Below are 98,545 nucleotides of genomic sequence, written 5' to 3'. Positions count from 1 at the left end.
CTGTTCCGGGGGAACCAGCCGCACCTGCACGCCACGGTGACGCAGCCATGCCGCCAGCGCCACCCACGCGTTGCGGGTCGGTTCCATCACGACCATCACCGGCACGTCACCCTGATCGGCGCGAACCGCCTCGACCGCCTTCCAGAGCGCCTCGAGATCCTCCTTGCCGGTCCGGAAGCGGCGGTTGGTCCACAGCAGCGCGCCGGTCTCATCGGCCAGCGCGGCGCGATGGGCCTCCCGGCATGCCACGTCGATACCCAGCCGGAGCTCGTGCACGGGCAGCCCTTCCTCGTCGTCTCCTCGATCCCCGGCTGACACCGCGACCGCAGCAGGCTTCGACCCGGACATCTGAGCAGGAGTCCGCAACGCGGCTCCGCGTTCCCAACAAGGCCCGCCCGACACGGCCGCGGCACGGGCGTCTCGACGATCAGTGCAAAGGACTGTCGATCCAGTCGGGGCCAGCCGTAGACACCCGCACCGCGAACCTCACCCCAGACCACCTGGAGCTGTGACCAAAGCTAGATGTCGGGGGTTCGCTCTACAGTTCGAATCATGGCCGGGGTGCTGCTCACCGAGACGCCCGGCGGGGACCCGTTCGCCGAGGTCGCCGCCGGGCCGGTGCTCGCAGCCGTCCTGGCCGAGGTGGTCCCGGCGGCGTTGTCGGGGCAGCACGCGGCGGCGTTCATGCGGGCCGCGGCCAGGCAGCGCAACCACGACGACGCGGTGCTGCTGCGTGCCCTGCAGCAGGCGTGCCGGGCGCGGGCGGACACCGTGGAGCGGGTGCACGACGGGCAGTTCGCCCCCGGGATCGCCGCGGCCGGGCTGGGCTGGTCGGAGACGATGGCCTCGACGCGGTACATGCTGGCCGACCACGTGTTCGACCGTGTCCCCGCACTGGGTGAGGCGATGGACTCGGGCTACCTCGAAGAGCGCAAGGCCGCGATCTTCGCCTCCGCGACCGAGGGCCTCGACGACGCCCAGTGCGCCCGGGTCGTGCAGATCGTGCTGCCCGAGGCCGGCGGGCTGGGCTACGCGGCGCTGCGGGAACGGATCCTCGAGGTCGCCCGCGCGGTCGACCCGGACTGGGCCGCCGCCCGCCTGGCCGCTGCCGTCGCCGCCGCGCGGGTCTCGGCGCGCACCGCGCCCTCCGGCGCGGTCGACCTGACCGGGCACGACCTCCCCCCGGACCTGGCCCAGGACGCCAAGCTCCACCTCGACGCCCTGGCCGGCGAGCTGCGCACCCGGCTGGTGTTCCTCGGCAGCGACATCGGTCTGGGGTTCATCCGCGCCCGGCTGTTCCTGCGCCTGCTCGACGGCACCCTCGCCGGCGCCGACGACCACACCGTCCTCGACGCGGTGTTCACCGAACTCTGCAGCGGCATCCCCCGCGACCCCGGCGACGGCCCGCCCGACGAGCCGGACGGTCCTGGGCCAGACGACCCCGGCCCAGACGACCCCGGCCCAGACGACCCCGGGCCGGACGACGGCCCGACCGATGACGGCACGCCCGACGACACGGCCGACGGCCCGCGCCGCGAGCCGGACGACCCCGGACCGGACGACGGTTCCGGAGCCACCGGGCGCGACCGGGAGCCGGACGAGCCCGTCCCGGCTGTGCTCGCGCACCGACGAGGAGTCAGCCTGCGGATGCGGCTGTCCACCCTGCTCGGCCTCGACGACCACCCCGGCGCCTTCCCCGAACTCGGGGGCACCCCCGCCGCATCCGCCCGCCGCGCCGCCGCCGAACTCGGCGCCGCCACCTGGCACGTCCTCGTCCACGACGAGCACGGCACCCTGCGCCACCTGCTGGTCCTGCGCGCTCCACCGCACTGCGCGAGGAACGCACGACACCGCCGGCGCACCGTCGAGATCACCGCCCCGGCGGCACTGCTCGACGCCCTCCTCGAGGACGCACCCGCCGAGCCGTGGCTCGCCGCCCTGCTCACCGCCTACCAACGCTCCCGCGACCTACCGCCCGATCAGCACCCCGCCACCACCACCCGCGACCGCGACCGCCGCCTGCCCGGCGCCGCCCTCGCCCGCTGGATCGACGCTCGCGACGAACGCTGCATCGCCCCCGGCTGCCGCGCCCTCGCCGCCCGCTGCGACCACGACCACACCCTCGACCACCACCTCGGCGGCCCCACCCAGGCCGACGGGCTCGGCAACCTCTGCCGCCACGACCACCGCGCCAAGCACGAAGGCGGCTGGCACTACCACCAACCCGAGCCCGGCCGCTTCGTCGTCACCGACCCCACCGGCACCGTCCACCACACCGGCAGCCGCGTCACCCACCCACTGCCCGACCCCGTCGCAGCCGAGACCCCCGTGCCCCGCTCCATGCTCGAGCACCGCCCCGCCCCCGAACGCCCCGACTACACCGCCCGTCCCACCCGCGACGGCCACTACACCCCGCAGTCCCTCGCCACCGCCGCCCACCTCGCCTGACGACTCGCCGACCGACACCCACCACCACCCGGTGAGGAGGACGACGACCCGCCCTTCTAGGAGGTGCGCTACGTTCTGGGTCTCTCGTCGAAACTCAGGAGGTCCGGTGAGCACCGAGGTCACGCCCGTCGTCCGGGAACGCGCCTACACCTGGGAGGACCCGCGGGCCCTCGCCGCGGCCGCCGGCGGGCGGAGCGGCCTGGAGTTCCTACAGGCGCTGGTCTCGGGCGAGCTCCCGCCGCCGCCGATCATGGCGACGATCGGCGCCGGGGTGGAGTCGGTCGAGGCCGGGCGGGTGGTGTTCACGCTGACCCCGGCCGAGTACCACTACAACCCCATCGGCTCGGTCCACGGCGGGATCTTCGCGACGCTGCTCGACTCGGCCTGCGGGTGCGCCGTCCAGTCCACGCTGCCGGCGGACGTCGGCTACACCAGCCTGGACCTCAGCGTGCGCTTCCTCCGCCCGATGTCCTCCGACACCGGCCCGGTGCGCTGCGAGGGCGTGGTGGTCTCGGCCGGGCGGAGGGTGGTGCTCGCCCGCGCGTCGATCACCGACGCGCGCGGCAAGCTGCTCGGCGAGGCGACGTCGAGCTGCCTCATCCTCTCCTGATGGCGCCCGGCCCGGGCTCGACCCGCACCCGGTCGGTGGGGGCGAGCACGTGCCCGTCCTCGCAGACCTCGCGCAGGTGCACCGGCGCCCCGCAGTCGTGCACCGGGACCGCGGGCGGGCCCTCCGGGCCGGCCCGGTGCCGGTCGCCGAAGGCCATGAGGGCGAGCAGGACCGGACGGAGCTCGTAGCCGGTGGCGGTCGGGCGGTACTCGAGGCGGGTCCGACGCCCCGGCTCGCGGTACTCCCGGGTGGCGACGAAGCCCGCCTCCACCAGGGCGTGCAGCCGGCGCGTCAGCACGTTGCGGGCGATGCCCAGGTGGTCGACGAGCGCGTCGAACCGGGACACGCCGTTGAGGACGTCCCGCAGCACGAGCACGGTCCACGGCTCGCCCAGCACCGTCATCGTGCGCGCGATCGAGCACGTCGCCGAGTCGTACTCCCGCCAGTCCATGGGCCCCAGCGTAGGTGAGTGGCGCGACGAGACTCAGCGTGTCGCGGCCACGGACTCCCGCACCCGCGTCACGAACAGGTCGTGCAGCCGGGCGTCGCCGGTCTGCTCCGGGTGGAAGGCGGTCGCCATCACCGGTCCCTGCCGCACGGCGACGACCTTCCCCGACGCCGGGCCGCTGATGCTCGCGGGGATCCGCGCCAGCACGTCCACCCCGCGCCCCACCGACTCGACCCACGGCGCCCGGATGAACACCCCGCGCATGGGGCCACCGCGGATGCCGGTGACCGACAGGTCGGTCTCGAACGACTCGGTCTGACGCCCGAACGCGTTGCGCCGGACGACGACGTCCAGCGCGCCGAGCTGGTGCTGGTCCGGGCGCGCGTCGATGGCCTCCCGGGCGAGCAGGATCATCCCCGCGCACGACCCGAACGCCGGCATGCCGTCCGCCAGCCGCGCCCGCAACGGCTCCAGCAGGTCGAACGCGACCAGGAGCTTCGAGAGCGTCGTCGACTCGCCGCCGGGCAGGACCAGCCCGGCGACCTCCTCGAGCTCACCCGCCCGCCGCACCGCCCGCGCGTCCGCACCGCACGCCCGCAGCGCGTCCAGGTGCTCGGCGACGTTGCCCTGCAGGGCCAGCACCCCGACGGGGGGTCCCGCCACGGTCGTCATCGTCCCTCCGTCACTGCCGGGAACTACGTGTCCGTCCGCCCCGGGAACCGCGCGCGGTACTCCTCCAGGTGCTGGCTGGCGCACATGCGCTGCTCCTGCTGGCCGTTCGCCTGCGCCATGCACTCGTCGAGGGTGAGTCCCGCGCCGAACTCGCCGGAGCCGACCAGGGTCGGCACGACGACGGCGAGCCCCCAGACCAGTCCGACGATACCGAGCGCGAGACCGGCGAGGGCTGCGCCGCCGGAGCGCTGCGGGTCGCGGAACGCCTTGCGAGCCCCGATGAAGCCGATGACGACGGCCGTGAGCCCGGCGACGACACCGACCCAGCCGACCACCCAGGCCGTGCCGGCGGCGATGACGCCGAGGACCAGCGCGGGCGAGCCCCACCCGCCGAGGCCCCGGCCGTCGTCTCGGCCGCGGACGTCGGCGGGGCGCGAGGTCGTCATGCGCAGGATGGTCCCACGACCCCGCGGCGGGCTACTCCGCGGCGTTCGGGAACCGCTGGTTGAACTCCGTGATGTGCTGCGACTTGCACATGTGCATCTCGTGGGCGCCGTAGGCCTGCTGGAGGCACTGGTCGAGGGTCAGGCCGTCGCCGAAGGTCCCGGTGCCGAACAGGCTCTGCGACACCACGACCGCGCCCCACACCAGACCCACCGACGCGAGGGCCAGGCCGCCCAGGGACAGGGCCCCGTCGGTCGCCAGGCCCTTCCAGGCGCGGCGCGCACCCAGGTAGCCCGCGGCCGCCCCGAACAGACCCAGCACCACACCGGCCCAGCCGCTCCACGCGGTGCCGGCGGCGAGCAGCCCGAGCACCAGCGCCGGGGTGCCCATGCCGTTGCGGCGCTCGACTTCCTCGGCCGGGGCCTCCGACTCCACCGACCGTCCACGCGGCCGACGGGCGGCGGGCGGGACGGGTCCGGCGGGCGGGACGGGTCCGGCCGGCCGGACCGACGCGTCGACCCTCGGCAGCACGTCGGTCGGCGCGTCGACCGGCTGCATCGGGACCACCCGCCGGCGGCCCTCGTTCGTCTCCGCGGTCATCGCGCGTGATCCTCCCACCCGACCCGTGCGGTCGTCACCAACCCCTGGTCGCCAGGCGCTCGGCGGCGGGCAGGTCGGCCGTGGTGCGACCCACCATCGCCTCGCCGAGGCCGGCGGAGACCTTCGCGATGACGTCCGGGTCGTCGTGGAAGGTGGTCGCCTTGACGATCGCCTCCGCCCGCCGGGCGGGGTCGCCGGACTTGAAGATGCCGGAGCCGACGAACACGCCCTCGGCGCCGAGCTGCATCATCATCGCGGCATCGGCCGGGGTCGCGATCCCGCCGGCGGTGAACAGGACGACCGGCAGCCGTCCGGACTCCGCGATCTCGCGCACGATCGGCAGCGGCGCCTGCAGCTCCTTGGCCGCGGCGTAAAGCTCCTGGGTGTCCATCCGCGCGAGGCGGCGGACGTCCGCGCGGATCGCCCGCATGTGCCGGGTCGCCTCGACCACGTTGCCGGTCCCGGCCTCGCCCTTGGAGCGGATCATCGCCGCGCCCTCGCCGATCCGGCGCAGCGCCTCGCCGAGGTTGGTCGCGCCGCAGACGAAGGGGACGGTGAACGCCCACTTGTCGATGTGGTGCGCCTCGTCGGCCGGGGTGAGGACCTCGGACTCGTCGACGTAGTCGACGCCCAGCGACTGCAGCACCTGCGCCTCGACGAAGTGCCCGATGCGCGCCTTGGCCATGACCGGGATGGAGACGGCGTCGACGATGCCGGTGATCATGTCGGGGTCGGACATCCGCGCGACCCCGCCGTCGGCCCGGATGTCGGCGGGCACCCGCTCCAGGGCCATGACGGCCACCGCGCCGGCGTCCTCGGCGATCCTCGCCTGCTCGGGGGTGACCACGTCCATGATCACCCCGCCCTTGAGCATGTCGGCCAGGCCGCGCTTGACGCCGTCGGAGCCGGTCCGGGACGGGCTGGGCTGGGTGGGGCTGGTCATGCGCCCGATGCTAAACGCGACCGCGGGCGACGTCAGTGGTGATGGCCGCTACTGGATCGGCACCGGCGGGTCGGCGGGCGCGATCGAGCCGGGGTCCCCCAGCAGGTCGCCGAGCTGGCGCGGGTAGACGACGTCGACCGTCGCCGCCAGCTCGGTCCGCGTCCACCACCGGTGTCGGCGCACGGTGCGGCGCTCCAGCTCGGTGAACCCCGAGACGTCGATCTCCGGGGCGTCGTCGGGCACCCGCAGCAGGAAGAAGAGCTCGCGGGCGGCGTAGGCGACGCCGTCGTGGCTGAACATCACGTCGCGCACCCACACCGGGCCGTCGAGGTCGCCGGATCCGTCGGCCTCCATCCCGGTCTCCTCCCGCAGTTCGCGCACCGCGGCCTCGACCGGCTCCTCCCCCGGCTCGACCCCGCCGCCCGGGGTGAACCAGAACGTCTCGGTGGGGCGGGCCGGGTCGACGCCCTCGAAGAGCAGGACGCGCTCGTCGGGGTCCAGGACGACCACCCGCGCCGCGTCCCGGGCGACCGCGGGGTCCACCGGCTCGTCGGTGGGGGCCGGCGGCGCCGACGGCTCGGCGATCTCGAAGTACTCCGGGTACGGCGCCGTCCCGGCGAGGCGCAGCGCCCGGACCATCCGGCGCCCCCGCAGCGCCCGGGTGTCGCGGACGGCGTCGTTGTGGATCCGCCGCGCGACCACGACCCGGGCGTCCGCGTCCGCGAGCTCGGCCGACAGGTCCGGCGGCAGCGTCGCGCACTCCAGCGGCGCCCGCCGGGCGACCAGGTCGTTCTCCGCGACCTCCCGCGCGTCCCCGTCGCCCGCCGCCTCGGCGGCCCGGGCCGACGCCCGCAACGCGCGCCGGTCGGTCGGGGAGAGCGCGGACGACGGGGCCGTCGCGGCGACCGCGCGCACGACGGCGGCCCGCCGGTCCAGCGCGGCCACGAGGCCGAGCCGGGCGGCATCCACCCGGACGTGCAGCCGGTCCAGGCGGCGGGCGCGGCCCACCGCGATCAGGGCCGTGACCAGCAGGAACACGACGACGATCGCGACGACGACGACCAGGAGCCACCCACCCGGCCCGAACACGTTCACGCGCCACTCCCCTGTCCCGACCGCCTGCCCGAGGAGATTACTGCCGGTTCGTCGCGGGCCTCGACGCGGCGGGGATCGGCGGCCACGGCCACCTCGTAGACCCGCAGCACGGCCGCGGCCACCGTCGTCCAGTCGAAGGCCCGGACCCGCCGCCGGCCGGCGGCGGCGTAGGCGGCCCGGCGGGCCGGGGCGTCGAGCAGGGCGCGCAGGCCCGCCGTCCACGCGGCGGGGTCGTCCGGCGGGAGGAGCAGGCCCGCCTCCTCGCCGGTGTCGGGGTCGGTGAGCACCCGGCGGAACGCCTCGATGTCGCTCGCGGCCACCGGGGTGCCCGCGGCGAGCCCCTCCGCGACGACGATGCCGAAGCTCTCGCCCCCGGTGTTCGGGGTCGCGAGCACGTCCATCGCGCCGAGTGCCCGGGCCTTGGTCCGCTCGTCCACCGCGCCGAGGACGTCGACCCGGTCGGCCAGCGCGGCCGGGAGCCCGGCGCGCAGTTCGTCGGTGTCTCCCCGCCCGACCACGAGCAGCCGGGCGTCGAGCGGCACCAGCGACTCGAGCAGCGTCGCCATTCCCTTGCGCGGCTCGTCGAAGCGCCCGACGAACCCGACGGTGCGGCTCCCGGCCGGCCGTCCCAGCGGCTCGGCGGCGGCGGTCGCGAGGGCCGCGACGTCGACCCCGTTCGGGATCTCCACGGCGTCCCCGCCGAGGTGCTCGACGTAGACCTGGCGGGCGAGCGGCGAGACCGCGATGCGGGCGGTCACCCGCTCCAGCAGCGGCCGCAGGACCGGCTGGAAGGCCAGCATGGTGCGTGAGCGCGGCGTCGAGGTGTGGAAGGTGGCGACGACGGGTCCCTCCGCGACCGCCAGCGCGAGCATCGACAGGCTGGGGGCGGTCGGTTCGTGCAGGTGCAGCACGTCGAAGTCCCCCTGCGCGAGCCACCGCCGCACCCGGTGCATCGACACCGGCCCGAAGGTCAGCCGGGCGACGGAGCCGTTGTACGGGATCGCGACGGCGCGCCCGGCCCGCGTCACGAAGTCGGGGACCGGGGTCGACTCGCTCGCGGGGGCGAGCACGTCGACGTCGTGCCCGAGCCCGATCAGCGCGCGGGCGAGGTCCAGCACGTGCGCCTGCACCCCGCCCGCCACGTCGAGCGAGTAGGGGCAGACGATGCCGACGCGCACGGGTCCAGTCTGACGGTCCCGTCCCGGCGCTCAGCGCAGGGAGGCCGACACCCGGCTCACCCACAGCATCGCCGCGATCACGCCGAACCCCAGCGTCATCGAGCCGTACGCGCCGCCGGTCATCGCCCAGGCGTTGCCGACGACGACGGTGGTCGCCCCGAGCACGGAGACGGCCGCGGCCCCGGGCCGCCCGTTGCGGCGGAGGTGGCCGGCCAGCGCGAGGCACGCGGCCGCCAGGGCCACGAAGGCGAGCGTGCCGGTGAGCATGTGCCCGACCGCGTGCCAGCTCAGGCCGGCGCTGCCGGCCGGGTCCATCACCAGCACCCCGGCCCCCACGAAGCCCAGGCCGCAGCCGGCGGTGAGGCGGCCGACCCACGGGGCGTCGGGCAGCGCCCGCCGCAGCCCGACCCCGCCGAGGAACACCAGCGTTCCGGCGGCGACGAAGTTCGCGATCTGCACCCATCCCCACGGCCCGGTCGACAGCATGCTCAGCGGCTGGACCGAGAAGTCGAAGTCCGGGCGGACGGCGGCCTGGGCGAGGGCGACGGCGGTCCACAGCGGGGCGCCCACCGCTCCGGCGGTGAGCAGGCGGCGCGTCGTCCGGCGGGCGGCGGTGGCGGTGGTGATCTCGAGCGTGGCGGTCATGGCGTCCTCCTCGGGGTGACGTGCTGTCGGCAGGACGTCGGGCACCGCGATGTGACAGGGAACGGCTACATTCCCTGTCACATCGCCCCGCCCGACGTCATGACGACCGACCCGCTCCACCCAGGGAGACCACGATGCGATTCCTCATGACCACGGGCGAGAACAGCCGGCGGCCCGACGAGGCCCTCTTCGCCGACATGGGTGCGTTCATCGAAGAGATGACCGCTTCCGGGCACCTCGTCATGACCGGCGGCCTCGGCCCGGACACCCGCCGCATGGAGAGCTCCGGCGACGAGGTCACCGTCACCGACGGCCCGTTCGTCGAGGCCAAGGAGGCCGTCCTCGGCTTCGCGATCATCGAGGCCGGGACCTGGGACGAGGCCCTCGAGGTCGCGCGGCGGTTCCGCGCGATCGTCGGGGACGGCCAGTCGACGATCCACCAGGTCTTCGGGCCCTGATGGACCCCGGAGAGGTCGCCGCCGCCGTCTGGCGCTCCGAGTCCGCGACGATCGTCGGGGGCCTGGTGCGGATGGTTGGCGACGTCGGCCTCGCCGAGGAGCTCGCCCAGGACGCCCTGGTCGCCGCCCTCGAGCAGTGGCCGGGCGCCGGTGTCCCCGACGCCCCGGCGGCGTGGCTGACCACGGTCGCCCGCCGCCGCGCGATCGACCACCTCCGGCGCACGGACCGACTCACCGACCTTCCCGACGACGGGCCCCCGCCCCACACCACGGCCGACCCCCCGGACCCGGACGACGTCCTGCGCCTGGTGCTGCTGACCTGCCACCCTGACCTGGCGCGCGAGGAACGCACCGCGATGACGCTGCGGCTCGTCGCGGGGCTGTCGACCGCGGAGATCGCCCGGGCGTTCCTGCTGCACGAGCCGCAGGTCGTCGCGCGGATCGCGCATGCGAAGCGGACGCTCGCGGGTCTGGGCGTCGAGCCGCCGGACCAGCTCGGTGCGCGGCTCGCGTCCGTGCTCGAGGTCGTCTACCTCGTCTTCAACGAGGGCTACACGGCCACCGGCGGCGACGACCTGCTCCGGCCGGCCCTGACCGGCGAGGCTCTCCGCCTCGGCCGGCTGCTCGCGGAGGCGGCCCCCGACGAGCCGGAGGTCCACGGCCTCCTCGCCCTGATGGAGCTGCAGGCCTCGCGGTCGGCGGCGCGGACGGACGCGACCGGGGCCCCGGTCCCCCTCGACGAGCAGGACCGCTCGCACTGGGACGACGCGGCGGTGCGCCGCGGACTGACGGCCCTGCTGCGGGCGCGCGAGGTGCAGCACGGGCCGCCGGGGCCCTACGTGCTGCAGGCCGCGATCGCGGTCGCGCACGCACGCCCGGGGCCCACGGACTGGCCGCAGGTCGCGACGCTGTACGACCTCCTGGCGGCCGTGCTGCCGACGCCGGTCGTGCGGCTGAACCGGGCCGTCGCCCTCGGGCGGGCCCGCGGCCCCGAGGCGGGGCTCGCCGCCGTCGAGGAGCTCGAGACCGAGGGCGGGCTGCGCAGCTACCACCTGCTCCCCGCCGTCCGCGCCGACCTCCTGGGGCGGCTCGGGAGGGACGCGGAGGCCCGGATCCAGTGGCGGCGGGCCGCGGCCCTGACCGGGAACGGGGCCGAGCGCGCGGTGCTGTTGCGCCGGGCCGACGCGCTGGCGGCCGTCGCGGCGACGGGCCCGACGCTCGGGCCTGCGGTCCACCGGTTCCTCGCGCGTGAGGACCTCTCCCCCGCCTCGCGCCGCTCCTACGGCCAGACCCTGCACCGGCTGCTCGGCGCGCTGGGCGACGCCGAGCCGCTCTCCGCACTGGACGCGGACGGGGTGGCCGCGGTCGTCACCACCGCCTGGGGCGTCGTCTCGCCCGCGACGTGGAACCGGCACCGGTCCACCGTCCGGACGTTCGCCGCCTTCATCGGGCGCCCGGAACTCGCCGCGGGGCTCCCCGCCCGACCGGTGGCGGCACGGGCGACGCGACCCGCGACCCCGGTCCCGGACGGACCACCGCGCGAGCGCGCCCTGTGGACCCTGCTCGCCGAGTCCGGCGCGAGTGTGACGGCGGTGCTCGCGCTCGACGTCGCCGACCTCCCCCGGGTGACCTGCTCGCCGACGACCGCGGAGCTGCTCGCGGCCCTCGTCGGGACCAGGAGCGCCGGGCCGGTGTTCCTCTCCGACCGCCGACCCGGACCGACGCGAACGCCCGGTGCGCGGGACCTGTGTCCGCACACCGGGCGTCGCCGACTCTCCTACGAGCGCGCCGAGTACCTGTTCAAACGGGCCTCCGGCGGCTCGACGTTGACGTCACTGCGTCAGGCCGTCATCTCCTCCAGCTCCTTGCCCTTGGTCTCCGAGATCGACCGGTAGACGAAGAAGAAGGAGATCAGCGCGAAGGCCGTGTAGAGGCCGTACGCCAGGGTGAGCCCGATGTCGGCGAGCGACTGGAACGTCACCGTGATGAGGAAGTTCGCGATCCACTGCGCAGCGGCCGCGACGGAGAGCGCGGCGGCACGCAGGTAGTTCGGGAAGATCTCACCGAGCAGGACCCAGACCACCGGACCCCAGGTGATCGCGAACGCGACGACGAACAGGTTCGCCGCCACCAGGGCGATCGGGCCCCAGGCGCCAGGAAGGCCCACGGTCGCCTCGCCGCTCTCGCTCACGGTGGGCACCGACTGCGAGAACGCGACGGCCATGACGCCGAGCGTGACCGTCATGCCGAGCGAGCCCGCGAGCAGCATCGGGCGGCGGCCGACCCGGTCCACGATGAGGATCGCGACGATCGTCGACAGCACGTTGATCAGACCGTTGATCACCGAGGCGGTGAACGAGTCGGACTCCGAGAACCCGACGGCCTGCCACAGCGTCGTCGAGTAGTAGAAGATCACGTTGATGCCGACGAACTGCTGGAACACCGACAGCAGGATGCCGACCCAGACGATCGGCTTGAGGCCGAAGCGCTCGCCGGAGAGGTCGCGCAGCGACGGCTTCACGTCGCGGCGCAGCGAGTCCGCGATCTCGGTGATCTTGTGCTGGACGGACTCCCGCGAGCGGGCCTCCACCGACGCGAGCACCTCGGTCGCCTTCTCCATCTGCCCCTTGGCGACGAGGTAGCGCGGCGACTCCGGGATGCGCAGGGCGAGGACGGCGTAGATCACCGACGGGATGACCCCGACGATGAACATCCAGCGCCAGGCCTCGAGCCCGATCCAGAACTCGTTCGCCGCGCCGCCCGCGACCCCGGCCAGCAGGGCGTCGGAGAGCAGTGCGACGAAGATGCCGAGCACGATCGCCATCTGCTGCAGCGAGGCCAGCCGGCCGCGGATGTGCGCGGGGGCGATCTCGGCGATGTAGGCCGGGGCGATCACGGACGCGATGCCGATGCCGATGCCGGCGATGATCCGCCAGATGATGAGGTCCCAGACGGCGAACGCGAGGCCGGACCCGATCGAGCTGATCGCGAACATCGCGGCCGCGATCAGCATGACCCGGACGCGGCCGTAGCGGTCCGCGACCGGGCCGGCGAACCAGGCGCCGACCGCGGAGCCGAGCAGCGCACAGGCGACCGCGAACCCGGCCAGCAGGGGGCTGTCGTTCAGGTTGAACTGGTTGTTCAGGGCGTCGACCGCGCCGTTGATGACGCTGGAGTCGAAGCCGAAGAGGAAGCCGCCGACGGCGGCCACGATGGAGACGAGGATCGCCTTCGTCGTGGTCTTCGGCTGGTTCCCGGAGGCTCCGGGCGAGACCGACGAGCCCCCCGGCCCGACCGGCTGATCAGTGGTCATGACGTGGTACCTCTCGTGACAGCGGTGTCGGGATGAGTACGTGCCAGGTCGGCCGCGCCGACCATGCCCGCCTCCCAGCCGAGCTCGGCCAGGCGGACCTCCGCCACCGGACGGTGGCCGCGGCCGGTGAGGTGGCCGCGGAAGGTCGCCTCGACCCGCGACCGCAGCACCTCCCCCGCCTCGGACACCCCGCCACCGATGACGAACAACGACGGGTCGAGCACCGCGGCGAGCTGGGCGCACCCGAGCCCGATCCAGCGTCCGATCTCGTCGAAGCAGTGCAGGGCCCCGACGTCGCCCTGCTGGGCGAGCTCGGTGACCATCTCCCCGGTGATCGCGTCCGGCTCTCCGCCGGCGCGCTCGAGCAGCCCCGCGGCGAACGCCGGCGAGTGCCGGGCGATCTCGCGGGCCTCGGTGACCAGGGCGCGCCCGGACCCGTACTGCTCCCAACACCCCTGCAGGCCGCACCCGCACCGGCGGCCGTAGGGGACCATCGTGATGTGGCCGATCTCCGCGGCCACGCCGAAGCCGCCGCGCAGCAGCCGGCCGCCGACCACGATGCCGCCGCCGACCCCGGTGCCGATGGTGATGGCCACGAGGTCGTCGTGGTCGCGGCCCGCGCCGAAGCGCGACTCCGACCACGCCACCACGTTCGCGTCGTTCTCCACCACGACGGGCAGGTCGAGCGCGGCGGTGAGCTTCGACCGCAGGTCCTCGTCGCGCCACGCCAGGTTCGGCGCGAACATCACCGTGGACCGCTTCGCGTCGACGAACCCGGCCGCGCCGATGCCGACCGCGTGCACCTCGTGCGCCCCGGCCAGCTCGCGGACCGCGTCCGTGATCCCGGACAGCACACCCTCGGTCGACTGGGCGGGCGTCTCGCGCCGGGTGTGCGCGATCAGCTTCCCGTCGCCGTCGACGACGCCGGCGGCGATCTTCGTGCCGCCGACGTCCACCCCGACGGTCAGGCCGTCGTCGGGGACCTCCCCCGGTTCGGTCATCCGAGCACCTACTTCGTCGCGAGCTCGTGGGACGCCAGCTTCGCGACGTCGATGGTGCCCATGTCGGTGACCACGATGTCGGCTCCCTCGCCCGCCAGCGCGTCGGTGTCGTCCGCCCGGGCGACCCCGATCGCGGCGAACTCGCCGGCCTTGGCCGCCTGGATGCCGTTCGTGGCGTCCTCGCAGACGAACGCGTCGCCGGGGTCGACGCCGAGTTCCTTCGCCGCCGTCAGGAAGATCTCCGGGTGGGGCTTTCCCTGGGCGAAGTCGCGGCCGGAGACGTCGACGTCGAAGACCTCGTGGAGGTTCCCGGAGCCGCCGTAGTTCGCGAGGTCGATCTTCTCCAGGAAGAGCTTCGCGTTCTTCGACGACGAGGCCGCGGCGATCGGGATGCCCGCCTCCTTCACCGCGATCACGAAGCGGACGGCGTCCTCGTAGGCCGAGAACCGTCCCTCCTTGATGAGGCGGATGATCATCTCCTGCTTGTACTCGCCGTACTCGGCCACGCGGGCCTCGACGTCGGGCACGCCGAAGTACTCCAGCGCCGCCGTCGCGCCGGCCTTGCGCGGCTTGCCCGACATGCGCTGGTGGTAGACCTCGGAGGTGAAGGCGTCGCGACTCCACGACGTCTGCTCGCGGATGTCGGACCAGGGGCCCTCCATCAGCTCCTGCAGGGACTCCCGCCACGCCTGCTCGTGCGGCGAGTCGACGAGCACGCCGTCGACGTCGAAGATGCCGCCTCGAAAGGCACCGTTCGCTGCCACTTCTCCTCCTCAGACGTGCTCGAGCTCGGTGGGACCGGGAATCTGCGTGGGGTCGTCGACGAGGCGGACCGCGGCCCGGTCGCCCGCGCCCATCTCCCGCACCTCGCCGCCGATCCCGACGCGGATCGGGTGCGAGAAGCCCTCGGTGGCGACCTCGACGACCAGCTCCCCGCCGGTGACCGACACGTGCAGCGACGTGCCCTGGAAGACCATCGAGTAGCGCAGGCCGTCGAGTCGCGTGGTCACTCGCGGCTGGAAGTGCAGGACCCCGTCGCGCACGTCGCACCCGACGTACGCGCGCTGCAGGAGGTCGAGGGTCCCCGACATGACACCCATGTGGATGCCCTCCTTGGTGGTGCCGCCCTGCACGTCGCCGACGTCGGACTCGAGCGCGACCATGAAGCGCTCCCACGACGACGACGGGTCGATCCCGGCCAGGACCGCGGCGTGCGCCACCAGCGACAGCGTCGAGCCGTGCGAGGTGCGGTGGTCGTAGTAGTCGATCGCGCGGCGGGCGAAGTCCGGGTCGTCGGCGATCTCGCCGTAGCCGAGCCGGTCGAGCGTCTCGCGCAGTTCGACGTCGGAGAACAGGAAGAACAGCATCACCGCGTCGGCCTGCTTGGCGACCTTGTAGCGGTCCGGGTCGTCGCCCTCGGCCTTGAGGATGCGGTCCATGCGCTGGATGTTGGTGTGCTTCGCGCGGTAGCCCTCCCAGTCCAGCTCCTCGAGGGCCTCGTAGCCCTCGAACTGGCTGACCACGCGGTGCCCGTCGCCGACGTCGTGGGTCGGGACGTACATCAGCCGCGTCATCTCCTCCCAGCGCGCGATCTCCGCGTCGGTGATGCCGAGGCGGCTGCGCAGGGCGCGGCGGCGGCTCCCGGTCAACAGGTCGAGCACCTTGGGCGCGGTGGAGCAGATCCACGCCACCATGACGTTGGTGTAGGCGTTGTTGCGCAGCCCGCCGGTCTCGGCACCCGGGTAGCCCTCGTGGAACTCGTCCGGCCCCATGACGCCGTGGATCTCGTAGCGGCCGGTCTGCGGGTTCTTGTGGGCGATCGAGGCCCAGAACCGCGCGATCTCGAGCATCAGCTCGGCGCCGTAGTCGCGCAGGAACTCCAGGTCGTCGGTGGCCTGGTAGTACTGCCAGACGTTGTAGAAGATCGCCGCGTTGACGTGGCGCTGGTTGTGCGAGTGGTCCGGGTCCCACTGCCCCGAGAGCGGGTTGAGGTGGACCACCTGGGTCTCCTCGGTGCCGTCCGACCCGGACTGCCACGGGAACATCGCCCCCGAGTAGCCGGCCTCGGCCGCCGCCGCCCGGGCCTCCGCGAGGCGCCGGTAGCGGTACATCAGCAGCCCGCGGGTGATCTCCGGGAGCCGGAAGTTCAGGAACGGGTAGACGTAGAGCTCGTCCCAGAAGACGTGGCCGCGGTAGGCCTCGCCGTTGAGCCCGCGGGCCGGCACCCCGGCGTCGTGGCGGGCGGTGTGGCGGGAGCAGACCTGCAGGATGTGCGCGGTGTGGAAGCGCAGCAGCAGCTGTACGCGGGGTTCCGACGGCAGGTCGATGGCGCAGACGTCCCAGAGCTCGGTCCAGGCCGACTCGTGCTCGGCGAAGGCCTCCGCGAAGTCGGGGTAGCGCTCGACGTGCCGGCCGGCCGCGGTCAGCGTCTCGGTGATCGCGTTGTCGTGGCTGGTGAAGAACGAGACCAGCTTCTCGACCTTGATGGCCTCACCCTCGTGCGCCTCGAGGTCGAGCACCTGCTGGATGTAGTCGTTCATCTGGTGCAACGTGCGCTTCGGCTCGACGGCCTGCCACGAACGACCGCGGCTGCGCGCGATGCGCGTGCGGGCGGCCTCGGAGACGTAGAGGTTCGACTGCCGCGTGCGCACCTTCAGCGCGATGATCTCCGGGCCGAACGTCCGCGGGGTGACCGGGTCGAGGTGGCGTCCCTCGAGGTCGCGGTAGCGGGCGACCATGGTGTTGTCGACGCGCCCGTCGATCGCGGTGACGATGCCGATCTGCCCGGACCAGTTCTCCGGGGTCAGCACCCACTCCAGCGCGGCCTGGTGGCTGTGGGCCATCGACACGAAGCGGCGGCTGCGCAGCGTCGTCTCGCGACCCTTGCGGTCGCGGAAGCGCATCGTGCGCGTGACCAGCGCGGTGCGGATGTCGTAGGTGTGCTCGTAGTCCAGCACCTCGACGTTGTCGAGGGTGATCGCCTCCTCGCCCTCGATGCGCAGCATCAGGGTGAGCCAGTTCGGGAGGTTGACCAGGTCCTCGTTGAGCACCGGGCGCCCGCCGAGGATCGTCGTCTCGCGGTTGTAGGCGCCGTGGGCGTAGGTGCCGGCGTAGTGCTTCGGCGGCTCGGTCTCCTCCCACTCCGCCGCACCGCGGGTGCAGAAGTAGCCGTTGCCGGTCGAGGACAGGGCCTCGCGCAGGCCCTCCTCGTCGGGATCGAGGCCGCGCCAGGTGAGGGTCCAGCCTTCGGACTGCTCGTCGGTGGTCACCGTCGTTCTCCTCCTACTGCCTGACTCGGGTGTCAGCGGGCGAGCGAATCGAGGAAGGCACCGACCGCGTCGACGTCGGCGAGCACCGCGGCGGCGGTGGTCTCGCGGGCGTCGGCGTCGGCCGGGTCGATCACGAGGACCCCGAGCCCGCCGTCGGCGATGCTCGGGGCGGCGAAGGCGTCCTCGTCGGTGATGTCGTCCCCGACGTAGATCGGCAGGACGCCGGGGCGGCGCAGGTCGAGCACGTCGAGGAGGTGCTCGACGGCCTTGCCCTTGTTCCAGTCGATCTTCGGCTGGATCTCGTGCACGAACTTGCCGGGCGTCACCCGGAGCTCGCCGGGGTGCGCGGCGAGCACGTCGTCGACGAGCTGCTGCACCTGCGGGTGGGCCGACGGGTCGACCGCCCGGTAGTGCAGGGCGACCGACGCGTGCTTGGGCTCGACGAGCGTGCCCTCGACGCTCCCGGCGCGCTCCTGGACCTCCCGCGTGACCTCGGCGACGAGGTCCTCGAAGCCCTCCGAGGCGTCGTGGGTGATCCGGCCGGTCTCCGGGCTGTGGATGTCGAACCCGTGGCTGCCCGCGACCACGAGGTCGTCGAGCCCCATGAGCTGGGAGATCACCGGCCGGTCGCGGCCCGAGACCACGCACACGCTGGCCCGCTTCGCGAGCTCGGAGACGATGCGGCGCATCTCGTCGGTCATCACGGCGTCCATCGGCCGGTCCACGATCGGGGTGAGGACGCCGTCGTAGTCCAGGAAGACCGCGTAGGACGGGTCCGCTGCGCCCCGCTCGGTGAGCACCGTCCCCGGATCGGGCAGCTGCGACGCTCGTGCGCTCATCGATGCGACCTCCACGTCGGCGGGCGCCCGGTTCCGCCGGGAAAGTTCCCCGACGCCTTGTGACGCTGTTCACAGGCTAATTCGAGCACGGTTCGCGGTCAACGGATGAACGCGACGAGCCGATCTTGACATGCGCCGTATGCCCCGTCCCGAGCCCGCATACACCGGGCCTCAGCGCGCGTCGAGCACGTGCTCGAGGGCCAGGGCGACCGCCCCGAGGACGTGCGCGTGGGCGCCGAGGCGGGCCGTCGTCAGCTCCACCCCGTCCGCCGCCCCGGGCAGCGCCCAGCGCTCCAGCGCGGCGCGCATCGGGTCCAGCAGGAGCTCCCCCGCCTGGGCCAGCTCGCCGCCGACCACGACGCGCGCCGGGGTGAGGACGCTGCAGAGCCCGCCGATCGCACGACCCACCTGCCCGCCGGTGTCCGCGAGCACCCGCCGCGAGGGCGCGTGTCCGCCGCGGGCACGCGCCACCACCTCCCCGACCGTCAGCGGGGCGCCGAGCAGGGGCTCGAGCAGGCCCACCACGGTCGCCGTCGAGGCCCAGGTCTCCAGGCACCCGCGGTTGCCGCACCGGCACACCGACCCGCCGGGCGGGCCACCCGAGTCGTCGACGACGACGTGCCCGATCTCGCCCGCGGTCCCGGCGCGTCCCCGGTAGGGCCGGCCGCCCAGCACCAACCCGGCCCCGACGCCGTCCGAGAGCTTGAGGTAGATCCCGTCGTCGACGCCCTGGAGCGCCCCCCATGCCTGCTCGGCGAGGGTGCCGAGCATGGCGTCGTTGTCGACGACGACGGGTACGCCGAGGCGCTTGCGGGCCAGCGCGGCCGCGTGGATGCCGACCCAGCCCGGGAGGATGCCGGGCTCGCCGACGGCGCTCGTCCGGGCGTCGACCGGGGCGGGCAGACCGATCCCGACGGCGAGCAGGTCGGTCCGGGCGACGCCGGCGTCGGCGAGGGCGTCGTCGAGCAGCCCGGCCGCGGCGTCGAGGCCGTGCGCGGCCTCGTGCCCCTCGGCGAGGTCGGTGCTGCGCTCGGCGAGCAGCCGGACCGAGGCCCCGTCGTCGTCCGCCGGGTCGCGGACGCCGGCCATCGTCGTCGCGCCGATCCCGACGCGGACGTGCCGGTGCCCGAAGTCGATGCCCGCGACGACCCCGGGCAGCGGGGCGAGGCGCACCGCGCGCACCCGGCGGCCGCCCCGGACCGCGGTCGAGGCGCTCAACCTGCCCTCGCGGCACAGATCCCGCACGATGTTGGAGACCGTCGCGGGCGCGAGCCCGGTGGCGGCCGCGATCCCGGACTGGGTCGGTTCGCCCGCCGCCAGGACGGCGTCGAGCACGCGTCGACGGTTCGCCTCCCGCAGCCCGGCCGGTGAGCCGGGCCCGACCGTGTTCATCGGTTGAACGTAGCGCGTCGCTGTGGCTTGTGCCACGTTCTGCCCGTACACCGGCTGAATGCAGCCGCGGAGCGAGGCGGACAGAGGAGCGCTAGCGTCCGTCCGCGTGAGCGACTCGGACGCCGACCTCGCCGATCTGCGCCAGACCGTGATCGACGCCCTGGCCGCCGGGCGGACCGCGTCGCAGGTCTACGACCACGAGGGCCGGCTCCGGTGGGTCTCCGACCAGATGCTGGAGCTGGCCGGCGCGGACCCCGAGTCCGAGGTCGGCCACGGGATGCACGTCGACGAGGGCCTGGAGCTGCCGATCTGGCAGGCCATGCTCGGCGAGGAGACCCGGGCGGAGCTGCGGCGCGACCTGGGGCGGCGCCTCGACCCCGCGACCGACCTGCCGCCGGTCTGGGTCTCCACCGTGGAGCTGCACCTGGCCCACCGGGAGCGCCCGGTGGGGATGCTCGGCCTCGCCGTGCGCACCCGCGACGGGACGCTCGCCGGGACGGCGACCGTGTACGCGCCCCTGCTCCCCGCGCGGGTGCTCGCGCTGGTCAGCGAGGGCGACGAGGCCATGTTCACGCGGATGGCCGACCTGACCGAGCCGGGACGTCGCCCGACCGCCGTGCTGTTCGCCGACATCGACTCCTCGGGGCCCCTCGCCCGCCGGCTCCCCACCCCGGCGTACTTCGACCTCGTCCGGCGCTTCACGACGATGTTCGACGACCTGGTCGCCCGCCACGGCGGCATCGTCGGCAAGCACGCGGGCGACGGCGCGAGCGCCTTCTTCCTCGCCGAGGACACCGACTCGGCGGCCGCCCGGGCGGCGCTCGCGGTCGCCCTGGCCCTGCCCGGCGAGCTCTGCTCGATCGTCGCCGACCTCGCGGCGGACGGGGTGGGCGTGTCCGACGACGACTGCCGCATCAACGTGGGCGTGCACTGGGGCGCCGACCTCTACATCGGCCAGATCGTCACCGGCGGGCGCCTGGAGGTGACCGCCCTGGGCGACGAGGTCACCGAGTGCGCGCGGATGGAGCACGTCGCGTCCGGCGGGCAGACGCTCGCGTCCAAGACCCTGGTGGAGCGCCTCGTCGACGACGACGCCACCGCCCTGGGGCTCGACCCCCTGCGCCTGACCTACCGCCCGCTCGGCGACCTCGCGGTCGACGACCCGAAGGCCCGCCGCGACGCGGGGACGCTCGCCGTCGTGGACCTGACCCCCGCGGACTGAGTCCGAGAGCGACACCACGCAGGTCCCGGGGCACCAGAACCTGCCCCACGTCGCACTCGCGACCGGCGCACCCACCCGCCGCCGGACCCCTTCCTCCGAGAGCGACACCACGCAGGTCCCGGGGCACCAGAACCTGCCCCACGTCGCACTCGCGACCGGCTGACTGTCCCGCCGCCGGACCCCTTCCTCCGAGAGCGACACCACGCAGGCCCCGGCGCACCAGAACCTGCCCCACGTCGCACTCGGGTCCGGCTGACTGTCGGACCCCTCGGGCACAGTGCCCCCATGACCGATCTGCACGGGGCAGTCGTGGTGGTGGCGGGCGCGACGCGCGGAGCCGGGCGCGGGATCGCGGCCGCGTTCGGCGAGGCGGGGGCGACCGTGGTGTGCACGGGGCGGTCCAGCCGCGCCGGGCGCGCGGACGTGGTGTCGGACTACGCGGGGCGCCCGGAGACGATCGAGGAGACTGCGGAGCTGGTCACGGCGCTCGGGGGCACGGGCATCGCCCGCCAGGTCGACCACCTCGAGCCCGACCAGGTGGCGGCCCTGGCGGCCGAGCTGCGCGCGGAGCACGGCGGCATCGACGTGCTCGTCAACGACATCTGGGGCGCCGAGGACCTCAAGGGCGCACCCCCGGAGTGGGACACCCCGGTCTGGGAGCACGACCTCGCCGTCGGGCTGCGCATCCTGCGGCTGGCGGTCGACACCCACCTGATCACGTCGCACCACCTGCTGCCGCTGCTGCTGGCGCGGCCGGGCGGGCTGGTCGTGGAGGTCACCGACGGCACCACGGCCTTCAACGCGGAGAACTACCGGATCTCCGCGTACTACGACCTCGCGAAGGTCGCGGTGAACCGGCTCGGGTGGTCCCAGGGCCACGAGCTCGCCCCGCACGGCGCCACGGCCCTCGCGGTGACGCCGGGGTGGATGCGCTCGGAGCTGATGCTCGAGGCGTACGGCGTCACCGAGGAGACGTGGCGCGACGCGCTCGAGCGGGCGCCGGAGGGCTTCGCGCAGTCCGAGACGCCGCGCTTCGTCGGGCGCGGCATCGCGGCGCTGGCCGCCGACCCGGAGCGGGCCCGGTGGAACCAGGCGTCGGTGACCGCGGGCGAGCTGGCCCGCACCTACGGCGTGACCGACCTCGACGGGACGCAGCCGGACGCCTGGGCCCTCCACTGACGCGCGGTCACCAGCCGTGGGTCTCCAGCCAGTGCCGGCTCACCGTCCGCCGGACCTGGTTGCCCAGCGAGCTGACGCCGATGTCGTAGGCGTGGTTGGCGTACGGGATGCGGACGAGGGTGGCGTCCACCCCGGCCCCGCGGGCGGCGTCGACGAAGTCCGCCACGCCCTTCGGCGGCACCAGCTCGTCCTCGGTCGGCCCGAGCACCAGGGTCGGCGGGGCCGCGGGCGTGATCGCCGGGACGCCGGCGATCGCCGTGTAGCGGTCCGGGACCTGGTCGGGCGTGCCGCCGGTGTAGGTCTCCTGGAACCCCCGGGCGGCACCGCCGGGCTGTCCGGGGTAGTTGCCCTGCTCCCAGGCGCCCACCGGGTCCACGGCCGGGTACTGCACCAGGACGCCGCGCGGCACCGGGACCCGGCCGCCGCACGCGGAACGCTGGGTGCCCGAGGCCGCGCGGTAGGCGACCGACACCGCGAGCTGCCCCCCGGCCGAGTCCCCCGCGAGCACGATCCGTCCGGGGTCCCCGCCCAGGCCGGGCGCCAGCCCCGCGACCTGGGTGAGGGCGCACGCCACCTGGGCGCCCGCGACGTCCCAGGTCGGGCGGCCGGGGGTCGCGAGGGTGTAGCCGACGCTGATCACGAGCCGTCCCTGCTCGGCGAACCAGCGCATGTCCGCGGAGTTGTCGAGCTCGGAGCCGCCGACCCAGCCCCCGCCGTGGACGTACACGAGCACCGGCACCGGGCCGGGCGCCCGACCCGGTCGGTAGAGCGCGGCGTGCAGCGGTGCACCGTCGGGGCCGGTCCCGTACCGCGGGTAGCCGTCCGGCATCGACACCGCGCCGTGCGGGTCGACCGCGCGCAGCAGGTCCACCGATCCCCCGGCCTGCCCCGCCGCGCCGACCACCTGCCCGACGACGACGCCGAGCGCGACCGTGCCCACCACCCCGAGCACGGCCACCCCGGTGCCGGCCCGCCGCAGTCGCAGCCGCGTCGCCAGGGCGAGGAGCACCACGACGAGACCCACCACCACGAGGGTCGGCCCGTAGCCCTGGACGATCACGGTGGCGTGCCCGGACACCGCCCCCAGCCCGGGGACGAGGGCGCCCAGTGCCACCAGCGCCACCGCGACGGCGGCGGCGCCCAGCACGACCAGGGCGACCCCACCGAGGACGGCACCGGCGAGACGTCGGCGCGGGGCGCGGGTGGGCGTCACGGGCGCCGAGACTACGGGGACCGCGGCCGGGTGATCGGCACCTCGATCAGGTACCGATCGGCGCGCACGAGCGCGTCGACCCACTCGACGACCACGCCGTCCTCGTCGCGCGAGGTGCGCACGAAGCGCCAGGCGGGGCTCCCGGCGGCGACCCCGAGCAGCACCGAGTCCTCCTCGGTGACGAGGACCGGCTCGACGCCCTGGGTCCCGTCGACCACGCGGCGGCCGTGGCGTGCGGCCAGCAGGTCGTACCAGGACACCCCGTCGTCGAGCTCCCGGCCGTCGAGGTCCGGGGCGATCGACCGGGGCACGTGCAGCAGCTCGCGGGCCATCGGCTCGTCGTCGGCCAGCCGCAGCCGGGCCACGCGCAGCACCTCCGCGCCGGGCTCCAGGGCCAGCACCGCGGCCAGCTCGGCGTCCGCGCGGATCTCGTCGCACCACAGCAGCCGGCTGTCCGGGCGCAGCCCGCGCCGCGCCATGTCGTCGCGGAACGACAGCGCGTCGAGCGGCTGGGCCGGCGCGGTCCGCCGCGCGTAGGTCCCCGCGCCGTGCCGCCGCTCCACGACCCGTCGGCTCGTCAGTTCGGCGAGCGCCAGGCGCACCGTGGACCGCGAGACCGCGCACGTCTCGGCGAGCTCGCGCTCGCCGGGCAGCAGCGCCCCCGGTCCGAGGGTGCGACAGAGCCGCTCCACCACGGTCTGCACGTGGGAGACCCGGGACGGCGACACTCCCCGGTCCTACCACGACTTGCCGGTACCGCGGGTACCCGCAATCGGTTACGTGTCGCGCGCCCGACGTCGGGCCCGGTGGTTGGCGACGTTCACGCGGTTCCCGCAGTGCCCGGGCATGCAGTACCGACGCCGACCGGGCCGGCTGACGTCCACGAAGACCCCGGAACAGGTGTCGGACGCACACGGACGGAAGCGGTCCGATCCGAGGTGCCGCTGCACCGACAGCAGACCCAGGCCACCCACCACTCCGAGCACCTCGGCCGCGCCGGTGTCCTCGGCGAGCACCGCCACCCACGCGTCGCCGTCGAGCGCGACCCGGACCACCGGTTCGGTGAGGACCGCCGCGCCGGCCACCCGCCCCCCCGCGTCCGCGGTCTCGACCAGGGGACGCAGCCGCTCGCGCACGGCGTGCACGTCCGCGACGTCGTCCGCGGTGATCCGCGTGGCGCCCAGGCGGTGCCCGTCGAGGAAGTCCCGCAGGGCCGCGTCGTCGCCGAGCTGGTCGACGCCGCTCCACACGCCGGGGGCGGTGTTCACCAGGTCGGTCACGACGCTGCCCGACCACGAGTAATCGTCTAAAGGTACTTGCATCCCTTACCTCGCCGCCTCTACGGTAAGTGCTCCAACGACACTTTACCCCTTAACCTGGAGGTCTCCGTGCCATCCCTCCCGAGCGTCCTCGTCGTCCCCGCCCGACCCGACGATCGGGGGCGCGAGGCCGCGAGCCGCGCCGTGGACCTGCTCGCCGGGCTCGCCGATGCGCGCGTCGCCGACCCCTCCGAGCGCACGCACCCCGGGGCGGCCGACCATGTCGTCGTGCTCGATCCCGCGCGGTGGCGCGCACCCCTGACCCGGCACCCGGCCCTGACCGCGCCCGCCGGCTCGCGTGACCGGCTCGCGGTGCTGCGGGCGTTGCGCGACGCGCCGGGCCGGGTCCGCTGGATCGGTCGGCCCGACCAGTGGGAGGACCTCCGCGCCGTGCTGCTCGCCCGCGCGAGCGTCGCCTCGGCGGTCCTGCGATGAGCGCGTCCCGGCCGGCCGCCGAGGGCCTCCAGCCGGGCCACTTCCCGGGACCGCCCGTCGCCGCCGGACACGTGGAGCCCTGCCCCCGCCGGATCCGGGCCCGCGACGACGACGGTTGGGTGCTCGGCACGACCCGGGCGCTCTACGTCTGGGAGCACCCGTACTACCCGCAGTACGCGGTGCCGCTCGCCGACCTCGCCGACCGGCTCGCCGTCCGCGGGCACGCCGCCCCGGACCTGCCCGACCACCTCGTCGTCCCCCTGCACGAGGACCTCGCCTGGTTCGAGGAGTCCGAGCCGGTCCACGGGCACCCGCGCAGCCCCTACGTCCGCGTGGACGCGGTGCGCTCCGACCGCGCCGTCACCGTGACGATGCGCGGCACCGGGACCGTCCTGGCCCGGTCGACGGCCCCCGTGGCGGTGTTCGAGACCGGTCTCCCCCCGCGGTGGTACCTCGACCCCACCGACGTCGACCTCACCCGGCTCGCGCCGACCGACACCGTCACCCGCTGTCCGTACAAGGGCGTCACCACGGCCTGGTGGAGCTCGGGCGACCTGGCCGACGTCGCCTGGAGCTACGGCTCCCCGGCGCCGGCCCTCACCGCGATCGCCGGCCTGGTCGCGTTCGACGACACCCGGTTGGACGTCGAGGTGGGCTAACCGAGGTCCGGCCAGATCCGCTGCAGCATGTGCCAGTCCTGCGGGTGCTCGGCGATCTCGCCGGCGAACGCGTCCGCCATCGCCTGCGTCGCCGCCGGTACGTCCGCCTTCGAGGGGACGGTGATCGGCGGGTGGATCCGGAAGCCCCAGCCGCGTCCGGTGAACCAGCAGCCCAGCGGGAGCAGCGGGGCGCCGGTCGCCGCCGCCAGCGACGCCGGGCCGGGCGGCATCGCGGCGCGGTGCCCGAAGAAGTCGACGCCGACGCCGTGCCGGGAGAGGTCGCGGTCCGCGACCAGGCAGACGATCCGGCCCGCCCGCAGCGCACGCAGCAGGCCCCGGACGGGTGCCTCCCCCCCGGTCATCGGCAGGATCTCGAACCCGAGCGACTCGCGGTAGGCCACGAACCGCTGGAACAGCGACTCCGGGCGCAGGCGCTCGGCCACCGTCGCGAACCCGCCGTAGCGCTGCACCGCCCACGTCCCGACGACGTCCCAGTTCCCGGAGTGGGTCAGCCCCACGACGGCCCCGCGGCCGCGGGCGAGCGCGGCGTCCAGGTGCTCCCGGCCCACGACGTCGTCGTCGACCTCGTTCGCCAGGGCCTTCGCGTCCATCGACGGCAGGCGGAACGCCTCACGCCAGTAGCGCGCGTACGACCGGACGCCGGCCCGGGTCAGCTCGTCCAGCGCCTCGACCGAGAGATCCGGCCGCACCCGCGCGTAGTTCGCCCGCAGCCGCCGCACCCCCGGCCCGCCCCGCCGTGCGGCGAGGTCCGCCCCGAGGTCGAACGCGCCCCGGGCCACCGGCTCCGGCAGTCCCCGCACGAGCCGCCACCCCGCGGCGTACCCCAGATCGGCCGCCTGTTCGGCGGCGCTCACCCCACGTCCCGCGTGGGTTCCGGCGCGTCCGTCCGCCCGGTCGCTGCCCCGTACTGCTCACGGGCGCTGGCCCACACCGCGTGGATGCGCTGCCCGACGGTCACCAGCGACCCGACGGTGAGCAGCCACAGCGCGACGTCCACCGCCCACCACACCCCCAGGCCGGTCAGCCCGATCCCGGTGAGGCCGAGGATCAGCCGCTCCGCCCGCTCGACGACCCCGCCCCCGCCCTGGAGCCCGGACGCCTCGGCGCGTGCCTTGATGTAGGAGATCAGCTGGCCCGAGATCAGGCAGATCAGGGCCAGCGCGACGATCGTCCACCGGTCGTTCGCGGCCGCCCACCACGCGATGCCGGCGAACACGGTCCCGTCGACGATGCGGTCGCAGAGCGAGTCGAGCACCCCGCCGAAGGGGCTCGACACCCCGCGCGCCCGCGCCATCGCCCCGTCCAGGACGTCCAGCATCGCGAACCCCCACACGATCATGGAGGCGGCGAAGAGGTGGCCCGTCGGGATGAGCCAGATCGCGAAGCCGGTCGCACCGGCCGTCCCGAAGACGGTCATGGCGTCGGGGTGGATGCCACGCCGGACGAGCCACCGGCCCGCCGGTTCCAGGCTGCGGCTGATCGCCGCACGCCCCCACTCGTTGATCATGAGGACCACACCTCCGCCAGCCGTTCCCGGGTCTCGGCGAGCAGCGCCGGGATCACCTTGGTCTGGCCGATCACGGTGATGAAGTTGGCGTCGCCGCCCCACCGGGGCACGACGTGCTGGTGCAGGTGGTCGGCCAGCGATCCGCCGGCGACGTGGCCGAGGTTGATGCCGACGTTGAAGCCGTGCGGCGACGACATCTCCCGCAGGGCCCGGACCGCCTGCTGGGTGAACCGCATCAGCTCGGTCGACTCGTCGTCGGTGAGGTCGTCGAGCCGGGCCACGTGCCGGTAGGGCACCACCATGAGGTGCCCCGGGTTGTACGGGTGCAGGTTGAGCACCGCGTACACGGCCTCCCCGCGGGCCACGACGAGGCCGTCCGCGTCCGAGCGGCCCGGGATCGCGCACAGCGGGCACCCGCCGTCGACCTCGCCGGTGCCCTGCTCTCCCGCGATGTAGGCCATCCGGTGGGGCGCCCACAGGCGGCGGAACCCGTCCGGGGTCCCGGCCCCGGTCAGCTCGTCGGCCTCCGTCGGGTGCTCCGCGGGCACGCCGGACTCCGGCCTCCCGGGCTGGGGCGGGAGTCCCCGCTCGCCGGTCACCACACCCGCGGACCGAAGGACGCCTCGTCGGGCGACGTGTTCTCCCGGCCCGCCACCCACGCGGCCACGGCCTCGACGGCAGTGTCCACCGGCACCCCGTTGACCTGGCTGCCGTCGCGGAAGCGGAACGACACCGCCCCGGCATCGGCGTCCTTGCCGCCGGCCAGCAGCAGGAACGGCACCTTCGCCAGGGTGTGCGTGCGGATCTTCTTCTGCATGCGGTCGTCGGAGTGGTCCGCCTCGACCCGCAGGCCGCGGGCCCGCAGGTCCGCGACGATGCCGTCGACGTAGTCCGCCTGGTCGTTCGACACCGGGATCGCGACCGCCTGCACCGGCGCGAGCCACGCCGGGAACGCGCCGGCGTAGTGCTCGGTGAGCACGCCGAAGAAGCGCTCGATCGACCCGAAGAGCGCGCGGTGGATCATCACCGGGCGCTGCCGGGAGCCGTCCGAGGAGGTGTACTCCAGCTCGAAGCGGTCGGGCAGCATCAGGTCGACCTGGATGGTCGACATCTGCCAGTACCGGCCGATGGCGTCCTTGGCCTGCACGCTGATCTTCGGGGCGTAGAACGCGGCGCCGCCCGGGTCGTCGACGAGGTCGAGCCCGAAGCTCGACGCGGCCTCCCGCAGCGCGTCGGTGGCCTCCGCCCACTCCTCGTCGGACCCGATCGACTTCTCCGGGTTGCGGGTGGAGAGCTCGAGGTAGAAGTCGTCGAGGCCGTAGTCGCGCAGCAGGCCCAGCACGAACTCCAGCAGCGAGGTGATCTCCCCCGCCATCTGGTCGCGCGTGCAGTAGATGTGCGCGTCGTCCTGGGTGAACCCGCGGGCCCGGGTCAGACCGTGCACCACGCCGGACTTCTCGTAGCGGTACACCGTCCCGAACTCGAACAGCCGCAGCGGCAGCTCCCGGTAGGACCGCCCGCGCGACCGGTAGATCAGGTTGTGCATCGGGCAGTTCATCGGCTTGAGGTAGTAGTCGACGGCCGCCCGCTTCAGCTCGCCGTCGGGACCCCGCTCCTCGTCGAGCTGCATGGGCGGGTACATGCCCTCCGCGTACCACTGCAGGTGCCCGGACAGCTCGAACAGCGAGCCCTTGGTGGCGTGCGGGGTGTTGACGAACTCGTAGCCGGCCTCGGCGTGCCGCTGCCGCGAGTAGTCCTCGAGCTCCTTGCGGATCACCCCGCCCTTGGGGTGGAACACCGCGAGGCCGGAACCGATCTCGTCCGGGAAGCTGAACAGGTCCAGCTCCGAGCCCAGCCGGCGGTGGTCGCGCCGCTCCGCCTCGGCCAGGCGCTCCAGGTACGCGTCCTGCGCCTCCTGGGACTCCCACGCGGTGCCGTAGATGCGCTGCAGCTGCGCGTTGCGCTGGTCGCCGCGCCAGTAGGCCGCGGCGCTGCGGGTGACCTTGAAGGCCGGGATGTAACCGGTGGTGGGGACGTGCGGGCCGCGGCACAGGTCGCCCCACACCCGCTCGCCGGTGTGGGCGTGGATGTTGTCGTACGCGGTGAGGTCCCCCGCCCCGACCTCCATGATCTCGCCGTCGGCCTCGGCCTCGGCGGACCCCTTGAGGTCGACCAGCTCGAGCTTGAAGGGCTCGTCCTCCAGCTCCGCCCGGGCCTCGTCCAGCGAGGCGTACTCGCGGCGGGCGAACTTCTGCTTCGCCTTGATGATCTTCTTCATGGACTTCTCGAGGTCCGCGAGGTCCTCGGGGGTGAACGGGGTGTCCACCGCGAAGTCGTAGTAGAAGCCGTCGGTGACGGGCGGGCCGATCCCCAGCTTCGCGTCCGGGAAGCGCTGCTGCACCGCCTGCGCGAGCACGTGCGCGGCGCTGTGCCGGATGACGGCGCGACCGTCCTCGGTGTCCGCCGCGACCGGGGTGACGTCGACGTCCTCCTCGGGCGCCCACGCCAGGTCCTTCAGCGTGCCGTCCGGGGCCTTCACGACGACGACGGCCTGCGGGCCGCTGCCCGGGAACCCCGCCTCGCGCACGGCCGCGCCCGCCGTCGTGCCCGCCGCGACCCGGACGTGCTGGGTGGACGCGGGGCTGGCAGGCGAGGACACGGCGGAACTCCTGGGTCGAGGGTCCGGCGGGACCTCCCGCCGGTGTGTGACCAGCCTATCGACCGGGCCGGGGCGGCCGGTGCCCCAGCACCCCCACCAGGAACGCCTCGACCGCGCGGACCACCAGCATCGTGCGCGGCGTCGGGAGGGCGTCGAACCCGTGCTGGGCGTGCGGCAGCTCGGCGTAGGCCACCGGCGCGGCCGACACCGCCCGCAGCGCGCGCACGAAGTCCCGGCTCTGCGCCGGCACGACGACCGCGTCCCCCGTCCCGTGCAGCACCAGGAACGGCGGCGCGCCGCGGTGGACCCGGTGGGTCGGCGAGGCGCCGGCCCAGCCGGTGGGCGGCCCCGCCATCATCGTGTGCGCCAGGAGCTCGTCGAGGGTGCCGCTGCCATCGTCGGCGGTGAGGTCGTAGATGCCGTAGAGCGTGACCGCGGCGTCGACGCGCGTGTGGTCGTCGTCCCGCCCGGTCAGCGCGGCCAGCGCGGCCAGGTGCGCTCCGGCCGACCCGCCGGTGACGGCGACGAAGTCCGGGTCGCCCCCGTGGTCCGCGATGTGCGTGTGCACCCAGCCCAGCGCCGCCCGGACGTCGTCGATCTGCGCCGGCCACCGGTGCCGCGGGCCGAGCCGGTAGTTCACCGACACGCCGACCCACCCGCGGGCCGCGAGGAACGACAGCAGCGGGTTCGCGTCGCCCTCCTTGCGCCCGGACGACCACGCGCCTCCGTGGATCTCCACGACGACGGGGGCCCGGGCGTCGTCGGGCAGGGCGGGGTGGCGCCAGACGTCGAGGAGGTTCGCGACGCCGTGCGGGCCGTAGGCGACGTCGCGCGCGCCCGCCGCGCGGAACCGCCGGGGCGCGGCGACGGCGCGCGGCGACAGCCAGGCGGGCGGCTCGGGGTCCGGGGACGCGGTGCCCAGCGCCGCGGTCAGGGCGTCGCGCAGCACGCCGTCCGTGGCCCGGGCCCGCCGGTCCAGCTCCAGCAGCCCGAGCACGGACCCGGCCGCGAGCGCCAGCCCGACCCGGCCCGGCCCCGAGCGCCCGGCGCCGCGCCGGGCGGCCGACAGCGCGACGCCGGCGGTCAGCAGGGCGGTCGGGCGGGGCAGTTCGGTGGCGAAGGCGGCCAGCAGCGTCGCCGCGACCGCCGCCGGCCAGCGGCGGGTCAGCGGCCGGAACCCCGCCGCCGCGACGAGGGCCGCGGACACGCCCCCGAGCAGCGCGGTGACCGCGGCCCGCCTCCCGTGCTCCGGCACACCCGCCTCCTCGTCGTCCGTGATCGAGTCTGCGCCCCTGTGGCCCGGATCGCCGGTCTCCCCCGGTGGGCCCGGGTCTGGGTCACAATGGCGCCGTGGCGGACGGAGCGGGTGTCGAGGCGCACGTGCCGTTGCGCACCGTGGACGGCTGCGCGCACGACGATCCGGCCCGGCGGCATCCCTGGGCGGACATCCCGCCCGAGGCGGCCGACCGGATGCGCACGATGGTCCTCGACACCGGCGACGACATCATCGAGCAGGTCCGCGCCCAGGTGGCGGAGTACGCCCTGTCGATGAACGGCGTGTTCGGGCAGAACATCCGCCGGGGCGTATCGGTGGCCCTGGAGCAGTTCCTGCAGCTGCTCGGCACCGACGACGACCTGCCCGACACCCGCGTCTACTTCGAGCTCGGCCGCGTCGAGCACCGCCACGGGCGCACCATGGACGCGCTGCAGAGCGCCTACCGGGTCGGGTCGCGGGTGCTGTGGCGGCGCATCTCGGCCGGCAGCGACCTGTACGGCCTGGAGCCCGACGGCATCTTCCGGCTCGCGGAGGCGCTGTTCGAGTACATCGAGCAGCTCGCCGCGGCGTCGGTGGCCGGGTACGCCCACGAGCAGAGCCTGACCGCCGGGTCGCGCCAGGCGCGGCGCCACACCCTCGTCACCACGCTGCTGCGGACCCCGCCGCCGGAGGGCCCCGAGCTCGAGCGGCTCGCCCGCGACGCGGAGTGGTCCCTGCCGCGCTCGCTCGCCGTCCTGATCTGCGACGAGGAGGCGATGCAGGCGGTGTTCCGCCGCATGCCCCCGGACGTGGTCGGCTCGCGGGTCGACGGCCTCGGGGTCCTGGTGGTCCCCGACCCCGACGGTCCCGGCCGCGCCGACTACCTCGCCGACGCCACCGCGGGGGTGCCCTCCGTCATCGGCCCGACCGTCGCCGTCGAGCACGTCGCCCGGACCGTCGCGCGGGCACGGAGCGCCTGGCCGCTGGTCGCGGCCGGCGAGATCGCCGTGCCCGACGACCGCCCCTCCCGCGGCTCCCGGCCGCCGTCGGGGCTCGTGCGGGCGGACGACCACCTGCTGGCCCTGCTGCTGCACGCCGACGTGTCGGTCACCACGGACCTGGTGGCGCAGCGCCTCGAGCCGCTGCGGCGCATGACGTCGTCGGCCCGCGACCGGGCGGTGGAGACCCTGCGGGCCTGGCTGGACGCGCACGGCGACGTCGCCGAGGCGGCCGGCACGCTGCACGTGCACCCGCAGACGGTCCGCTACCGGCTCGCGCGGCTCAAGGAGTCGTTCGCGGGCGCGCTGGACGACCCGGTGGCCCGGCTCGAGGTGGCGCTGGCACTTCGCTTCGGCGGCGCGTTCGCCGCCGAGCCCGCCGTCGAGGGCTGACCCCTCCCTCAGCCGCCGTCGCGGTGCTCGCGCACCGTGAACTCGGTGGCCGGCCGGACGCCCAGCTCGGAGACGACCTCCGCGGGCGCGCCGTCGATCTCGACGCGGGCCCCGGCGGTCAGCCGCTGCACGCGGAGCTGGCCGAGCACCCGCACCAGGGCGGGACCGCACTCGCCCTCCAGCCCGGACAGGTCGATCACCAGCTCGGCCCACGCCTCCCGGGCGAGCTGCGGGCGGAGGTCCCGCAGCGCCCGGACCTGCGCGGGCCCGGCGGGTCCGACGACGGCGAGCGCCACGCACCCGTCGTCGTACCAGCTGGTCCCGATGCCGTCGACGGCGCGCCGGGACGCGGTCAGACGGGCGTCGCGACGCCGATCGTCGAGCCCGGCGGGGACGTCGTACTGGGTGGGTGCGGCCATGGGGACCTCCGGTGCGCGCGCGGACCACGACGGATCCCGCACGGTCTCCACGGGCGACGCATGACTACCCGGCACCCTACGTGACGCACACCCCCGTGCGCCCTGCGTGACCGATCTAGAGGTCGGCGCGGCGGCTCGCGAGGGTGGCGGCGAGGTCCCGGAGCTTGATGTTCAGCTCCTGGGAGGTGCGCCGCAGGGTGTCGAACGCATCGTCGGCGGACAGGCCGCGCCGCTCCATGAGGATGCCCTTGGCCTGGCCGATCACGTCCCGGGACTGCACGGCCTCCTTGAGCTGCGAGGCGCGCAGCTCGGCCGCCTCCACCGCCTGGGCCCCCTTGAGTGCGACCGCGGCGTGGGTGGCGAGCAGCAGCGCGGTGTCGCGGTCGACGTCGTCCAGACCCCCGACGCGACGCGAGTAGTAGTTGAGCGCACCCAGGCGGGGCCGGGCGTCCTCGCCGGGGAACATGCCGGTGGCGAACACGGCGTGGAGGCCGAGCTCGGCGGCCGCGGGGCCGAAGGACAGCCAGCGCGTGTCCCGGCCGAGGTCGCCGGAGGCGGCGTAGCCGATCCCGGCGTCGAGGGTCGCCTCCACGCACGGCCCCTCGGTGAACTCGTACTGCACCGCGTCGGCCTTGCTGGCCACCGGGTCGGTCTCCACCGGCGTGGTGAACCCGTCGCCGTCGCGCAGGGTCACCGAGACGACGTCGGCCCCGGTGATGTCCCGGGCGGCGTGCACGATGCGCTCGAGCACACCCTGCACCCCGTCCTCGACCGGAGAGCTGCACAACGACTGACCCAGGGTGACGAACTGCTCCGCCAGGGGTCCCAGCGCGTCGTCGGAGTTGCTGTCCACGAACCGGTCCCGATCCTCCTGCCAGCTGTGCTCGTCCACCACCACGGACGGATCATAGGCAGCTCGGGGCGCCGCGCGCGGACGGCGCGGGTCAGGCCGCCTGCGGCGTGACGCGATCGCGCAACCGGCGCAGCGTCGCGGCCGCCGTACGGCCCACGGGCAGCGCCCTCGTCCGGCGCTTCTCGATGGACCCGTGCCCGCCGGGGAACGAGAGGCGGGCGATCTTGGCGAGCACGCCGCCGTACTGCTTCCACATCGGACCCGAGTGGTAGGGCAGCCCGTAGCGCCGGCACAGGTCGCGGACCTTGGGCGCGATCGTGCCGTAGCGGTTGGAGGGCATGTCGGGGAAGAGGTGGTGCTCGATCTGGTGGGAGAGGTTCCCGGTCATGAGGTGCAGCAGCGCCGAGCCCTCGAGGTTGGCCGAGCCGAGCATCTGCCGGACGTACCACTCGGCCTGCGACTCGTTCTCCAGGCGCTCCTCGTCGAAGGTCTCCACCTCGACCGGGAAGTGGCCGCAGAAGATCACGGCGTGGGACCAGACGTTGCGGACGGTGTTGGCGAGCAGGCCGCCGACGAGGGCCGGGACGAACGACGGCCCGGACAGCGCGGGGAAGACCACGTAGTCCTTCAGCGCCTGCTTGCCCGCCTTGCGCAGCATCGTCTTGATCTCGGGCATCTTCTCGGCCCAGGTCTTCTCGCCGCGGGCCACCTGGTCGAGCTCCAGGTCGAACGCCGCGATGCCGTACTCGAAGATCAGGGCGAGCCCGAAGTTGGTGGCGGTCTGCCACAGGTAGGTCGGGTGCCACGGCTGGTCGGGGTCGACCCGCAGCACGTTGTAGCCGATGTCCCGGTCCTTGCCGTGCACGTTGGTGTAGGTGTGGTGCAGGTAGTTGTGCGTCTGCTGCCACGACGACGCGGTGGAGACGTGGTCCCACTCCCACGTGGTGGAGTGGATCTCGGGGTCGCGCATCCAGTCCCACTGCCCGTGCAGGACGTTGTGCCCGATCTCCATGTTCTCGAGGATCTTCGCGACGCCGAGCGACGCGGTCCCGAGCACGAAGGCCGGCGGGAACAGCGCGCCGAGCAGCAGGGCGCGGCCGGCGATCTCGAGCCCGCGCTGGGTGCGGATGACCCGGCGGATGTAGCGCGCGTCGGCCTCGCCCAGCGAGGACATGACCTCGTCGCGGATCGCCTCGAGCTCGGCGCCGATGCGCTCGACGTCCTCGACGGTCAGGTGCGCGGTGGACGCCGTGATGTGTGCCGTCGACGCGCCGGGGCGGCCGGGGCCGCTGGGCGTCTTGGCCTCGTTGATCCGCGTCACGTGCTCCGGGATCGTCTCCGGGTTCGTGAGCGGGCGGTGGTCCAGGGCGGTCATGAGGTCCTCCGTGCGCTGGGGAGCAGTGGTCAGAGGTCGATGGAGCACGCGCCGGCGGCGGCGGAGACGCAGGTGCGGACGATGACGTCGCCGTCCGCCTCGGCGGTCTCCAGCTCGCCGGTGTGCAGGTTGCGCACCGTGCCGACGCTCAGGCGCCCGACGCAGGTGTGGCAGATGCCCATGCGGCAGCCGCTGGGCAGCAGGGCGCCGGCGTCCTCGCCGGCGCGCAGCAGCGGGGTGACGGCGTCGGCCTCGGCGACGACCCCCGACGTCGTGAAGGTGACCGTGCCGCCGGTCCCGTCCGCGTCCAGCGGCTCGGGCGGGCGGAAGCGCTCCACGACGCAGGGGACGCCCGCCGCGTCCGCGGCCGCGGTGAAGGCGTCGATCATCCCGATGGGGCCGCAGACGAGCATCGTGCGGGCGCGCCAGTCCGGGACCAGGTCGTCGAGGTCGGCCGGGCGCAGGTGCCCCGCGGTGCTGTCGTGCCGGTGCACCACGGCGGGCAGGTCGTCCAGGTCGTCGGCGTGCACGTGCCCGCCGCGGCCGGAGTGCACCAGGACGGCGTCGGTGGTGACCCCGCCGCGCAGCAGCCCGAGCATCGGGGTGATGCCGCTGCCGCCGGAGACCAGCAGCAGCGGCCCCGTCGCGGTGAACTCCCCCGCCGCCGGGCCGAGCCCGACCAGGTCACCGCGCCGCGCGACCCGCGCGAGGTGGGTCGAGACGGAGCCGTCCGGGACGGCGGTGACGCTCACGGTGAGGTGTTCGGCGTCCGGCGCCGAGGTGATCGAGTAGGTGCGCCAGTGCCGGCGGCCGCCGAGGTCCACGCCGAGGCCGACGTGCTGGCCGGGTCGGTGCCCGTGCCAGCCGGCGCCGGTGCGCACGGTGAGCTCGGTGGTCGCGGGACCGACGGGGCGGGTCGCGACGATGCGGCCCTTCGGCGCACGGGCGGACCACAGCGGGTCGACGAAGGCCAGGTAGTCGTCGGGCAGCAGCGGCGTGGCCAGCACGCGCGTGGCCCGGGCGAGCACTCCAGCGATCACGGAACCGACGGTAAGGACGCCCTTGCCACGGTCTCTACAGCCGAAGCGACGACCCGGTCACGGGTTCTGTTGCATCTCGACAAATCAGTGCAGGGATCGCGTGAGCAGGCCCGCGAGCGCGCCCCGGTCGGCCGTCCGGGGGGCGTTCCGGCCCACCGGGTCGGCGGCCGCGGTGGCGGCCAGGGCCTCCACCTCGGCCGGGCCGAGCCCGAGCGCGGCCCGGTCGACGCCCGGCGGGACCCCGAGCGCGTCGGTCCAGCGCGCCAGCGCCCCGGGCAGCTCGCCGGGATGCGCCAGGCCCAGGAGCTCCGTGACCCGCGCCCAGGCCCCCGCCTCGGTGGGCGAGTCGTCCAGCGACCACGCCACCACCTCCGGCATCACCATGGCGAGCGCGCGACCGTGCACCACGCCGTGGTGGGCGGTGAGTGCGTGGCCCAGGCCGTGCACCAGCCCGAGCCCGGAGCGGGTCAGGGCCTGCCCGGCCAGGTGCGCGCCCAGCAGCATCTCGGCCCGCGCGGCGGGGTCGGAGCCGTCCGCGAACGCCACCGGCAGCCACCGCCACACCCGCCGCAGCGCCTCGGCGGCGAACGCCTCGGACACCGGGCTGCGCCCGCGGCTGACCAGCGACTCCAGCGCGTGGACCAGCGCGTCGACGCCCGTCGCGGCCGTGGCGCCCGGCGGCAGGCCGTGGGTGAGCAACGGGTCGAGCAGGGCGACCCGCGGCGTCGTCGAGGCGTCGCCGCAGTAGACCTTGCAGCGGCGCACCGGGTCCTCCAGCACGCCGAACCCGTTGGTCTCGGCGCCGGTGCCCGCGGTGGTCGGGACGGCGATCAGGGGCAGTCCCGGCCCGGTGGGGTCGGCCGCCAGGCGGGCGATCCCCTTCGCGGCGTCGAGGGCGGAGCCGCCACCGAGCGCCACGACCACCGGGCGGCTGCCCGGGAACGCCTCCGCGACGACCTGCGCACCGGCCTCGACCGCCGGCACCGTCGGGTTGCCCGGGATCTCGTCGACCACGACCGTCGGGCACCCCGCCGCGGCGAGCACGGTCAGGGCCTCGTCGACGATGCCGGTCGCCCGCAGCCCCGGGTCGGTGACCACGACCGCGCCGCCGGAGCGGGCCGAGGTGTGCACGTCCAGGACGTGGTCGCCGAGGCGGGCCAGCGCTCCGGGCCCGGAGTCGACGACCGGGCCGCCCTCGTGCACGAACGGCACGGCCGCCGGGCAGGCGCAGGTCACCGCCCGCTCCACCGCGCTCACAGCGCGAACCAGGTCGTCTTGGGCGCGGTGAAGGCGTCCAGCGCGGCCAGCGAGCGGTCGCGGCCGCCGCCGGTGTCCCCGCCGCCGCCGAACGGCGTCGTCACCGAGGCCGCGTCGAAGGTGTTCACCCACACCGTCCCGGCCCGCAGCGCGTCGGCGACCCGGTGGGCGGTGGTTACGTCCCGGGTCCACACCGACGCGGCGAGCTCGAACCGCGTCGCGTTGGCCAGGGCCACGGCCTCGTCGGGACCGTCGGCCGTGATCACCGACAGCACGGGGCCGAAGATCTCCTCCTGGGCGAGCCGGGAGTCGTTCGGCACCCCGTCCAGCACGGTCGGTTCGACGTAGGTCCCGCCCGGGACCGGCTCCAGCACCGACCCGCCGAACGCGACGTCCACCGTCCCGCGGGCCAGGTCGAGGTACCCGACGACGCGGTCGAGCTGGGTGCGGTCGACGATCGCGCCGAGCACGGTGTCCTCGTCGAGCGGGTCGCCGACGGTGAAGGTCTTGGCCAGGTCCACGACCCGCGCCACGAGCTCGTCGTGCACCCGCCGGTCGACGACCACCCGCGAGCCGGCGTGGCAGGTCTGGCCCGCGTTGTAGAAGATCCCCCACGCGATGGCGGAGGCCGCGGCGTCCAGGTCGGCGTCCGGCAGCACCACCTGCGCGGACTTGCCGCCGGCCTCCACCGCGACCGCCTTGCCGTTGGACTCGCCGGAGTACCGGTGGAACAGCCGCCCCACCTCGACCGACCCGGTGAACCCGATCTTGTCGATCCCGGGGTGGCGGCCCAGCGCCGCACCCGTCGTCGGGCCGTCGCCGGAGAGCGCCGTGAACACGGCGTCGGGCAGGCCGGCCTCCGCGGCGAGCCGGGCGAGGATCAGCGCGGACGACGGCGACTGCTCGGCTGGCTTGACGATCACGCTGTTCCCGACGGCGAGCGCGGGCGCGATCTTCCACGCGGTGATGATCAGCGGGTAGTTCCACGGCACCACCGCGGCGACGACGCCGAGCGGGCGGCGGGTGATCGTCGCGAGCGCGCCGGGACCGGTCGGGGCGATCAGGTCGTAGTGCTTGTCGATCGCCTCGGCGTACCAGGTGATCACGTCCGCGCAGCTCGGGACGTCGACGGTGCGCGACTCGCGGATCGGCTTGCCGGTGTCCAGCGTCTCGGCGAGCGCGAGCTCCTCGGTGTGCTCGCGCACCAGTTCCGCGAACCGCAGCAGGGTCCGTTTCCGCGCGGCGGGCGCGAGCCGCGCCCACCGGCCGTCGTCGTGCGCGCGCCGGGCGGCGGCGACCGCGGCGTCGACCTCGGCCTGCCCGGCGAACGGGACGGGCCCGAGCAGCGAGCCGTCGCGCGGGGTGTGGGCGGGCATGGTCGCGTCCGGGGTCACCTCGGCCCCGTCGATGAGCAACGTCCTGGGTGGGCTGAAGCCGGTCATCGGTCGCTCCCGAGCGAGGGGTGCAGGACGGCACCGAGGCCCGGTGCCTGGGGGACGGCGAGGGTGCCGTCGGCGGCGGGCCACAGCGGCTCGGCGAGGAGGAAGTCCCGCCGCTCCGGGGTCCAGCCACCAGCGGGGTCGTGGGGGAACTCCAGGTACGGCCCGCCGCCGACGCCCGCCGCGACGTGCAGGTTCGCGAGCAGGCCGAGCCCGTTGGACCAGGTGTGCGGGGTGAACCGGCGGTGCCGCGCGCGCAGCGCCTCGGCGAGGTGGCGGGTGCGAGAGATCCCGAGGGAGAGCACGACGTCGGTCTGCACCACGTCCAGCTCCCCGGTCAGGGCCGCGAGCTGCGTGGCGTCGTCGCACATCTCCCCGGAGGCGATCCGCAGCCCGTGGTTCTCGGCGCGCAGCAGCCGGTGCCCGGCGACGTCGTCGTAGGGCAGCGGCTCCTCGATCCAGCCGGGCTCGTACTCCGCGAGGCGGCGCACCAGGCGCCGGATGCCGACCAGCTCGACGGCGGGCCGCACGTCGCCGGCCATCCGCCAGGCCTGGTTGAGGTCGACCAGCACGTCCAGCCGGTCGCCCACCGCCTCGCGCACGGCCGCGACGGAGGCGACGCCGGGCTCCGGGTCGCGGGGGTCGACCCGCACCTTGACCGCCCGGAACCCCTGGGCGACCAGCTCGCGGGCATCGTGGGCGCGGCGCTCCGGTGGCTGCACCGAGCACCAGGACGCGTACACCGGAAGCCGGTCGGCGACCCCGCCGAGCAGCACCGACACCGGCAGGCCGGCGGCCTGCCCGACGACGTCCCAGAGCGCGGCCTCGAGCGGCCAGTACCGCCCGCCGTGGAAGGCGACGGACTCGATGCGGCGCACCTGGGTCTCGATCGCGAGCGGGTCGGTGCCCACGAAGTGGTGCACGTGCGGCGCGAAGCCCGCCATCGTGTCGCCGGAGCCGACGCCGACGATCCCGGCGTCGGTCTCGACCGCCACGAGCGTGGCCGCGAACTCGCGTCGGGGGTCCGGGTCCCACGCGGCCTGCATGGGCGGGTCCAGCTCGAGCGTGTGCTCGGTGATGCGGATGCCGGTGATTTTCATGGCGCCCGCAGTGCACGGCGTCCCGGACGCCGGAGCAAGGCGTTCTTGCGCTCAGCGCAAGTAGCCTGGCCGGATGGACGGGCTGCAGCGGGACGTGGACCTGCTGGCCGCCCTGACCTCCCCCGAGGCGCAGGGCGCCGGCCTCGGCGTCACGCGCCTCGCGGCGCTGACCGGCCGGACCGAGTCGCAGGTCTCGCGGGCCCTCGTCGCCCTGGCCGGCCAGGGCCTCGTGGAGCGCGACCCGCGGAGCCGCCGCTACGCCCTGGGCTGGCGGCTGTACGCCTTCGCGGCGCGCACCACGGAGGCACGGCTGGTCCGGACGGCGGGGCGGGTGCTGACCGCGCTCGCCGCGCGCTTCGGCGTCGGGGCGCACCTGTGCCGGCTGCACGGCGACGCCGTCGCGACCGTCCTGACGGTGGCCGGCGACGGCTCGGCGCCGCGGGTCGCCTTCGACGTCTCCGACGTGCCGATCGAGGTCAGCTCGGCCGGCCGCGTGCTGCTCGCGTTCCGCGACGAGGCGGCGCTGGCGCGGCGGCTCGGCGGGGCGGGCCTGGACCCGGGGATCGCCGGGCGCACCGTGGCCGACGGGGTCGCCGTCGTGGACGGCGAGCTCGACCGGCGGCTGGCGGGCGCGTCCGCACCGGTCCGCGACGTCCACGGCGGGGTCGTCGCGGCCGTCAACACGTCCGGTCCGGTGGCCCGGGTCCGGCCGGTCCTGGCCCGTCTCGCGGCCGCCACCGTCGACGCGGCGGCGGACCTCTCCACCCGGTTGGGGGCCTGACCCGCCGATCTCCGGCCGCCGCGCTCCGGATCTCCATCAGATGTACCAGTCGGCCGCAGTTTGAAGCGCGATCGGGCGAATGGGTGCCCGCGACCGGTCCCCTCGATCGGCGGTTCACCCCGCGAACCCCCCTGAGCAGGATGCTTCGCACGCACATCGACGGAGGTCACGTTGCTCTCTGGGGGCGTTCCCACGCCACGGGTCGACACCCGGGTCCCGCATCGCAGCTACTCGGTCCCGGGGACCGGTATCCGCATCGCCGTCACCACCCCGGAGAGCCATCCCGACCTGTGGGCCGCGCACCTCGAGGGCCTCGACCGGCTCTACACCGAGCACGGGGTGGGCGCCGCGGCGAAGGTCGACGAGCGCCCCACCTCCCTCGTGTTCACCGCGCTCGACCCGGACGGCCGCGCCGTCTCCGGCATCCGCTCGCACGGCCCCGTCGAGACCGCGGAGGACACCCAGGCCCTGGACGTCTGGGCGGGCGACCCGGAGGTCCGCGCCGTGATCGCGGGCTGGGTCCCCGACGGCCTCGTCGAGACCCAGGGTTTCTGGATGGCCCCGGACTTCTCCGGGCGCCGCGAGCTGATGGCCGCGATGAAGCGGACCCCCGTCGTCGCGAGCGCCGTCCTCGGGGCGCGCTTCGCGATGGGCACCGCCGCGCACACGATGCGCCTGTTCGTCTCCGCGGGCGCGGTCGTGGTCGACTCGATCCCCGCCGTGCCCTACCCCGATCCGCGCTACCGCACGACGCTGGCCTACTGGGACCGCTGGCACTGGTCGCCGGCCGTGTCCGGGGCCGAGATCCGGGCGGTCGACGACACGGTCGCGGAACTGGTCGAGGTCGCGGTGCCGGCGCCCCGGGGTGCGCGGTGACCGCCTGGCGGGCCGTCCCGGTCGACGGCGAGACCCTGGCCGCGCTGCGCGCCGACCCGACCGTCACCGTCCTCGACCAGCGCGACGCCCAGACCGCGGAGCTCGCGGCGCTCCGCGGGCCGCGGGTCCCGGCGGGGACCCGCTGGATGCACTTCCCCTGGCGGCGGGCCGTGGTCGGCCTCCTCGACTCCGAGCCCTACCGCCGGCTCCGCCTGGACCGCAACCGCAACAAGATCACCGCCGACGAACAGGACCGCCTCGACCGGCTGACCGTCGCCGTCGCGGGCCTGTCGGTCGGGCACGCGGTCGCGCACACGCTCGCGCTCGAGGGGCTCTGCGGGCGGATGCGGCTCGCGGACTTCGACGACGTCGCTGTCTCCAACCTTAACCGCATCCCGGTCGGGCTGTTCGAGGTCGGCGAGAACAAGGCCGTCGTCGCCGCCCGCCGGATCGCCGAGCTCGACCCGTACCTGGACACCGAGGCCGTCACGACCGGCGTGACCCCGGACGCGATCGACGACTTCCTCGCGGGTGTGGACGTCCTGGTCGAGGAGGCCGACTCGCTCGACGTCAAGGTGCTGCTGCGCGAGCGGGCGCGCGCGCTGGGCGTCCCGGTGCTGATGGCGACGAGCGACCGGGGCCTCGTCGACGTCGAGCGCTTCGACCTCGAGCCGGACCGCCCGCTCTTCCACGGGCTCGCCGGCGACCTGACCGCGGCCGCCCTCGCCGACCTCGACCCGCGCGACAAGGCCCCGTACGTCCTGCGGATCGTGGGCGCCGACCGGGTGTCCGCGCGGGCGGCCGCGTCGATGGTGGAGGTCGGCTCGACGTTGTCGACGTGGCCGCAGCTCGGCAGCGACGTCGTGCTCGGGGCCGCCACGGTCGCGGCCGCGGTGCGCCGGCTCGGCCTCGGCGAGCCGCTGCCGTCGGGACGCACGCGGATCGACCTCGACGAGCTGCTGGTCGACGTCGCGACGGAGTCCGCGCCGGCCGACCTCCCCGAGGAGACCGCCGACGACGAGCCCGGCGACCCCGTCCTCGAGGCGGTCCGGCGCGCGCCGTCGGGCGGCAACGTCCAGCCGTGGTCGGTCGAGCTCACGGACTCCGAGCTCCGCCTGTTCCTCGACCGCAGCCGCACCACGACGATGGACCTCGCGCACCGCGGCAGCTACGTCGCCCTCGGCGCGGCGCTGTTCAACGCCCGCGCCGCGGCGGCGCGGGAGGGCCGGCTGGGGCCCGTGGAGATCCTCCCGGACGCCACGTCGCCCGACCTCGTCGCGACGCTGCGGTTCGCCCCCGGCACCGACGAGCGCCTGGCCGCCGCGGACGTGCTCGCCCGCGGCACCGACCGGGCGCTGGGCCGGCCCCGCCCGATCGGCGTCGCCACCCGCCTCGCCCTCGTCGAGGCCGCCGGCGCCGAGGGCGGGCGGCTGCACCTGCTGGAGCCGGGCGAGGCGATGCACGCCGCCGGCGAGGCGATCGCGGCCGCCGACCGCATCCGCTACCTCACCGAGCGGCTGCACGGCGAGATGGTCGGCGAGCTCGTCGAGCACGGCGAGCCGACCGGCATCGACGTCGCGGCCCTCGGCCTGGGCCCCGCCGACGTCGCCACCCTGCAGATCGTGCGGCGGCCCGAGGTCATGCGGACCCTCGCCGGCTGGGGCGGCGGGTCCGCCCTCGCCGAGGACACCCGCACCCGGATCGCGTCCAGCTCGGCGCTCGCCGTCGTGACCGTCGACGGGACCGCGCCCGCCGACCTCGTCCGCGGCGGCCAGGCCGTCGAGGCGGTGTGGGTCGAGGCCCAGGCCCGCGGACTCGCGGTGCACCCGACGTCGCCGGTGTTCCTCTACGCGCACTCCGCGGACGACCTCGACGAGCTCTCCGGCGAGTTCGCCGACGAGCTCGCGGACCTGCAGCGGCGGTTCTCCCGCGCGGTCGGGCTCGCCGACGGGGAGGTCGTCGCGCTGGTGCTGCGGCTGGGCCACACCGCCGGTCCCCCGGTGCGCAGCCGACGGCGCCCGCTCGTCGACCTGACGCGGCCTCCCCGGATGGCGTAGGGGCAACTACCCTCGGTCAGGTGTGGGAGCCGACCGGGACGCCAGGGGTCACCGACCTCGACGGCCTGGTCGCCGCCGTGGCCACCCGGCTGATGGGCGCGACGTCGGCCGGGCTGGTCGTCGCCGTGCAGGACGTGCTGTCCCGGCTCGTCGCGTTCTTCGAGGTCGACCTGAGCTTCCTGCGCTTCCACGACCTGGCGCGGCGCACCACGAACCTCGTCGCCGAGTGGCCGCCGCGACCGGTCGTGCCCGACCCGGACCCGCTCGGCGTCATCCCCTTCGCCACCGCCGACCCGGTGTTCGCCGCCACCGAGCACCTCACCGCGATCGGCGTCCGCCGACCCCGCGACGCGGCGGACTACCAGGAGCGTGTGCGGCAGGGATCCGGGATCGCGGAGACGTCGGTCGCGATGGTCCCGCTGCGGGCGGGCGGGGTCACGACGGGCGGCCTCGGGTTCGTCAAGTACGGCGACCGCTCCTGGGAGGACGCCGAGCTGCGCGCGCTGACCACGATCGGGCTCCTCTTCGCGCAGATGCAGGGCCGGATCGCCGCCGAGGACCGGTTGCGCCACCTCGCCGACCACGACGAGCTCACCGGCCTGCCCCACCGGCGGACCCTGCTCGACCACCTGGCCCGCGACCGCACCGGCGCCCTGCTCGTCCTCGACGTCGACCGGCTGCAGGCCCTCAACGACTTCCTCGGCCACGAGGCCGGCGACCGGTTCCTCGTGACGACGGGCGAGCGGCTGCGCGCCGTGGTCGGTCCGGACGACGTCGTCGCGCGGCTCGGCGGCGACCGGTTCGCGGTCGCGCTCGACGGCCCGGTCGACGAGTCGCACGCCCGGGAGGTGGCGCGGTCGCTGCGCCACGCCGTGGCCGAGCCGGTGCTCCTGGCCGGGCAGTCGCTGACGCGGACGGCGAGCGTGGGCATCGGCCTCGCGGCGGCCGACCCGGAGACGGACCGGCTGCGGGGCGCGGAGGAGGCCGTGCTCGCCGCGAAGTCCCGCGGCGGCAACGAGGTCGCGGCGTTCTCCGCGGCCATGCTGGCCCGCGAGCGGATGCGCGTGGCGGTCGAGATGACGTTGCCCGCGGCGCTGCGCGGCGGTGCGCTCGGGCTGGCCTACCAGCCGATCGTCGACCTGGCGACCCGCGCCACGGTCGGGGTCGAGGCGCTGGCCCGCTGGGAGCACCCGACCCTGGGCGCCGTCCCGCCGGAGCTGTTCGTCGGGGTCGCCGAGGCCACGAACCTCGCCGCCGAGCTGGGCGACTGGGTCCTCGACCGCGCCTGCCGCCAGCTCGCCGCCTGGCGCGCCGCGGCGCCGGGCCTCGTCGTCTCGGTCAACCTCTCGCCCCTCGACCTGGTCGCCGACGACCTCGCCGACCGCGTGCGCGCCGCGCTGGTCCGGCACGGGCTCTCCGGCCGCGACCTCGTGCTGGAGGTCACCGAGCACGCGGTGGTCTCCGACGACGCCGCGGCGCTGCGCACGCTGCGCCGGCTGCGCGCCGAGGGCGTGGCGATCGCGATCGACGACTTCGGGACCGGCTACAGCTCGCTGGCCCAGCTCAAGGCGTTCCCGGTCACCGTCCTGAAGATCGACCGCCGCTTCGTCCGCGACCTCGGGACGGACGCCGACGACCTCGCGATCGTCCGCTCGATCGCGGGGCTGGCGGAGTCGTTCGGCCTGGACCTCGTCGCCGAGGGCGTCGAGTCCGAGCGCGCGGCGGCGATCCTGGCCGACCTCGGCTGCCGGCACGCGCAGGGCCACCTGTTCGCGCCGGCCCGCCCGGCCTGATCGGGGTACTCCTCGCGGCGTGCTGCTCCTCGTCGTCCTGGTCCTCCACGCCGCCGCCGTGTGGTTCTGCACCGGGCTGGTCTGGGTGGTCCAGGTGCTCGTCTACCCGGGCTTCGCGGGCCTGGACCGGGCGTCGTTCACCGCGTGGCACGACCGCCACACCCGGCTGATGGCGTGGACGGTCTCCGGGCCGTGGGCGGTGCAGGGGGTGACGACGGCGGTCCTGCTGGTGTGGCGTCCCGACGGCGTGCCGTTCTGGGCGGCGGCGCTGGCGGGCGTGTGCGGGGCGGCGACGGTGGCGGTGACCGTGCTCGTCTCGGTGCCGTGCCACCGGCGGCTCTCCGCCGGCTACGACGACGAGGTGCTGACCCGCCTCGTCGTCACGAACCGCTGGCGGGTGCTGGCGTGGACCGCGGGCGGGCTGGTCGCCGCGGGGATGCTCGTCGCCGCCGCGTGACAGGCTCAGCACCGTGCTGCACCTGCGGGTGGTGTGTCCGGCCGAGCGGACCGACGAGATCCTCGGATGGCTGCGGGAGGCGCCCGGCGTCGCCCACCTGACCGTGATGCGCGGCGCCGCGGTGGCCCCGGAGGGCGACGTCGTGGGCGCCGACGTCGCGCGGGAGGCGGTCGACGACGTCCTGGCCGCCCTGTGCGACCGCGGCGTCGACCGGACCGGCGGGATCACGCTGGAGCCGCTGGACACCGTCCTGTCGGACCGGGCGGACGCGGCCGAGGAGGCCGTCCCGGGTCTCGGGTCCGACGCCGTCGTCTGGGACGAGCTCGTGGGCCGGTCCGGCGACGACGCGCAGCTCTCGGCGAGCTTCGTGGGCTTCCTGACGATCGCGTGCCTGCTGGCCGCGGTCGGCGTCGTCACGAACTCGCCGGTGACGGTGGTGGGCGCGATGGTCGTGGGCCCGGAGTTCGGCCCGCTCGCGGCGCTCGCCGTCGGACTGGTCGGGCGCCGCGGCGACCTCGCGATCCGGGCGCTGCGAGCACTCGCCGTCGGGTTCCCGGTGGCGCTCGTGGTGACGGCGCTGGCCAGCCTGGCGGCCGAGGCGGCGGGCCTGGTCACCCTCAGCCCGCTGGAGAGCGCGGACCAGGTCGACTTCATCTACCAGGTCGGCCCGTTCTCGCTGATCGTCGCGCTGCTGGCCGGCGCGGCCGGGATGCTGGCGATGACCTCGGCGAAGTCCGCGGCGCTGGTCGGGGTCTTCATCTCGGTGACGACGGTGCCCGCGGCGGGCTACGCGGTCGTGGCGGCGACCCTCGGCGACTGGGCGCGCTGCCTCTCCTCGGTGGCGCAGTTGCTGATCAACCTGGTCGGGATCGTCGTGGCCGCGGCGGGCGTGCTGCTGCTGCGGACCCGCACGTACCGGCGTCGCGGGCTGGGCCGGAAGCTGTCGGAGGGTTGACGGGTCCTGCGGGGGTCCTACGCTGCCGCGATGGACGAGGGTCTGGACGTGGTCCGCCGTGCGTACTCCTCCATGTCCGGTCCGTACATCGGCCTGTTCGACGGCGGTCGGAAGGGTCATGCGGACGACACGGCCCTGGTGCGGCGGCATCTGACCGGCCTCGACGATCCTGTGCTCGACCTCGGCTGCGGACCCGGGCACTGGACGGCGTACCTGCACTCGTCGGGGGTCGACGTGACGGGAGTCGACCTGGTCCCCGAGTTCATCGCGCACGCCCGGGCGACGTACCCCGGGCCGGAGTTCCGTCTCGGCTCCATGACCGAGGTGGACGTCCCCGACCACTCCGTGGCCGGTGTCCTGTCCTGGTACTCGACGATCCACCTCACTCCGACCGAGATCGACAGCGTCCTCGTCGGCTTCCGGCGCCTGCTGCAGACCTCGGGGGTGCTCGTGATCGGATTCTTCGACAGCGACGACGACGTTGCCGCCTTCGACCACACGGTCCTCACCGCCTACCGCTGGCCGGTCGACGTCCTCTCCGACCACCTGGACCGGGCGGGCTTCATCGAGCTCGAGCGCCGGCAGCACCAGGTCCCGGAGCGCCCGGATCGCCGCTACGCCGCCACCGCCGCGCGGGCGGGCTGAGCCCAGCTCTCCCGAGATTGTCGGACCCTCGTACTAGTGTTCGAATCGTGGCCGCAGTCCTGGAGACCGAGACCCCCGGTGGTGACCCGTTCGCGGGCATCCCCGCTGGTCCCGCGCTCGCGGCCACCCTCGCCACGGTGGTCGTCGCCGAGCTGCCCGGTCAGCACGTCGCAGCCTGGATGCGGGCCACGTTCCGGCAACGCAACCACGACGACGCCGAACTCCTCGAGGCCATCCGGCAGGCGTGCCGCTCCCGCGCCGACACCTGCCGCCGCGTGTACGACGACGGGTTCGCCCCCCGGATCGCCGCGGCGAACCTGGGCTGGTCGGCGGTCACCGCGTCGGCCCGCTACGGCCTGGCGTGCTTCGTCCTCGAGGCCCAGCCGGCCCTCGGGGCGGCGATGCGCAGCGGCGAGCTGGAGGAGCGCAAGGCCGCGATCTTCGACGCCGCCACCGAAGGGCTCGAGGAACACCAGATCAGCGAGGTCGTGCGCATCGTGCTCCCCGAAGCTCCCGGGCTCGCCTACGGGGCGCTGCGCGAGCGGATCCTCGAGGTCGCCCGCGCCCTGGACCCCGCCTGGGCGGCCGGGCGGCTCGCCGCCGCGATCGCGCGGGCGCGGGTCACGGCCCGGGTCGCACCGTCCGGGGCGGTGGACCTGTGCGGCTACGACCTGCCGCCCGACCTCGCCCAGGACGCCAAGGCCCACCTCGACGCCCTCGCGCTGCGGGTGCAGGCCCGGATGGCGGTCCTCGGCGCCGACCTCGGCGTCGGGTTCATCTCCGCCCGCATCTTCACCCGCCTGCTCGACGGCACGCTGACCGGCCTGGACGACCCCGCCATCACCGACGCCATCGTCACCGAACTCTGCAGCGGCCCCCCGAACGACGACGATCCCTACGACGAGCCCGACGACGGCCCCGACGACGGCGGCCCCGACGACGGCGGCCCCGACGGACCGTCCGACGACCGGCCCGAGGACGGGCCGGGCGACGGCGGTCCCGGCGAACTGGCCGACGCGGGCCCCGACGGTCCACACGGGCCGCCCGACGAGCCACGCGAAGGACCCGGCGACGCACCCGGAGACGGTCGCTCAGGCGCTACGCCCGTGGTCGAGCCCTACCCGGCCGAGGTCGCGCTACGAATGCGCCTGTCGACCCTGCTCGGCCACGACCGACACCCCGCCGAACTCCCCGGACTCGGCGGCACCCTGCCCGAGATCGCCCACCGCCGCGCCCGCGAACTCGGCGCCGCCACCTGGCAGCTGCTCGTCCACGACGACCACGGGCGTCTCCAGCACCTGATCGGCCTGCGCGCCCCACCCCACGCCGGCCGCGACTCCCGCCACCGCCGACGCACCGTCCAGATCACCGCCCCGGCGGCACTGCTCGACGCCCTCGACCTGACGGGACAAGCCGGTGCCTGGCTCGCCGACCTGCTCGCCGCCTACCACCGCTCACGCGACCGTCCACCCCACGAGCACCCCGCCACGACCGACCGCGACGCCGACCGCCGCTTGCCCGGCGCTGCCCTCGCCCGCTGGATCGACGCCCGCGACCCCACCTGCGTCGCCCCCGGCTGCTCGGTGCTCGCGAAGCGCTGCGAACACGACCACACCCTCGACTGGCACCACGGCGGCCGCACCCGCGCCGAGGGCCTCGCCAACCTCTGCAAAGCCGACCACCGCGCCAAACACCTCGCCGGCTGGACCTACCACCAACCCGAACCCGGCCGCTTCCAGATCACCGACCCCACCGGAACCGTCCACCACACCGAAAGCCAGGTCGCCCGCCCCCTGCCCGACCCCCAGGAAACCCCACACGAGCCGTTCGGCGACTTCGACGTCCCACCACCCGCCGACTTCGCGCCCCGACCCACCCCCGACGGCCGCATCACCACCGCCGCCCTCGCGACCGTCGAATATCTGCAGGCCCGCCGCCCACCCCCATGGCAGCCGACACCGGCCACACGCGACGAGGACGACGACGAGCCGCCCTACTGACGCCGCCGCGACCCCACGGCGGCGCGCTCCGGGTCCAGCAGCGCCTCCTCGTCGAACAGGCCCCCGGCCGCCGTCGGGAAGGACACCGTGAGCGGGCCGACGCGCAGCACGCCCGAGCCGAGCACGGCGAACCGCACCCCGGCCCGGCCGCGCAGCAGCGCGTGGGCGCCCGGCGCGAGGACGGTGTCCATCCATGCGCACGGTGCGGCGGGCCGGCGGCCGCCGAGCAGGACCGGGCCGTCGCCGGAGTCGAGGAGCACGTCGGTCATCCGCAGCCGCTCGACGTCCAGGCCGCGGGTCACCACGGTGCGCCGGGCGAGCACCGGGTCGAACGGCGGCACGCCGAGCTCGGCGGCGACGGCCTCCAGCGCCTCCGCGGCGATGATCGTCAGCGCCGCGTCGCGGTGGGCGGCCCGGCCGGCGTAGCGGTCACCGACGACGCCGTGGCCCGCCCGGAGCTCGACCGCCGACGGCGACGTCGTCTCCGTCGGCGCGGGACCGTCCGACGGCCGCCCCTGATAGGCGTGCCCGGGCGACACGACGAGACGCTCGATCTGCACTGGTCCGTACCTCTTGCTTCACGGGAATCACAGGTCTATACCTCTCCCGTGGCCGTGACGCGATCGACGGAAGTGGGCGCCAAGGTCGCCGCGTTGTGCGCCGAGCTCGGCCCGGGCGCCATGCTGCCAGGCGAGCGGGACCTGTCGACCCGGTTCGGCGTCTCGCGCGCCACCGTGCGCAAGGCGCTCGAGGAACTGATGGCGCGCCGCATCATCGAGCGCCGTCACGGCGCGGGCACCTTCGTGCGCCGCCCCGCCGTCGCGCAGCCGCTCATGGCGACGTCGTTCGGCGACGACATGCGCCGCCGCGGGCTCGAGCCGTCGTCGCGCCTTCTGTGGTGGGACACCGTCGTCGCGGACACCGACCTCGCCGCGCGCCTCGAGATGCCCGGCGGCGAGGCGGTGCTGCGCGTGTGCCGGGTGCGGCTGGCCGACGGCGAGCCGATGACCCTGGAGACCCTGCACGTCCCGGCCGCGCGCGTGCCCGGCCTGACCGGCGACGACCTCGACGGCCCGTCCTCCTACTACGAGCTCCTCGCCTCGCGCTTCGACCGGCGGATCCGCTCCGGCACGCAGTCCGTCGCCCCGGTGGTGCTGGACGCCGGCGACGCCGCCCTGCTCGGGGTCGCCGCCGGCGCCGCCGCCCTGCGCTTCGTCCGCACCTCCCGCGACCACCGCGGCGAGGTGATCGAGCGGGTCGAGTCGCTCGCACGCGGCGACCGGTACCTGATCGAGATGGAGATCATCCCGCCCGGGGAGATCCCGTGAGCCCCGTCGTGGCGGTCGACCTCGGCCGCTCCGGCGCCCGGGTGCTCGCGGACGGCGGACGACGGGTGACGACGACGGGTGCGGGGCTCGGCGACCCGGGCGGCGCAGCAGCGGTGGCTGCCGTGGTGCGGTCGGCCGTCGGGCCGGTGCCCGCGGGGTGCGCCCTCGCCGTCGGCGTCCCGGGCGCGCTCACCCGGCCCGACGAGGCGGCCGCCCTCGCGGAGGCCCTGACGACGGGGTGGGACGGTGCCGCACCGGCATCCGTGCTGGTGACCTCGGACGTCGTCGCCTGGCACGCCGGGGCGTTCGGCGGTCACGGGGCGGGCGTGGTGCTCGCAGTGGGGACCGGAGCGGTCGCGCTCGGGGTGGACGGCGACGGCATCGTGCGCCGCATCGACGGGCACGGACTCCTGCTCGGCGACGCCGGCGGCGGGGCCTGGATCGGACAACAGGGTCTCCGCGCGGCCCTCCGGGCCGTCGACGGCGCCGGCCCGGACACCGCGCTCGTGAACCCGGCCCGTGCGGTGCTTGCCGGGCGGCCGTCCGCGCCGGGCGACCTCGCGGCCTTCGCCCCCGCGGTGCTGGAGGCGGCGGAGAGCGGTGACCCCGTGGCCGCGCGGATCGTCGACGAAGCGGTGACCCAGCTGGGCGCCACGGCGCGCGCGACGGTCGACGGTGCGGCTTCTGTGCCGTCCAGTGACAGCATGGCCGCACTGCTGACACCGGAGGTGCCCGTGGCCGTCGTCGGCGGCCTCGCGGAGGCCCTGACCGACCGGCTCGGCGGGACCGGCCTCACCCTGGCCGAGGCCGCGGGCGACGCCCTCGACGGCCTGGCGACCCTGGCCGCCGACACCGGCACCGCTCACGAGCCGACCGTGACCCGCCGTCGGGAACAGCGGTCGAACGGGACCGGCCCGGCCGCGGACACCGACCGGCTCCCCACGGAGGCCGTGCGGCCGGGGTCCGAGGACCTCGACGCGCTGCCGACCCCGGACGTCGTCGCCCGCCTGGTCGAGGGCCAGGCCGTGGCCCCGGCCGCCGTCGCGGCGATGACCGGGCCGATCGCCCGGGCGGCGGAGGCCGTGGGCGCCGCCCTGCGGACCGACGGACGGTTGGTCTACACCGGTGCCGGCACCTCCGGCCGCCTCGCGGTGCAGGACGCCGCCGAGCTGCCGCCGACGTTCGGCCTGGACCCGGACCGCGCGGTCGCGCTCCTGGCGGGCGGACGCGACGCCGCGGACGCGGCCGTCGAGGGCGCCGAGGACGACGACGTGGCCGGGCGGGCCGACCTCGAGCAGATCGGGATCGGGCCGCACGACGTGGTCGTCGGGGTCGCCGCGTCCGGCCGCACGCCCTACGTGCTCGGCGCCCTCGCCGCCGCCCGGGAGCACGGCGCGACCACCGTCGCCGTCGTGAACGCCGTCGCCTCGCCGGTCGCGGCCCTGGCGGACGTCGCGATCGAGCTGGTCACCGGCCCGGAGGTGCTGGCGGGCTCGACCCGCCTGGCCGCGGGGACCGCCCAGAAGATCGCCCTGAACACCCTGTCGACGGCCGCCCTGGTGCGGGCGGGCGCGACGTACGGGCCGTGGATGGTCGGGGTCCGGATCACCAACGCGAAGCTGCGCCGGCGGGCGGAGCGGATCGTGCGCGACGCGACAGGCGTCGACCTCGTCACCGCCCGGGCCGCGCTGGCGGCGGCCGGCGACGACGTCGCGGCCGCGGTCGTCGCGCTCCTCGCCGGGCTGGACGACGCGACGGCCCGCGACCGGTTGGCGACGGCGGGCTCGGTGCGGGCGGCGGTGTCGGCGGTGAGCTGCTCGTGATCGTCGTGGGGATGCTGTCCGGGACCTCGGCCGACGGGCTGGACGTGGCGGTGTGCTCGATCGAGGTCGGGGAGACCGTGCAGCTCGAGGTGCTCCGGCACGCGGGCGTGGCCTGGCCGGAGGGGCTGGGAGACCGGGTGCTCGCGCTGCTCCCGCCCGCGCCGACCACCGTCGAGGAGGTCTGCGCGGTGGACCACGCCCTCGGGCGGGCCGCGGCGGACGCGGCGGTGGACGCCCTCGACGGGCTGGACGGCGACCTCGTCGTGTGGCTGGGGCAGACCGTGTTCCACGGGATCAGCGACGGCCGGGCGACCGGCGGGCTGCAGCTCGGCCAGCCGGCGTGGATCGCGGAGGCGACCGGGCTGCCGGTCGTCAGCGACCTGCGCTCCACCGACATCGCCGCCGGCGGGCACGGCGCCCCGCTCGCGAGCACCCTGGACGCGCTGTGGCTCGCGGGCCCGGAGACGCGCGTCGCGCTGAACCTCGGCGGGATCGCGAACGTCACGGTGGTCGCACCGCACGGCGTGACCGCGTTCGACACCGGACCCGCCAACTGCTGGCTCGACGTCGTCGCCCACCGGGCCACCGGCGCCGCCTACGACGTCGACGGCGCCCTGGCGGCGCGGGGCACGGTCGACCGGGGTCTGCTCGAGCACCTCCTCGCCGAGCCCTACTACGCCGCTCCCCCGCCGAAGACGACCGGCCGCGAGCTGTTCACCGCGCCCGCGCTCGACGCGGCGGTGGCGCACGCGGCGCCGCACATCGACGCCCCGGGGCTCGCCGCGACCCTCGTCGCGCTGACCGCCCGCACGGTGGCCGACGCGTGCCGCGACGCCGTGGAGGTCGTCGGCGCCGGGGGTGGCATGGCGAACCCGGTGCTGCGGCGAGCGCTCGCCGAGGCCCTGCACCCGATCCCGCTCGTGTCCGCCGACGAGCGCGGGCTGCCCGCCGACGCGAAGGAGGCCGTCCTGACCGCCCTGCTCGGCGCCCTGACCTGGCACGGCGTGCCCGGGGTGCTGCCGGGGGCGACGGGCACGGCGACGCCCCGGGTCCTCGGCCGCATCAGCCCCGGCCACGCACCGCTGCGCCTGCCGGAGCCGGCGCCCGCCGTCCGCTCGCTGGAGGTGGTCGCATGAGGCTGGGCGTGTCCGCGGCCCTCGTCGGCGGCGTGCTGCACCGCGGCGACGTGGCGGTGGTGGACGGACGGGTCGAGGCGGTCGGGCTCTCCCCCGCCTGCGGCGCCGGGATCGCGGTGCCGGGCCTGGTCGACGTGCAGTGCAACGGGTACGCGGGCGTCGACCTGACGGCGGCCACCGACCCGGACGAGGTGCGCCGGTTCCGGCGGGCCCTCGCGCAGGACGGCGTCACCGCCGTGGCACCGACCGTCATCACCGCCGCCCCGGACACCACGACGACCGCGCTGCGGCTCCTCGACGCGGCCCGCTCCGGCGACGCGGGCGCCCGCCTGCTGGGCGCGCACGTCGAGGGCCCGTTCCTGTCCCCGAAGCGGCCCGGGACGCATCCCCCGCAGTTCCTCCGCCCTCCGGACCCCGGGTTGTTCGAGGCGTTCCGGACGGCGGGCGCGGTCGCGATCACCACCGTCGCGCCGGAGCTCGACGGCGCGGACGCGGTGATCGCGTCGGCCCTGCGCGCCGGGGTCACGGTGATGGCCGGCCACAGCGACGCTCCCGCGGCCGAGGCCCACGCGGGGTTCGACGCCGGGGTCGCGGGCGCCACGCACCTGTTCAACGCCATGAGCGGGTTCGACCACCGGTCGCCCGGGCTCGCGGCCGCGGCGCTGGCGCACCCCGGTGCGGTCGTCACCGTGATCGCCGACGGGCACCACCTCGACCCCGACGTCCTCCGCGTCGTCGCCGCGGCCGCGCCCGGCCGCTGGGCGCTCATCACCGACGCGACCGCCGCCGCCGGCATGCCGGACGGGACGTTCCGGCTCGGCGACGTCGAGCTGACCCTCGCCGACGGCGCGGTCCGCAACCCCGACGGCACCCTCGCCGGCAGCGCCGCGACGCTCGCCGGCTGCGTGCGCGTCGCGGTCTCCGCCGGGATCGGGCTCGCCGACGCGCTCACCGCCGCCACCGCGACGCCCGCTCGGCTCGTCGGCCCGGCCCACCGGCCGCACCCCGACCTCGGCGTCCTGCGCCCCGGCGGGGTCGCCGACGTGACCGTGCTCGACGACGCGCTCGCCGTGACGCGGGTCCTCGTCGGCGGGGCGGAGGCCGCATGACCTCGCTGCTCGAGTCCGAGCTCTACGCCCAGCCGCGCGCCCTCCGCTCCTTCCTGACGACGGGTGACGCCGTCGCCGGGGCGGTGCGCGACCTCGCCGACGGCACCACCGGGGTCGTGATCGCCGCCCGCGGGAGCTCCGACAACGCCGCCCGCTACGCGCAGTACCTCGTGCCGCTCGTCGGCGAACGCGAGGTGACCCTGGCGACGCCGAGCCTCGTCACCACCTACGGCGCCTCGCCGGACGTGTGGCGCCGCCTCGTCGTCGGGGTGTCGCAGTCCGGCAGCTCGCCGGACATCGTCGCGGTGCTCCGCGACGCCCGCGAGCGGGGCGCGCCCACGCTCGCCGTCACGAACGACCCCTGCTCCGACCTGGCCGGGCAGGCGGATCTGGTCGTGCCGCTGCGGGTCGGCGAGGAGCGCTCCGTCGCCGCCACGGGCACGTACACCACGTCGCTGGCCGCGCTCGCGGTCGTCGCGGCCGGGCTGGCCCCGGAGCCGACGGCGGCCGCACTGCTGCGCGACCTCGACCGGACGCCGGACCTGGTCGCGGAGGCCCTCGAGGCCGACGTGGACGAGGCGGTCGAGACGTTCGCGGCGTCGTGGCGCGGGATCGCGGTCGGGCGCGGGGTCAACCTGGCGACCGCCCACGAGGCCGCGCTGAAGCTCACGGAGCTGACCGGGTCGCTCGTGACCCCCTTCTCCCCCGCCGACCTGCGCCACGGGCCGATCGGCGCGGTCGGCCCCGCGACCCCGGTGCTCCTGGTCGCCCCCGACGAGGCGGCGAGCGCCTCGGTGCTGGACCTCCGCGACGAGCTCGCGCAGCGGGGCGCACCCGTCGTCGTGATCGGCCCGGACCTGCCGGCGCAGACCCCGGGCCTCGTCTCGCCGATCGTGGCGGTCGTCCCGGCCCAGAAGCTCGCGTGGCGGCTCGCGCTGCGGCGCGGCGTGGAGGTCGACGCTCCCGGCGGCCTGCACAAGATCACCAGGACCGAATAGGAGCCCGGGATGCACGACGTCGTCAACCTCGCCGTCATCGTCGCCTACCTCGTGGCGATCGCGGTGATCGGCCTGAAGCTCTCCGGGCGGCAGCGCTCGGCCACGGACTACTTCACCGGCGAGCGGTCGCTGCCGTGGTGGGCGGTGATGTTCTCGATCGTCGCGACCGAGACCTCGACGCTCACCGTCATCAGCGTGCCCGGGGTGGCCTACGGCGGGTCGTTCTCCTACGTGGAGCTGGCCGTCGGGTACCTGGTCGGGCGCATCCTCGTGTCGTTCGTGCTGCTGCCGCTGTACTTCCGCGGCGGGTTCGTCTCGGCCTACCAGTACCTGGGCGAGCGGTTCGGGCGGCACACCCAGGGCCTCGCGTCGCTGACGTTCCTCGTGACGCGGCTGCTCGCCGAGGGCGTGCGGCTCTTCGCCGGCGCGATCCCGATCAAGCTGCTGCTCGCCGAGTTCGGCCTGGACGTCAACTACTTCGTCATCGTCCTCGCGATCACCGCCGTGACCGTGGCCTACACCTACGTCGGCGGCATCAAGGCGGTCGTCTGGACCGACTTCCTGCAGATGGGGCTCTACCTGCTCGGCGCGGTGATCTGCGTGGTCGTGCTGTCGGTGCAGGTCGGCGGCGGCGGGTGGGCCGCGGCGTGGGATGCGGGCAAGCTCACCGTCTTCGACTTCTCCAAGCCGATCCTGACGAGCCCGTACGCGTTCGTCACGGCGATCGTCGGCGGCGCGCTGCTGACGATGGGGTCGCACGGCTCGGACCAGCTGATCGCCCAGCGCGTGCTCTCCTGCCGGTCCCTGTCCGACGGCCGCAAGGCGATGATCGGCTCGGCGGTGGCGATCGGCGTGCAGTTCGCGCTCTTCTCGCTGGTCGGGGCGCTGCTGTGGGCCCGCAACGGCGGGGCGCCACTTGCATCGTTGGGCCTGACCAGCGACCAGGTGTTCGGCGAGTTCATCCTGCGCGACCTGCCGATGGGGCTCTCCGGCCTGCTCGTCGCCGGCATCCTCGCGGCGACGATGGGCTCGCTGTCGAGCGCGCTGAACTCGCTGTCGACCTCGACGATCGCCGACATCGTGCAGTCGTGGGCCGGCTGGCGGCCGGGCGAGCAGACGATGCTCAAGGTCGCCCGGTGGATGACCGGGGTGTGGGCGCTGGTGATGGTCGCGTTCGCCTCGCTGTTCACGACGACGGACGACCCGGTCGTCGAGCTCGGGCTCTCCATCGCGTCGTACACCTACGGCGCCCTGCTCGGCGCGTTCCTGCTCGGCCTGGTGGTGCGCCGGGCCGACGGCGTCGCGGCCTTCGTGGCGTTCGTGGCGACCCTGCTCGGTGTCGGCTGGGCGGCCCTGGGCATCTCCATCGACGGCCAGGCGCTCGCGTTCCCGTGGTTCGTGCCGCTCGGCGTCGTGATCACCTTCGTGGTCGGGGGCCTCATCTCGCTGGTACGGCCGCGCCGGGAGCCGACGCCCGAGCCGGAGCCGGTCGCCGTGGGGTGATCGGCTACGCGCGCAGGGCCGCGGCGATCTCGCCCGGCTCGTCGTCGGGACCCGGCTCCTCGAACGGGACGTCGTAGCGCTCCCGCAGGAGCCGCTCGGCGTAGAGGTGCTCGGCGTCGTCGACGACCTGCCGCAGGCTGCGGACCGTCCGCCGGATCACCAGCGCCGTCCCGAGCAGGGGCACGACCTGCGCGAACCGCTCCTGCGTGAGCCGCAGCGCGAGCGAGGTCGAGACCGTCCGGACGACGGCGCCCACCCGCTCCGAGGTCAGGCGCACGGCCTGTCGGCGGGCGAGGCCACGAGCGACGCCGGCGAGCTCCCGGTAGGCGGCCGCGCGGCGGGAGTCCTCCGCGAGGCCGAGCGAGAGCACGCCCAGGGCGAAGAGCCGCTCGTCGGGGTCGGCGACGTCGTAGCCGTGGTACGCGGCGACGTGCGCGACCGCCCGGGTGCTCACGAGCACGCCCAGCGCCGCGTCGACCCCGAGGACGGCGAGCACGGCGCCGAGGCCCGGCGCGGCGGCGACCCCGCCGGTCCCCGCCGCGAGCACCGTGCCGCTCGAGGTCACGAGGCTCGACCCGGCGCCCTGCACGGCGCCGCCGATCGCGTAGGGCACGCCCAGGTCCGGGGTGACGGCGCGGAGGTCGGCCAGCGGGAGGTCCCGGAGGTCGGAGAGCTCCGCGACCGGGTGCCCGCGCTCCCGGTGGGCGGCGACGATCGGACCGGTGCGCACCGAGGCCGCGGCCGTCCCCGTCCCGGCGTCGATCAACCGGCCGAGCCCGGACACGGCCAGCCGGCCGGCCTCGACGGCACCCGGGACGTACTCGACGACGGTCCGGACGTCGCCGGCGACGCGCCCGGCCGTGCGTGCCCACCAGCCCGGGGCCTCGGCCGGCTCGGCCAACCGGTGGGCCCTCCACTCCCGGAGGGCCCGCCACTCGTCGCGGTCGGCCGACGACATCAGCGCCATCTCGGTCATCCGGCACGCCTACCCCCGGCCGCCCGCGCGGGACACGTCGCGGTCGTTACCGTCCGGTACCCGGCGGGGACCGTCGGATCCAGAACCGATCGGAGAGAGGTGCATGTCCGTGCCGCACGGCAGGCTGACCGCGGTCTACGACGAGGTGGTCGCGCGCAACCCCGGGGAGGAGGAGTTCCACCAGGCGGTGCGGGAGGTCCTCGAGAACCTCGGGCCCGTCGTCGACAAGCACGCGGACCTCGCGGACGCCGAGATCCTCCGGCGACTCTGCGAGCCCGAACGCCAGATCATCTTCCGCGTGCCGTGGGCCGACGACGACGGGCGACCGCAGCTCAACCGTGGCTTCCGGGTGGAGTTCAGCTCCGCACTCGGTCCCTACAAGGGCGGCCTGCGGTTCCACCCCAGCGTGTACCTGGGCATCGTCAAGTTCCTCGGGTTCGAGCAGATCTTCAAGAACTCGCTGACCGGGCTCGCCATCGGCGGGGCGAAGGGCGGGTCCGACTTCGACCCGAAGGGCCGCTCCGACGCCGAGGTGATGCGGTTCTGCCAGTCCTTCATGACCGAGCTCCACCGCCACCTCGGCGAGCACACCGACGTGCCCGCGGGCGACACCGGCGTCGGGCAGCGGGAGATCGGCTACCTGTTCGGGCAGTACAAGCGCCTGACCAACCGGTACGAGTCGGGTGTGCTCACGGGGAAGGGCCTGACCTGGGGCGGCTCCCGGGTCCGGACGGAGGCGACCGGCTACGGCCTGGTGTTCTTCGTCGACGAGATCCTCCGGGCCTCCGGGAACTCGTTCGAGGGCCGGAAGGTCGTGGTCTCGGGATCGGGCAACGTCGCCGTCCACGCGATCCAGAAGGTCCACCAGCTCGGCGGGCGGGTGATCGCCTGCTCCGACTCGGCCGGGTACGTCGTCGACGAGGACGGCATCGACCTCGACCTCCTCCGGGACGTCAAGGAGGAGCGGCGGGGTCGGGTGAGCGACTACGCCGAGGAGCGGGGCGGGAACGCCCGCTTCGTCCAGGACTGGCCGATCTGGTCGGTGCCCTGCGACGTGGCCCTGCCGTGCGCGACGCAGAACGAGCTCGACGAGGCGGGCGCGAAGCAGCTCGCCGGGAACGGGTGCGGCGTCGTCGCCGAGGGCGCGAACATGCCGACGACACCCGACGCGATCCGGCTCCTGCGCGAGGCCGGCGTCACCTTCGCGCCCGGCAAGGCGGCCAACGCGGGCGGGGTCGCCACCAGCGCGCTGGAGATGCAGCAGAACGCCGCGCGCGACACCTGGACGTTCGAGCACACCGAGGAGAAGCTCGCCGGGATCATGCACTCGGTCCACGAACGCTGCCTCGAGACCGCCGAGGAGTACGGCAGCCCGGGCGACTACGTCGCCGGCGCCAACATCGGCGGGTTCCTCCGCGTCGCCGACGCCATGGCGGCGCTGGGCCTGGTCTGACCGGAGGTCCGGACGCACGAACGGCACTCCCGCAGCGCCCCGAGGTGCGCGGGAGTGCCGTTCGCCGCCGATCAGCCGGTCACGCGGCGACCGGCTCCTTCCGGTCCCGACGGGCCTCGGCCTCGGCCGACGGGGTGCTCGTGGCCTGGTCGCGCCGCAGCCCCTCCGACTCGTGGGCCTGCTGCTCGGCCGCGAACTTCTTGTTCGGCAGCGCGAGCCGCCAGATGGTGCGGATGGACTTCCAGAACTGCTTCGGGAACGGCCCGATGTTGTAGGGCAGGTCGTACTTGGCGCAGATCTCCTTCACCCGCTCCGCGATCTCCGGGTACCGGTTCGACGGCAGGTCCGGGAACAGGTGGTGCTCGATCTGGTAGCCGAGCGAGCCCGACATGACGTGCATCAGCCGGTTGCCGGTGAAGTTGGCCGAGCCGAGGAGCTGGCGCAGGTACCACTCGCCCTGCGTCTCGTTCTCGAGCTGGTCCTCGGTGAACACCTCGGCGCCGTCGGGGAAGTGCCCGCAGAAGATGATGGCGTAGGACCACACGTTGCGGATGAGGTTGGCCGCCATGTTCGCGGTGAGGGTCGTGATGAAGAACGGCCCGGTGAGCAGCGGGAAGAGGATGTAGTCCTTCCCCATCTGCTTGCGCATCTTGCGGCCGACCTGCTCGAGCTTGGCCTTGAACTCCTCCGGGTCCTGGATGTCCCGACGCAGCAGGCCCTCGATGTCGAGATCGTGGATCGCCACGCCGTGCTGGAACAGCAGCATCAGCAGGGTGTTGAAGACCGGCTGGCCGAGGTTGACCGGGTTCCACTTCTGGTCCGAGGTGACCCGCAGGATCTCGTACCCGACGTCCTTGTCCTTGCCGAGGACGTTCGTGTACGTGTGGTGCAGGTAGTTGTGCGAGTGCTTCCACTGCTCGGCGGGGCAGACGTTGTCCCACTCCCACGTGGCCGAGTGGATCTCCGGGTCGTTCATCCAGTCCCACTGGCCGTGCATGACGTTGTGGCCGATCTCCATGTTCTCGAGAATCTTGGCCACGCCCAGCAGGGCGGCGCCCGCCATCCAGAGCGGCGGGACGACGCTGCCGAACAGCGCGGCCCGGCCCGCGATCTCGATGCGGCGCTGAGTCTTGATGATCGACCGGATGTACTCCTCGTCGGCCGCGCCGCGCGACTCCTCGACGTCGCGGCGGATCGCGTCGAACTCCTCGCCGAGCGCCTCCACGTCGGCCTCGGTCAGGTGGGCGAATTCCTTGATGTCGGAGATGGCCATCTCGGGCTCCTCTCTCAGAGATCCACGGTGCAGTCACCGGCAGCGGCGGTGACGCAGGTCTGGACGGTGCGGGTGGACTGGTCGGTGTCGGCCACGCGGTGCTCGGACCCGTCGCGCAGGTCGCGCACGGCGCCGGAGCGCAGCGGGGCGACGCAGGTGTGGCAGATGCCCACGCGGCAGCCGAACGGCATCGGGACGCCGGCCTGCTCGCCGGCCTGGAGGACGGTCGCGGCGCCGTCGGACTCGACGGTGCGGCCGCTGCGGGCGAAGGTGATCGTCCCGCCCTCGGCGGAGCCGGAGAACGAGGCGGCGAACCGCTCGAGGTGCAGCGACTCCCCCACGCCCGCGTCCGCGAACGCCTTCTCGGCGTCGTCGAGCATCTCGGCCGGTCCGCACGCCCAGGTCTGGCGCTCCCGCCAGTCCGGGACGACGTCGTCGAGGCCGGCCGGGAGCGTCAGGTGGCCCTCGGTGCGGGTGTGGCGCTGCACGATCCGCCACGACGGGTGGCGGCGGGCGAGCAGGTCGAGCTCGTCGGCGAACAGGGCCCGCTCGGCGTCGGGCGCGGAGTGCACGAGCACCACGTCGTCGGCGGCGTCCGAGCGGCGGTCCAGCGACCGCAGCATCGCCATGACCGGGGTGATGCCGGAACCCGCCGTCAGGAAGAGGACCTTCGACGGCAGCGGGTCGGGCAGGACGAACTCCCCGGCCGGCGGGGCGAGCCGCACGACGGTGCCGGGCTCGACGCCGTTGACCAGGTGCTGCGAGGCGAACCCGTCGGGCATGGCGCGGACGGTGATCACCAGGCGCTTCCCGTCCCGCGCGGGCGGGGTGGTCAGCGAGTACGAGCGCCACACGAAGCGCCCGTCGATCTGCACGCCGATGCCGATGTACTGCCCGGCGGCGTGCGGGAACTCCCACCCCCAGCCGGGCTCGACGACGATCGTCGCCGCGTCCTCGGCCTCGGGGGTGACGCTGACGACCCGGCCGCGCAGTTCACGGGCGGACCACAGCGGGTTGATCAGGGTCAGGTAGTCGTCGGGCAGCAGCGGCGTGGTGAGTCGGGTCGCGAGGTCCCTCAGGCGCCGGGCGCGGGTCGAGAGTACGGCCGTCACGGTGTCTCCTCTGCCTGGAAAACTTCTAGGTACCAGGAGTACCGGAGACTTTCGGTTACCGCTACCCACGGTACCGCTTGCGGCGCACGATCCGGCTCACAGTCGACGGTGTGCGCGCGGTCACGGTGGTCCGCGACCTCGGTAAATAGTTCCCGACGACGGGGGCCCGCGGCTGCCGGGCGGTCGGTTGACTCGCTGGTGACCGACTCGGGAGGAGGACCCCATGACCCTCGTGGATCTCGTGGTGCTCGCCGTCGTCGCCCTCGCCGCGTGGCGGGGCTGGCGACGCGGGGGCACCGCACTCGTGCTGTCGCTGGCCGGGACCGCGGTGGGCGTCGTCCTCGGCGCCCTCCTGGCGGGCTGGTGGGACCCGTCGTCGCGCGGGTGGCTGATCGCCGGGGTCGTCGTCGGCGGCCTGATCGGGCTCGGCGCCGGACGCCGCCTCGCCGACGCGCTCGCCACGCGGGCCGGAGGCCGGGTCGCGCGTCCGGTGCTGGTGGACCGGGCGGTCGGGGTCGTGGCGCACGGCGGGCTCGCGCTGGTCGTGTGCGTGCTCGTCGGGGCGGCGGTGGTCGCCTGGGGCCCGGTCGGCCTCGCCCGCGCCACCGAGGACAGCGGGGTCCTGACGACGGCGGCCGACCACCTGCCGTCCGTCGGCCAGGTCGCGGGCCAGGTCCCCGGTCTCGTGACGGCCGCCCGATGAGCCGGGGCAGGCTGGTCGCCGGCGGGGTCGTCGCCGCGGCGCTGTTGCTGTGGTGGACGACCGGGTCGCTGCTGGTGGCCCTGCTGATCCTCGGGCTGGTGGCGCTCGCGGCCGGGCTCGCCGTCGTCGTGAGTGCCTGGGCGCGGCCGCGGCCGGACCCGCTGGCGACCCCAGTCGGCACGACCACCGTCGACCTCACCGTCGCGCCCTCGGCCGCCGCTCCCGTGCGCCGCGCCCTGCGGACCGTGCTCGCCCGGCCGTGGGTCCACGGCGACGGCCTGCTGCGGGTGACCGCCCAGCGGCTCGACGGCGTCGACGCCCTCGTGTGGACCCCGCGCGGCCAGCAGGTCGCGGCCCCGCACCTGTGGGTGGAGTGGAACCCGGTGGACGGCGCCGAGGTCGCGCAGCGCCGGCCGCTCGAGTCCCTGGCCCGGGAGCTCGCCGAGGGCTACGTCGAGCACGGCCGCGAGCAGGGCGTGCGCCGGCTGGCCGAGCGGACGTGGGTGCACCTGCTCGTCTCCGACGACGTCCCGCTCGGCCGGGTCGTCGTCACCGCGGCCTTCTCCGAGCCGCAGCAGACCCCCGTCGCCGCCGCGTGCGCGTCGACGGCGGGCCCTCTCGCCCCGGCGCGGGGGGCGGGAGGAGGGCATCCGGCCGGCGCGGGGCAGCAGCGCCGGCCGGAGCTCGGGCCCGGGGGCGGGAGGCGCGTCCCCGGGCCCGTCGCCCTCGCGACCCGGGTGACGGCGGCCGTGCCCAAGCTGCGCACGCTCGTGGCCGGGGCCGGTCCGCGGGCGACGCTCGTGGTCGAGGACGCCGCGGGCACCCGACTGACGGACACGGACCTGACGCGGACCGTGGAGCTCGGGCGGGACCCGGCGGCCGGTCTGGTGGTCGACCACCCCGGGGTGTCGTGGCGCCACGTGCGGCTGAGCCCGGAGCGGGGCGGCTGGACCGTGACCGACCTGGGCTCGACCAACGGGACCCGCGTCGACGGGCGCCGGATCGACCGCCCGACCCGGCTGGTGCCGGGCGCGGAGCTCGCGCTCGGCGCCGACGGGCCGCGGCTGCGCCTCATGGCGGCCGAGACGGACCGGTCGGCGACCACGCAGGTCGTCGCGGGGCACTGAGCGGGTGGGGATACTGGCGGACGTGCGGAACGGGGCGGGTGCCGGGCGCGTCCTGCCGCTCGGTGGGCTGGCCCTGCTCGACGTCCGCTCCGAGCGCCGCATCTCGGTGCCGTGGGGCGAGACCGCCACGATCGGCCGGAACACCGCCGGCGACCGGCACGTGCAGGTGGACGACGACCAGGTCTCCCGCGTGGCCGCGGAGATCGAGATCCGGGACGACGCCTACCTCGTCATCAACCGCCAGCGCCACGGCGGTCAGCTGACCCTGGTGGTGCCGGGGGTGGCGGGCCAGGACCGGATCCGGCCCGGGAACGGGTTGCTGGTCCGCGACTCCCGCGCCTCGCTCGGGCTGTGGCTCGCGGACGGCCGCGAGGTCACGCTCGCCCTGCTCGCGTTCGCGCCGACGGCGGCCTCGGTCGGCCGCGCCGACCTGGCGGGCGGGAAGACGGTCAACGCCGCCCTGCCGACGGACGAGACGTGGTGGTCGGTCCTGGTCGCGGCCTGCGGACCCACCCTGATCGCCGCGGCGTCGAGCCCGGACGGCACGGCCCGCGACCACCACGGCGACGCCGACCAGATCGCCGCCTGGCACCGGGGCGCCGGTCGCCCCGTCCCGAGCCCGAAGACGCAGAGCGAGGCGTTCCGGCACGCCCAGCGGTGGCTGCGCGGGGTCCGGCTCAACGACAAGACGCGCGGGTGGCGGGTCGCGGTGGTGGACCAGGTGATCGGCCTGCGGCTGGTGACCCTGGACGACGTCCGGCGCCTCTTTCCCGGCGAGATCCCGCCCGGGCTCACGACCCGATCGGCCAGCATCTGATCGGACGCGTCCGTTCGGGTCTCGCGTCCTGACCGGGAAACGTCGTACCGTGATCGACGACGCAGCGCACACGCACTGTGCAGGGGGGCACGTCACCGTCCGCACCGGACGGGTGACGCGTAGTACGCGACGGACGGGAGACATGGTCGGCGCCGCCATCGGGGGCACTCCCCGTGACCGGCCGGTCCACCGTTCGACGCCCGGGGGAACGGGAACGACATGACCCGAGACGACACGAGGCCGACCACGCCGGAACCGCTCCGCGGAGCACCCGGGTTCCTCGTGCGGAGGCTCTACCAGGCCTACGCGGCCGCGTGGCTACGGCACGTGGACACCACGCTGACGGGGCCGCAGTTCGCGGTCCTCACCGCGGTCCGCGAGTACCCGGAGGTCGACCAGGGGTCGCTCGCGGCCTGCGTCGCCCTCGACCGCTCCACGATGGCCGACGTCTGCCGCCGGCTCGAGGACCGCGCGCTGATCCACCGGGGCACGGCACCCTCGGACGGACGGCGCAAGCTGCTGACGCTCACCGACGCCGGGCGGACCCTGCTCGACGACGTCAGCACCAAGGTCGGCCGCCTGAACGACCAGCTGATGGGCACCTCGCGCGAGGCCGACGAGCTGACCCGCGTGCTCACCGACCTCGACCGGCTCTCCGAACGCTGGGAGCGGGTCGCCGAGGGTTGACCGGTCAGGTGCCGCGGGCGAGCTCGGCGGCCTCGAGCCGCGCGAGCTCCTCCCGGCGGGCCCGCATCAGCAGCAGCCCGATGCCGGACATCCCGGCGATGACCATGAGGACCACCGCCACCAGGTACGGCAGCCACCCCTCGCTGACCAGCGCGAAGGTCAGCACGTAGACCGCGGCGAGCGTCGCCAGGGGGAAGGTGAGCCGGAACAGGAAGCGGTTCCGGTCGGTGTCCGGTGGGGGCCACTGGATCCAGCCGGTCAGCCGGCCGAGGAGCTCCGCGAGCATGGGGTGACGGTACGCGGGGCGTCACGCCACGATGATGCGGGACCGCGTCACCCGCCCCCGCTTGACCGCGGTGAGGGTCACGACGACGAGCTCGGTCGGCTTCCCGGTCGGCGGGCCCGGGAGCAGCCAGCCCAGCTCGCGGTCGTGGGTGAAGGCGAAGACCTCCTCGTCGACGACCCGGAAGCGGTCCCCGGTGCGGGAGAGCCGGCGCACGGTCAGGTCGCCGGGCAGCACCACCTGCCCGGCGACGAACCGGGTGATCTCGTCGACCCCCGTGGCGCCCGCACCCGACGGCAGGACGTCGACGGTCGCGTCGTCGGCGAGCAGGTGGGCCACGGGGCCGCCCGAGCGCAGGGCGGTGTGCAGGGCGTCGTGCACGCGCTCGACGGCGATCATGAGGTCCTGCACCGCCTTCGTCACGCGCTCCACGGTATGACCCGGCAGGTCATCGCGCCGCCCGTGTCACCAGGTGACGGGCAGGGCCTTCACGCCTCCGGTGAGGTGCTGGGTGCGCACGTCGATGTCGTCGAGGTCGACGGCGAGACGCAGGTCGGGCAGGCGCGACGCGAGGGTCCGGAAGACCGTCCGCAGCTCGGTGCGCGCGAGGCTCGCGCCGATGCAGAAGTGCCCGCCGTGGCCGAACCCGACGTGGCCGCGCTCCTCGCGCTCCGGCTCGAAGTCCTCCGCGTCCGCGAAGGCCTCCGGGTCCCGGTTCGCGGCGTTGATCGAGATGATCACCGCGTCGCCCTCGTGGATCGTCACGCCCGCGATGTCCACGTCCTGGTGGGCGTAGCGCAGGAGCCCGAGGTCGCCGGGGGCGCCCAGGCGCATGATCTCCTCGACCACCTTGTCGGTGTGCGCGTCCGGGTCCTCGGCCAGGTACTCCCAGCGGTCCCGCTGGGTGAGCAGCAGCAGGATGCCCAGGCCGATGCGGTTCACCGTCGTCTCGTGCCCGGCGAAGAGCAGGCCCACCGAGAGGCGGATCATCTCCTCGTAGTCGTAGGTGTCGTCCTCCTCCTGGGCGTGGACCAGGTCGGAGATGACGTCCTCGCTGCGGTCCGTCCGCTTCTGCTCGGCGAGCCCGGCCATGTAGCGGCCGAACTCCTCGCGGGCGCCCTGGGCGTCGGCGGCCGGGTCGAAGGTGGCCATGCGGTCGGACAGGTCGCGGAAGTACTCGGAGTGCTCGTGCGGCACGCCGAGCAGCCGGCAGATGACCGCGACCGGCAGCGGCACGGCCAGGCTCTCGTGCAGGTCCGCGCGGCCGTCCCGCTCCTTGGCGGCGACCATGTCGTCGACGTACCCGTCGACGAGGGCCTGCACGTCCTCGCCCATCTGCCGCATGCGCTTCGCGGAGAACGCGGGCGTCAGGAGGCGCCTCATCCGGGTGTGGTCGGCCTCCTCGGTCTCGTAGTTGCCGCTGGGCCCGTCGGCGATCGCGGCGTGCGTGACGCGCGCGGCCCGCTCCGGGTCGGGGTGCGAGCGGCCGAAGCGCTTGTCGCCGAGCAGGTCGCGGACCTCGTCGAACCGGGTGACCAGCCAGGCCGGGTCCCCGGCCGGGGTGGTCACCGCGGCGACCGGGGCCTCGCGGCGCAGGACGTCGTAGAGCGGGGCGATCTCGAGCACGTTCGGACGCTCGAAGGGCAGCTGCAGGTCCGTGGTGGCGGTCATGACGCTCCTCGTGGTGACGACGGCATCACCGAGCGTACGTGTTTATGGCAGTCAGTGCCATTAATGAGTCGGTAAGGTGTGCGGATGACCACAGGCCCGGGTGACGGCGCCGGCGGCCGTCGCGGTCGGCCCCCGGTCTCCGAGGAGCAGCGCCGACGCCAGCGGCTGGCGATCTCGCGCGAGGCCGTCGAGATGTTCCGTCGCCACGGGGTCGCGGAGACCACCGGCGAGCAGATCGCCCACGCGGCCGGAGTCTCCGAGCGCACGCTGTGGCGGCTCTTCCGGTCGAAGGAGGCGTGCGTCGAGCCGCTGGTGTCGGTGTCGCTGGACGCGTTCACCGAGGTCCTGCGGTCCTGGCCGACGTCGGTGGAGCTGGGCGAACACCTGCGGGCGGCCTACGTCGTCTCCCCCGAGGACCTGCGGGCCGTGCTCGCCGTCGTACGGATGTCCCGGGACGAGCCGGGGATCCGGGCGACGTGGCTGGTGCTCCACGAGCGGGCGGAGCCGGTCTTCGCGGCGGTGCTGGGCGAGCGACTCGGCCTGCCCCCGGACGACCCCACGGTGCGGGTGCGAGCGGCCGCGGTGAACGCGGCGCTGCGGGTGCTCACCGACGACCTCGCCTGGGCCGCCGGGGCCGATCCGTCCGTCCTGGAGGACACCGCCGCCCCGGTGTTCGACTCGCACCGGGAGCGCCTGGCCGAGGAGCTCCGTGCGCTGACCGAGCTGCCGGCGCGGCGGCTATAGCCCGAGCACGGCGATCGCGTTCTCGGCCATCTTCCGCTCCCCGATCGCGTTCGGGTGCACCGGCGCGGCGTTGACCGGGACGAGCGGCTCCACCCAGCGGGTGCCCGGCAGCTGGCAGGCGTCGTGGCCGGTCGAGAGCGGGGTGACGTCGAGGTAGATCGCGCCCGTCTCCGCGGCGGCGCGCCGGACGGCGTCGTTCAGCGTGGCCTGCAGGTCGTTGAGGTACGGCACGTCGCCCGCGGCGATCGGCATCACCGGGAAGCAGCCCTGCGGCGAGAGGATCTGCAGGTAGCCCGAGATCGCGACGCGAGCCTCGGGCGCCTTCGCGCGGACGTCGCGGAGCGCCTGGACGACGTTCGGGTAGGTGCTGCCCTCGACCTGGTCGACGAACCGCGAGCCGAAGCGCTGCTCGCCGGGGTTGCCCCGCCCCTGGGACTGCAGGCCGAGCTGCGAGCACTGCCCGAACGCCGTCACGAAGACGTCGTTGTCGTTGCCGCCGATCGTGAGGGTGACCAGCTGCGTGTCGGGCTGCACCGCGTCGAGCTGCGGGGCGACGCCCGCGCCCTGCGAGGTGCGGACGTGCCGGGTCTGGGCGCCGCTGCAGGAGACGTCGGTCAGCCGGGTGCCGCGGTCGTCGGCGAGGTCGTGCGCCCAGTTGAGCTGGGACTGGCTGCAGGCCGGGGCGGTGCCCGCCGCGACGGGCTGGATGCCGGCGCCGGAGCTGTAGCTGTCGCCGAGATTCACGTGGCGCAGCTGCTGCTGGTTCGCCCACGCCGCCGTGCCGACCAGGACCAGCACGACGGCCGCCACGGCAGCGATCACGACCCGACGTCGACCCATGCGGCCACCGTAGGTCAGGAGGGGCCGACCTCGTCGAGCCAGGAGACCACCGTGCGCACCGTGAGTCCCCGCGAGGACGAGAGGAGCTCGCGCAACTGCCGGACCTTCACGAGGTCGGGCAGCGTCGTGATCGACCGGGCGAGGTCGCGCACCATGATCTTGCCGGCGTCGTCGAGCCCGAGGTCGTCGATGTTGGCCAACGTGCCCCACGCGGCCGACCGGGCTCGCTCCGCCCACACCGGTGTATCGCGCACAACCGAAACCATAGAAGATTCAACCTTGGGCGAACAGGATGCGCGTCACAGCGGGGCCACCCGAACGACGAGCGGGTGCTGAGGGCTCCGCGCAGGGCCTCGCGACTGCACTGAGCACCCGTTCGGCGGGCCCCGAGTAGCAACCACGGCCGCCGAACCGAGTCCGACGGACAGGGTTCGCGACTCGTGGTGTGGCGGGCCGGGTCAGGAGCTCCGGCGCACGTGCAGGGTGTTCGCGTCGAGATCGACGGCCGCGTCCCGTGCGAGCGGGGGCTCGACCAGTTCGGTCGCTGCCTCCTCGCGCCGCTCCGCCCGCTGCTGGATCCCCGGCATGTAGCCCGGCAGGTAACCGATCGGCGTGCCGCCGGAGACCTCGCGAGCCTCGACATCGGCGTCGCGGTGACGCCGTTGGTAGGCGATCCGCACCGCTCCGACGAACACGAGCGCGAAGATGACGACGGCCAGGACGATCCCGAGCACGATGGCGCTCCTCCCCGCGGTGCCGCAGGAGCACCGCCGCACCAAGATCCTACGCGCGACCGGGCCCTCGGTGACGACAAAGGTCCTGGCCGGTGACTCGTGCAAGTCTTTGACCAGGGCCTTTCTGCGTGGGCGATACTGGGATCGAACCAGTGACCTCTTCGGTGTAAACGGGCCCGCGGTCGATCCCGGGGTCTCCCCCGTTGCCGTCGTATGTGCGCTGACCTGCTGTTTCGTGCTTCCGCGTCCACCCGCTTATGGCCTACTGCTGGGCCTCGTGCTGCCTCGATGCTGCATTGATCTTGGTCTACGGGTCCGGCTCCGATGGGGCGTAGGCGTACCAGACCCCGAACCAGAGTCGTCGTCGATGGGGACCGTCCTGGTTCGAGTGCACTGGCGGAGCTGCCCTCGGGTTCAGGTGTTGGTGCGTTCCCGCTCGACTGCCAGGTCGACACGGCGAGGTACTGGTCGGCCGGGTCGGGTGTTGCTGCGTCTATCGCGCGCGGGTCTCGGCCTCGTGAACGGTCCAGGCGGCCACGTCGACGAGTTTGATGTTGGTGTCCTGCGAGGCGCTGACCAGCATGCGGAACGCCTCCTCCGCGGTGAGCCCGAACCGTTCCATGAGCAGCCCCTTGGCCTGCCCGATGGTGTCCCGGCTGGTCACCGCGGCGCCGAGGTCGCGGGCGGTGTCGGCGCCGTAGAGCAGCATGGCCACCTGGTTGGCGAACAGGCCGGCCAGCCGTTGGGCGTCCTCGTCGAAGGCCTGCGGTTCGTCCGCGTACAGGTTCAACGCCGAGTGGTGCCCGTCGCGACCGGTCAGGATCGACGAGGACAGCATCGAACGCACGCCGGCCTTGACCGCCTGCGGCGCGAAGCTCGGCCACCGATCACCCTCGGCGACGTCGAGGTCATCGGCGAGCATGACACCGTCAGGAGGAGGGTTCTCGGCGGCGTCGATGCAGGGACCCTCGCCGAGCTGCGTCTGGAGTTGGTCGAGCGCGCCCACCGTCTCGTTGGTGGCGTGACTGGAGCTGACCTGTCCGCGTTCGGTGCGGGTCAGCCCTCCGGCGGTTGCGGCGGGGACCATGCGCACGGCCGAGGCCACGACGTCGCGGACTACGGTGTCGTGGTCGCGGATGCTGCGTTGTTCGAGCAGGACCCGAGCGGTGTTGCGCAGCGTGAGGACGAGATCGGGTCGGTCGGGCACCGGGGGACCTACCTTCGTACCGGGGCGTTCGTGTGCGGAGCTCATGAACCGTTGCGGACGCTCACCCGGACACGGAGACGACGGGCGTGTGGGGTCAACCCGGCGTTCAACCGTACCGAATCGTCGGTTGGTTCCGCGCGTTACGGGAGAGGTTCGGGCGAACGCGTCTTGCCGCCCTGTACCAACTGCTTGCGGAGCGCGGCCTCGTCGACCTCTGCGAGCCGACGCGGCTGTGCGCGGTTTGCCGTGAGCATGTCCTCGACGGCCTGCTCGCGGGCCAGGTGCTCGGCGTGGTCAGGTTCTGGCTCCGCTTGCAACGGGGGGCATTCCTGCATCGCGAACCTGGTGCACAACCCACACATCAAAGACCTCCACCGCCTGCTTCGAGACACCTCGCAGACGACGCAGGAAAACCCGCTGCCAGGCAATATGCGGCTGGCAAGGTCAACCGGACACGCGTCCCCATGCCCGGACGGTCCGGTGACACGACGATCCGGCGACGAGCTCAGCGCGACCGACAAGCACTGTCTGGAATCGCGGCTCCTCCACCGATGGCCCTACGTTGCCCGATCATCCCTATCTCGGAAACGTGGGAGCGCCGAGTCGTACGTCTCGTCCTTCCCCGCCAGGACCGACCCCCGTTCGCCCCGGCGTGGCACCCCGCTCCCGCTGGCGGCCGAAGCAGGCGACATCGAAGGCCTCGACTGCGAAGCCGACACGCATGCCGCGACGACGAGCCGACCGGCAGACCAGCCGGAGCCGCGCGGTCGTCTTCTCTCGGCCGTGCGGACCGAGCTCGACGAGACGGAGCAGGACACCGGGGTCGATGTCGCCGGTCGTGTCGATGGTCCGCTCCCCGACGGCGTCGAAGATCGACCGGAACAGCCGCTCCTCGATGCTTGCCGTGGGCGCGTTGCTCGCGTCCTGCCACTCGGTCCGCCCAGGGTTGTAGCGGCCGGCGGTGAAGACGATCCGGGTGTCGGTGCTGCTGCTCATGAGGGCCTCCGGTGGTGTGCCGTGTGGGCGGCGGGCGCTGTGGGTGGGGCCGTCCCCGGCTCCACCGCGCCTGCGGCCCGTTCGGCCGTCGGAGGCTCGCCAGCAAGGGAGGAAGCAAACGATCTTCGCCGCCCCTCCCCCGCAGTCCCTCGGATCGCCGTTGCTGGCGGGGAAGATGGTTTGCGGCCCTTGCTGGTGAGGGACGGCCGTTCAAACTCGGCCGCCGCCGACACGGCAGCCCGGCGCAGCCGGTCCCACGGTCTTGTTCTTGGCCGCGCGGCCCTGAGCCGCCCCTCGCCGCGTCACGGCCTCGTGGGTGCTGGTACCTCTGCTCGAGCTGGGCTCGTGGTCCTGGTGCTCGCCGTCGTGGCGCGGCCTGCTGATGTCGTCGCCTGGGGGCCGGGCCCCCGGGCTGGGCGCGCGCCCCGGGTCGAAGACAGGAGGGGTGGCGTGCCCGGCCCGCAGGGGCCGGGCACCCCCGGCGCGCCAGCGCCGGCCCCGTACACGGCTGGCGGTGCCCGATGACCCGGCCCGCTCTCGGTAAAGGGGCAACAACTCTTCGCCCCGACCGCCGACGCCGCGACGACGACCAGGCCACCCCGGACAAGCTGGTCCAGGTACAGGCTGCGCGGGCGTCGCGTTGGGAGCGCCGCCGGTCGCTGAAGAAGTTCACGGGCCTGCGCCGCATCCGGACCTGCGGGTCGTCGACGACCAGCGAGTCGGGGGTGACGCTGGGCGTGATCACGAACCCGAACGGCTCCCGCTCCGCGGCCTACGGCGGGCTCACCACCTGCGGGTCGGTGTGGTCCTGCCCGGTGTGCGCCGCGAAGATCGCCACCCGCCGAGCCGACGACCTCGCCACCGTCATGCGCACCGTCGACGACCTCGGCGGCTCCGCGTTCCTCCTAACTCTGACGATGCGCCACACCCGCGGCGACCGCCTCGGGCTCTCCCGCCCCGAACGAACCCGGCGCACGGAGCTGGAGGACCGGGCCTGGCGACGGGACCTCGCCCGCCAGGCCGGCGACGACGTCGACGAGGTCACGGCCACCCGCGAGGACGACGAACTGGCGGCCCTCGACGCCTCCGAGGGCTGCTGGGACGTCCTTTCGTACGCCTGGCGCTCCGTCACGAGCGGAGCGATGTGGAAGCAAGACACCGAACGCTTCGGCGGACTGCTCGGATGGGCCCGCGCCGTGGAAGTCACCCACAGCGTCAACGGCTGGCACGTTCACGTCCACGTGCTGCTGTGCTTCCGCGAGCAGGTCTCCGCCGACCTCGCCCGCGCCGCCCTCGGCCCGCGAATGTTCGGGCGCTGGTCACGCGCCCTGGAACGCCGCGGCTTCTCCGCGTCCCCGGAGCACGGGTGGGACCTGCGCCGCGCGCAGCTCGGGGACGGAGACCTGGCCGACTACTTCACCAAGATGGCCCACGAAGTCACCAGCGGGCACCGCAAGGAAGGACAGCGCCACGGCGGCCGGACTCCGATGCAGCTCCTCGGTGACACCGCCGAGACCTACGAGGCCGGCGATATGGCCCGCTGGTGGGAGTGGGAAGCGGCGTCCGACGGACGGCGGCAGCTCACCTGGTCTACCGGACGCCGGGACCTGCGTGCCCTCGCGGGACTCACCCAGGAGGCCTCCGACGAGGAGATCGCCGCCGAGGACCAGGACGCCGACGAACGCATAGCCATCCCCCGCAACGCTTGGGCTGCCATGGTCGCCAGCCGGCAGGAGAACGCGTTGCTCTCCGCCACCGAGCGCGACGGCCTCGACGGCGCCCGCGCCTGGCTCAACTCGCACGGCATGTCCTGGTGCGCGGCCAACCCAGCGGATTGTCGACCTACTCGCCTTGCTGGCCCTGGAAGGGTACGAATAGCTCGACTGCTTGCTCCAACGGGGGGCCATCGAGAGGAGCCTGCCCTCAGCCGGGCCAGCGCCGGAGCATGATGGTCCGCTCCGACGCCGTCCGGTGGGGCTGACTAGCTCGGCTTCACGCGGGGCTTCTCGCCAGAGGAGATGGCGTGCGCGAACTGCGTCAACGTGTCCTTCGGCAACTTGCCGTCGAACGCCTTCTTCCAAGCCTTCTGCAGCTTAACTGCGACGTCGTCCGGGGCGGCGCCCTTCTCCGACTGGTAGACCTGGTCCACGACCTTCTGCATCTCGGAGGCGGCGTTCGCCGCGATCGCGCGCTCCGCCTTCTTGTCCAACTTGAACTTCATGGGGCAACCACTCCCAACAGAGTGGCGAGCCACTGAACCCTCACCTGGCGTAGCGCCAGGCGCTACGCCGCTGTACGGTCTCGCTTGCTTAAGGACGAACCCGTGTCGTGGTGGCTCTGACCCGCCAGGTGGACGATCCACCCGATTCGGGAGCTTAAGGTCTTTCCGTTGGTCTCCAGTCGAACAGCTGTTCGTGTCGCGCTGACAGGTCGACCACCGGCGCTCGACGGGCGTCACTCCTCGGTCTAACTACTTCGAGCAGCGACGCCGTCACCCTGTGTCGCGGGATCAATGTGATAGTGCGGGCCAAGTTCGGCTGTCTTGGCGAGGCTCTTGCTGCCGCATCGCGTGGGGTCGGCCTTGCGGCGTCGTCCACTGTGCACCAGCTGCCAAGCACGCTGGGCCACCTAGAGTGTTCGCGTGGGAGAACGCCCGGGACCTGCCGCAGCGGCCGAGCTCGCGCGAGCGCTCCTCGCTCCGCTCGGCGCTCGTTGGGCGCACACGCAACAGGTCGCCCGACGGGCCGAGGAGTTGTCCCCCTCTGTGCCAATGGAGGACCGGGACCTCCTGGTCGTCGCCGCCTGGTGGCATGACCTCGGGTACGCGCCGGAGCTGGTTCAGACCGGATTCCATCCCATTGACGGAGCCCGATACCTCTCCGCGCGGGGCCACTCCCCCCGGCTCTGCGCGCTCATCGCTCACCACTCCGCCGCAACCTGCGAGGCCGAGGAGCGTGGGTTGGCCGCCGAGCTGGCCGAGTGGCGACGCGAGGAGGGGCCGGTCGCGGACGCGCTGTGGACGGCGGACATGACGACCGGCCCTCGCGGTCAGTCATTCGACTACGCGGAGCGCCTGCAGGAGATCCTCACCCGCTACGAACCTGACTCGATCGTCGGACGCTCGATGACTCGGGCTCAGCCCTACATTTCCGCCGCGATCGACCGGACGTTGACGAGGCTTGCTGCTGCCTAGACGATCTCGGGGTCCAGGCTGCCGGCCAGTGCCGCATCGATCCGACGTCGCATGCTCGGGTGAATCGCCAGCCCTGGCAGGTCGGCTGTTTCGACCCATCGTGCGGCCTTCGTCTCGGTTCCATCCTCGCGTGGCTCCCCGCTGACCGGATACGCGTGGAAGCACACCGAGAACTCCTGCCGAACTTCGCCGTCGTCGTAGGCCATGACATGGCGGGGGTTGGTGTATATACCGACCAGCCCTGTCACTTCAACCTGCACGCCCGTCTCTTCCTCGACCTCGCGAACGACTGCGTCGCGTACGGACTCTCCTAGCTCCATGGCGCCGCCGGGCAAAGCCCAGTAGTCGTTGTCCACCTTGTGGATCAGAAGTAATCGACCCGCGTCATCGCGGGCAGCTGCGGTAACGGAAGGCACGATGCTATTGGCAGCTGGTGCCGCTGGATCGTCGTAGTAGTCAACCCGAGCCATGCCTCTAGTATGCCTTGCAGGCCCAGCCCAAGCGGTGGCGTCAATGGAGGAACTTTTGGAGTCGACGGACGACATCCTAGCTCGCCCGAAGCGAAACGCTCCCTGCTGGTGCGGCTCTGCCAAGAAGTACAAGGTGTGCCACGGAGCGATCCGCCCTCGCTCGACCCCCGGGCAGCCCGTGCCACCAGACGACGAGCGCCAATACTGGCTTTCACCCAGCGTAACTGTCGCTCGAGGCGCTGTCAGAACTGCGCCCGGTGGCGCAGAAATGCACACTGCCGAGGCAGCTGGAGAGCCGCGCCGACTGCCATTGCCCCCCGTATTGCGCAGAGAGCTCGAAGAGGAGCACCTAGTTTTCCCCGAGACCTTAGCTATTCTCGGAAAGAGGCGCTTTGAGGGCCTGTCCGCGCTAAATCTTAGAGTCACGGACCGAGGACTCTATGCTGACGGGCTCGACGTTGAGGAACTCAAGCGCTTTGCTTTGGACCACGCTATAGAAGTAGCTGTGTCCCTGCAAACTCAGAGATTCGTAGAGAACCCTCCCGCTGCAGTGTATTCATCTCTAGAGGAAGTCGAGAACACCGTCCTGCACTGCGGACTCTGGGCAACACACGTAGTTATTCCCGATCCGCTCTTCTCGGCGGTCGTGGAGGAGCGGGATATCTACGGCATAGGAGACGCCGCGAAGCTACTCTTCGAACTTCGACCCCTAATCGAGTCTGGCCTGGTGGTGCCGGTGCCTGCTGAGTTCATCGGCGCGCTTTCAGTTGAAGAGGTCCTACACGCTACCAAGAAAGACCTACTGCGAACAGAGCTCCGCGAATGGGTAAACGCACAACTTATTGTTGAGGGCCCGACAGCACGCGAGGCGCTTTTCATCACCGCGCAGGACGACCTTGATGAGTGGCCGATTCTGCGAACATTAGGTCGTGTACCGATCGTGAATGATGATGGCACTTTCTACTCACGCATGCTTGAACCGTATCGTCCAGACTTCGACTATAAACCGTGGGTTGACCAGGAGAAGACCGCGGCAACTCGCTACTACGTTCAAGCTGTGAACGAGAAGCTCGCACAAGCCGACTTCTTCGGGGCGACCTACACAACGCGCTCCCTCTTCAGGGCGAACTTGTTACATAAGCGCACCCGCAGCTTCGCCACTGAACAGGCGCTCATGTGGACTGAGACGCCGATCGTCTCGGATGTCGACTTCCGGTTATTCGCGAGGGTCGCAGACGAGGATGAAGCCGTCGCCGACTACCGCAGCAAGATGGGTCGTGTTTTGCGTCGGGCCGCAACGCTCACAGACGCCGCCGAATCGGCAACCGACCTGCAGGAAGAACTAGCTGATCAAGCAGGCAAGGTGAACCTCCGGCTGCACAACTCGGCCCTCTGGCTATCGCTCAGCGCCTCGTTTGGACTCGGAGCCGTCGCAGCCGGTGGCACCCCATTCGGCTGGCTTCTAGCAGGCCTCGGCGCAGGTTCAGCCCTAAAGGATTTCTTGCCCTACTTCGAGAAACGAAAGGAAGCCCGCCTAGAAGCTCCATGGGTCTGGTACTCGCTGCAAAGGAAAAGTTCGACGAGGTCTCGGAAACGATAAGCGACTGCGGCGCACTTCTGCAAGAATCAGGTAGTAGTGCGCGACCAAACGGTCTCGAACGAACGAATATAGTGGTCCCACGTACGACCACCGGGAACACGGCGCAGGTGCAATACGGGCGACTGCCCCGCTGGCGCGCCCCACGCGTGGCCGTTGACTAGGAGGTCCTGGTCAAAGCGGAAGAGGGAGTTATAGAGCGTGGTGCTGTGAGCACGGACTTCGACGCCTTGAACACCTTCGAGGTCCCGCAGGTAGCGACGATGCAGCTGGATGCGCCCCTGCAAGCCTCCCGACGTGCCTTCTTCCTCGGCGCGCAGGGCGACGGCGGCGGAGGTCTCGTCGCCGATGAGGATGCGCACCCGGACGCCCTGGGCGGCCTTGCGATAGATGACGTCGACGAAGTCGTATTGCTCGAAGAGGAACGATCCGGCGTAGACCAGGATGTCGATGGCCTCGCGGGCGCCGTCCATAAGCTGGGCCCAGGTCTCGTGCGGGATCGACGCTCGGGACGGATGCATCGCTAGCAACTCGGCCTGACTCGCCGACTGCGTGACCGGTAGCTCGACCACCTCCGGCCAGATGTAGCCCTCGTCGACGGCCAGGGCGTCGGCGACGGCGACCCGGTGGGCGCGGTGCGGAAGCCGCCCCTTGGTGATCCACCGCTCGACGGTCTTGGCGTCCACCCCGACTCGCTCGGCGAGGTCCGCCGGCCGCAGTCCGGCCGAGACGATGGAGCCGCGGAGTCGCTGGTTCGTCGTCATGGCGAGGGACCTCCCGGGACGTTCGATCACATCTAGGGACACTTTACGACTTGCAGGACGTCCCGTCACGTCCCTACTTGGTGGTGGGGGTGTCCCCCGCCCTCGCCGTCTCCTGGACTCACCCCGCCGGACCAGGCGGGACACCCAGTCCAGGAGCCCCAAGTGTTCGAGTTCAACGCCCCCATCGACACCAACCAGATGCAGCCGGTCGCCACCGGCCACGCCCAGACCATGGAGCGCTGGGAGGACGGCCCCAACGGCCGCCGCTCCTCCGGACAGCCGCTCATCGACGAGGCCACCGGCGCCCCCGTCCGCATCTACGACGTCATGCTCCCCACCGGCCGCGACGGCCGCCACGAGCTGCACGGCGTCCGCGTCATCTCCCACGAGGCCCCCGAGCTCGCCCCCTACGCCCCGGTCGAGCTCGACGGCCTGGTCCCCAAGGTCCGACAGGCCCGCAACGGCGGCAAGGGCGTCGACGTCTCCTTCACCGCCGACGCCATCCGCCCCGCCACCACCACCGCGCGGCCCGGCCGCCGCTCCGCCGACACCGCTGAGGCGGCGTAGGTCATGGGCTGGCAGACCGCGGCGGCGTGCCGCGACACCGATCCGGAGCTGTTCTTCCCACTCACCGATGACGACACCAGCCTGATCGCCGCCCGCCACAAGATGGCCGTTGCGCCGATCTGCGGCCGGTGCCCGGTAGCGACGGACTGCCTGCGCTGGGCGCTCGACACCGGGCAGGAACACGGGCTGTGGGCCGCCACCACCCCCACCGACCGCCGCGCCATCCGCCGCGCCCGCTCGGCCGGCGTCCCGGACCCGGTCGCCGACACCGACCCGATGTGCCCGGCCTGCTCGCTGCTGTTCCCGATGCCCGCGGTCGACGGCGACCTGTGCGCCCGCTGCACCGAGCGCAGGGAGGCCGCGTGATGGTCACGCTCGCCTTCCCGTCACCGCACCGGCACTGGCGCGGCGGTCGGGGCCTGTTCGACGGCCTCCGTGCCCGCTGGGCCGAGCAACGCCGCCTCGAGCACCACGCCCGCCTTGAGGACGAACTGCGCGGCCTGTGGCGCGAAGCCTGCTTCGGCGTCGGGGTCTGCCAGTACATCGAGGCCGCCGCCGGAATGACCGTCCGCACCCCCCGCTTCGGCGCCGCCCGCATCCTGCGGGGTCGGACCACGTTCACCGCCGAGCTGCTGCCCGGCGGCGAGCCCGAGGACCTTCGCGCCCACGCCCCGCGCCTCGCCCACACCCTCGGCTTCCGAGGCTTGCGGGTCGAGCAGATCGCCGGGCGCTGGGTGCGGGTCACGCTGTTGGAGACCGATCCGCTCGCCGACGCGTTCGCGCTGCGACGCCTTGTCACCGCTCGCGCCGACGAGACGGTGATCCTCGGCAGAGCGGAGGACGGGGTCACCCTCGGGCATGCCCACGCTGACGCTGCTCACCTCGCCGTGCAGGGCCAGAACGGCGCTGGGAAGTCCGCGTTCACCTACGGGCTGCTCGCCCAGGTCTGCGCCGCTCCCGACGTCCTCGTCGCTGGCTCCGACATCACCGGCCTCGTCCTCGGCCGCGCCTGGACCGGGACCGCCCACCACGACTGGCAGACCACCGGCACCCGCGACCTGCCCGCCCACGCCGCCATGCTCGACCGGCTGGTCGCGGAGATGGACTGTCGCCTCGACGCCATGCCCCCTCGCCGCGACAAGATCACCCCGACCACCACGACCCCGCTCGTCCTCGTCGTCCTGGAGGAGTTCCCCGGGCTGCTGCGGGCCGCCCAGGCGAAGGACAAGAAGCTCGCCGAGCGCATCACCTCCGCGGTGCTCCGGCTTGTCTCCGAGGGGCGCAAGGCGGCGTTCCGGGTCCTGATGCTCGCCCAGCGATTCGAGGCCAACGCGGTCGGCGGCGGGTACGCCCGCGACCAGTTCGCGCTGCGCCTCTCGTTCCGGGTGCCGGGTGAGTCGCTGGTCATGCTGCACGGCGAGGACGCCCGCAAGCTCGGCCCCGAGCACGCCAACAGCGCGCCGGGGATCGCCTACCTGTCCGCTCCCGGTCACGACTGCACCCGGCTCCGCGCGCCGTACCTCGGGGACTACGGCGAGTTCTGCGACCGCATCGCCCGCCACGGCCGGAGGGCGTCGTGAACCTCGCCGCGTTCGTCGTCATCGCCTTCCTCGTGACGCTGCTGCTCGCCAAGTCCCACAAGGCCGGCCCCGCCGCGCTCTCCGGGATCGTCACCGTCTGCCTGCTGTTCGCGGCCTTCCCCGCCCTCGGCCCCGCCGTCACCTCCGGCACCGCCGAGTTCGCCCGTCAACTCGGCTCCGCCGCCGACCGGGCCGCCAACGCCACCGGGGACGTTCGATGAGCCACCCCGTCGCCCGCGACGTCGAGAGGGCCGCCGACGCCATCCGCGCCGCCAACCACACGAGCCATCACGGCCCGGTCGACGGGGAAGGCGCCTACGCCGTCGTCGGGAATCTCGTCGAGCTGACCGGCCGTCTGCCCCAGCTCCTCGACTACCTCGCCCGGTCCTTGCGCCGCGCCGACGTCGCCGCGCACTACGACGACCGCGGCCGCAACCCCGCCGACGCCCTCGACCGCGCCGACGACGCCCTGGTCGAAGCCCACCGCTACCTCGGCCCGCTCCATGACCAGCTCACTACTGCCCACAACCAGCTTGGCCACCTCGGCCGGCTCATCACGGAGGACTGAGAGATGGAACTGCTGACCTACACCGTGGAGGAGGTCGCGGCGATGCTCGGCACCGCCCGCTCCGCGACCTACGAGGCCGTGCGCGAGGGACGCATCCCCGCCGTCCGGATGGGGCGGCGCTGGCTGATCCCGCGCGAGCGCTTCCACGCCTGGCTCAACGGTGCGACGACCACGGACGCCGCCTGATGGGCTTCGTCCGCAAGACCGAGACCGGGAAGTGGAAGGCGTTCTGGCGCGACCCCACCGGCTCGCAGCGCTCCAAGGTCTTCACCACGAAGAAGGACGCCAGCGCGTTCCTCGCCGAGACCGAGTCCTCGAAGAGCCGCGGTCTCTACGTCTCCCCGCACGCGGGCCGGATGACCTTCGGTGAGCACGCCGCCGCGTGGATGGCCTCGTGGAACACCGAGCACACCACCGCCGCCCGGGACCGCGCGGTGATGCGCACCCACGTGCTGCCGCAATGGGAATCCTGGCCGCTCGCCAAGATCGACCACCTGACGGTGCAAGGCTGGGTCAGCGACCTCGGCCGCCGACGCTCGCGGGCCACCGTCGCCGAAGCCCACCGGTTGACCTCGGCGGTTCTGCGCTCGGCGGTCCGCAATCGGCTGATCGCCTTCAACCCCGCGCTCGACGTCCGGGTCCCGAAGCGCCGGAAGACCGACACCGACGAGCAGATCATCAGCCGCCCGACGCTGCGCCACGTCCTGCTCCCGAAGGTCCCCGAGCGTCACCGCGCGCTGATCGCCACGGCCGCCGGCTGCGGGCTGCGGTGGGGTGAGGTCGCCGGGCTCATGGACGACGCCGTGGACCTGGAGGCGGGCGTCCTGCGGGTGGTGCGCACCGTCGTGGAGGTCGCCGGGCACCGGTCGTTCAAGCCGTTCCCGAAGTCGGTCGCCGGCCGTCGTGACGTGCCGATCCCGGGCTGGTTTCGCCGCCTGGTCGCCGAGCACGTCGAGCGCTGGCCCTCGCCGTCCACCTCGCCGGTCTTCGCCAACGAGATTCAGGGCCCGATCGGCCGGACCGCGTTCCGTGCCCGGGTCTGGCGCCCCTCGCTCGTGCGGCCCGGGTTCATCGGCGAGGTGAAGGAGCTGGGCGAGAAGAAGTTCGAGGCCCGGTGGCGCGACAAGGACGGCGACGAGCAGTCATTGGAGACGAATACCGAGTACCAGGCCGTGATGGAGATCGCCCGGCGTCACTACGGCGGGCTGCGGTTCCACGACCTCCGCCACTCGTACGCGACGTGGCTGGTCGACGACGGCGTCCCACCGAACATGGTCCAGCGTGTCATGGGTCACGAGCGGGCCTCGACCACGCTCGACCTCTACACCCGCCGGACCGCCGATCCGAGCCGCATCCTCGCCGCGCTCGGCGACGACGAGGGGGACGAGCTCTGATGCCTGCTGCTGCCTCGACGCTGCCTCAAGCAGCCCCTGGTACGACAAAGGCCCTGGCCGGTGACTCTTGCGAGTCTCTGACCAGGGCCTTTCTGCGTGGGCGATACTGGGATCGAACCAGTGACCTCTTCGGTGTGAACGAAGCGCTCTCCCCCTGAGCTAATCGCCCGCAGCAGGGATCAGCCTAACTCACGCCATGATGGGGCTGTGCAGCCAGGTCCAGTGGCCCAGGCCCACGAACTTGGCGACGATCCACAGGGCGTCGAGCAGCCACAGCGTAGCCAGGACGATCGCGCAGGTCGCCAGTCCGAGCAGCAGCTGGACCACCTTGTTCTGGCGCCTGACCCACGACGTCCAGCGGTCGTAGTAGCGGCGGGCGAAGCGCAGGACGCGCCCCGCCCACTCGAACTCGGTGGCCAGGATGCCCAGACCGGCGAACACGATCAGCCAGCCGGGTCCGGGATACGGGATGGCGATGACGCCGACGATCAGCACGACCGTCCCGAGCACGCCGATGGCGATGCGCCAGGCGAGGTTCCACGACGGGCGCGACCGCACCTTCATGCGGAACGCGCGCAGCCGGACCCGGAGCGCGTGCAACCGTCCCTGCCGCCGGGGCGGAGGCGTGGCGGTGGGCGGTGAGGTGGTGCCCTCGGGCTGGGTCCCGGAACCGGCAGACATCGACCTTCCCTGACGTGTCGTCGGTGCAGGAGCGCCCGGTCAGCCCGCCAGCTGACCGCTCGCCACGACCTGCGTCGGCGCGGCCGGCACCGTCCGTCCGGGCTCGAGGGACACCGCGAACCCGGCGAAGCGGCCACCGTCCACCGACGAGGGTACGGAAGCCGTGACCGGACCCGTAGCGGACATGTCGAAGGCGTGCAGCCCGACCGGCCGGCCACCCTCGAGCCCCCACAGGACGTAGGTCCGGTCGGGCGCGTTGGCGGCGAGTCCGGTCGCGAGCAGCTCCGGGCCCGCCCCCCGGTCGACCACGAGCCCCACGAGGTCGCCCTGCGGCGTCGCGAGCACCACGTGCGGGGCACCGGGCCGGGACGCGGCCTCCACGAGTTCGACGACCTGCCGGCCCTGCGCCGCCTGCGCGGCCGCGGCGTCCCGCTCCCGGGCGAGGTCGCGGTTCGCACTCACCAGCCCGCCGATCACGACGACGAGCGCCACCGCGGCCGCCAGCGCGATCCCGGCCGTCGCCCGCCGCACCCACCGGCGCCGCATCGGGACGACGTTCTGCGGGCCGGCGTCCGCGGCTCCGGCCGAGGCCTCCGCCAGGATCCGGTCCCGCAACGACGGCGGCGGGGCCACCGGCTCGACGGCGGACCCCAGCAGAGCGCCGAGGTCCTCGGTCTCGGCGACGATCGTCCGGCAGGCGGCGCAGTCGTCGAGGTGCTCGGAGAACTCGGCCGCCTCGTCGTCGTCGAGCGCGTGCAGCGCCCACGCGACCGCGAGCTCGGGGTGGCCCTCGGGCGTCGCCCTCATGCTGACCCCTCCCCCCGGTCGACCCGTCCGTCGAGCAGTCCCCGCAAGGTGCGGACCGCCGTGAACATGCGCGATTTCACCGTGCCCAACGGGACCTCGGTGATGCTCGCGACCTCTCGCTGGGTGAAACCACCGAAGTAGGCGAGGGCCAGGGCCCGCCGCTGGTCGGGCGGGAGCTGGGTCAGCGCATCACGCACGTGGCCCGCGACGACGCGGTCCAGCGCGGCCTCGTCCGCTCCCGGACCGGCGGCGGACGCGTCCTGGGCGTTCCACTCGTCGCCCTCCTCGGCCGCCGGGACGGTGTGCCTGCGCCGCGTCGACTCGCGACGCACGGCGTCGACCGCCCGGTGGTGGACCATCGTCATGAACCAGGTGGCGACGCTGCCCCGGGACGGGTCGAACCGCTCCGGCCGGCGCCACACCTGCAGGAAGACCTCCTGGACGACGTCCTCGGCCAGCGTCTCGTCCACGCAGATCCGCCGGGACAGGCCGTAGGCACGGCGGGCGAACCGGTCGTAGAAGGCGTCGAGCGCGCCGGGTGACCGGTCGGTCACGGCCTGCAGCAATGTGGCGTCCGCCACGGCGTCGTCGGTCAGCTCGTCACGCTCCGCAGTCGCATCGGAACGGCTGTGCGGCGCCTCCGCCACGGGTCCACCACCTCCTCGCCTGCCGTGTCCGGTGAAGACGCGGCCCAGATTAGTGCGGTCGGGTCAGGGCGGGCGCTCCGGCGGGGAGGGTGCACCGTCACGGAGCCGGACCGAGTAAGGCCTCGACCGGGTACTCCTGGGATGCTCTCGGTGCGTGAGCCGGGTGAACCGGCGTCACAGGCTCGGCCGCCGGTCGTTCCCCTCTTCGACAGCAGCGTGCGCGAAAGGCAGCCTTCGAATGCACAACGACCACGTCACGATCCGCTCCACGGCGGTCTTCGACCTGATCGGCCCGCCGAACCCGCCCGTGCCGGTCCAGGTGGAGCTCCGCTACGACACCCGGGACCCGTACGCGGTGCAGGCGGCCTTCCGGACCGGCCGCGCCGGCTGGGTCGAGTGGGTCTTCTCGCGGGACCTCCTCACCGAGGGCCTCATCGACACCGCCGGGGACGGCGACGTCCGGATCCGCCCGTCGGAGGGCGAGTCGGTGGAGATCGAGCTCTCGTCGCCGTCGGGCCACGCGACGTTCCGCGCTCTCGCCCGTGAGGTCTCGGAGTTCCTCCAGCGGACCCACGAGGTGATCGAGCCGGGCAGCGAGGACGACTGGCTGGACCTGGAGCACGCTCTCGGTCTGCTGCTGTCGACCGACCCGAGCTGATCTTCGACCCCCCGGTGACGGGGGGCGCGCACGATGCAGTAGAGTTCTCGTCATCGGCAGGGAGAACTTCCTCGGATGTTCTCGCCGGTGACATGCGGACGTAGCGCAGTTGGTAGCGCATCACCTTGCCAAGGTGAGGGTCGCGGGTTCGAGTCCCGTCGTCCGCTCGGGGAGGCAGGCCTCCGAGGATCCCGGCGGAGTGGCCGAGTGGTTTAGGCAAGGGCCTGCAAAGCCCTGTACGCGGGTTCGATTCCCGCCTCCGCCTCGGGCGATTAGCTCAGTGGGAGAGCACTACCTTGACACGGTAGGGGTCACTGGTTCAATCCCAGTATCGCCCACAACAGGCCCTGGTCACGCATGTGACCAGGGCCTTTGTCGTGTCCGGGCGACGAATGGCGTGCACCGCCGTTGCTGAACCGTCACCTCGGCAGTCGGAGCAACCCGACCCGCCGTCCGGAAGATTCAGGCGCCGTTCGCCGCGCGACGAGCGCCCCTGCCCGGCGTGAGCGCCCACTCGCTCTCAGCTAGCGGGGCGCGCGCGGCCCGTGTCCCTAGCGTCGTCGCTGCGCCCGCCACGGGAACCCCCGACTCCCGTGGCGGGACACCGCTCCCCAGCGACCGGAGGTACGTCTCCCCCATGCGCCCCGACCTGCAGCAGGACCCCCGACCGGAGTTCGGCATGCCTGCGCCGCGCACCGGCGGCTACCCCGTGGCCCCCTACGGCGGGCCGCCCTCCGGTCCGCACTCCGCGCCGCAGCCGGTTCCGCACCCCAGCGGCGGCTTCCCGGCCGGCCCCTACTCGGGCCCGCAGCGCGTCGCGGCGCGCCCGACGACGGGGCCGCAGGCCTACGTCCGCGACGCGGCCGCCCCGACCGTGCGCCGCCGGCTGGCCGACGACGTCGAGCCCGGCCCGCGCAACGAGCACCCGAGCGGCCCACTGCCCGCCCCCAGCCACCGCCGCGGCGGCGGCCGTCGCCGCACCGGGCGCACGATGCTGCTCGCCCTGGTCGCGGCCGGAGCGGTGGCCGCGGGCGCGGCCGGCTACGTCGCGATCGCGCAGTGGGGCACCTCGTCCGACCAGGCCGTCGCCCCGACGGCGGGCGCCGGACCGGCCGCGGCGACGTCGCTGACCGGAGCGAATCTGGCCACCCGTCAGACGCCGCTCGGCACGGTCGCCACCAGCGACGGCTACACGCTGTACCAGTACACGAAGGACTCCAACAAGCCGGCCGCCGCGACCTGCACGGGCACCTGCGCCGAGCAGTGGCCGCCGGTCCTGGCCTCCGACGGCGACCCCTGGCTCAAGGGCATCGACGCCAGCCGCGTCGGCACCGTCGACCGTCCCGACGGCACCAAGCAGCTCACGCTGAACGGCTGGCCGCTCTACCGCTACGGCCAGGACACCGGCCCGGGCGAGACCGCCGGCAACGGCGTCGGCGGCTCGTGGAAGGCGGTCGGTCCGGACGGCAAGCCGGTCGCCGGCGACGCGGCCGCCGCGCCCGCGGGTGGCCAGGAGAGCGGCGGCTACTGAGCCGCCTCGACCGTCACGGGGAACGCCACGCTGCGCGCGATGAAACACGCCTCGTGCGCGGCGTGGTGCAGGGCCGCGAGGTCGGCGTCACCGGTGGCGGTCACCGTCGGGTGCAGCACCACCGACTCGAACGACCACCCGCCGTCGTCGTCCTTCGTCATCCGCCCCACGGGCGCGTCGGCGTACTCGGTGACGACGAGCCCGGCCTCGGCGGCGACGTGCAGGAAGCTCAGCAGGTGGCACTCCGAGAGCGCCGCGACCAGCAGCTCCTCGGGGTTCCAGCGAGCGGCGTCCCCACGGAACGCCCGGTCCGCCGAGCCCTCGAGCGCCGGCTTCCCACCCGCCGTCACGACGTGGTCGCGGGTGTAGGACCGGTAGTCGACGGTGCCCGGGTCGTCCGCCCAGGTCACCGCCAGCCGGTACTCGTGCTCGAGGCTCACCACGAGTCGTCGCGGTCCTTGCGGTCCTCCTCCTCGGTCCGCTCGCGGGCGATCTCGAGGGCCCGCGCCGCGGTGTCGCGGTCCGGGTAGGGGCCGAGCCGGTCGGCCGCGCGGCAGCCGTCGTAGGGCTCGACGGCGTTGTGCTTCAGGCAGTAGTACCACTCGTTCTCGTGGGCCACGGCGTCACTCTGCCACGGATGCGCACGTCCTCACGCGGGGACGACGCGGGCGTTGCCCAGGATCAGTTCCGCGGTCAGCCCCGGGTCGTCGGCCATCGGCACGTGGCCGCAGCCCGGCAGCACGACCACCCGCGCGTCGGGCAGCACCCGGCGCAGACGACGGATCTGGGCGCGCGGCAGCAGGAGGTCGCGTGAGCCCCAGCCGACCATCGTCGGCACGTCCGAGCGGCGCGGGACGGTCCACTTCTCGAGCGTCGCGAGCATCGTCGCGAACCCCTCGCGCGGACGCGCCAGGCCCTGCAGGTCGTCGCCCATGGACGCGTACTCCGCGCGGCCGGGGTGGGCGACCAGCGCGCCCAGCAGGGCGTAGCGGCCCGCCGGCGAGGAGAGCACCCGGTCCAGGCGCTCGCGCGGCCACGTCTGCAGGACCTTCGACGCCCCGCCGAGCAACGTCTTCGCCCACAGCCGGCCGACGGGCGACCAGAAGCCACCGGGCGAGAGCGCGGTCGCGGAGCGGACCGACCCCCGCGCCGCCATCTCGAGCGCGATCAGCCCACCGAGCGAGTTGCCGGCGACGTGCGGGCGCTCGAGGCCGAGATCCCGCGCGAGCCCCTCCACGGCGTCCACGAGGTAGCTGATGGACCCGTCGAAGGCCCGGTCGACCTCCGGCGACTCGCCGTGCCCCGGCAGGTCCACGGCGATCACCTCGTGCTCGGCCTCGAGCAGCGGGACGACCGGGTCCCAGCCCTGCCGGCGGTGCGTGATCCCGTGGACGAGGAACAGCGGTTCACCGGACCCGGAGCGGCTGTGCGCGAGCATGGCCGCAGACCGTAGCGGGAGTTACTCCCGCGTGTGGATCACGACCTTGCCGGTGACCCGCCGCTCCGCGAGCTCCCCGACGGCGGCCGCGGCCTGGGCGAGCGGGTAGACGCCGCTGACCGGCGGGGCGAGGCGGCCGGCCGCGATGTCGGCGGCGAGCTCGTCCCACTGGCGCCGCATGTAGCCGGGGTTGTTCCAGGCCCACTCCCCCCAGCCCGCGCCGATCACCTCGGTGTTGCGCAGCAGCAGCCGGTTGACCTTGACGGTCGGGATGTCGCCGCCGGTGAAGCCCACGACGACGAGCCGGCCCCCGCGGGCGAGCGAGCGCAGCGAGTCGGTGAACCGGTCCCCGCCGACCGGGTCGACGATCAGGTCGACACCGCGCTTGTCGGTGAGCTCGAGGACCCGGTCCTTGAACCCCTCGACCAGCACCGCGTGGTCGGCGCCGGCCGCCCGGGCGACCTCACCCTTGCCCTCGGTGGACACCACCGCGATGACGGTGGCCCCGCGAGCCTTCGCGAACTGGATGCAGGCCACGCCCACCCCGCCGGCGGCGCCGTGCACCAGCACGGTCTCGCCGTCGGCCAGCCGGCCCCGGCGGGCGACGACGAACTCCGCCGTCAGGTAGTTCATCGGCAGCCCGGCGCCCACGTCGAAGGACACGCCGTCGGGCAGCGGGAAGGTCTGGTCGACCGGTGCCGCGACGGTCTCGCCGAAGCCGCCCACCACGCACAGCGCCGCGACCCGGTCGCCCGGGGCGAAGCCGGACCCGTCCGGGGCGGAGCGCACCGTGCCCGCGACCTCCGAGCCCAGCACGAACGGCAGCTCCGGGCGCATCTGGTACTCGCCGCGGGTGAGCAGCAGGTCGGGGAACACGACCCCGGCCGCCTCGACGTCGATCAGCACCTGGTCCGGCCCCGCGACCGGCTCGTCGAGCTCCACGACCTCGATCGCGTCCGGGCCCTCGAGCTTGCTCACCTGCACTGCACGCATGCCCGCGATCATGCCGCACGCGCGCCGGCCGTTCAGAGACCGAGGAGCTGCAGGTTCGACAGCACGCCCACCACGTAGACCGCGAGCAGCACTCCCAGGGCGACCAGTCCCCGGACCGTGCTGATGCGACGCCGGTCCTCGGTCGGGCGCGGTGCGGTGGTCATCGTCGTCCTCCTGGCGGTCGGCGGCTCGTCCCGGGCGGCGGCCGGAGAGCATCCGACCGCCGCACTCACCCGTGGGACGGACGCCGCGCCAGGATCGTCACGGACTCGACCGGATGGAGTACGTCACTCAGGCCGCGCGGAACTCCGCCGGCCGCTCCGGCGGCGCCAGCGCCAGTGCCTTCTGCACGCCGTCCGCGTCGAGGTCCGCGCCGTAGACCGGCGTGCCGGGCTGCTGGCGCCAGGACTCCTCGATCGGGCCGGCGTCCACCGGGTCGAAGCCGAGCTCGTCGACGAGCGCGAGGACCGTGTCCTTGCCCGGCCCGTCGCCCCCGGCGACCGGCAGGGCGATGCGCCCCGGCTCGCCCTTCGGCTTCCCGTTCTGCAGGAGGTGCTCCCAGTAGATCCCGTTGAACGCCTTGTACACGGGCACCCCGAGCTGCTCGGAGACCCAGACGCTCTCCGGCATGCCGTCCTCGATCGCGTCGATCCGGCCGTCGCGCTGCGGGTAGTAGTTGTTGGTCTCGACGACGGGCGCGCCCGGCTTCGCGGTCGTGACGACCCCCGGCGGGAGGTCCGGGGTCGCCTTCTGCGGGATGCTGACGACGACGAGGTCCGCGTCCTGCGCCGCGTCCTTCGCCCACACCGCCGTCGCCCCGGTCTCCGCGGCCAGGTCCGCCAGCGTCTCCGGGTCCCGCGAGTTCGCCACCCGCACCTCGTGGCCCAGCGCGGTCAGCCGCCGCGTCAACGTCCCTGCGATCAAGCCCGCACCGATGATGCCGATCCTCATGTCGGCGGCAACCCACGGCCGGCCGCCGTCATTCCGGCCCGGTCACCGGAGTCGGTGCACGGTCGTCGGGGTCACCGCGCGGCCCTCCAGGTCGGTGGTGTCGGGGACGTCGTAGGTCGCGAGGGGCTCGACCCGCCGCCGCGGCAGGTACTCCCGCCCCGGGTCGCCCACGTAGACCTCGATCCCGACCCCGGTGGCCTCGTCGAGGAACTCCAGCATCAGCCGGGCCATGGGCTGCTCGTAGAACACGTCGCCGGCGAGGATCACGTCGACGTCCAGCTCGGGGCCCTCCCCGGCCATCAGGTCGCCCACGACCTCCACCGACACCCCGTTCAGCGTCGCGTTGCGTGCCGTGGCCACGCGGGCGCGGGCGTCGTGGTCGGAGGCGACGACGGCCGCCGCCCCGGCCCGCAGCGCGGCGACCCCGACGAGGCCGGACCCGCTCGCGAGATCCAGCACCCGCTTCCCGACGACGAGGCCCGGGTGGTCGAGCACGTGGCGCGCCAGCGCCTGGCCGCCCGCCCACGCGAACGCCCAGAACGGCGGGGCCTCCTCGTCGGTCTCCGACCAGGTGCGGTGGATGTCGTCGGCGAGGAGCAGCCGCACCTCGGGCACCAACGGGGCGGTGCCGGGCGCGGTCCAGCTCGTCACCTGGTCATCGAGTTCGCCCTGGGTCACGTGCTGGTCACCCGTCGTCACGAGTTGCCCCGGACGGACGCAGCGCGGACCCGTTCGTCCACCTACCCTGACTCGGAACCGCGAGAGACCGGGGAGGCCGGGCATGTCTGACAGCGATACCGCCGATTCCGTCCTGCTCTTCCTCGGAGGCCCGCTCGACGGGCGGGTCGAGGTCCGCGAGGCCCGTCACGGTGCCCCGCTGCCCACGGTCACCCACACCCACCTCCACGACGGTCCGAAGGTCGTCCATCATTACGACCTCCACCCGCTCGCGTCGGGGGCGGGGGTCTACCACCTGCGGGTGGACGCCCCGGAGCCCGCGGACGCCGCCGGTCCCGCCTGACTCTCAGGCGAGCCACCAGCCGAGCGCGCACAGCGCGCCCCAGGCACCCGCGACGGCCACCGACTTCGTCCGGGCCTCCCGGTCGGGCAGGCTCGTGCCCAGCACCACCAGGTCGGCCAGGTCCGACCCGACGCGCACCGCCGTCGCGGTGCGCCGGGCCTGCTGATCGGGCGCGAGGGCCATCGCGAGCCCGCACGCGAGGTCGCGGCCGCCGAGCGCGCGGATGCCGATCGCGGTGCCGCGGGAGAGCTCGTCGCCGTCGCGGGCCAGCTTGGTGGGTCGGGCGAACAGCTCGGGCCGCGCGATGATCGCCACGCTGTAGGCGGCGGTCGCGACGCCGAGCACGCGCGGGAGCCAGGGGGCCTTCGGAGAGGTCATGGCCGCGTGTACCCGTTCGGTCAGGTCACGGCGCGCCGCCGCGAGGTGACCGCCGTATGGGCCGGGACCACCACGCGCGCGAGGACCGGTCCGAGCACGGCCATGAGGAGCACGTACGTCGTCGCGAGCGGCGCGAAGCCCGGGTCGATCGAGGCCGAGGTCAGCGCGAGGCCGGCGATGACGATCGAGAACTCGCCCCGGGCCACGAGGGCGGCGCCGGCCCGCCAGCGTCCCAGCGAGCCGACCCCGGCCTGGCGGGCGGCGAACCAGCCGGTCCCGACCTTCGTCACCGTGGAGACGACCGCCAGCGCCAGCGCGACCGGGATGACGGCGGGAATCTCCGCCGGATCGGTGTTCAGCCCGAAGACCACGAAGAACACCGCGGCGAACAGGTCGCGCAGCGGGCTGAGCACCCGCGTCGCGTTCTCCGCGGTGTCCTCGCTGATCGCGATCCCGAGCAGGAACGCGCCCACGCCGGCGGAGACCTGCAGCTGCGAGGCCACCCCCGCGACCAGCAGGGCCACCCCGATGACCCGCAGCAGGAAGACCTCGGAGGTCGGCGAGTCGACCACCGCCGACACCGCCCCGCCGAAGCGCAGCGCGATCACCAGCACGACGACGAGCAGCACCAGCGCGATCGCCACCGTCCGCAGCCCGGCCAGGAACCCGAGCGAGGCGAGGACCGCCGTCGTGATGGGCAGGTAGAGCGCCATGGCGAGGTCCTCCATGACGAGCACGGAGAGGACCGCGGGGGTCTCGCGGTTGCCGAGGCGGCCGAGGTCGGAGAGGACCTTCGCGATGATCCCGGAGGACGACACCCAGGTCACCCCGGCCATCGCGAGCGCACCGACCGGGCCCCAGCCGAGCAGCAGCGCGGCGACCGCACCCGGCGTCGCGTTGAGGACCATGTCGACGATCCCGGCGAGCCACGAGCGCTTCAGCCCGCCCACCAGGTCGGACGCCGAGTACTCGAGGCCCAGCAGGAGGAGGAGCAGGACGACGCCGACCTCGCTCGCGAGCTCGGTGAAGCCCTCGATGCCGGTGAACGGGACCAGCCCGCCCTCCCCGAACGCGAGGCCGCCGAGCAGGTAGAGCGGGATCGGGGAGATCCCGATCCGCCCGGCCAGCCGTCCCAGGACGCCGAGCCCGAAGAACAGGGCGCCGAGCTCCTCGAGCGCGAGTGCGGTCTCCACGCCCTCAGCCGTTCTCGAGGATCTCCGCGGCCTGCTTCAGGCCCTCCCCCGTCCCCACGATCACCACCAGGTCCCCGGCCTCGAACACGAAGTCCGGGCGGGGCGAGGGCGAGACGACGTGGTCGCGGACGACGGCGACGATGGACGTGGCCGTCCGGGTGCGCATGGCGGTGTCCGCGAGCGCACGGCCCGCGTAGGGCGAGCCGGCGGTGATCGGGAACTGCGCGGTGTTCACGCCCTCGACCTCGCGCTGCTGGTCCTGCAGCTGCGCCACCAGGTTCGGCGCCCCCAGCAGCGTGCCGAGCGCGTTGCACTCGGCCTCGGAGAGCGGGATCGTCGCCACGCACGCGTCCGGGTCGTCGCGGCCGGAGAGCAGCAGCTCCCGGTGCCCGTCGCGGTGCGTCAGCACCCCGATCCGGCGTCCGTCACCCGCGACGAACTCCTGCTTGGTGCCGATCCCCGGCAGTCTGGTGACCTCGACGTCCACGCCTGCCCACGCTAACCGTCTGTCCCCGGAACGCACGAACGGGCCGTTGGTCACCGAAGAAGGTGACGAACGACCCGTTCGTCCGGTTCGGGGTGGGCGCCGCGGCTACTCCGCCTCGAGGCCCAGCGCGTCCAGCACGCCGCCGAGCATCGCCTCGGTGTCGGCCACGGTGGTGTCGACGTACTCGGCGATCGGCGTGATCTCGGCGGCCGAGGCCGGCGCGGCGACGCCGATCATGATGGCCGGCACCGCGAGGGCGGCGGCGACGAGACGAGCGGTGCGGGCGGAGGGCTGGCGCATGGAGGAGGTCCTCTCGATCGACGGTCGGTGAGCACTCGCTCACCGAGAGGAAGTCCAGCCGAAGGGGACGAGCGGGTCGAGAGGTGGACGCGGTACGCAACCAGAACGTCACGGCCTGCGATCTGACTCCCCGTGGTCTGCGCTGGTCAGAGCAGTCACGAGGACCGGTTGGCCGCCCGAGCACGATTTACTGGCAGGTAATGCGGGTTATTGGCCCGACTCTTCTCCGGTGATCGGAGCAACGCCGTCACCGGTCGCCGCGGTCACACGGGGTCCACCGAGGACAATGGACGCCGATGAGCACCCCCAGCCTGCTGCCCGCGCCCGGCGCCGACCCCGACGAGCTGTTCGAGGGGTTCTCCGCCTGGGCGGCCGAGCGCGGGCTGGAGCTCTACCCGGCCCAGGCCGAGGCGCTGATCGAGCTGGTCACCGGCGCGAACGTGATCGTCTCGACGCCCACCGGCTCCGGAAAGTCGCTGATCGCGCTCGGGGCGCACGTGGCCGCGATGTCGCGCGGCGAGCGCACCGTCTACACGGCGCCGATCAAGGCCCTGGTCTCGGAGAAGTTCTTCTCCCTCGGCGCGCAGCTCGGCTACGCCAACGTCGGCATGCTCACCGGCGACGCCGCCGTGAACCCCGAGGCGCCGGTCATCTGCTGCACGGCCGAGGTGCTGGCCAACTGGGCGCTGCGCGAGGGCGCGGCGGCCGACATCGGCCAGGTCGTGATGGACGAGTTCCACTTCTACGCCGACCCCGACCGCGGGTGGGCGTGGCAGGTCCCGATCGTCGAGCTGCCGCAGTGCCAGTTCCTGCTGATGTCGGCCACCCTCGGCGACGTGTCCTTCTTCGAGGAGGACCTGACCCGGCGCACCGGGCGCGAGACCGCCGTCGTCGCGAACACCGAGCGTCCGGTGCCGCTCTCGTTCCGCTGGTCGACCACCCCGCTGCACGAGACGATCTCCGAGCTCATCACCGGCAAGCAGGCGCCGGTCTACATCGTGCACACCACGCAGGCCGCGGCGATCGAGCAGGCGCAGGCGCTGATGAGCCTCAACGTCTCGACGAAGGCCGAGAAGGAGCAGATCGCCGAGCTGATCGGCTCCTTCCGGTTCACCGCCGGGTTCGGGCGCACACTCTCCCGGCTGGTCCGCCACGGCATCGGTGTGCACCACGCCGGGATGCTGCCGAAGTACCGGCGACTCGTGGAGACCCTGGCCCAGGCCGGCCTGCTGAAGCTGATCTGCGGGACCGACACGCTCGGCGTCGGGATCAACATCCCGATCCGGACGGTGCTGTTCACGGCCCTGACGAAGTTCGACGGCCAGCGGGTGCGCCACCTCCGGGCCCGCGAGTTCCACCAGGTGGCGGGCCGGGCCGGGCGCGCGGGCTACGACACGGCGGGGTTCGTCGTGGTGCAAGCGCCCGAGCACGAGGTGGAGAACGCGAAGCGCCTGGCGAAGGCCGGCGACGACGTCAAGAAGCAGCGGCGCGTCGTGCGGGTGAAGCCGCCGGACGGGTTCGTCTCGTGGTCCGAGCGCACGATGGAGAAGCTGGTCGAGGCCCAGCCTGAGCAGCTGACCAGCCAGATGCGCGTGACGACGGCCATGCTGCTGCAGGTCGCGCAGCGCCCCGGGCCGTACTTCCCGGCGATGCGCCACCTGCTCGAGGACAACCACGCCGACCGCGCCACGCAGCGCAAGCTGATCCTGCGGGCGATCCAGCAGTTCCGCGGGCTGATCGAGGCCGACGTGGTGGAGGTGCTGAAGGTTCCCGACGACGCCGGGCGCACGGTCCGGCTCGTGGACGACCTGCAGGTCGACTTCGCGCTCAACCAGCCGCTGTCGCCGTTCGCCCTGGCCGCGTTCGAACTCCTCGACGACGAGTCCCCGACGTACTCACTGGACCTCGTCTCCGTCGTCGAGTCGACGCTCGACGACCCGAAGCAGGTGCTGCGCGCGCAGGAGAACGCCGCGCGCGGCGAGGCCGTCGGCGCGATGAAGGCCGAGGGGCTCGAGTACGAGGAGCGGATGGAGCGCCTCGAGGAGATCACCTGGCCCAAGCCGCTGGCCGAGCTCCTGGAGCCGGCGTTCGAGACCTACCGCAAGGGCCACCCGTGGGTCGGCGACGCGGAGCTCTCCCCCAAGGCCGTCGTCCGGGACCTCTACGAGCGGGCGATGACGTTCGTCGAGTTCGTGTCGCACTACAAGATCGCCCGGTCCGAGGGCCTCGTGCTGCGCTACCTGACCGACGCCTACCGCGCGCTGCGGCAGACGATCCCGGAGACCGCGGGCACCGACGACCTCGACGACCTCATCGCCTGGCTCGGCGAGCTGGTCCGCCAGACCGACTCGTCGCTGCTCGACGAGTGGGAGACGCTGTCCAACCCGACGGAGCTGGACGCCGCGGGCACGGACGCCGCGCCGATCGACCAGGGCCCGCCGCCGGTCACCCGCAACGAGCGCGCGTTCCGCGTGCTGGTGCGCAACGAGATGTTCCGGCGGGTGGAGCTCTTCGAGCGCCGCTGGCCCGCCGACCTCGCCGAGCTCTCCGGTGACGACGGCCCGACCGGCGACGAGTGGGCCGAGGCCATGGAGCGCTACTTCGCCGAGTACCCGACCCTCGGCGCCGGGCCCTCCGCACGCGGTCCGGCCCTGTTCCGGGTTAGCGACCACGGCCGGACGTGGACCGTCCGGCAGGTGTTCGAGGATCCGGAGGGCGACCACGACTGGGGCATCACCGCCACCGTCGACCTAGACGCCTCGGACGAGCTCGGCTCGGCCGTCGTCCACGTGACGTCGGTGGGGCCGCTCGAGACGGTCTGACCCGCATCCGGCGCTCCTGTCCCGCGAGTGCGACACCACGCAGGTCCGAACGCCCTGGAACCTGCGCCACGTCTCACTCGGTGCGCCGCCGGAGCATCAGCTCTTCCTCCGGCGCGGGGCGCCCTTCTTGGCCCCGAGGGAGGGCGGGGGCACGACCGGGCCGATGTCGCCGTCGGGGGCCTCGTCGAGGTCGACGATGACCGGGGCGTGGTCCGACGGGCCGGTGCCCTTGCGGGCCTGCCGGTCGACCCAGGCGGCCTGGCGGCGTTCGGCGACCGGGGTGCCCGCGAGGACGAGGTCGATGCGCATCCCGCGGTCCTGGTGGAAGGCCCCGCCGCGGTAGTCCCAGTAGGTGAAGGCGGGGACGTCGACCCAGCGTTCGCGGATCACGTCGTGCAGCCCGGTCTTCTCGATCGCGGCGAGCGCCTCGCGCTCGGGCGGCGTCACGTGCGTGGACTCGGCGTAGGCCTCGACGGAGTAGACGTCGAGGTCGGCCGGGGCGATGTTGAAGTCGCCCGCGACGATCGTGGACGCCGGGTCGCCGGCCTCGACCTGGTCGCGCAGGACGCCGAGCCACTCGAGCTTGTACGCGTAGTGCGGGTCGTCGACCGTGCGGCCGTTGGGCACGTAGACGCTGGTGACCCGCAGGTCGCCGCACGTCGCGGTGACCGCGCGGGCCTCCTGGTGCGGATAGCCCGGAGCGCCGGGCAGGCCGTTCACCACGTCCTCCAGCCCGACCCGCGAGAGCAGGGCGACGCCGTTCCACCGGCCCTCGCCGTGGTGGGCGACCGCGTAGCCGCGCTCGGCGAGCGCGGGCCCGAACGTCTCCTCGAAGGCCTCGTCGGAGAGCTTGGTCTCCTGGAGGCACACGACGTCGGGCGCGCGCTCGTCGAGCCAGCCCAGCAGGCGGGGCTCGCGGGCCTTCGCGGAGTTCACGTTCCAGGTCGCCACTCGCACGGCCCCAACGCTAACGGGCGACCCCGACAGCGTCCGCCGAGGAGTCCCGGGCGCCGAGGGGCTCGGCGCGCCGCCACACCAGTTCGGCCTGGAACGCGATCATGACGGCGATCATGATCAGCACCTCGCCGATGCCGCCGGAGTCGTTGATCCCCTCGAAGTAGGCGATCGTGCCGAGCCCGAACTTGACGACCACCATGCCGAGGAACAGCCCGATGGTCAGCGCGGTGCCCTGGGCGTAGACGCGGCCACCCTCGTTCCAGATCCGGGTGTACCGCCCGCGGGCGAGACCGACCACGACCGAGAGCGCGATCGAGATGCCGAGGAACAGCCAGGCCAGGCCGTTCACCGGCACGTGGTAGCCGCCGATGGCGATCCCGACGATGCCGTAGATGATCGCGAGCTTGAACCGCGAGGAGCCGACCACCTCGTGGCGCTGGGACTGCTTGTAGATCGCGTAGCCGACCAGCGCGAGGATGATCAGCAGGGAGGATGCGGGCACGTCAGGTCCTTCCGGGGATGGTGGCGCGGGTCAGGCCGAGACCAGCGGGGTCTCGTGGGCACCGTGCGGGACGCGGCGGGCGGCGGCGCGGCGCGCGGCCCACGTGGTGATCGCGGCGATCAGCGGGACGAGGAAGCAGGTCGGGATCGCGCCGACGTTGTCGGGGGCGGTGTTGCCGTGCATCAGCCACTGCGTGACGTGCTGGATGCCGTCCAGGTAGAGCTGCACGAAGGCGATCGCGATGACCGCGCTCATCCACCCGCCGCGGAAGCGGCGCCACGCGACGGCGAGCCCGGCGAGCCCGACGGCGAGGTCCGATCCGCCGTTCTCCCACTGGAACGGCGAGGGGGCCCAGCCGATGGACTCCGCGGCCGCCGGCGCGCCCGGGCCGAGGTGCACCAGGCCGGCCATCGCGCCGTTCACGCCCAGGCCGACCACCACGAACCAGAGCGCGGTCAGCTCGAGGATCCGGCGGCCGCTGCGCCGGTCGGGCGACCGGTCGAGGATCACGTGGAGTGCCAGACCGCCGAGCAGAACGATCCACATGAACAGGAAGAACGACATGACCACCCTTTCGCCGATGCGCTTGCGACTCAGCGTGACCGCGATCGGTCGGTGGAACATCCGTGCGATGACGTAGACGCACGCCCCCGATCAGGTGTCGCGGTGCCGCACGGCAGCGGCCGCCAGCTCCACCCGGGTGTGGAGGCCGAGCTTGCGCAACGCGTTCGAGACGTGGGTCTGCACCGTGCGTGGCGAGATCGCGAGGCGGATGGCCATCTGGGGCCCGGGCACGCCGTCGGCCACGAGCTCGGCGACGCGGCGCTCGGTCGGGGTCAGCGCGTGCCAGCCCTGCGCCGGGCGCCCGCGCGGGCCGGCCGCGCCGAGTCGGACCCCGCCGGCGCGCAGCCGGGCGGCGAGCCGCCGGGTCACGCCCTCCGCCCCCAGCGGCCCGGCGAGCTCCCGCACGCGCGCGGCCGCCGTGCGGGCGGCGTCGGCGTCGGCGAGGCGCGTGGCCAGGGCCGCCGCCTCCTCGCGCGCCGCCATCTCCCCCGGCACGTCACCGGCCGCCTCGAGCGCGTCCGCCCCGGCGAGCACCGCGGCGAGGTCGTCCTCCGCGAGCCCGCCCACGAGCCCGGCGACCGGGCCGAACAACACGCCGTCGGGCGGCTCGGCGCGGACGGCGTCGGCCAGCTCCCGGAGCACGTCCGGCCGGCCCGCCCGGGTCGCGAGCCGGGCGAGGTCGAGGCCGTAGAGCGCCGTC

Annotated in this window: 106 protein-coding genes, 4 tRNA genes and 1 pseudogene (1 of these 111 cut by a window edge); 47 read left to right on the top strand and 64 right to left on the bottom strand. The window is 73.8% G+C overall.

Features of this window, described 5'->3' with window-relative positions; genetic code table 11:
* On the bottom strand, nucleotides 1-276 hold a 276-nt coding region (locus tag WCD74_RS23250; protein WP_337697266.1), incomplete at its 3' end, for an IS110 family transposase.
* A 276-nt stretch (nucleotides 277-552) separates the two neighbouring features.
* Here WCD74_RS23250 and WCD74_RS23245 point away from each other — a divergent pair.
* Both WCD74_RS23245 and WCD74_RS23240 read left to right on the top strand, forming a co-directional pair.
* Nucleotides 553-2,448 (top strand): HNH endonuclease signature motif containing protein, encoded by a 1,896-nt coding sequence (locus WCD74_RS23245; protein WP_337697265.1) that lies wholly within the window; start codon nucleotides 553-555, stop codon nucleotides 2,446-2,448.
* Between the two features lie 106 nt (nucleotides 2,449-2,554).
* On the top strand, nucleotides 2,555-3,058 hold the full coding sequence (locus tag WCD74_RS23240) for a PaaI family thioesterase (RefSeq protein ID WP_337697264.1): 504 nt from the start codon (nucleotides 2,555-2,557) through the stop codon (nucleotides 3,056-3,058).
* Here WCD74_RS23240 and WCD74_RS23235 read toward each other — a convergent pair.
* Genes WCD74_RS23235 through WCD74_RS23200 form a run of 8 tightly spaced genes read right to left on the bottom strand, consistent with a single transcriptional unit; the run spans nucleotide 3,045 to nucleotide 9,083 of the window.
* A complete protein-coding gene (locus WCD74_RS23235) occupies nucleotides 3,045-3,509 on the bottom strand; it encodes a winged helix-turn-helix transcriptional regulator (RefSeq protein WP_337697263.1) in 465 nt (154 codons plus the stop codon). The two genes, WCD74_RS23240 and WCD74_RS23235, sit on opposite strands and share 14 nt — an antisense overlap.
* A gap of 33 nt (nucleotides 3,510-3,542) precedes the next feature.
* Nucleotides 3,543-4,178, bottom strand: a complete 636-nt coding sequence (gene pdxT / locus WCD74_RS23230; protein ID WP_337697262.1) for a pyridoxal 5'-phosphate synthase glutaminase subunit PdxT — start codon at nucleotides 4,176-4,178, stop codon at nucleotides 3,543-3,545.
* Nucleotides 4,179-4,201: 23 nt separating this feature from the next.
* Nucleotides 4,202-4,624, bottom strand: a complete 423-nt coding sequence (locus WCD74_RS23225; RefSeq protein ID WP_337697261.1) for a hypothetical protein — start codon at nucleotides 4,622-4,624, stop codon at nucleotides 4,202-4,204.
* A gap of 31 nt (nucleotides 4,625-4,655) precedes the next feature.
* Complete coding sequence (locus WCD74_RS23220; protein ID WP_337697260.1) at nucleotides 4,656-5,222, bottom strand: hypothetical protein; 567 nt, start codon at nucleotides 5,220-5,222, stop codon at nucleotides 4,656-4,658.
* Between the two features lie 34 nt (nucleotides 5,223-5,256).
* Complete coding sequence (gene pdxS / locus WCD74_RS23215) at nucleotides 5,257-6,165, bottom strand: pyridoxal 5'-phosphate synthase lyase subunit PdxS (RefSeq protein WP_337697259.1); 909 nt, start codon at nucleotides 6,163-6,165, stop codon at nucleotides 5,257-5,259.
* Nucleotides 6,166-6,213: 48 nt separating this feature from the next.
* Nucleotides 6,214-7,260, bottom strand: a complete 1,047-nt coding sequence (locus tag WCD74_RS23210; protein WP_337697258.1) for an NUDIX hydrolase — start codon at nucleotides 7,258-7,260, stop codon at nucleotides 6,214-6,216.
* On the bottom strand, nucleotides 7,257-8,438 hold the full coding sequence (locus tag WCD74_RS23205) for a glycosyltransferase family 4 protein (RefSeq protein ID WP_337697257.1): 1,182 nt from the start codon (nucleotides 8,436-8,438) through the stop codon (nucleotides 7,257-7,259). Before WCD74_RS23205 ends, WCD74_RS23210 begins: the two co-directional genes overlap by 4 nt.
* Before the next feature lie 30 nt (nucleotides 8,439-8,468).
* On the bottom strand, nucleotides 8,469-9,083 hold the full coding sequence (locus tag WCD74_RS23200; RefSeq protein WP_337697256.1) for a DUF998 domain-containing protein: 615 nt from the start codon (nucleotides 9,081-9,083) through the stop codon (nucleotides 8,469-8,471).
* A gap of 146 nt (nucleotides 9,084-9,229) precedes the next feature.
* Here WCD74_RS23200 and WCD74_RS23195 point away from each other — a divergent pair, with 146 nt between their 5' ends.
* Together WCD74_RS23195 and WCD74_RS23190 are read left to right on the top strand one after the other, a co-directional pair.
* Nucleotides 9,230-9,541 (top strand): YciI family protein, encoded by a 312-nt coding sequence (locus WCD74_RS23195; protein WP_337697255.1) that lies wholly within the window; start codon nucleotides 9,230-9,232, stop codon nucleotides 9,539-9,541.
* The gene (locus WCD74_RS23190) at nucleotides 9,541-11,436 is read left to right on the top strand and encodes a DUF6596 domain-containing protein (protein ID WP_337697254.1); all 1,896 of its coding nucleotides are present in this window, start codon (nucleotides 9,541-9,543) and stop codon (nucleotides 11,434-11,436) included. Before WCD74_RS23195 ends, WCD74_RS23190 begins: the two co-directional genes overlap by 1 nt.
* Here the strand turns inward: WCD74_RS23190 and WCD74_RS23185 are convergent.
* The 6 genes from WCD74_RS23185 to WCD74_RS23160 all read right to left on the bottom strand — a co-directional run bounded on the left by WCD74_RS23185 (nucleotide 11,382) and on the right by WCD74_RS23160 (nucleotide 19,355).
* A complete protein-coding gene (locus WCD74_RS23185; protein WP_337697253.1) occupies nucleotides 11,382-12,854 on the bottom strand; it encodes a sugar porter family MFS transporter in 1,473 nt (490 codons plus the stop codon). The genes WCD74_RS23190 and WCD74_RS23185 overlap by 55 nt on opposite strands.
* The gene (locus tag WCD74_RS23180) at nucleotides 12,851-13,855 is read right to left on the bottom strand and encodes an ROK family glucokinase (RefSeq protein WP_337697252.1); all 1,005 of its coding nucleotides are present in this window, start codon (nucleotides 13,853-13,855) and stop codon (nucleotides 12,851-12,853) included. The genes WCD74_RS23185 and WCD74_RS23180 overlap by 4 nt, the downstream gene beginning before the upstream one ends.
* Nucleotides 13,856-13,863: 8 nt before the next feature.
* The gene (locus tag WCD74_RS23175; RefSeq protein WP_337697251.1) at nucleotides 13,864-14,619 is read right to left on the bottom strand and encodes an HAD family hydrolase; all 756 of its coding nucleotides are present in this window, start codon (nucleotides 14,617-14,619) and stop codon (nucleotides 13,864-13,866) included.
* A gap of 9 nt (nucleotides 14,620-14,628) precedes the next feature.
* Nucleotides 14,629-17,124: a glycoside hydrolase family 65 protein gene (locus WCD74_RS23170; protein WP_337697250.1), complete on the bottom strand. Its 2,496-nt coding sequence runs from the start codon at nucleotides 17,122-17,124 to the stop codon at nucleotides 14,629-14,631.
* Between the two features lie 32 nt (nucleotides 17,125-17,156).
* Nucleotides 17,157-17,963 carry a trehalose-phosphatase gene (gene otsB, locus WCD74_RS23165; RefSeq protein WP_337697249.1) on the bottom strand — a complete coding sequence of 269 codons (807 nt, stop codon included), beginning with the start codon at nucleotides 17,961-17,963 and terminating at the stop codon, nucleotides 17,157-17,159.
* 171 nt (nucleotides 17,964-18,134) lie between these two features.
* The gene (locus WCD74_RS23160; RefSeq protein WP_337697248.1) at nucleotides 18,135-19,355 is read right to left on the bottom strand and encodes an ROK family transcriptional regulator; all 1,221 of its coding nucleotides are present in this window, start codon (nucleotides 19,353-19,355) and stop codon (nucleotides 18,135-18,137) included.
* Nucleotides 19,356-19,461: 106 nt separating this feature from the next.
* Between WCD74_RS23160 and WCD74_RS23155 the strand changes: the two genes are divergently transcribed.
* Together WCD74_RS23155 and WCD74_RS23150 are read left to right on the top strand one after the other, a co-directional pair.
* Nucleotides 19,462-20,577, top strand: coding sequence for an adenylate/guanylate cyclase domain-containing protein (locus WCD74_RS23155; protein WP_337697247.1), 1,116 nt, complete (start codon nucleotides 19,462-19,464; stop codon nucleotides 20,575-20,577).
* A 285-nt stretch (nucleotides 20,578-20,862) separates the two neighbouring features.
* Nucleotides 20,863-21,756 (top strand): SDR family oxidoreductase, encoded by an 894-nt coding sequence (locus WCD74_RS23150; RefSeq protein WP_337697246.1) that lies wholly within the window; start codon nucleotides 20,863-20,865, stop codon nucleotides 21,754-21,756.
* 7 nt (nucleotides 21,757-21,763) lie between these two features.
* Here the strand turns inward: WCD74_RS23150 and WCD74_RS23145 are convergent, their stop codons facing one another.
* The 3 genes from WCD74_RS23145 to WCD74_RS23135 all read right to left on the bottom strand — a co-directional run bounded on the left by WCD74_RS23145 (nucleotide 21,764) and on the right by WCD74_RS23135 (nucleotide 24,249).
* On the bottom strand, nucleotides 21,764-22,969 hold the full coding sequence (locus WCD74_RS23145; protein WP_337697245.1) for an alpha/beta hydrolase: 1,206 nt from the start codon (nucleotides 22,967-22,969) through the stop codon (nucleotides 21,764-21,766).
* 11 nt (nucleotides 22,970-22,980) lie between these two features.
* Complete coding sequence (locus WCD74_RS23140) at nucleotides 22,981-23,673, bottom strand: GntR family transcriptional regulator (protein WP_337697244.1); 693 nt, start codon at nucleotides 23,671-23,673, stop codon at nucleotides 22,981-22,983.
* A gap of 72 nt (nucleotides 23,674-23,745) precedes the next feature.
* Complete coding sequence (locus WCD74_RS23135; RefSeq protein WP_337697243.1) at nucleotides 23,746-24,249, bottom strand: CGNR zinc finger domain-containing protein; 504 nt, start codon at nucleotides 24,247-24,249, stop codon at nucleotides 23,746-23,748.
* A 108-nt stretch (nucleotides 24,250-24,357) separates the two neighbouring features.
* Between WCD74_RS23135 and WCD74_RS23130 the strand changes: the two genes are divergently transcribed.
* Together WCD74_RS23130 and WCD74_RS23125 are read left to right on the top strand one after the other, a co-directional pair.
* Nucleotides 24,358-24,723 (top strand): hypothetical protein, encoded by a 366-nt coding sequence (locus tag WCD74_RS23130; RefSeq protein ID WP_337697242.1) that lies wholly within the window; start codon nucleotides 24,358-24,360, stop codon nucleotides 24,721-24,723.
* Nucleotides 24,720-25,382: a DUF427 domain-containing protein gene (locus tag WCD74_RS23125; RefSeq protein ID WP_337697241.1), complete on the top strand. Its 663-nt coding sequence runs from the start codon at nucleotides 24,720-24,722 to the stop codon at nucleotides 25,380-25,382. Before WCD74_RS23130 ends, WCD74_RS23125 begins: the two co-directional genes overlap by 4 nt.
* Here WCD74_RS23125 and WCD74_RS23120 read toward each other — a convergent pair.
* The 5 genes from WCD74_RS23120 to WCD74_RS23100 form a co-directional block, all read right to left on the bottom strand.
* The gene (locus WCD74_RS23120; RefSeq protein WP_337697240.1) at nucleotides 25,379-26,257 is read right to left on the bottom strand and encodes a phosphatidylinositol mannoside acyltransferase; all 879 of its coding nucleotides are present in this window, start codon (nucleotides 26,255-26,257) and stop codon (nucleotides 25,379-25,381) included. The two genes, WCD74_RS23125 and WCD74_RS23120, sit on opposite strands and share 4 nt — an antisense overlap.
* Nucleotides 26,254-26,910 (bottom strand): phosphatidylinositol phosphate synthase, encoded by a 657-nt coding sequence (gene pgsA / locus WCD74_RS23115; protein ID WP_337697239.1) that lies wholly within the window; start codon nucleotides 26,908-26,910, stop codon nucleotides 26,254-26,256. The genes WCD74_RS23120 and pgsA overlap by 4 nt, the downstream gene beginning before the upstream one ends.
* Nucleotides 26,907-27,371 (bottom strand): HIT family protein, encoded by a 465-nt coding sequence (locus WCD74_RS23110; protein ID WP_337697270.1) that lies wholly within the window; start codon nucleotides 27,369-27,371, stop codon nucleotides 26,907-26,909. Before WCD74_RS23110 ends, pgsA begins: the two co-directional genes overlap by 4 nt.
* 134 nt (nucleotides 27,372-27,505) lie before the next feature.
* Nucleotides 27,506-29,569, bottom strand: a complete 2,064-nt coding sequence (gene thrS, locus WCD74_RS23105) for a threonine--tRNA ligase (RefSeq protein ID WP_337697238.1) — start codon at nucleotides 29,567-29,569, stop codon at nucleotides 27,506-27,508.
* 55 nt (nucleotides 29,570-29,624) lie between these two features.
* Nucleotides 29,625-30,824 (bottom strand): alpha/beta hydrolase fold domain-containing protein, encoded by a 1,200-nt coding sequence (locus tag WCD74_RS23100; RefSeq protein WP_337697237.1) that lies wholly within the window; start codon nucleotides 30,822-30,824, stop codon nucleotides 29,625-29,627.
* Nucleotides 30,825-30,919: 95 nt separating this feature from the next.
* Here WCD74_RS23100 and WCD74_RS23095 point away from each other — a divergent pair, with 95 nt between their 5' ends.
* Nucleotides 30,920-32,215 (top strand): PucR family transcriptional regulator, encoded by a 1,296-nt coding sequence (locus WCD74_RS23095; protein WP_337697236.1) that lies wholly within the window; start codon nucleotides 30,920-30,922, stop codon nucleotides 32,213-32,215.
* A gap of 8 nt (nucleotides 32,216-32,223) precedes the next feature.
* On the opposite strand, the gene WCD74_RS23090 is transcribed toward WCD74_RS23095, so the two are convergent.
* The 7 genes from WCD74_RS23090 to WCD74_RS23060 all read right to left on the bottom strand — a co-directional run bounded on the left by WCD74_RS23090 (nucleotide 32,224) and on the right by WCD74_RS23060 (nucleotide 39,698).
* The gene (locus tag WCD74_RS23090) at nucleotides 32,224-32,634 is read right to left on the bottom strand and encodes an STAS domain-containing protein (RefSeq protein WP_337697235.1); all 411 of its coding nucleotides are present in this window, start codon (nucleotides 32,632-32,634) and stop codon (nucleotides 32,224-32,226) included.
* A 115-nt stretch (nucleotides 32,635-32,749) separates the two neighbouring features.
* A complete protein-coding gene (locus tag WCD74_RS23085) occupies nucleotides 32,750-33,532 on the bottom strand; it encodes a GAF and ANTAR domain-containing protein (RefSeq protein ID WP_337697234.1) in 783 nt (260 codons plus the stop codon).
* Nucleotides 33,533-33,578: 46 nt separating this feature from the next.
* Nucleotides 33,579-34,862, bottom strand: coding sequence for a fatty acid desaturase family protein (locus WCD74_RS23080; RefSeq protein ID WP_337697233.1), 1,284 nt, complete (start codon nucleotides 34,860-34,862; stop codon nucleotides 33,579-33,581).
* Between the two features lie 29 nt (nucleotides 34,863-34,891).
* Nucleotides 34,892-35,902: a flavin reductase family protein gene (locus tag WCD74_RS23075; RefSeq protein WP_337697232.1), complete on the bottom strand. Its 1,011-nt coding sequence runs from the start codon at nucleotides 35,900-35,902 to the stop codon at nucleotides 34,892-34,894.
* Between the two features lie 84 nt (nucleotides 35,903-35,986).
* Nucleotides 35,987-37,159 carry an iron-containing alcohol dehydrogenase family protein gene (locus tag WCD74_RS23070; protein ID WP_337697231.1) on the bottom strand — a complete coding sequence of 391 codons (1,173 nt, stop codon included), beginning with the start codon at nucleotides 37,157-37,159 and terminating at the stop codon, nucleotides 35,987-35,989.
* Nucleotides 37,156-38,601 (bottom strand): aldehyde dehydrogenase family protein, encoded by a 1,446-nt coding sequence (locus tag WCD74_RS23065; RefSeq protein WP_337697230.1) that lies wholly within the window; start codon nucleotides 38,599-38,601, stop codon nucleotides 37,156-37,158. Before WCD74_RS23065 ends, WCD74_RS23070 begins: the two co-directional genes overlap by 4 nt.
* The gene (locus WCD74_RS23060; protein WP_337697229.1) at nucleotides 38,598-39,698 is read right to left on the bottom strand and encodes a mandelate racemase/muconate lactonizing enzyme family protein; all 1,101 of its coding nucleotides are present in this window, start codon (nucleotides 39,696-39,698) and stop codon (nucleotides 38,598-38,600) included. The genes WCD74_RS23065 and WCD74_RS23060 overlap by 4 nt, the downstream gene beginning before the upstream one ends.
* Nucleotides 39,699-39,771: 73 nt before the next feature.
* Between WCD74_RS23060 and WCD74_RS23055 the strand changes: the two genes are divergently transcribed.
* From WCD74_RS23055 to WCD74_RS23020, 8 genes are all read left to right on the top strand, one after another.
* A complete protein-coding gene (locus tag WCD74_RS23055) occupies nucleotides 39,772-40,479 on the top strand; it encodes an IclR family transcriptional regulator (protein WP_337697228.1) in 708 nt (235 codons plus the stop codon).
* Nucleotides 40,480-40,650: 171 nt separating this feature from the next.
* Nucleotides 40,651-41,355 carry a hypothetical protein gene (locus WCD74_RS23050; protein ID WP_337697227.1) on the top strand — a complete coding sequence of 235 codons (705 nt, stop codon included), beginning with the start codon at nucleotides 40,651-40,653 and terminating at the stop codon, nucleotides 41,353-41,355.
* Nucleotides 41,352-43,412 (top strand): Rv1355c family protein, encoded by a 2,061-nt coding sequence (locus WCD74_RS23045; RefSeq protein ID WP_337697226.1) that lies wholly within the window; start codon nucleotides 41,352-41,354, stop codon nucleotides 43,410-43,412. Before WCD74_RS23050 ends, WCD74_RS23045 begins: the two co-directional genes overlap by 4 nt.
* A 20-nt stretch (nucleotides 43,413-43,432) precedes the next feature.
* The gene (locus WCD74_RS23040) at nucleotides 43,433-45,205 is read left to right on the top strand and encodes a putative bifunctional diguanylate cyclase/phosphodiesterase (RefSeq protein ID WP_337697225.1); all 1,773 of its coding nucleotides are present in this window, start codon (nucleotides 43,433-43,435) and stop codon (nucleotides 45,203-45,205) included.
* Nucleotides 45,206-45,224: 19 nt separating this feature from the next.
* Nucleotides 45,225-45,662: a hypothetical protein gene (locus WCD74_RS23035; protein ID WP_337697224.1), complete on the top strand. Its 438-nt coding sequence runs from the start codon at nucleotides 45,225-45,227 to the stop codon at nucleotides 45,660-45,662.
* Nucleotides 45,663-45,675: 13 nt separating this feature from the next.
* The gene (locus tag WCD74_RS23030; RefSeq protein WP_337697223.1) at nucleotides 45,676-46,617 is read left to right on the top strand and encodes a DUF389 domain-containing protein; all 942 of its coding nucleotides are present in this window, start codon (nucleotides 45,676-45,678) and stop codon (nucleotides 46,615-46,617) included.
* Between the two features lie 30 nt (nucleotides 46,618-46,647).
* A complete protein-coding gene (locus tag WCD74_RS23025; protein WP_337697222.1) occupies nucleotides 46,648-47,262 on the top strand; it encodes a class I SAM-dependent methyltransferase in 615 nt (204 codons plus the stop codon).
* 47 nt (nucleotides 47,263-47,309) lie between these two features.
* Nucleotides 47,310-49,262: an HNH endonuclease signature motif containing protein gene (locus WCD74_RS23020; RefSeq protein ID WP_337697221.1), complete on the top strand. Its 1,953-nt coding sequence runs from the start codon at nucleotides 47,310-47,312 to the stop codon at nucleotides 49,260-49,262.
* Here the strand turns inward: WCD74_RS23020 and WCD74_RS23015 are convergent.
* The gene (locus WCD74_RS23015) at nucleotides 49,256-49,822 is read right to left on the bottom strand and encodes an MOSC domain-containing protein (RefSeq protein WP_337697220.1); all 567 of its coding nucleotides are present in this window, start codon (nucleotides 49,820-49,822) and stop codon (nucleotides 49,256-49,258) included. The two genes, WCD74_RS23020 and WCD74_RS23015, sit on opposite strands and share 7 nt — an antisense overlap.
* Nucleotides 49,823-49,870: 48 nt before the next feature.
* On the opposite strand from WCD74_RS23015, the gene WCD74_RS23010 reads away from it, so the two are divergent.
* From WCD74_RS23010 to WCD74_RS22985, 6 genes are read left to right on the top strand one after another with little or no spacing between them, the layout of a single operon-like run.
* Complete coding sequence (locus WCD74_RS23010; RefSeq protein ID WP_337697219.1) at nucleotides 49,871-50,590, top strand: GntR family transcriptional regulator; 720 nt, start codon at nucleotides 49,871-49,873, stop codon at nucleotides 50,588-50,590.
* Entirely contained in the window at nucleotides 50,587-52,413 is a 1,827-nt protein-coding gene (locus tag WCD74_RS23005; protein ID WP_337697218.1) for an N-acetylmuramic acid 6-phosphate etherase, read from the top strand. Before WCD74_RS23010 ends, WCD74_RS23005 begins: the two co-directional genes overlap by 4 nt.
* Complete coding sequence (locus WCD74_RS23000; protein ID WP_337697217.1) at nucleotides 52,410-53,549, top strand: anhydro-N-acetylmuramic acid kinase; 1,140 nt, start codon at nucleotides 52,410-52,412, stop codon at nucleotides 53,547-53,549. The genes WCD74_RS23005 and WCD74_RS23000 overlap by 4 nt, the downstream gene beginning before the upstream one ends.
* Complete coding sequence (gene nagA / locus WCD74_RS22995) at nucleotides 53,546-54,658, top strand: N-acetylglucosamine-6-phosphate deacetylase (protein ID WP_337697216.1); 1,113 nt, start codon at nucleotides 53,546-53,548, stop codon at nucleotides 54,656-54,658. Before WCD74_RS23000 ends, nagA begins: the two co-directional genes overlap by 4 nt.
* A complete protein-coding gene (locus WCD74_RS22990) occupies nucleotides 54,655-55,656 on the top strand; it encodes an SIS domain-containing protein (RefSeq protein ID WP_337697215.1) in 1,002 nt (333 codons plus the stop codon). Before nagA ends, WCD74_RS22990 begins: the two co-directional genes overlap by 4 nt.
* 9 nt (nucleotides 55,657-55,665) lie before the next feature.
* Nucleotides 55,666-57,159 (top strand): sodium:solute symporter, encoded by a 1,494-nt coding sequence (locus WCD74_RS22985; RefSeq protein ID WP_337697214.1) that lies wholly within the window; start codon nucleotides 55,666-55,668, stop codon nucleotides 57,157-57,159.
* Between the two features lie 4 nt (nucleotides 57,160-57,163).
* Here WCD74_RS22985 and WCD74_RS22980 read toward each other — a convergent pair whose 3' ends face one another.
* Nucleotides 57,164-58,135, bottom strand: a complete 972-nt coding sequence (locus WCD74_RS22980) for an EcsC family protein (RefSeq protein WP_337697213.1) — start codon at nucleotides 58,133-58,135, stop codon at nucleotides 57,164-57,166.
* Nucleotides 58,136-58,244: 109 nt separating this feature from the next.
* On the opposite strand from WCD74_RS22980, the gene gdhA reads away from it, so the two are divergent.
* Entirely contained in the window at nucleotides 58,245-59,588 is a 1,344-nt protein-coding gene (gdhA, locus tag WCD74_RS22975) for an NADP-specific glutamate dehydrogenase (RefSeq protein ID WP_337697212.1), read from the top strand.
* Between the two features lie 79 nt (nucleotides 59,589-59,667).
* Here the strand turns inward: gdhA and WCD74_RS22970 are convergent, their stop codons facing one another.
* Both WCD74_RS22970 and WCD74_RS22965 read right to left on the bottom strand, forming a co-directional pair.
* Nucleotides 59,668-60,861, bottom strand: a complete 1,194-nt coding sequence (locus WCD74_RS22970) for a fatty acid desaturase family protein (protein ID WP_337697211.1) — start codon at nucleotides 60,859-60,861, stop codon at nucleotides 59,668-59,670.
* A 14-nt stretch (nucleotides 60,862-60,875) separates the two neighbouring features.
* Nucleotides 60,876-61,973, bottom strand: coding sequence for a ferredoxin reductase (locus tag WCD74_RS22965; RefSeq protein ID WP_337697210.1), 1,098 nt, complete (start codon nucleotides 61,971-61,973; stop codon nucleotides 60,876-60,878).
* A 223-nt stretch (nucleotides 61,974-62,196) separates the two neighbouring features.
* On the opposite strand from WCD74_RS22965, the gene WCD74_RS22960 reads away from it, so the two are divergent.
* From WCD74_RS22960 to WCD74_RS22945, 4 genes are all read left to right on the top strand, one after another.
* Nucleotides 62,197-62,676 carry a hypothetical protein gene (locus tag WCD74_RS22960; protein WP_337697209.1) on the top strand — a complete coding sequence of 160 codons (480 nt, stop codon included), beginning with the start codon at nucleotides 62,197-62,199 and terminating at the stop codon, nucleotides 62,674-62,676.
* Nucleotides 62,673-63,803, top strand: a complete 1,131-nt coding sequence (locus tag WCD74_RS22955; RefSeq protein ID WP_337697208.1) for an FHA domain-containing protein — start codon at nucleotides 62,673-62,675, stop codon at nucleotides 63,801-63,803. The genes WCD74_RS22960 and WCD74_RS22955 overlap by 4 nt, the downstream gene beginning before the upstream one ends.
* A gap of 22 nt (nucleotides 63,804-63,825) precedes the next feature.
* Nucleotides 63,826-64,620, top strand: coding sequence for an FHA domain-containing protein (locus WCD74_RS22950; protein WP_337697207.1), 795 nt, complete (start codon nucleotides 63,826-63,828; stop codon nucleotides 64,618-64,620).
* A 219-nt stretch (nucleotides 64,621-64,839) separates the two neighbouring features.
* A complete protein-coding gene (locus WCD74_RS22945) occupies nucleotides 64,840-65,307 on the top strand; it encodes a MarR family winged helix-turn-helix transcriptional regulator (protein ID WP_337697206.1) in 468 nt (155 codons plus the stop codon).
* Between the two features lie 4 nt (nucleotides 65,308-65,311).
* Here the strand turns inward: WCD74_RS22945 and WCD74_RS22940 are convergent, their stop codons facing one another.
* Genes WCD74_RS22940 through WCD74_RS22930 form a run of 3 tightly spaced genes read right to left on the bottom strand, consistent with a single transcriptional unit; the run spans nucleotide 65,312 to nucleotide 67,261 of the window.
* Complete coding sequence (locus tag WCD74_RS22940) at nucleotides 65,312-65,593, bottom strand: hypothetical protein (RefSeq protein WP_337697205.1); 282 nt, start codon at nucleotides 65,591-65,593, stop codon at nucleotides 65,312-65,314.
* 21 nt (nucleotides 65,594-65,614) lie between these two features.
* Entirely contained in the window at nucleotides 65,615-66,013 is a 399-nt protein-coding gene (locus WCD74_RS22935; protein ID WP_337697204.1) for a hypothetical protein, read from the bottom strand.
* A 42-nt stretch (nucleotides 66,014-66,055) separates the two neighbouring features.
* Entirely contained in the window at nucleotides 66,056-67,261 is a 1,206-nt protein-coding gene (locus tag WCD74_RS22930) for a cytochrome P450 (RefSeq protein WP_337697203.1), read from the bottom strand.
* An 84-nt stretch (nucleotides 67,262-67,345) separates the two neighbouring features.
* Between WCD74_RS22930 and WCD74_RS22925 the strand changes: the two genes are divergently transcribed.
* A complete protein-coding gene (locus WCD74_RS22925; RefSeq protein ID WP_337697202.1) occupies nucleotides 67,346-68,005 on the top strand; it encodes a TetR/AcrR family transcriptional regulator in 660 nt (219 codons plus the stop codon).
* On the opposite strand, the gene WCD74_RS22920 is transcribed toward WCD74_RS22925, so the two are convergent.
* From WCD74_RS22920 to WCD74_RS22900, 5 genes are all read right to left on the bottom strand, one after another.
* Nucleotides 68,000-68,845 (bottom strand): SGNH/GDSL hydrolase family protein, encoded by an 846-nt coding sequence (locus WCD74_RS22920; RefSeq protein ID WP_337697201.1) that lies wholly within the window; start codon nucleotides 68,843-68,845, stop codon nucleotides 68,000-68,002. The two genes, WCD74_RS22925 and WCD74_RS22920, sit on opposite strands and share 6 nt — an antisense overlap.
* Nucleotides 68,846-68,859: 14 nt before the next feature.
* Entirely contained in the window at nucleotides 68,860-69,099 is a 240-nt protein-coding gene (locus WCD74_RS22915; protein WP_337697200.1) for a hypothetical protein, read from the bottom strand.
* Between the two features lie 204 nt (nucleotides 69,100-69,303).
* Nucleotides 69,304-69,579, bottom strand: a complete 276-nt coding sequence (locus WCD74_RS22910) for a hypothetical protein (protein WP_337697199.1) — start codon at nucleotides 69,577-69,579, stop codon at nucleotides 69,304-69,306.
* Nucleotides 69,580-70,072: 493 nt separating this feature from the next.
* Nucleotides 70,073-70,786 carry a GAF and ANTAR domain-containing protein gene (locus tag WCD74_RS22905; protein WP_337697198.1) on the bottom strand — a complete coding sequence of 238 codons (714 nt, stop codon included), beginning with the start codon at nucleotides 70,784-70,786 and terminating at the stop codon, nucleotides 70,073-70,075.
* Between the two features lie 576 nt (nucleotides 70,787-71,362).
* Nucleotides 71,363-71,782 (bottom strand): hypothetical protein, encoded by a 420-nt coding sequence (locus WCD74_RS22900; protein ID WP_337697197.1) that lies wholly within the window; start codon nucleotides 71,780-71,782, stop codon nucleotides 71,363-71,365.
* A gap of 521 nt (nucleotides 71,783-72,303) precedes the next feature.
* Here WCD74_RS22900 and WCD74_RS22895 point away from each other — a divergent pair.
* A complete protein-coding gene (locus tag WCD74_RS22895) occupies nucleotides 72,304-73,731 on the top strand; it encodes a hypothetical protein (RefSeq protein WP_337697196.1) in 1,428 nt (475 codons plus the stop codon).
* 32 nt (nucleotides 73,732-73,763) lie between these two features.
* Here the strand turns inward: WCD74_RS22895 and WCD74_RS22890 are convergent, their stop codons facing one another.
* The gene (locus tag WCD74_RS22890; protein ID WP_337697195.1) at nucleotides 73,764-74,003 is read right to left on the bottom strand and encodes a hypothetical protein; all 240 of its coding nucleotides are present in this window, start codon (nucleotides 74,001-74,003) and stop codon (nucleotides 73,764-73,766) included.
* A gap of 420 nt (nucleotides 74,004-74,423) precedes the next feature.
* Between WCD74_RS22890 and WCD74_RS22885 the strand changes: the two genes are divergently transcribed.
* Nucleotides 74,424-74,975 (top strand): HD domain-containing protein, encoded by a 552-nt coding sequence (locus tag WCD74_RS22885; protein ID WP_337697194.1) that lies wholly within the window; start codon nucleotides 74,424-74,426, stop codon nucleotides 74,973-74,975.
* Here WCD74_RS22885 and WCD74_RS22880 read toward each other — a convergent pair.
* Complete coding sequence (locus tag WCD74_RS22880; RefSeq protein WP_337697193.1) at nucleotides 74,972-75,445, bottom strand: NUDIX hydrolase; 474 nt, start codon at nucleotides 75,443-75,445, stop codon at nucleotides 74,972-74,974. The genes WCD74_RS22885 and WCD74_RS22880 overlap by 4 nt on opposite strands.
* On the opposite strand from WCD74_RS22880, the pseudogene WCD74_RS30000 reads away from it, so the two are divergent.
* Together WCD74_RS30000 and WCD74_RS22875 are read left to right on the top strand one after the other, a co-directional pair.
* Nucleotides 75,444-75,590 (top strand): annotated as a pseudogene (locus WCD74_RS30000) (SEC-C metal-binding domain-containing protein); the annotation flags it as partial. The gene WCD74_RS22880 and the pseudogene WCD74_RS30000 sit on opposite strands and share 2 nt — an antisense overlap.
* A 123-nt stretch (nucleotides 75,591-75,713) precedes the next feature.
* Nucleotides 75,714-77,045: a hypothetical protein gene (locus tag WCD74_RS22875; protein WP_337697192.1), complete on the top strand. Its 1,332-nt coding sequence runs from the start codon at nucleotides 75,714-75,716 to the stop codon at nucleotides 77,043-77,045.
* A 26-nt stretch (nucleotides 77,046-77,071) separates the two neighbouring features.
* On the opposite strand, the gene WCD74_RS22870 is transcribed toward WCD74_RS22875, so the two are convergent.
* A complete protein-coding gene (locus tag WCD74_RS22870) occupies nucleotides 77,072-77,806 on the bottom strand; it encodes an XRE family transcriptional regulator (protein ID WP_337697191.1) in 735 nt (244 codons plus the stop codon).
* Nucleotides 77,807-77,968: 162 nt separating this feature from the next.
* Between WCD74_RS22870 and WCD74_RS22865 the strand changes: the two genes are divergently transcribed.
* The 7 genes from WCD74_RS22865 to WCD74_RS22835 are packed head-to-tail and all read left to right on the top strand — an operon-like array spanning nucleotide 77,969 to nucleotide 81,915.
* Nucleotides 77,969-78,373, top strand: a complete 405-nt coding sequence (locus tag WCD74_RS22865; protein ID WP_337697190.1) for a hypothetical protein — start codon at nucleotides 77,969-77,971, stop codon at nucleotides 78,371-78,373.
* A 3-nt stretch (nucleotides 78,374-78,376) separates the two neighbouring features.
* On the top strand, nucleotides 78,377-78,739 hold the full coding sequence (locus WCD74_RS22860) for a WhiB family transcriptional regulator (protein ID WP_337697189.1): 363 nt from the start codon (nucleotides 78,377-78,379) through the stop codon (nucleotides 78,737-78,739).
* A complete protein-coding gene (locus WCD74_RS22855) occupies nucleotides 78,736-79,953 on the top strand; it encodes a hypothetical protein (RefSeq protein WP_337697188.1) in 1,218 nt (405 codons plus the stop codon). Before WCD74_RS22860 ends, WCD74_RS22855 begins: the two co-directional genes overlap by 4 nt.
* Nucleotides 79,950-80,174, top strand: coding sequence for a hypothetical protein (locus tag WCD74_RS22850; protein WP_337697187.1), 225 nt, complete (start codon nucleotides 79,950-79,952; stop codon nucleotides 80,172-80,174). The genes WCD74_RS22855 and WCD74_RS22850 overlap by 4 nt, the downstream gene beginning before the upstream one ends.
* On the top strand, nucleotides 80,171-80,521 hold the full coding sequence (locus WCD74_RS22845; RefSeq protein WP_337697186.1) for a hypothetical protein: 351 nt from the start codon (nucleotides 80,171-80,173) through the stop codon (nucleotides 80,519-80,521). The genes WCD74_RS22850 and WCD74_RS22845 overlap by 4 nt, the downstream gene beginning before the upstream one ends.
* Before the next feature lie 3 nt (nucleotides 80,522-80,524).
* Nucleotides 80,525-80,707 carry a helix-turn-helix domain-containing protein gene (locus tag WCD74_RS22840; RefSeq protein WP_337697185.1) on the top strand — a complete coding sequence of 61 codons (183 nt, stop codon included), beginning with the start codon at nucleotides 80,525-80,527 and terminating at the stop codon, nucleotides 80,705-80,707.
* Entirely contained in the window at nucleotides 80,707-81,915 is a 1,209-nt protein-coding gene (locus tag WCD74_RS22835) for a tyrosine-type recombinase/integrase (protein ID WP_337697184.1), read from the top strand. Before WCD74_RS22840 ends, WCD74_RS22835 begins: the two co-directional genes overlap by 1 nt.
* Before the next feature lie 97 nt (nucleotides 81,916-82,012).
* Here the strand turns inward: WCD74_RS22835 and WCD74_RS22830 are convergent.
* The 4 genes from WCD74_RS22830 to WCD74_RS22815 all read right to left on the bottom strand — a co-directional run bounded on the left by WCD74_RS22830 (nucleotide 82,013) and on the right by WCD74_RS22815 (nucleotide 84,050).
* Nucleotides 82,013-82,084, bottom strand: a tRNA-Val gene (locus tag WCD74_RS22830).
* A gap of 20 nt (nucleotides 82,085-82,104) precedes the next feature.
* Nucleotides 82,105-82,596 (bottom strand): TIGR02611 family protein, encoded by a 492-nt coding sequence (locus WCD74_RS22825; RefSeq protein WP_337697183.1) that lies wholly within the window; start codon nucleotides 82,594-82,596, stop codon nucleotides 82,105-82,107.
* Between the two features lie 39 nt (nucleotides 82,597-82,635).
* Nucleotides 82,636-83,403 (bottom strand): anti-sigma factor, encoded by a 768-nt coding sequence (locus tag WCD74_RS22820; protein WP_337697182.1) that lies wholly within the window; start codon nucleotides 83,401-83,403, stop codon nucleotides 82,636-82,638.
* Nucleotides 83,400-84,050, bottom strand: coding sequence for an RNA polymerase sigma factor (locus WCD74_RS22815; protein ID WP_337697181.1), 651 nt, complete (start codon nucleotides 84,048-84,050; stop codon nucleotides 83,400-83,402). Before WCD74_RS22815 ends, WCD74_RS22820 begins: the two co-directional genes overlap by 4 nt.
* A gap of 238 nt (nucleotides 84,051-84,288) precedes the next feature.
* On the opposite strand from WCD74_RS22815, the gene WCD74_RS22810 reads away from it, so the two are divergent.
* The 5 genes from WCD74_RS22810 to WCD74_RS22790 all read left to right on the top strand — a co-directional run bounded on the left by WCD74_RS22810 (nucleotide 84,289) and on the right by WCD74_RS22790 (nucleotide 86,239).
* Entirely contained in the window at nucleotides 84,289-84,708 is a 420-nt protein-coding gene (locus WCD74_RS22810) for an SsgA family sporulation/cell division regulator (protein WP_286052992.1), read from the top strand.
* A 94-nt stretch (nucleotides 84,709-84,802) separates the two neighbouring features.
* Nucleotides 84,803-84,875: transfer RNA gene (locus WCD74_RS22805), tRNA-Gly, on the top strand.
* Between the two features lie 26 nt (nucleotides 84,876-84,901).
* Nucleotides 84,902-84,973, top strand: a tRNA-Cys gene (locus WCD74_RS22800).
* A gap of 1 nt (nucleotide 84,974) precedes the next feature.
* Nucleotides 84,975-85,046 (top strand) — tRNA-Val (locus tag WCD74_RS22795).
* A 299-nt stretch (nucleotides 85,047-85,345) separates the two neighbouring features.
* Complete coding sequence (locus WCD74_RS22790) at nucleotides 85,346-86,239, top strand: COG4315 family predicted lipoprotein (RefSeq protein WP_337697180.1); 894 nt, start codon at nucleotides 85,346-85,348, stop codon at nucleotides 86,237-86,239.
* Here the strand turns inward: WCD74_RS22790 and WCD74_RS22785 are convergent.
* The 7 genes from WCD74_RS22785 to WCD74_RS22755 all read right to left on the bottom strand — a co-directional run bounded on the left by WCD74_RS22785 (nucleotide 86,233) and on the right by WCD74_RS22755 (nucleotide 90,299).
* Complete coding sequence (locus tag WCD74_RS22785; protein ID WP_337697179.1) at nucleotides 86,233-86,679, bottom strand: OsmC family protein; 447 nt, start codon at nucleotides 86,677-86,679, stop codon at nucleotides 86,233-86,235. The genes WCD74_RS22790 and WCD74_RS22785 overlap by 7 nt on opposite strands.
* Entirely contained in the window at nucleotides 86,676-86,858 is a 183-nt protein-coding gene (locus WCD74_RS22780) for a hypothetical protein (protein ID WP_337697178.1), read from the bottom strand. Before WCD74_RS22780 ends, WCD74_RS22785 begins: the two co-directional genes overlap by 4 nt.
* Nucleotides 86,859-86,888: 30 nt before the next feature.
* Nucleotides 86,889-87,677, bottom strand: coding sequence for an alpha/beta fold hydrolase (locus WCD74_RS22775; protein WP_337697177.1), 789 nt, complete (start codon nucleotides 87,675-87,677; stop codon nucleotides 86,889-86,891).
* Between the two features lie 21 nt (nucleotides 87,678-87,698).
* Entirely contained in the window at nucleotides 87,699-88,670 is a 972-nt protein-coding gene (locus tag WCD74_RS22770; protein WP_337697176.1) for an NADPH:quinone oxidoreductase family protein, read from the bottom strand.
* Nucleotides 88,671-88,702: 32 nt separating this feature from the next.
* Nucleotides 88,703-88,834 carry a hypothetical protein gene (locus WCD74_RS22765; RefSeq protein ID WP_337697175.1) on the bottom strand — a complete coding sequence of 44 codons (132 nt, stop codon included), beginning with the start codon at nucleotides 88,832-88,834 and terminating at the stop codon, nucleotides 88,703-88,705.
* A 127-nt stretch (nucleotides 88,835-88,961) separates the two neighbouring features.
* Nucleotides 88,962-89,621 (bottom strand): NADPH-dependent F420 reductase, encoded by a 660-nt coding sequence (locus tag WCD74_RS22760; protein ID WP_337697174.1) that lies wholly within the window; start codon nucleotides 89,619-89,621, stop codon nucleotides 88,962-88,964.
* A gap of 42 nt (nucleotides 89,622-89,663) precedes the next feature.
* Nucleotides 89,664-90,299 (bottom strand): class I SAM-dependent methyltransferase, encoded by a 636-nt coding sequence (locus WCD74_RS22755; protein WP_337697173.1) that lies wholly within the window; start codon nucleotides 90,297-90,299, stop codon nucleotides 89,664-89,666.
* Nucleotides 90,300-90,402: 103 nt separating this feature from the next.
* Here WCD74_RS22755 and WCD74_RS22750 point away from each other — a divergent pair, with 103 nt between their 5' ends.
* Nucleotides 90,403-90,642: a DUF8847 domain-containing protein gene (locus WCD74_RS22750; RefSeq protein WP_337697172.1), complete on the top strand. Its 240-nt coding sequence runs from the start codon at nucleotides 90,403-90,405 to the stop codon at nucleotides 90,640-90,642.
* 3 nt (nucleotides 90,643-90,645) lie between these two features.
* On the opposite strand, the gene WCD74_RS22745 is transcribed toward WCD74_RS22750, so the two are convergent.
* From WCD74_RS22745 to WCD74_RS22730, 4 genes are all read right to left on the bottom strand, one after another.
* Nucleotides 90,646-91,020 carry a hypothetical protein gene (locus WCD74_RS22745; protein WP_337697171.1) on the bottom strand — a complete coding sequence of 125 codons (375 nt, stop codon included), beginning with the start codon at nucleotides 91,018-91,020 and terminating at the stop codon, nucleotides 90,646-90,648.
* A gap of 20 nt (nucleotides 91,021-91,040) precedes the next feature.
* A complete protein-coding gene (locus WCD74_RS22740) occupies nucleotides 91,041-92,213 on the bottom strand; it encodes a cation:proton antiporter (RefSeq protein WP_337697170.1) in 1,173 nt (390 codons plus the stop codon).
* 4 nt (nucleotides 92,214-92,217) lie between these two features.
* Nucleotides 92,218-92,700 carry a cation:proton antiporter regulatory subunit gene (locus WCD74_RS22735; protein WP_337697169.1) on the bottom strand — a complete coding sequence of 161 codons (483 nt, stop codon included), beginning with the start codon at nucleotides 92,698-92,700 and terminating at the stop codon, nucleotides 92,218-92,220.
* Nucleotides 92,701-92,805: 105 nt separating this feature from the next.
* The gene (locus tag WCD74_RS22730) at nucleotides 92,806-93,000 is read right to left on the bottom strand and encodes a hypothetical protein (protein WP_337697168.1); all 195 of its coding nucleotides are present in this window, start codon (nucleotides 92,998-93,000) and stop codon (nucleotides 92,806-92,808) included.
* A gap of 296 nt (nucleotides 93,001-93,296) precedes the next feature.
* Between WCD74_RS22730 and WCD74_RS22725 the strand changes: the two genes are divergently transcribed.
* A complete protein-coding gene (locus tag WCD74_RS22725) occupies nucleotides 93,297-95,822 on the top strand; it encodes a DEAD/DEAH box helicase (RefSeq protein WP_337697167.1) in 2,526 nt (841 codons plus the stop codon).
* A gap of 96 nt (nucleotides 95,823-95,918) precedes the next feature.
* Here WCD74_RS22725 and WCD74_RS22720 read toward each other — a convergent pair whose 3' ends face one another.
* The 4 genes in view from WCD74_RS22720 to WCD74_RS22705 are tightly spaced (at most 30 nt apart) and all read right to left on the bottom strand, a layout consistent with a single transcriptional unit that may run on beyond the window.
* Nucleotides 95,919-96,779, bottom strand: coding sequence for an exodeoxyribonuclease III (locus WCD74_RS22720; RefSeq protein ID WP_337697166.1), 861 nt, complete (start codon nucleotides 96,777-96,779; stop codon nucleotides 95,919-95,921).
* 10 nt (nucleotides 96,780-96,789) lie between these two features.
* On the bottom strand, nucleotides 96,790-97,281 hold the full coding sequence (locus tag WCD74_RS22715) for a hypothetical protein (RefSeq protein WP_337697165.1): 492 nt from the start codon (nucleotides 97,279-97,281) through the stop codon (nucleotides 96,790-96,792).
* Between the two features lie 30 nt (nucleotides 97,282-97,311).
* Nucleotides 97,312-97,905: a DUF6790 family protein gene (locus tag WCD74_RS22710; protein WP_337697164.1), complete on the bottom strand. Its 594-nt coding sequence runs from the start codon at nucleotides 97,903-97,905 to the stop codon at nucleotides 97,312-97,314.
* A gap of 30 nt (nucleotides 97,906-97,935) precedes the next feature.
* Nucleotides 97,936-98,545: the end of a LuxR C-terminal-related transcriptional regulator gene (locus tag WCD74_RS22705; protein ID WP_337697163.1), read on the bottom strand. It continues 1,193 nt past the right edge of the window; the window shows 610 of its 1,803 coding nt (coding positions 1,194-1,803); its start codon lies beyond the right edge, outside the window — the gene reads right to left on this strand; it ends in the stop codon at nucleotides 97,936-97,938.

It is taken from the genome of Actinomycetospora aurantiaca (genome assembly GCF_037401875.1).
Taxonomy (GTDB): domain Bacteria; phylum Actinomycetota; class Actinomycetes; order Mycobacteriales; family Pseudonocardiaceae; genus Actinomycetospora; species Actinomycetospora aurantiaca.
This window is presented reverse-complemented; position numbering and strand designations above follow the sequence as displayed.

Bases quoted from the DNA above. Each gene is read 5' to 3' on its own strand.
- WCD74_RS22930 (WP_337697203.1), bottom strand. From the start codon at position 67,261: ATGACCGCCACCACGGACCTGCAGCTGCCCTTCGAGCGTCCGAACGTG.
- pgsA (WP_337697239.1), bottom strand. From the start codon at position 26,910: ATGATCAACGAGTGGGGGCGTGCGGCGATCAGCCGCAGCCTGGAACCG.
- WCD74_RS22920 (WP_337697201.1), bottom strand. From the start codon at position 68,845: ATGGGTCGACGTCGGGTCGTGATCGCTGCCGTGGCGGCCGTCGTGCTG.
- WCD74_RS22875 (WP_337697192.1), top strand. From the start codon at position 75,714: ATGCACACTGCCGAGGCAGCTGGAGAGCCGCGCCGACTGCCATTGCCC.
- WCD74_RS23110 (WP_337697270.1), bottom strand. From the start codon at position 27,371: ATGGCCTACATCGCGGGAGAGCAGGGCACCGGCGAGGTCGACGGCGGG.
- WCD74_RS23055 (WP_337697228.1), top strand. From the start codon at position 39,772: ATGGACGGGCTGCAGCGGGACGTGGACCTGCTGGCCGCCCTGACCTCC.
- WCD74_RS22835 (WP_337697184.1), top strand. From the start codon at position 80,707: ATGGGCTTCGTCCGCAAGACCGAGACCGGGAAGTGGAAGGCGTTCTGG.
- pdxT (WP_337697262.1), bottom strand. From the start codon at position 4,178: ATGACGACCGTGGCGGGACCCCCCGTCGGGGTGCTGGCCCTGCAGGGC.
- WCD74_RS22870 (WP_337697191.1), bottom strand. From the start codon at position 77,806: ATGACGACGAACCAGCGACTCCGCGGCTCCATCGTCTCGGCCGGACTG.
- WCD74_RS22745 (WP_337697171.1), bottom strand. From the start codon at position 91,020: ATGACCTCTCCGAAGGCCCCCTGGCTCCCGCGCGTGCTCGGCGTCGCG.
- WCD74_RS23200 (WP_337697256.1), bottom strand. From the start codon at position 9,083: ATGACCGCCACGCTCGAGATCACCACCGCCACCGCCGCCCGCCGGACG.
- WCD74_RS22725 (WP_337697167.1), top strand. From the start codon at position 93,297: ATGAGCACCCCCAGCCTGCTGCCCGCGCCCGGCGCCGACCCCGACGAG.
- WCD74_RS22980 (WP_337697213.1), bottom strand. From the start codon at position 58,135: ATGACCGAGATGGCGCTGATGTCGTCGGCCGACCGCGACGAGTGGCGG.
- WCD74_RS22810 (WP_286052992.1), top strand. From the start codon at position 84,289: ATGCACAACGACCACGTCACGATCCGCTCCACGGCGGTCTTCGACCTG.
- WCD74_RS23150 (WP_337697246.1), top strand. From the start codon at position 20,863: ATGACCGATCTGCACGGGGCAGTCGTGGTGGTGGCGGGCGCGACGCGC.
- WCD74_RS22825 (WP_337697183.1), bottom strand. From the start codon at position 82,596: ATGTCTGCCGGTTCCGGGACCCAGCCCGAGGGCACCACCTCACCGCCC.
- WCD74_RS23190 (WP_337697254.1), top strand. From the start codon at position 9,541: ATGGACCCCGGAGAGGTCGCCGCCGCCGTCTGGCGCTCCGAGTCCGCG.
- WCD74_RS23235 (WP_337697263.1), bottom strand. From the start codon at position 3,509: ATGGACTGGCGGGAGTACGACTCGGCGACGTGCTCGATCGCGCGCACG.
- WCD74_RS22820 (WP_337697182.1), bottom strand. From the start codon at position 83,403: ATGAGGGCGACGCCCGAGGGCCACCCCGAGCTCGCGGTCGCGTGGGCG.
- WCD74_RS22895 (WP_337697196.1), top strand. From the start codon at position 72,304: ATGACCCGGCCCGCTCTCGGTAAAGGGGCAACAACTCTTCGCCCCGAC.
- WCD74_RS22750 (WP_337697172.1), top strand. From the start codon at position 90,403: ATGTCTGACAGCGATACCGCCGATTCCGTCCTGCTCTTCCTCGGAGGC.
- WCD74_RS22710 (WP_337697164.1), bottom strand. From the start codon at position 97,905: ATGTTCCACCGACCGATCGCGGTCACGCTGAGTCGCAAGCGCATCGGC.
- WCD74_RS22960 (WP_337697209.1), top strand. From the start codon at position 62,197: ATGACCCTCGTGGATCTCGTGGTGCTCGCCGTCGTCGCCCTCGCCGCG.
- WCD74_RS23160 (WP_337697248.1), bottom strand. From the start codon at position 19,355: ATGAACACGGTCGGGCCCGGCTCACCGGCCGGGCTGCGGGAGGCGAAC.
- WCD74_RS23080 (WP_337697233.1), bottom strand. From the start codon at position 34,862: ATGACCGCCCTGGACCACCGCCCGCTCACGAACCCGGAGACGATCCCG.
- WCD74_RS23185 (WP_337697253.1), bottom strand. From the start codon at position 12,854: ATGACCACTGATCAGCCGGTCGGGCCGGGGGGCTCGTCGGTCTCGCCC.
- WCD74_RS23125 (WP_337697241.1), top strand. From the start codon at position 24,720: ATGAGCGCGTCCCGGCCGGCCGCCGAGGGCCTCCAGCCGGGCCACTTC.
- pdxS (WP_337697259.1), bottom strand. From the start codon at position 6,165: ATGACCAGCCCCACCCAGCCCAGCCCGTCCCGGACCGGCTCCGACGGC.
- WCD74_RS22990 (WP_337697215.1), top strand. From the start codon at position 54,655: ATGACCTCGCTGCTCGAGTCCGAGCTCTACGCCCAGCCGCGCGCCCTC.
- WCD74_RS22840 (WP_337697185.1), top strand. From the start codon at position 80,525: ATGGAACTGCTGACCTACACCGTGGAGGAGGTCGCGGCGATGCTCGGC.
- WCD74_RS22775 (WP_337697177.1), bottom strand. From the start codon at position 87,677: ATGCTCGCGCACAGCCGCTCCGGGTCCGGTGAACCGCTGTTCCTCGTC.
- WCD74_RS22970 (WP_337697211.1), bottom strand. From the start codon at position 60,861: ATGGCCATCTCCGACATCAAGGAATTCGCCCACCTGACCGAGGCCGAC.
- WCD74_RS23025 (WP_337697222.1), top strand. From the start codon at position 46,648: ATGGACGAGGGTCTGGACGTGGTCCGCCGTGCGTACTCCTCCATGTCC.
- WCD74_RS22985 (WP_337697214.1), top strand. From the start codon at position 55,666: ATGCACGACGTCGTCAACCTCGCCGTCATCGTCGCCTACCTCGTGGCG.
- WCD74_RS23225 (WP_337697261.1), bottom strand. From the start codon at position 4,624: ATGACGACCTCGCGCCCCGCCGACGTCCGCGGCCGAGACGACGGCCGG.
- WCD74_RS23065 (WP_337697230.1), bottom strand. From the start codon at position 38,601: ATGACCGGCTTCAGCCCACCCAGGACGTTGCTCATCGACGGGGCCGAG.
- WCD74_RS23090 (WP_337697235.1), bottom strand. From the start codon at position 32,634: ATGGCCGCACCCACCCAGTACGACGTCCCCGCCGGGCTCGACGATCGG.
- WCD74_RS23245 (WP_337697265.1), top strand. From the start codon at position 553: ATGGCCGGGGTGCTGCTCACCGAGACGCCCGGCGGGGACCCGTTCGCC.
- WCD74_RS23180 (WP_337697252.1), bottom strand. From the start codon at position 13,855: ATGACCGAACCGGGGGAGGTCCCCGACGACGGCCTGACCGTCGGGGTG.
- WCD74_RS22945 (WP_337697206.1), top strand. From the start codon at position 64,840: ATGACCCGAGACGACACGAGGCCGACCACGCCGGAACCGCTCCGCGGA.
- WCD74_RS23195 (WP_337697255.1), top strand. From the start codon at position 9,230: ATGACCACGGGCGAGAACAGCCGGCGGCCCGACGAGGCCCTCTTCGCC.
- WCD74_RS23060 (WP_337697229.1), bottom strand. From the start codon at position 39,698: ATGAAAATCACCGGCATCCGCATCACCGAGCACACGCTCGAGCTGGAC.
- WCD74_RS22770 (WP_337697176.1), bottom strand. From the start codon at position 88,670: ATGCGTGCAGTGCAGGTGAGCAAGCTCGAGGGCCCGGACGCGATCGAG.
- nagA (WP_337697216.1), top strand. From the start codon at position 53,546: ATGAGGCTGGGCGTGTCCGCGGCCCTCGTCGGCGGCGTGCTGCACCGC.
- WCD74_RS22730 (WP_337697168.1), bottom strand. From the start codon at position 93,000: ATGCGCCAGCCCTCCGCCCGCACCGCTCGTCTCGTCGCCGCCGCCCTC.
- WCD74_RS22760 (WP_337697174.1), bottom strand. From the start codon at position 89,621: ATGAGGATCGGCATCATCGGTGCGGGCTTGATCGCAGGGACGTTGACG.
- WCD74_RS22845 (WP_337697186.1), top strand. From the start codon at position 80,171: ATGAGCCACCCCGTCGCCCGCGACGTCGAGAGGGCCGCCGACGCCATC.
- WCD74_RS23220 (WP_337697260.1), bottom strand. From the start codon at position 5,222: ATGACCGCGGAGACGAACGAGGGCCGCCGGCGGGTGGTCCCGATGCAG.
- WCD74_RS22880 (WP_337697193.1), bottom strand. From the start codon at position 75,445: ATGGCTCGGGTTGACTACTACGACGATCCAGCGGCACCAGCTGCCAAT.
- WCD74_RS22890 (WP_337697195.1), bottom strand. From the start codon at position 74,003: ATGAAGTTCAAGTTGGACAAGAAGGCGGAGCGCGCGATCGCGGCGAAC.
- otsB (WP_337697249.1), bottom strand. From the start codon at position 17,963: ATGAGCGCACGAGCGTCGCAGCTGCCCGATCCGGGGACGGTGCTCACC.
- WCD74_RS22925 (WP_337697202.1), top strand. From the start codon at position 67,346: ATGACCACAGGCCCGGGTGACGGCGCCGGCGGCCGTCGCGGTCGGCCC.
- WCD74_RS22790 (WP_337697180.1), top strand. From the start codon at position 85,346: ATGCGCCCCGACCTGCAGCAGGACCCCCGACCGGAGTTCGGCATGCCT.
- WCD74_RS22900 (WP_337697197.1), bottom strand. From the start codon at position 71,782: ATGAGCAGCAGCACCGACACCCGGATCGTCTTCACCGCCGGCCGCTAC.
- WCD74_RS22940 (WP_337697205.1), bottom strand. From the start codon at position 65,593: ATGCTCGCGGAGCTCCTCGGCCGGCTGACCGGCTGGATCCAGTGGCCC.
- WCD74_RS22765 (WP_337697175.1), bottom strand. From the start codon at position 88,834: ATGACCACCGCACCGCGCCCGACCGAGGACCGGCGTCGCATCAGCACG.
- WCD74_RS22955 (WP_337697208.1), top strand. From the start codon at position 62,673: ATGAGCCGGGGCAGGCTGGTCGCCGGCGGGGTCGTCGCCGCGGCGCTG.
- WCD74_RS22860 (WP_337697189.1), top strand. From the start codon at position 78,377: ATGGGCTGGCAGACCGCGGCGGCGTGCCGCGACACCGATCCGGAGCTG.